The 97500-nt window shown below is 51.8% G+C and carries 86 protein-coding genes, 10 tRNA genes, 1 rRNA gene and 4 pseudogenes (2 of these 101 only partly in view); 83 read left to right on the top strand and 18 right to left on the bottom strand.

The genetic code is table 11. The features are described from left to right. From IRJ17_RS02845 to rocF, 12 genes are all read left to right on the top strand, one after another. A 23S ribosomal RNA gene (locus IRJ17_RS02845) occupies nt 1–468 on the top strand (it extends 2444 nt beyond the left edge of the window). A gap of 53 nt (nt 469–521) precedes the next feature. Further along, nucleotides 522–597, top strand: a tRNA-Asn gene (locus IRJ17_RS02840). A gap of 6 nt (nt 598–603) precedes the next feature. Further along, a tRNA-Thr gene (locus tag IRJ17_RS02835) sits at nt 604–679 on the top strand. Between the two features lie 20 nt (nt 680–699). Further along, a tRNA-Glu gene (locus IRJ17_RS02830) sits at nt 700–773 on the top strand. Between the two features lie 84 nt (nt 774–857). Beyond that, nucleotides 858–933, top strand: a tRNA-Val gene (locus tag IRJ17_RS02825). A gap of 18 nt (nt 934–951) precedes the next feature. Continuing rightward, nucleotides 952–1036, top strand: a tRNA-Tyr gene (locus tag IRJ17_RS02820). Nucleotides 1037–1051: 15 nt separating this feature from the next. After that, a tRNA-Gln gene (locus IRJ17_RS02815) sits at nt 1052–1126 on the top strand. Nucleotides 1127–1131: 5 nt separating this feature from the next. Next, nucleotides 1132–1207: transfer RNA gene (locus IRJ17_RS02810), tRNA-Lys, on the top strand. 22 nt (nt 1208–1229) lie between these two features. Beyond that, nucleotides 1230–1306: transfer RNA gene (locus tag IRJ17_RS02805), tRNA-Arg, on the top strand. A gap of 15 nt (nt 1307–1321) precedes the next feature. Then, nucleotides 1322–1398, top strand: a tRNA-Pro gene (locus tag IRJ17_RS02800). A gap of 49 nt (nt 1399–1447) precedes the next feature. Further along, nucleotides 1448–1521 (top strand) — tRNA-Gly (locus IRJ17_RS02795). A 190-nt stretch (nt 1522–1711) separates the two neighbouring features. Beyond that, a complete protein-coding gene (rocF, locus tag IRJ17_RS02790; protein ID WP_063229045.1) occupies nt 1712–2608 on the top strand; it encodes an arginase in 897 nt (298 codons plus the stop codon). Nucleotides 2609–2700: 92 nt separating this feature from the next. On the opposite strand, the gene IRJ17_RS02785 is transcribed toward rocF, so the two are convergent. Further along, nucleotides 2701–2850: an aspartyl-phosphate phosphatase Spo0E family protein gene (locus tag IRJ17_RS02785; RefSeq protein ID WP_063229046.1), complete on the bottom strand. Its 150-nt coding sequence runs from the start codon at nt 2848–2850 to the stop codon at nt 2701–2703. A 178-nt stretch (nt 2851–3028) separates the two neighbouring features. Between IRJ17_RS02785 and sigW the strand changes: the two genes are divergently transcribed. The 7 genes from sigW to IRJ17_RS02750 all read left to right on the top strand — a co-directional run bounded on the left by sigW (nt 3029) and on the right by IRJ17_RS02750 (nt 10950). Next, complete coding sequence (gene sigW, locus IRJ17_RS02780; protein ID WP_063229047.1) at nt 3029–3592, top strand: RNA polymerase sigma factor SigW; 564 nt, start codon at nt 3029–3031, stop codon at nt 3590–3592. A gap of 17 nt (nt 3593–3609) precedes the next feature. Next, nucleotides 3610–4233 carry a zf-HC2 domain-containing protein gene (locus IRJ17_RS02775; RefSeq protein WP_122962140.1) on the top strand — a complete coding sequence of 208 codons (624 nt, stop codon included), beginning with the start codon at nt 3610–3612 and terminating at the stop codon, nt 4231–4233. A gap of 107 nt (nt 4234–4340) precedes the next feature. Then, nucleotides 4341–5159, top strand: a complete 819-nt coding sequence (gene cdaA / locus IRJ17_RS02770) for a diadenylate cyclase CdaA (RefSeq protein WP_007780837.1) — start codon at nt 4341–4343, stop codon at nt 5157–5159. Next, a complete protein-coding gene (locus IRJ17_RS02765; RefSeq protein ID WP_173597875.1) occupies nt 5152–6399 on the top strand; it encodes a CdaR family protein in 1248 nt (415 codons plus the stop codon). The genes cdaA and IRJ17_RS02765 overlap by 8 nt, the downstream gene beginning before the upstream one ends. A 43-nt stretch (nt 6400–6442) precedes the next feature. Continuing rightward, a complete protein-coding gene (gene glmM / locus IRJ17_RS02760; protein WP_122962142.1) occupies nt 6443–7789 on the top strand; it encodes a phosphoglucosamine mutase in 1347 nt (448 codons plus the stop codon). Nucleotides 7790–8249: 460 nt separating this feature from the next. Then, on the top strand, nt 8250–10082 hold the full coding sequence (gene glmS, locus IRJ17_RS02755; RefSeq protein WP_173599681.1) for a glutamine--fructose-6-phosphate transaminase (isomerizing): 1833 nt from the start codon (nt 8250–8252) through the stop codon (nt 10080–10082). 394 nt (nt 10083–10476) lie between these two features. Continuing rightward, nucleotides 10477–10950, top strand: a complete 474-nt coding sequence (locus tag IRJ17_RS02750; protein WP_242773160.1) for a DUF6896 domain-containing protein — start codon at nt 10477–10479, stop codon at nt 10948–10950. A gap of 316 nt (nt 10951–11266) precedes the next feature. On the opposite strand, the gene glpT is transcribed toward IRJ17_RS02750, so the two are convergent. Next, entirely contained in the window at nt 11267–12631 is a 1365-nt protein-coding gene (gene glpT / locus IRJ17_RS02745; protein ID WP_173599691.1) for a glycerol-3-phosphate transporter, read from the bottom strand. A 215-nt stretch (nt 12632–12846) separates the two neighbouring features. Here glpT and IRJ17_RS02740 point away from each other — a divergent pair. Together IRJ17_RS02740 and IRJ17_RS02735 are read left to right on the top strand one after the other, a co-directional pair. Then, nucleotides 12847–13029, top strand: a pseudogene (locus IRJ17_RS02740) (oligopeptide/dipeptide ABC transporter ATP-binding protein); the annotation flags it as partial. 181 nt (nt 13030–13210) lie between these two features. Next, nucleotides 13211–15730 (top strand): DEAD/DEAH box helicase, encoded by a 2520-nt coding sequence (locus tag IRJ17_RS02735; RefSeq protein WP_173599692.1) that lies wholly within the window; start codon nt 13211–13213, stop codon nt 15728–15730. A gap of 121 nt (nt 15731–15851) precedes the next feature. Here IRJ17_RS02735 and IRJ17_RS02730 read toward each other — a convergent pair whose 3' ends face one another. After that, the gene (locus tag IRJ17_RS02730) at nt 15852–17003 is read right to left on the bottom strand and encodes an epoxide hydrolase family protein (RefSeq protein ID WP_242773151.1); all 1152 of its coding nucleotides are present in this window, start codon (nt 17001–17003) and stop codon (nt 15852–15854) included. Between the two features lie 118 nt (nt 17004–17121). Continuing rightward, nucleotides 17122–17511 carry a MarR family winged helix-turn-helix transcriptional regulator gene (locus IRJ17_RS02725; protein WP_122962149.1) on the bottom strand — a complete coding sequence of 130 codons (390 nt, stop codon included), beginning with the start codon at nt 17509–17511 and terminating at the stop codon, nt 17122–17124. Nucleotides 17512–17695: 184 nt separating this feature from the next. Between IRJ17_RS02725 and IRJ17_RS02720 the strand changes: the two genes are divergently transcribed. The 7 genes from IRJ17_RS02720 to IRJ17_RS02690 all read left to right on the top strand — a co-directional run bounded on the left by IRJ17_RS02720 (nt 17696) and on the right by IRJ17_RS02690 (nt 24494). Then, the gene (locus IRJ17_RS02720) at nt 17696–18358 is read left to right on the top strand and encodes a response regulator transcription factor (protein ID WP_242773148.1); all 663 of its coding nucleotides are present in this window, start codon (nt 17696–17698) and stop codon (nt 18356–18358) included. Continuing rightward, on the top strand, nt 18358–19836 hold the full coding sequence (locus IRJ17_RS02715) for a sensor histidine kinase (RefSeq protein WP_242773145.1): 1479 nt from the start codon (nt 18358–18360) through the stop codon (nt 19834–19836). Before IRJ17_RS02720 ends, IRJ17_RS02715 begins: the two co-directional genes overlap by 1 nt. A 71-nt stretch (nt 19837–19907) precedes the next feature. Continuing rightward, on the top strand, nt 19908–20459 hold the full coding sequence (locus tag IRJ17_RS02710) for a hypothetical protein (protein ID WP_173597894.1): 552 nt from the start codon (nt 19908–19910) through the stop codon (nt 20457–20459). A 128-nt stretch (nt 20460–20587) separates the two neighbouring features. Further along, nucleotides 20588–21466, top strand: coding sequence for a helix-turn-helix domain-containing protein (locus IRJ17_RS02705; protein WP_242775199.1), 879 nt, complete (start codon nt 20588–20590; stop codon nt 21464–21466). 113 nt (nt 21467–21579) lie between these two features. Next, nucleotides 21580–22002, top strand: coding sequence for a nuclear transport factor 2 family protein (locus IRJ17_RS02700; protein WP_173597896.1), 423 nt, complete (start codon nt 21580–21582; stop codon nt 22000–22002). A 156-nt stretch (nt 22003–22158) separates the two neighbouring features. Continuing rightward, on the top strand, nt 22159–22938 hold the full coding sequence (locus IRJ17_RS02695; protein ID WP_122962155.1) for a TrmB family transcriptional regulator: 780 nt from the start codon (nt 22159–22161) through the stop codon (nt 22936–22938). A gap of 83 nt (nt 22939–23021) precedes the next feature. Continuing rightward, nucleotides 23022–24494, top strand: coding sequence for an MFS transporter (locus IRJ17_RS02690; protein ID WP_242773142.1), 1473 nt, complete (start codon nt 23022–23024; stop codon nt 24492–24494). A gap of 102 nt (nt 24495–24596) precedes the next feature. Here the strand turns inward: IRJ17_RS02690 and IRJ17_RS02685 are convergent, their stop codons facing one another. After that, the gene (locus tag IRJ17_RS02685; RefSeq protein ID WP_242773130.1) at nt 24597–25040 is read right to left on the bottom strand and encodes a MarR family winged helix-turn-helix transcriptional regulator; all 444 of its coding nucleotides are present in this window, start codon (nt 25038–25040) and stop codon (nt 24597–24599) included. Between the two features lie 97 nt (nt 25041–25137). Between IRJ17_RS02685 and IRJ17_RS02680 the strand changes: the two genes are divergently transcribed. The 4 genes and pseudogenes from IRJ17_RS02680 to IRJ17_RS02665 all read left to right on the top strand — a co-directional run. Further along, nucleotides 25138–25620, top strand: coding sequence for a GNAT family N-acetyltransferase (locus tag IRJ17_RS02680; RefSeq protein ID WP_122962158.1), 483 nt, complete (start codon nt 25138–25140; stop codon nt 25618–25620). A 129-nt stretch (nt 25621–25749) separates the two neighbouring features. Next, on the top strand, nt 25750–27234 hold the full coding sequence (locus IRJ17_RS02675; RefSeq protein WP_242773129.1) for an aminotransferase-like domain-containing protein: 1485 nt from the start codon (nt 25750–25752) through the stop codon (nt 27232–27234). A 21-nt stretch (nt 27235–27255) separates the two neighbouring features. Then, a complete protein-coding gene (locus IRJ17_RS02670; protein WP_122962160.1) occupies nt 27256–28182 on the top strand; it encodes a D-alanine--D-alanine ligase in 927 nt (308 codons plus the stop codon). Further along, nucleotides 28175–28354 (top strand): annotated as a pseudogene (locus IRJ17_RS02665) (hypothetical protein); the annotation flags it as partial. The gene IRJ17_RS02670 and the pseudogene IRJ17_RS02665, both read left to right, overlap by 8 nt. Before the next feature lie 64 nt (nt 28355–28418). Here the strand turns inward: IRJ17_RS02665 and IRJ17_RS02660 are convergent. Then, nucleotides 28419–29186, bottom strand: coding sequence for an SDR family oxidoreductase (locus IRJ17_RS02660; RefSeq protein ID WP_217023362.1), 768 nt, complete (start codon nt 29184–29186; stop codon nt 28419–28421). Nucleotides 29187–29465: 279 nt separating this feature from the next. On the opposite strand from IRJ17_RS02660, the gene IRJ17_RS02655 reads away from it, so the two are divergent. From IRJ17_RS02655 to cntE, 9 genes are read left to right on the top strand one after another with little or no spacing between them, the layout of a single operon-like run. Further along, nucleotides 29466–30311, top strand: a complete 846-nt coding sequence (locus tag IRJ17_RS02655) for a histidine racemase CntK family protein (RefSeq protein WP_242773125.1) — start codon at nt 29466–29468, stop codon at nt 30309–30311. A gap of 22 nt (nt 30312–30333) precedes the next feature. Further along, entirely contained in the window at nt 30334–31140 is an 807-nt protein-coding gene (locus IRJ17_RS02650; RefSeq protein WP_173597902.1) for a methyltransferase domain-containing protein, read from the top strand. Between the two features lie 11 nt (nt 31141–31151). Beyond that, nucleotides 31152–32453, top strand: a complete 1302-nt coding sequence (locus tag IRJ17_RS02645; RefSeq protein ID WP_122962164.1) for an opine metallophore biosynthesis dehydrogenase — start codon at nt 31152–31154, stop codon at nt 32451–32453. A 37-nt stretch (nt 32454–32490) separates the two neighbouring features. Then, entirely contained in the window at nt 32491–34104 is a 1614-nt protein-coding gene (gene cntA / locus IRJ17_RS02640) for a staphylopine-dependent metal ABC transporter substrate-binding lipoprotein (protein WP_242773123.1), read from the top strand. An 8-nt stretch (nt 34105–34112) separates the two neighbouring features. After that, complete coding sequence (opp1B, locus tag IRJ17_RS02635) at nt 34113–35045, top strand: nickel/cobalt ABC transporter permease (RefSeq protein ID WP_122962166.1); 933 nt, start codon at nt 34113–34115, stop codon at nt 35043–35045. Nucleotide 35046: 1 nt separating this feature from the next. After that, the gene (gene cntC, locus IRJ17_RS02630) at nt 35047–35940 is read left to right on the top strand and encodes a staphylopine uptake ABC transporter permease subunit CntC (RefSeq protein ID WP_122962167.1); all 894 of its coding nucleotides are present in this window, start codon (nt 35047–35049) and stop codon (nt 35938–35940) included. Between the two features lie 6 nt (nt 35941–35946). Continuing rightward, nucleotides 35947–36768, top strand: coding sequence for a staphylopine uptake ABC transporter ATP-binding protein CntD (gene cntD / locus IRJ17_RS02625; protein ID WP_242773121.1), 822 nt, complete (start codon nt 35947–35949; stop codon nt 36766–36768). Further along, nucleotides 36755–37498 (top strand): ABC transporter ATP-binding protein, encoded by a 744-nt coding sequence (locus IRJ17_RS02620; protein WP_122962169.1) that lies wholly within the window; start codon nt 36755–36757, stop codon nt 37496–37498. The genes cntD and IRJ17_RS02620 overlap by 14 nt, the downstream gene beginning before the upstream one ends. Nucleotides 37499–37531: 33 nt before the next feature. Then, nucleotides 37532–38743 (top strand): staphylopine family metallophore export MFS transporter CntE, encoded by a 1212-nt coding sequence (gene cntE / locus IRJ17_RS02615; protein WP_173597906.1) that lies wholly within the window; start codon nt 37532–37534, stop codon nt 38741–38743. 90 nt (nt 38744–38833) lie between these two features. Here cntE and IRJ17_RS02610 read toward each other — a convergent pair whose 3' ends face one another. Beyond that, nucleotides 38834–39886, bottom strand: coding sequence for a 2,3-butanediol dehydrogenase (locus IRJ17_RS02610; RefSeq protein WP_063229073.1), 1053 nt, complete (start codon nt 39884–39886; stop codon nt 38834–38836). A 332-nt stretch (nt 39887–40218) separates the two neighbouring features. Between IRJ17_RS02610 and IRJ17_RS02605 the strand changes: the two genes are divergently transcribed. Further along, nucleotides 40219–41262: a LacI family DNA-binding transcriptional regulator gene (locus IRJ17_RS02605; protein WP_122962171.1), complete on the top strand. Its 1044-nt coding sequence runs from the start codon at nt 40219–40221 to the stop codon at nt 41260–41262. Nucleotides 41263–41335: 73 nt separating this feature from the next. Here IRJ17_RS02605 and IRJ17_RS02600 read toward each other — a convergent pair whose 3' ends face one another. Further along, nucleotides 41336–41941, bottom strand: a complete 606-nt coding sequence (locus IRJ17_RS02600) for a TetR/AcrR family transcriptional regulator (RefSeq protein WP_173597907.1) — start codon at nt 41939–41941, stop codon at nt 41336–41338. A 130-nt stretch (nt 41942–42071) separates the two neighbouring features. On the opposite strand from IRJ17_RS02600, the gene IRJ17_RS02595 reads away from it, so the two are divergent. Beyond that, on the top strand, nt 42072–43298 hold the full coding sequence (locus IRJ17_RS02595; RefSeq protein ID WP_122962173.1) for an MFS transporter: 1227 nt from the start codon (nt 42072–42074) through the stop codon (nt 43296–43298). 1581 nt (nt 43299–44879) lie between these two features. On the opposite strand, the gene IRJ17_RS02590 is transcribed toward IRJ17_RS02595, so the two are convergent. Continuing rightward, nucleotides 44880–45326 (bottom strand): hypothetical protein, encoded by a 447-nt coding sequence (locus IRJ17_RS02590; RefSeq protein ID WP_242773119.1) that lies wholly within the window; start codon nt 45324–45326, stop codon nt 44880–44882. Between the two features lie 66 nt (nt 45327–45392). Then, complete coding sequence (locus tag IRJ17_RS02585; protein WP_173597909.1) at nt 45393–46247, bottom strand: YiiX/YebB-like N1pC/P60 family cysteine hydrolase; 855 nt, start codon at nt 46245–46247, stop codon at nt 45393–45395. Between the two features lie 259 nt (nt 46248–46506). On the opposite strand from IRJ17_RS02585, the pseudogene IRJ17_RS02580 reads away from it, so the two are divergent. From IRJ17_RS02580 to IRJ17_RS02570, 3 genes and pseudogenes are all read left to right on the top strand, one after another. Next, a pseudogene (locus tag IRJ17_RS02580) lies at nt 46507–46695 on the top strand (hypothetical protein); the annotation flags it as partial. A 235-nt stretch (nt 46696–46930) separates the two neighbouring features. Further along, the gene (locus tag IRJ17_RS02575) at nt 46931–48139 is read left to right on the top strand and encodes an MFS transporter (RefSeq protein ID WP_242773103.1); all 1209 of its coding nucleotides are present in this window, start codon (nt 46931–46933) and stop codon (nt 48137–48139) included. An 84-nt stretch (nt 48140–48223) separates the two neighbouring features. Continuing rightward, nucleotides 48224–48421, top strand: coding sequence for a hypothetical protein (locus IRJ17_RS02570; RefSeq protein ID WP_242773101.1), 198 nt, complete (start codon nt 48224–48226; stop codon nt 48419–48421). A 72-nt stretch (nt 48422–48493) separates the two neighbouring features. Here IRJ17_RS02570 and IRJ17_RS02565 read toward each other — a convergent pair whose 3' ends face one another. Beyond that, nucleotides 48494–48853 carry a winged helix-turn-helix transcriptional regulator gene (locus tag IRJ17_RS02565; RefSeq protein WP_122962178.1) on the bottom strand — a complete coding sequence of 120 codons (360 nt, stop codon included), beginning with the start codon at nt 48851–48853 and terminating at the stop codon, nt 48494–48496. Nucleotides 48854–49028: 175 nt separating this feature from the next. On the opposite strand from IRJ17_RS02565, the gene IRJ17_RS02560 reads away from it, so the two are divergent. The 4 genes and pseudogenes from IRJ17_RS02560 to IRJ17_RS02545 all read left to right on the top strand — a co-directional run. Next, nucleotides 49029–49871 carry an aldo/keto reductase gene (locus IRJ17_RS02560; RefSeq protein WP_242773099.1) on the top strand — a complete coding sequence of 281 codons (843 nt, stop codon included), beginning with the start codon at nt 49029–49031 and terminating at the stop codon, nt 49869–49871. Nucleotides 49872–50058: 187 nt separating this feature from the next. Continuing rightward, entirely contained in the window at nt 50059–51438 is a 1380-nt protein-coding gene (locus IRJ17_RS02555) for a PepSY-associated TM helix domain-containing protein (RefSeq protein ID WP_242773097.1), read from the top strand. A gap of 33 nt (nt 51439–51471) precedes the next feature. Continuing rightward, nucleotides 51472–52197 carry a response regulator transcription factor gene (locus IRJ17_RS02550; RefSeq protein ID WP_122962181.1) on the top strand — a complete coding sequence of 242 codons (726 nt, stop codon included), beginning with the start codon at nt 51472–51474 and terminating at the stop codon, nt 52195–52197. Between the two features lie 37 nt (nt 52198–52234). Continuing rightward, nucleotides 52235–52989 (top strand): annotated as a pseudogene (locus IRJ17_RS02545) (amidohydrolase family protein); the annotation flags it as partial. A gap of 153 nt (nt 52990–53142) precedes the next feature. Here the strand turns inward: IRJ17_RS02545 and IRJ17_RS02540 are convergent. Genes IRJ17_RS02540 through IRJ17_RS02530 form a run of 3 tightly spaced genes read right to left on the bottom strand, consistent with a single transcriptional unit; the run spans nt 53143 to nt 55563 of the window. Then, entirely contained in the window at nt 53143–53448 is a 306-nt protein-coding gene (locus tag IRJ17_RS02540; RefSeq protein WP_242773088.1) for an Ada metal-binding domain-containing protein, read from the bottom strand. A gap of 10 nt (nt 53449–53458) precedes the next feature. Continuing rightward, entirely contained in the window at nt 53459–54577 is a 1119-nt protein-coding gene (locus IRJ17_RS02535) for a deoxyribonuclease IV (RefSeq protein WP_242773086.1), read from the bottom strand. 20 nt (nt 54578–54597) lie between these two features. After that, a complete protein-coding gene (locus tag IRJ17_RS02530) occupies nt 54598–55563 on the bottom strand; it encodes a DNA-3-methyladenine glycosylase family protein (protein ID WP_173597913.1) in 966 nt (321 codons plus the stop codon). A 137-nt stretch (nt 55564–55700) separates the two neighbouring features. Here IRJ17_RS02530 and IRJ17_RS02525 point away from each other — a divergent pair, with 137 nt between their 5' ends. The 4 genes from IRJ17_RS02525 (at nt 55701) to IRJ17_RS02510 (ending at nt 58140) form a co-directional block, all read left to right on the top strand. Further along, a complete protein-coding gene (locus IRJ17_RS02525) occupies nt 55701–56258 on the top strand; it encodes a bifunctional transcriptional activator/DNA repair enzyme AdaA (protein ID WP_122962185.1) in 558 nt (185 codons plus the stop codon). Between the two features lie 107 nt (nt 56259–56365). Continuing rightward, nucleotides 56366–57466, top strand: coding sequence for a threonine aldolase family protein (locus IRJ17_RS02520; protein WP_122962186.1), 1101 nt, complete (start codon nt 56366–56368; stop codon nt 57464–57466). Nucleotides 57467–57478: 12 nt separating this feature from the next. After that, entirely contained in the window at nt 57479–57688 is a 210-nt protein-coding gene (locus IRJ17_RS02515; protein ID WP_242773084.1) for a hypothetical protein, read from the top strand. A 65-nt stretch (nt 57689–57753) separates the two neighbouring features. Further along, nucleotides 57754–58140, top strand: a complete 387-nt coding sequence (locus IRJ17_RS02510) for a VOC family protein (protein ID WP_173599708.1) — start codon at nt 57754–57756, stop codon at nt 58138–58140. A gap of 56 nt (nt 58141–58196) precedes the next feature. On the opposite strand, the gene IRJ17_RS02505 is transcribed toward IRJ17_RS02510, so the two are convergent. Continuing rightward, nucleotides 58197–59288 carry a helix-turn-helix transcriptional regulator gene (locus IRJ17_RS02505; RefSeq protein ID WP_122962189.1) on the bottom strand — a complete coding sequence of 364 codons (1092 nt, stop codon included), beginning with the start codon at nt 59286–59288 and terminating at the stop codon, nt 58197–58199. 145 nt (nt 59289–59433) lie between these two features. On the opposite strand from IRJ17_RS02505, the gene IRJ17_RS02500 reads away from it, so the two are divergent. The 12 genes from IRJ17_RS02500 (at nt 59434) to IRJ17_RS02445 (ending at nt 70766) form a co-directional block, all read left to right on the top strand. Beyond that, a complete protein-coding gene (locus tag IRJ17_RS02500; protein ID WP_242773082.1) occupies nt 59434–60429 on the top strand; it encodes an ABC transporter substrate-binding protein in 996 nt (331 codons plus the stop codon). Continuing rightward, the gene (locus IRJ17_RS02495; RefSeq protein WP_242773073.1) at nt 60404–61186 is read left to right on the top strand and encodes an ABC transporter permease; all 783 of its coding nucleotides are present in this window, start codon (nt 60404–60406) and stop codon (nt 61184–61186) included. Before IRJ17_RS02500 ends, IRJ17_RS02495 begins: the two co-directional genes overlap by 26 nt. Beyond that, nucleotides 61162–61929, top strand: coding sequence for an ABC transporter ATP-binding protein (locus IRJ17_RS02490; protein WP_242773071.1), 768 nt, complete (start codon nt 61162–61164; stop codon nt 61927–61929). The genes IRJ17_RS02495 and IRJ17_RS02490 overlap by 25 nt, the downstream gene beginning before the upstream one ends. Further along, entirely contained in the window at nt 61874–62590 is a 717-nt protein-coding gene (locus IRJ17_RS02485) for a class I SAM-dependent methyltransferase (protein ID WP_242773069.1), read from the top strand. The genes IRJ17_RS02490 and IRJ17_RS02485 overlap by 56 nt, the downstream gene beginning before the upstream one ends. A 5-nt stretch (nt 62591–62595) precedes the next feature. Continuing rightward, on the top strand, nt 62596–64008 hold the full coding sequence (locus tag IRJ17_RS02480; protein ID WP_242773066.1) for an MFS transporter: 1413 nt from the start codon (nt 62596–62598) through the stop codon (nt 64006–64008). Between the two features lie 86 nt (nt 64009–64094). Continuing rightward, a complete protein-coding gene (locus tag IRJ17_RS02475) occupies nt 64095–65183 on the top strand; it encodes a saccharopine dehydrogenase family protein (RefSeq protein WP_242773056.1) in 1089 nt (362 codons plus the stop codon). 255 nt (nt 65184–65438) lie between these two features. Beyond that, nucleotides 65439–66074, top strand: a complete 636-nt coding sequence (locus tag IRJ17_RS02470; protein WP_242773053.1) for a nitroreductase family protein — start codon at nt 65439–65441, stop codon at nt 66072–66074. A gap of 42 nt (nt 66075–66116) precedes the next feature. After that, the gene (locus tag IRJ17_RS02465; protein ID WP_122962196.1) at nt 66117–67067 is read left to right on the top strand and encodes a ring-cleaving dioxygenase; all 951 of its coding nucleotides are present in this window, start codon (nt 66117–66119) and stop codon (nt 67065–67067) included. After that, nucleotides 67064–67675, top strand: coding sequence for an alpha/beta hydrolase (locus tag IRJ17_RS02460; protein WP_242773050.1), 612 nt, complete (start codon nt 67064–67066; stop codon nt 67673–67675). The genes IRJ17_RS02465 and IRJ17_RS02460 overlap by 4 nt, the downstream gene beginning before the upstream one ends. Before the next feature lie 212 nt (nt 67676–67887). After that, nucleotides 67888–68568, top strand: a complete 681-nt coding sequence (locus IRJ17_RS02455) for a response regulator transcription factor (RefSeq protein WP_173599711.1) — start codon at nt 67888–67890, stop codon at nt 68566–68568. After that, complete coding sequence (locus tag IRJ17_RS02450) at nt 68565–69959, top strand: sensor histidine kinase (protein ID WP_242773047.1); 1395 nt, start codon at nt 68565–68567, stop codon at nt 69957–69959. The genes IRJ17_RS02455 and IRJ17_RS02450 overlap by 4 nt, the downstream gene beginning before the upstream one ends. Before the next feature lie 120 nt (nt 69960–70079). Continuing rightward, nucleotides 70080–70766 carry a sulfite exporter TauE/SafE family protein gene (locus IRJ17_RS02445; protein WP_122962200.1) on the top strand — a complete coding sequence of 229 codons (687 nt, stop codon included), beginning with the start codon at nt 70080–70082 and terminating at the stop codon, nt 70764–70766. Between the two features lie 21 nt (nt 70767–70787). Here the strand turns inward: IRJ17_RS02445 and IRJ17_RS02440 are convergent, their stop codons facing one another. Further along, the gene (locus IRJ17_RS02440) at nt 70788–71234 is read right to left on the bottom strand and encodes a FixH family protein (RefSeq protein WP_242773044.1); all 447 of its coding nucleotides are present in this window, start codon (nt 71232–71234) and stop codon (nt 70788–70790) included. 138 nt (nt 71235–71372) lie between these two features. Between IRJ17_RS02440 and IRJ17_RS02435 the strand changes: the two genes are divergently transcribed. Next, complete coding sequence (locus IRJ17_RS02435; RefSeq protein WP_242773041.1) at nt 71373–73559, top strand: heavy metal translocating P-type ATPase; 2187 nt, start codon at nt 71373–71375, stop codon at nt 73557–73559. Nucleotides 73560–73571: 12 nt separating this feature from the next. Here the strand turns inward: IRJ17_RS02435 and IRJ17_RS02430 are convergent, their stop codons facing one another. Next, the gene (locus IRJ17_RS02430) at nt 73572–73937 is read right to left on the bottom strand and encodes an ArsR/SmtB family transcription factor (protein WP_063229102.1); all 366 of its coding nucleotides are present in this window, start codon (nt 73935–73937) and stop codon (nt 73572–73574) included. Between the two features lie 218 nt (nt 73938–74155). Here IRJ17_RS02430 and IRJ17_RS02425 point away from each other — a divergent pair, with 218 nt between their 5' ends. The 4 genes from IRJ17_RS02425 to IRJ17_RS02410 all read left to right on the top strand — a co-directional run bounded on the left by IRJ17_RS02425 (nt 74156) and on the right by IRJ17_RS02410 (nt 80702). Continuing rightward, nucleotides 74156–75364: an FAD/NAD(P)-binding oxidoreductase gene (locus tag IRJ17_RS02425; protein WP_242773032.1), complete on the top strand. Its 1209-nt coding sequence runs from the start codon at nt 74156–74158 to the stop codon at nt 75362–75364. Nucleotides 75365–75413: 49 nt separating this feature from the next. Then, nucleotides 75414–76835: an MBL fold metallo-hydrolase gene (locus IRJ17_RS02420; protein ID WP_242773028.1), complete on the top strand. Its 1422-nt coding sequence runs from the start codon at nt 75414–75416 to the stop codon at nt 76833–76835. A 275-nt stretch (nt 76836–77110) separates the two neighbouring features. Next, nucleotides 77111–77410: a hypothetical protein gene (locus tag IRJ17_RS02415; RefSeq protein WP_063229105.1), complete on the top strand. Its 300-nt coding sequence runs from the start codon at nt 77111–77113 to the stop codon at nt 77408–77410. A gap of 1060 nt (nt 77411–78470) precedes the next feature. Next, the gene (locus tag IRJ17_RS02410; RefSeq protein ID WP_242773025.1) at nt 78471–80702 is read left to right on the top strand and encodes a heavy metal translocating P-type ATPase; all 2232 of its coding nucleotides are present in this window, start codon (nt 78471–78473) and stop codon (nt 80700–80702) included. An 83-nt stretch (nt 80703–80785) separates the two neighbouring features. On the opposite strand, the gene IRJ17_RS28100 is transcribed toward IRJ17_RS02410, so the two are convergent. Then, on the bottom strand, nt 80786–82789 hold the full coding sequence (locus tag IRJ17_RS28100) for an ABC transporter ATP-binding protein (RefSeq protein ID WP_278189480.1): 2004 nt from the start codon (nt 82787–82789) through the stop codon (nt 80786–80788). A 288-nt stretch (nt 82790–83077) separates the two neighbouring features. Between IRJ17_RS28100 and IRJ17_RS02395 the strand changes: the two genes are divergently transcribed. The 12 genes from IRJ17_RS02395 to IRJ17_RS02340 all read left to right on the top strand — a co-directional run. Next, on the top strand, nt 83078–83977 hold the full coding sequence (locus IRJ17_RS02395) for a phosphotransferase family protein (protein ID WP_122962208.1): 900 nt from the start codon (nt 83078–83080) through the stop codon (nt 83975–83977). Nucleotides 83978–84016: 39 nt separating this feature from the next. Continuing rightward, nucleotides 84017–85243 (top strand): DUF3880 domain-containing protein, encoded by a 1227-nt coding sequence (locus tag IRJ17_RS02390; protein WP_217023394.1) that lies wholly within the window; start codon nt 84017–84019, stop codon nt 85241–85243. Then, nucleotides 85240–86868, top strand: a complete 1629-nt coding sequence (locus IRJ17_RS02385; protein WP_242773023.1) for a DUF3880 domain-containing protein — start codon at nt 85240–85242, stop codon at nt 86866–86868. The genes IRJ17_RS02390 and IRJ17_RS02385 overlap by 4 nt, the downstream gene beginning before the upstream one ends. Before the next feature lie 224 nt (nt 86869–87092). Then, nucleotides 87093–88739 carry an AraC family transcriptional regulator gene (locus tag IRJ17_RS02380; RefSeq protein WP_122962211.1) on the top strand — a complete coding sequence of 549 codons (1647 nt, stop codon included), beginning with the start codon at nt 87093–87095 and terminating at the stop codon, nt 88737–88739. A 111-nt stretch (nt 88740–88850) separates the two neighbouring features. After that, entirely contained in the window at nt 88851–89858 is a 1008-nt protein-coding gene (locus IRJ17_RS02375) for an iron-hydroxamate ABC transporter substrate-binding protein (protein ID WP_122962212.1), read from the top strand. 20 nt (nt 89859–89878) lie between these two features. After that, complete coding sequence (locus tag IRJ17_RS02370; RefSeq protein WP_122962213.1) at nt 89879–90886, top strand: FecCD family ABC transporter permease; 1008 nt, start codon at nt 89879–89881, stop codon at nt 90884–90886. Then, nucleotides 90879–91898, top strand: a complete 1020-nt coding sequence (locus IRJ17_RS02365; RefSeq protein WP_122962214.1) for a FecCD family ABC transporter permease — start codon at nt 90879–90881, stop codon at nt 91896–91898. Before IRJ17_RS02370 ends, IRJ17_RS02365 begins: the two co-directional genes overlap by 8 nt. Before the next feature lie 101 nt (nt 91899–91999). After that, nucleotides 92000–92566, top strand: a complete 567-nt coding sequence (locus tag IRJ17_RS02360; protein ID WP_173600148.1) for a nitroreductase family protein — start codon at nt 92000–92002, stop codon at nt 92564–92566. A 288-nt stretch (nt 92567–92854) separates the two neighbouring features. Continuing rightward, nucleotides 92855–94081, top strand: coding sequence for an MFS transporter (locus IRJ17_RS02355; protein WP_122962215.1), 1227 nt, complete (start codon nt 92855–92857; stop codon nt 94079–94081). Further along, nucleotides 94071–94550 (top strand): MmcQ/YjbR family DNA-binding protein, encoded by a 480-nt coding sequence (locus tag IRJ17_RS02350; RefSeq protein ID WP_229049794.1) that lies wholly within the window; start codon nt 94071–94073, stop codon nt 94548–94550. The genes IRJ17_RS02355 and IRJ17_RS02350 overlap by 11 nt, the downstream gene beginning before the upstream one ends. A 45-nt stretch (nt 94551–94595) precedes the next feature. Continuing rightward, nucleotides 94596–95978, top strand: a complete 1383-nt coding sequence (locus IRJ17_RS02345) for a sigma-54 interaction domain-containing protein (protein WP_122962216.1) — start codon at nt 94596–94598, stop codon at nt 95976–95978. A 388-nt stretch (nt 95979–96366) separates the two neighbouring features. Further along, nucleotides 96367–97500, top strand: the 5' portion of a protein-coding gene (locus IRJ17_RS02340) for a GntP family permease (protein WP_122962217.1). Its footprint extends 249 nt past the window's final position; the window shows 1134 of its 1383 coding nt (coding positions 1–1134); the start codon lies at nt 96367–96369; its stop codon lies off the right edge, out of view.

Raw genomic sequence — 97500 nt, 5'->3', positions numbered from 1 at the left:
AAAAGCTACCCTGGGGATAACAGGCTTATCTCCCCCAAGAGTCCACATCGACGGGGAGGTTTGGCACCTCGATGTCGGCTCATCGCATCCTGGGGCTGAAGTAGGTCCCAAGGGTTGGGCTGTTCGCCCATTAAAGCGGTACGCGAGCTGGGTTCAGAACGTCGTGAGACAGTTCGGTCCCTATCTGTCGCGGGCGTAGGAAGTTTGAGGAGAGCTGTCCTTAGTACGAGAGGACCGGGATGGACGCACCGCTGGTGCACCAGTTGTCACGCCAGTGGCACAGCTGGGTAGCTATGTGCGGACGGGATAAGCGCTGAAAGCATCTAAGCGTGAAGCCCCCTCCAAGATGAGACTTCCCACAGCGCAAGCTGGTAAGACCCCTCATAGACGATGAGGTTGATAGGTTCGATGTGGAAGCGCGGTAACGCGTGGAGCTGACGAATACTAATCGGTCGAGGACTTATCCACACATGCTTAGCAATCATGCGTATTCAGTTTTGAAGGAATAAATCCTTCAACGTTCCTCGGTAGCTCAGTTGGTAGAGCAATCGGCTGTTAACCGATCGGTCGGCGGTTCGAGTCCGTCCCGAGGAGCCATATGATGCTCCTGTAGCTCAGTCGGTAGAGCGTTTCCATGGTAAGGAAGAGGTCGCAGGTTCGATTCCTGTCGGGAGCACCAGAAGTCATCCTAACAATCATGGCCCGTTGGTGAAGCGGTTTAACACAGCAGCCTTTCACGCTGTCATACAGGGGTTCGAATCCCCTACGGGTCACCTATACACCCAACTATTTGTTGGGGCTCTCGCAAAGTACTCGGTGTTGCTACAACGCAATCTCTTCACTTTGTGGGGTACTTTGGAGGCTTAGCTCAGCTGGGAGAGCATCTGCCTTACAAGCAGAGGGTCGGCGGTTCGATCCCGTCAGCCTCCACCACTTTTTATAGCTGAAAATGGGGAGATAGTGAAGTGGCTAAACACGGCAGACTGTAAATCTGCTCCCTCCGGGTTCGGCGGTTCGAATCCGTCTCTCCCCACCATTTTTTTCGCGTTTTTGGGGTATAGCCAAGCGGTAAGGCAACGGACTTTGACTCCGTCATTCCTAGGTTCAAATCCTAGTACCCCAGCCATTTGCGAGCCATTAGCTCAGTTGGTAGAGCATCTGACTTTTAATCAGAGGGTCGAAGGTTCGAGTCCTTCATGGCTCACCAGTTTTTACTGGTAAAAAAATATGTGCCCTTAGCTCAGCTGGATAGAGCGTTTGACTACGAATCAAAAGGTCGGGAGTTCGAATCTCTCAGGGCACGCCATTTTCACCTTATAATCGGGAAGTAGCTCAGCTTGGTAGAGTACTTGGCTTGGGACCAAGGGGTCGCAGGTTCGAATCCTGTCTTCCCGACCATTTTTACCCTTCATTTTTGCAGGGTTTTGCATGTTTTCCATAAAGTTGTGCGGGTGTAGTTCAATGGTAGAACTCCAGCCTTCCAAGCTGGTCGCGTGGGTTCGATTCCCATCACCCGCTCCATATGTTTTGTGTAAAGCGAGCGGCCGATTCGGTTGCTCGTTTTTTTGTGTTCCCAAAAAGGGACATTTTTGACAATAACATGACAAACGGGTTATTTATGCAAAATCCTGTCGAGTTGAGTCATTTCGCCATCGGAGGCTACAATATAGGGGTGAAGCAACAACGATCGAAGGAATTGGGGGCATTTATAATGAACAAGAACATGAGTATTGTTGGCGTACCGATGGATCTGGGGGCAGACCGCCGTGGAGTAGATATGGGGCCTAGCGCAATCCGCTATGCAGGTGTAGTAGCTCGTCTGGAGAAAATGGGCTTTCACATCGAGGATCGCGGAGATATTTTTGTCACCCGTCCACACCACTTTACGGAAACGGAAAATCATAAATATCTGGATGAAGTTGTAGAAGCAAATGAAAAGCTTGCTGATGTTGTAAGCGATATCATGACCGCTGGCCGTTTTCCGCTCGTGCTGGGCGGCGATCACAGCATCGCTCTGGGTACGATCGCTGGTGTGGCAAAACACGTGAAAAATCTCGGGGTCATCTGGTTTGATGCTCACGGAGACTTGAACACCGGGGAGACATCTCCATCCGGCAACATTCACGGAATGCCGCTGGCAGCAAGCCTTGGCTTCGGACATCAGCGCCTGACGAACATCGGTGGCTTTGCACCTAAGCTGAAGCCGGAAAATGTGGTGATCATCGGAGCGCGCGATCTGGATCAAGGGGAACGCGATTTGATCAAGCGCATCGGCATGAAAGTGTTCACGATGCACGAGATCGACAAGTTGGGCATGGCTCGCGTGATGGATGAAGCGATTGCCCATGTGTCCAAAAACACAGATGGCGTACACTTGAGTCTGGATTTGGATGGACTCGATCCGCACGATGCACCAGGGGTAGGAACGCCGGTGATTGGCGGCATTTCCTATCGCGAAGGCCATGTGTCCCTTGAGATGCTGGCTGATGCCGACATTCTGTGTTCCGCCGAGTTTGTGGAAGTAAATCCGATCCTTGATCGCGAAAACATGACGGCACGGGTTGCCGTTGCGTTGATGAGCTCTGTATTCGGAGATAAATTGCTGTAAAATGAAGGGGTAAAAAGCAAGAAGAGAGGCTGCAATCGCCTCTCTTTTTGCTTTTTACGCATCTTTACATTGGTGGAAGAAAGAAGTACATTCTAAGGATGGAGATGTAGTTCGTTTAATAGGTGATCAAGTTGCACGCTTAGGGCGACTAATTCAGGAGTGATGGATGCCTGCTTCTTGTACTGATCATTCAGTTCTTTGCGCAACTGCTCGATCTGGAGGAGAACGTCTTGTTTTGACATACGTCCCACTCTCCTTTCCATCTGAGGGATGAAAGAGTTATCATCACTAATATATAGAGGTAGGCAGTAGCCTTATTCCTCTAATTCCCAACAAATTACCTGCACAAACGCGTATTTGGAACGAAACCATTTGCAGTATCATCCGTATATAGGATTACGGTATTGTGGGGAGGATGGCATGGATTTTGTAGAGAAACGGTTGACTCAGCGGGCGAAGCGTGGAGACCGCGAAGCATTTGCGGAGTTGATCGAGATTTATAAAGACAAGATTTTTCAGCTTGCATATCGTATGGTAGGGAACCGTCAGGATGCGGAGGACATCGCGCAAGAAACCTTTTTGCGCGTGTATGCCAACCTGCATTCGTACGATGACAGCTACAAGTTCTCCACATGGATCTACCGGATCGCAACCAATCTATGTATCGACCGCGGCCGTAAAAAACGACCTGACTTTTCATTGGATGAAGAAACCGAACCAGGACAGGGAATGGACTGGTATTCGCGCCTGTCTTCTAGTGAAAAAACACCAGAAGACAAAGTCGTGACGCAGGAGTTGCAGGAGACAGTACAGGATGCCCTGTCTCATTTGCAGCCCAAATATCGCTCGATTATGATCTTGCGCTACATCGAGGACTTGTCGTTGCAAGAGATCAGCGATATCGTAAAACTTCCCATTACGACGATTAAAACGCGCATTCACCGAGGACGGGAAGCGTTGCGAAGCAAGTTGCGATTGATGTGAGAAAGGAGAAAATCACGATGGAATGCCGGGAAATGATAATTCTCATTCACGAATATTTGGATGGGGACACTGATGAATTAGCCAATCAGCATTTGCAAGCACATATAAGGTCATGTGCGAGCTGCCGCCAGCATATGCACGAGCTGCAGCGGGCCATCGCTTTTGTACAGAGCGCTTCACATATTCATGTTTCTCCTGATTTTACTGCACGCGTACTCGCGCAATTACCTGCGCCGACCAAAGCCAACCTTTTTTCCAGCTGGCTGCGCAATCACCCGTTTTTGACCGCGGCAGCAGTATTTCTGTTCCTCATGACGGGCAGCTTGTGCGCGAACTGGTTCGATCGGGACAACACGCTACAGGTATCCTCCGCGAACATGGATAAGTTGAAAATAGATCGGCAACGCAACGTCGTCGTGGTGCCGGCTGGAACGAGCATCGACGGTGATTTGGTCGTGCGCAACGGCAATGTAGACGTTCAAGGACACGTCAAAGGAAATGTCGTAGCCATCGAAGGCAAAGTGTTCGTGGCATCTACCGCTCAGGTGGTGGGAAACACTGAATCTATAGAAGCTATTTTCGATTGGATTTGGTATGAGGTGAAAAATATTGGAAATGACTTGCTTCCGATCTTGCCATAAGAGAAAATAGAGAGTACAGCTATCAACAGCACGGCAGTGGAGCCGTGCTTTTTCCGCAGGAGACAGGCTGACCTTATTTAGATGGAGCGAGATATGGGGGCTTCGTTATGATATCGATGGATTATGGGGATTTACTGCGGTATGGAACGGATATTTTACTCGTTACATACGTGATCTATAAAATCATTATGCTCATCCGCGGAACACGCGCGGTACAATTGCTGAAGGGGATCATGGTCATCGTCATCACCTGGCTCCTCAGCAAATACTTCCAGCTGACGACGCTTCACTGGTTGATGTCCCAGGCGTTTACTTTCGGGGTATTGGCTGTGGTCATTATCTTTCAGCCGGAACTGCGGCGTGCGCTGGAGCAGCTCGGGCGAGGCAAGCTCTTTTCGCGTTCGAGCAGCCTGCAAGATGACGACATGGTAAACCGCGTGGTGCAGGAAGTGTGCAAATCGGTTACCTACATGGCAAAACGGCGGATTGGGGCATTGATCGTCATTGAACGCGAGACAGGTCTGAACGACTATGTAGAGACGGGCATCGCCATCAACGGGCGGGTAAGCTCGGAGCTTTTGATCAATATTTTTATTCCGAATACGCCATTGCATGACGGAGCCGTGATCATGCGCAAGGACGTCATTTTGGCTGCTGCCTGTTACCTTCCGTTGTCCGAGAACAACTCCATCTCCAAGGAGTTGGGGACTCGTCACCGCGCCGCAATCGGCGTGAGCGAGGTTTCGGATGGCATGTCCATTATCGTTTCGGAAGAGACGGGACAAGTGTCTTTTGCCGCGCATGGCGCGATGAACCGAAATCTGACGGAGGCGCAACTGGCAGAGATGCTGACCGAACAGCTCCAGCCTCTGTCAAAGGGCAAGTCCATTGGCAGTCGTTGGCAATGGAGGCGAAAACATGGATAAATGGTTGAACAGTCATTGGTTTGCACGGGCCGTAGCGCTGCTTTTGGCTGTCATGATGTGGATGGTCGTCAATCTGGAAACAGAGCAGACCCCGACTCCGGAAGCGAGCCAGCCCGTCTTTATCGACGGCGTGACCTTGCATGTCAAGTACGATACGGATCGTTTCCAGGTCGTCAAGCAGCAGCGAACGGTAAAAGTCGCTTTGGAAAGCAACAACCCGTTTTACCGCCATAACTTTTTCCCGGCTGATTCGATGGAAGTATACGTCGATGCGACCAATTTGGGAAAAGGGACTCACAGGGTTCCTGTCCAGTACAAAGGGTTTCCGGATGAAGTGAAAGTGGGCATCATTCCGAACATCGTGGAAATTACGCTGGAAGAGAAGAAGACAGTGGAACGGGAAGTTACCGTGGAAAAACTGGGACAAGTAGCTCCCGGCTATACCGCGGGTGAACCGATCGTCAAGCCGTTCAGGGCGCTTGTCAGAGTTCCGGAAAGCCAGGTAGACAAAGTGGCGGCAGTCAAGGCGTCCGTCGATCTGGAAGGGGCCACTTCCGCGATTAAGACTACAGTCCCACTCAAAGTCGTGGACAAGTCAGGAAATGTGATTCAAGGGGCGGATGTCATTCCGTTGACGGTTGAGGTAAACATCCCGGTCACCAGTCCTTTTGTGAAAGTGCCGATCAAATTAAACTTGACGAATGAAATGCCGAATGGCTATAGTTTGGCTAGTATGGATATGAATGTGGATGAAGTGACCGTTTTTGGTCCGAAAGAGGTCATCGACGCCATGAAGGCGAACACCTACTCAGGACCGGAAATCGATCTTAGCAACATTACATCAGATCGTCTTTTGGAGCTAAAGATACCGTTAGCGGATAACATCGTGAAGGTAGAGCCGGAGTATCTCAAGGTATCGTTGAAAGTAGTTCCGTCCACAACCAAGCGTTTGGAGAAAATCCCGATTCGCATCAGCGGGTTGTCAGAGACTATGCAAGCCAGGGTGTTGTCCACCGATGGTCAGGAGCTGTCTACAATTGACTTTGATGTAATAGGTGCAGCCCAAGTGCTGGATCAATTGAGACACGAAGACTTGCAGGTCGTGGCAGACGTCAGCAATATGCCGGCTGGTGTGTACGAGGTGCCTCTGAATTATATTTTCAATCAGCCGGATTATATCAAGACTTCTGCGAGCGCACCGAAAAAGGTCACAATCGAAATCACGAACAAACAAAGGTAGACATAAGCTGTTGTGTGCACAAGGAAGGAAATGAGGGACAAACATGGGGAAGTATTTCGGAACAGACGGTGTGCGTGGTGTAGCCAATACACAATTGACACCCGAACTGGCATTTAAAATCGGTCGCGTTGGCGGCTACGTTCTCACCAGACACAAGCAGGAAGGCAAACCAAAAGTGGTGATTGGGCGCGACACGCGCATTTCCGGACAAATGCTGGAAAACGCGCTTTTGGCTGGCTTGCTTTCGGTTGGAGCAGAAGTGGTCAGATTGGGTGTCATCTCCACCTCGGGTGTTGCGTATCTCACGCGTGCATTGGGTGCGGATGCGGGTGTCATGATTTCCGCCTCCCACAATCCGTTTCCGGATAACGGAATCAAGTTCTTCGGCAGCAACGGTTTCAAACTGTCCGACGACGTAGAAGCCGAAGTGGAACAGTATCTGGACGCCGCAGAGGACACTTTGCCAAGACCAGTAGGAGAACAGATCGGCACGGTATTGGAATTTCTTGAAGGTGGACAAAAGTATCTCTCTCACCTGAAAAGTACCGTATCCGAGCGTTTCGACGGTTTGAAGGTCGTTTTGGACTGTGCCAATGGAGCGGTGTCGTCGCTGGCAGCCCGTTTGTTTGCAGACGTGGACGCAGAAGTGATCACCATCGGGGCCAACCCGAACGGAGTCAATATCAACGAACAATGCGGCTCTACCCATCCTGAGCGACTTCAGGAGGAAGTGCTGAAGCATAAAGCTGACCTGGGACTTTCTTTTGACGGCGATGCGGACCGCTGTATCGCGGTCGACGAGACAGGCGAAATCATCGATGGCGATTACATCATGGCGGTTTGCGCACGTGCGTTGAAAGCAAAAGGAAAGCTCAACAACAATACTGTTGTCACAACTGTTATGGCCAACATGGGCTTTTTCAAAGGGATGGAGGAGTGCTCCATTCATACAACCAAAACGGCTGTAGGCGACCGCTACGTGGTGGAAGAGATGCTGCGCGGCGGCTACAACCTCGGTGGAGAACAGTCCGGCCACATCGTCTTCCTGGATTACAATACGACAGGTGACGGCCTTTTGACAGGCTTGCAGCTGTTGAACATCATCAAGGAATCGGGCAAGCCTTTGTCCGAGCTGAAACAGGTGATGGTCAAGTATCCGCAGCTTTTGATCAATGTCCGTGTAGAGGACAAGTCGAAGTTGAACGGCAACGTAGCGATCGAGCAGGCGATCCGCGAGGTGGAAGAAGAGCTGGCAGGCAACGGCCGTGTGCTGGTTCGTCCGTCCGGTACAGAGCCGATTGTACGCGTGATGGCAGAAGGCCCGGATGCTGCTCAGCTGGAAGGGCTTGTACACCGGATCGTAGACGTGGTCAAACAGGAACTGGTATAAAAAATGTTCGGAGGGAGTGGTGCGATGCCACTCCCTTTTGCATACATGTAAATGACGAAGATATTGTCGCTTCGTTCGATCTGTGGTACAGTGTTCATGTGCGCCGGAGCACCAATTGCAAAAATTGGGAGGAGATTGAACAGACACATTTTTGAGGGAAAGCAAGAAACCAACAGTCGTAAAGCGCCAGCACTGTGGCTGCCCGACATGGAGCCCAGTGGACGAGGTGGAGGTTTATCGAAGATTTCGGCGGGTACCTCCCGGCAGCAGTATCACTGCCGCAGAACGCAAGGACAAAGCATCAGGGTGATCTGATGGACAAAACTTTGCGTGTGATACGTTTCAAGCCACGGATTAGTACAAAAATATAGATCATAAAACATGGAATGGCGGGGGCACTCCCCCGTACCATTGGTTTTGGGTTGTGTCCCCGTCAATTTTGGAAGGGGATCATACACTTATGTGCGGAATCGTTGGATATATTGGAGATAAACAAGCGCAAGAGATCGTTATCGGAGGTCTGCGCAAGCTGGAGTATCGCGGTTATGACTCTGCTGGCATCGCGGTAGTGAATGACAACGGCCTGGAGTTGGAAAAGGCGCAGGGACGCCTTGCAGTGCTGGAAGATCGTTTGGAGTCGAAGCCGCTTTCCGGCTGCATGGGAATCGGGCATACACGTTGGGCGACGCACGGAAAACCGTCTGACGAAAACTCCCATCCGCATACTGACGCAAAAACGTCTTTTGCTGTCGTTCACAACGGGATCATCGAGAACTTCCTGCCGTTGAAGGAAGAGCTGCTTGCAAAAGGCTACACGTTCACTTCCGAGACAGATACCGAGGTCATCGCTCACTTGCTGGCTGACATGTACGACGGAGATATCGTGTCTACAGCGCGTCGAGCTGTACAGCGTATGCGTGGTGCCTATGCGTTGGGAATCATGACCGAGCATGAGCCAGATAAGCTGGTAGCGATTCGTTTGGCTAGCCCGCTTGTGGTCGGCGTAGGTCAGGGCGAGAGCTTCATCGGCTCGGATATCCCGGCTATTTTGGAGCATACACGCGACGTATACATTTTGAACGAAGGCGAAATGGCTGTTTTGACTCGCGACGGCGTGGAACTGATGGACGCAGAGAGCGGAGAAAAAATCGAGCGGGATCTGTTCCATGTCGAGTGGGATTTGGTGCAAGCGGAAAAAGGCGGCTATGATTCTTTCATGCTGAAAGAAATTCATGAGCAGCCTCAAGCAGTCCGCGACACGATGGGCGCACGCATTGACCACGAGAACAAACGCGTCATTTTGCCTGAGCTGAAAATGAGCGATGCCGAGCTGGCAATGTACGACCGAATCTACATTGTCGCTTGCGGTACTTCCATGCACGCAGGTCTGGTCGGCAAAGACGTCATCGAAAAATGGACCCGTGTACCGGTAGAGGTAGCTGTAGCTTCCGAGTTCCGTTACCGCGACCCGATCTACACGGACAAAACGTTGATGATCGTCATCAGCCAATCCGGTGAGACAGCAGATACGCTGGCTGCGCTCCGCGAAGCGAAGAAGAGCAACGTGAAGGTCATGGCCATCACGAACGTAGTAGGCAGCTCTGTCGCGCGCGAGGCGGACGAAGTGATCTTCACCTGGGCTGGTCCTGAAGTAGCCGTAGCTTCTACCAAAGCGTACACTTCCCAAGTGGTAGCCCTGTACCTGTTCAGCCTGTATCTGGCGCAGGTAAAAGGCACGCTGGAAGCGGCCGAGGTAGCAAGCGTAGTGGAGCATCTGGAAACCATTCCTGGCAAAATCGCATCGATGCTCGAAGACGCCGAGCAAGTGCGCCATTTTGCAGAGAGCACAAAAGGGGTAAACAGCCTGTTCTTCATCGGCCGCAGCCTGGACTACGCGGTATCGCTGGAAGGCTCCCTGAAGCTCAAGGAAATCTCCTACATCCACTCCGAGGCGTACCCGGCTGGCGAACTGAAGCACGGTACTCTTGCGCTGATTGAAGATAACGTACCAGTCGTCGCATTGGCTACACAACCAGACATCTACGAAAAAATGGTGAGCAACATCGTGGAAGTCAAGGCGCGCGGCGCCCATGTCCTGGGCTTCGCAACCGAAGGCGACCAAGACCTGGCAAAGAGTGTGGACGAAGTCATCTACCTGCCAGCCACGCTGCCAATGCTCGCACCGATTCTGACCGTCATTCCATTGCAATTGCTCGCTTACTACGCTTCGATCTCTCGCGGCCTGGACGTGGATAAACCACGGAATTTGGCGAAGAGTGTTACGGTGGAGTAGGGGAGATAGGGCTAATATAGCAAGTGTTTGGTTATAAAAAAGTATGAAACTCCAAGAAAAGTCCCGATGATGCTTTGTTAGGTCATCGGGATTTTTATTTATAAAAAGGGCTGTTGTGCTTGTGCAGTGATAATCCAGTTTTAGACAGATGAATAAAGGAATAGACTGGATGATAAAGTTGTAACACTAAGCTCGCAATGCAAGCTTGCAGACTTTGGGACTGGCAGAATTTTTGGCAAAGGTGCGGAGCAGGTTGGATATATCTTTTGTACGTCCTGAATAACTGAACGTTCTGCGAAGTTGCAAGGAAGCATATTCGCAGGGTGAGTTGGTAAGAAACGATTAAAGGAAAACTTTATCTGAAAAATATAAATAGCACAAAAGGCGGTAATGTATGAACACGCTAACCAAAGAAACGGTAGATGAATTGTTGGCAGCAATGGACGCTTATAAAGAAATTGCGCAAGAACTCATGGATAAATTAATATTGGAAACAAACCAGCCTGAAAAATCAGAGATAATAAAAGGAAGTTACTACTTAATTTCAAATGCGGAATTACTAAACGGTGAAGAATATTTAAGCGGTAATTGGTACTTTGATGTTCATGGAGAGCATTGCATGTTTGAAAACTTAGATACCGGACAAAAATTGGAAGTTTCCCTCGGGAATAAAGACGATATTGGAAATGTTGATCCTTACTTTTTTTATGACTTCTTGAAAACAACTGAGGATTTTAAACACTTAATTCAATATTTTGCAAACCCGTTTGGTGATATGTTGAATTTTTTTGAGGCATTAGAAAAGCGAAAAATACTTGTACATATTCACGGTGTTGAATACAGAAAGATTCTTCAGAATGAAAAATAATTTTGGTCGTTGATGAGCGCTTCTACGGAGAAGCAAAAGAAATTCGGCGGGGGACGAAAAGGTTTTCACCGAACACGAAGGTATATTGTTTCCCGACGCTATGGGGGGATGGGTGCAACCGGAGAAGCCATGAGAATGCTGCAGCAGTCACTGATCTATTAACCATGATGTAAGATTGCTCTCTATTTGGACTATGTAGAAGGGCTAGTCATCTGGTGAGTTGAATACCAGGAAGAAATCCGGCGAAGACTGATTATTCATCACATGAAAAAGAAGGATAAAAATCACAACGATTTTCATCCTTCTTTTTGCTATTTTAATGATTTTTAACGACTTCCTGTCCCCGCACATTCCACGTCAGCGCAAAAACAAGCGCAGCCACTACGCACGAAGCTGTCAGCAACATAAACCCTGCATCCCAGCCGGAGGCGTCAACGATAACCCCCATCAATGCATTTGCGGAGACCGTACCGCCAAGGTAACCAAACAGACCCGTCAGCCCTGCCGCGGTTCCAGCGGCCTTTTTCGGAACAAAATCAAGGGCTTGCAAACCAATCAGCATGACTGGACCGTAAATCAGGAACCCGATCGCGATCAGGCAAATCATATCGACTAAGGAATTTCCAGCTGGGTTGAACCAGTAGACCAGAACAGCGATCAATACGCCGAGCATAAAGACAAACCCTGCGGGTCCACGGCGGCCCTTGAACAATTTATCGGACAGCCAGCCGCACAGGAGCGTTCCCGGAATGCCTGCCCATTCGTATAGGAAGTAAGCAACGCTCGACTTGTTCATATCAAAGCCTTTTTCCTCGCTCAAATAGGTTGGCGCCCAGTCCAGAACGCCGTAACGGACGAAATAGACGAAGATGTTGGCAACTGCGATGGCCCAAACCCATTTGTTGTTCAACACATATTTGAAAAGGATTTCTTTTGTAGAAAATTCTGTTTCAAACGTTTTCTTCGTCTTGGTTGGATAGTCATTGCGATATTCTTCGATAGGCGGCAGGCCGACTGACTGCGGAGTATCGCGAATTAAGAAATACGTAATGAATGCAAAGACAATGGCAACGAGGGCAGGCAGGATAAATACGCCTTCATATCCGGAACCGATATTACCCGAAAGCCCGGTGAACATCGCTGCACCTGCAACAGCAAGGGGGGCCATCAAGCCTCCGCCAACGTTATGGGCAACATTCCAAATCGCTGTTTTGCCTCCTCTTTCACTTACACTAAACCAGTGTACGAGGACACGTCCAGATGGAGGCCAGCCCATTCCCTGGAACCAACCGTTCAGGAATAGCATTACAAACATAATCGTGACGGATGAGGTGAAGTAAGGGACAACGCCCATCAGCAAACTGATAAGTGCAGAAAGAATCAAACCGGCGGGTAAGAACATTCGCGGGTTGCTTCGGTCTGAAAAAATGGCCATTACAAACTTGCTGATCCCGTAGGAAATCGAAATGGCAGATAAGGCAAAACCAAGCTCTGATTTTGTAAATCCTTCTTCAATCAAATAAGGCATGGCGAGCGAGAAGTTTTTGCGGATGAGATAGTACGCCGCATAACCAATGAAGATTCCTAAAAACACCTGAAGCCTGAGCTTTTTATACTCAGAATCAATTTGTTCGTCAGGCAATCTGTCAATAGGCGGTGCAGGCCTAAACAGTTTGAGCATCGTATTCCTCCCCTAAAGTAATTTCTAACAAAGATGACGATACACGCAAAAAAACCCATACTTTAATGGCGCTTTCAAAAATGAAAGTGCCAGAAAGTATGAGTCTCCGAGTCTCCATCAAAGTTAACTTGTCATTAAATATATTCTATTATTCAGTGAAAACGTTGTCAATGAAGTTATTTTGGCGGGATTAGCTGTGCCGATTCCTAACCCGAAGAAGAGAGCGGGTAATCCTTCGCGGCGAAATCCCGTCTCCCTTGAATCTGCCATCAGGCTGCGTTTTTCAAACCAGATGTCCGTTTGTGAAGGCAGCTTGCAAAGAGCTGACTCCCGTTAAACAAGAAGCAGCTCCCAACCATTGTGTAGCCTGCCATTTATACGAAAGCGGAGAGCGTTAGCCTCGTTAGCCTACACAGCTAACGCTTTTCCGACTTTCTACGCGAAAATAAACCGAACTGGCAGCAGAGGGGGTGGCTCTCTCGATAACAAAAAAGTTGCCACTCCCCCTCAAAATTGATATTTTATATATGCGTGCGCACGCAAATAAAATCAAACACGGATTCTATAAGGAGCCACCCCATGAACTACTTTCTCAATCAGCAAAAAATCAAACAAATATGCGGCGATATCTCGTTTAAAAAAGGGAAGAGGTACTTTGCAGAAAAGCGGGTAAAGCTCATCCATTACCATCCCGGCCAGTCGATTTTCCGGGCGACTGTAAATAGCGGAGCGCTGTTCGACGTCACGATTAAAAAGGACAATAACGGATACATCTACGCGGAGTGCACCTGCCCGAGACTCTCTTCTTACCACAAAAGCTGCCAGCACGTTGCGGCTGTTCTCCTCTGCTTGCACGATATACAGGTCAATGGCTTACCTCCCCAGCAAGTTTCTCCGCGCCAGACTCCTTCGCCATTATCAGCTGCAAAAAGGATCGAGCACCCGGAACCTAAGCCGGCACGCAGCCTGGCAGGGGATTTAGGCATCGACGACCTGGCAAAAGGAAAAGCAAATACTCGTTTCAAAGGCAAGCTGTTCCTGGACAGAATCAAAAACAGGCTGCTGGCGGGTTTGGAGTTTCACTATGATGCGATCGTCATGAATCCATTGGAAGCCATGCATGACGACATCCCAACCGAATCACGTCTCAGCCAACTGGGAGAGAAGGAGCAGGAAATTCTTCGGCTAATGAAAGAGAGTCTCGGTACGCGAACGGAGAGCGGCTATTATTGGAGCAACGATGAAGAGGAGTACCATTTTTTGGTCCACATGGTTCCGCAGCTGCAATCGCATGTAGAAATCCATGCCACAACAGCGGTGCGGGACCGCATATGTAAAGCAGATACGCGGCCAACGGTCAGGGTGGAGGTTGACGAGCGCACCGATTGGCTCATCTTTCAGTTTGATATGCAGGGAGTTCCGGAAGTGGAAATTCGCGAAGTATTGCTGAGCTTGAGTGAAAAAAGGAAGTTTTACCGACTGCGGGATGGCCGCTTGCTGTCTTTGGAGGCAAAGCAGTTTGCAGATGTGGGCATGTTGCTTGAACAGCTGAACAGGGGCAAAGCGCAGGTCGTGGAGGGCAAAATTCGTGTCCCGTTTGTTTTTGGTCTACAGCAAATGGCACAGACACCAGAGAGTATCCTGACGAAAGGAAGCTCTTTTCAACAGTGGGTGGAGGAACTGAAAAACCCGGGGAAGTCCGACTTTCCCCTTCCCCCGCAGCTTGCGCCCATTTTGAAAAGCTATCAACAAGAGGGATTCCAATGGCTGAAGCGTTTAGCCCAAAATAACTGCGGCGGGATTCTTGCGGATGATATGGGGCTGGGGAAAACGCTGCAAAGCTTGGCCTTCATCGCCGCAGAGCTATCGGAGATCAGGGCGCAGGGCAATCCAGTTCTGGTCGTAGCGCCTTCCTCGCTTATATACAATTGGCTGCACGAGTTTGCCAGGTTCACACCGGAAGTACGTGTTACGGTTGTGGATGGTCTTCATCAAGAAAGAAAAGCGGCGCTGGAGCGGGCCAGTGAGACAGACGTTTTCATCACGTCGTATCCGTTATTGCGAATGGACAGTCATTTCTATCAAAAAAGGGTGTTTCATACGCTGTTTCTCGATGAGGCACAAGCTTTTAAAAACGCCGATTCGCTGACGGCAAAGGCGCTCCAAAAACTCCAGGCCGCCAATCGCTTTGCGCTGACAGGCACGCCGATTGAAAATAACATCGAGGATGTCTGGGCGATTTTCCACGTTGTTTTTCCGGGGTTAATGCCGGATCGCCAAGTTTTTCATGAGCTTTCGCGCGAAAAAATAGCACAGCTGATCGCGCCGTTCATGCTTCGTCGGATGAAGGCAGAAGTGCTCAGAGAGCTGCCAAGCAAAATGGAAACCATACTGACCTCCGACTTGCTGCCTGAACAAAAAAAGCTGTACGCCGCTTACTTGGCCAGGCTCAAGCATGTTTCCCTGAAGCATGTCGGCAAGGATACTTTTCAGGAAAATCAGATGAAAATCCTAGCTGGCTTGACGAGGTTGCGTCAGCTTTGCTGTCATCCGGGCTTGTTTTTGGAAGGGTATGCAGGAGGCTCGGCGAAGCTTGCGCAGCTCGGCAAACTGGTGGTGGAGTATCGGCAGCAAGGCAAGAGAATGCTCATCTTTTCGCAATTCACGGAGATGCTTGCGATCATTAGCAAGGAATTGAGTCACAAGGAATGCAGCCACTTCTACCTGGACGGTAATACAGCCGCCAAGGAGCGGGTACAGCTTTGCGATCGGTTTAACAAGGGAGAGAGGGAAGTGTTTCTCATTTCGCTAAAAGCGGGAGGGACAGGCTTGAATCTCACAGGGGCAGACACGGTTATCCTGTACGACCTCTGGTGGAATCCGGCTGTGGAACAGCAGGCAGCCGATCGCGCGTATCGCTTGGGGCAAAAGAAAGACGTTCAAGTCATCAAGCTGATCGCGCAAGGAACGATTGAAGAGAGAATACATGAGTTGCAAACCAGTAAACAGAAGCTTTTTCAAGAAGTTATTCAACCGGGGGAAAATCAATCGTGGAAGCTTACGGAGGAGGGGATTCGAGACATTTTGGAGATAAGATAGAGGGAGCTGTCCTTTTGGAGAGCGGGGTAGACACGTCAAAAAACCTGTAACAGCGTTTTCTTGCTGTTGCAGGTTCTTGAGGTTTGACGGTCTATTTCAAGCACGAGTGTGGAGGCGGAGGTTATTGAAAATAAGCTGCGCGCAAATCTTCGGCGACCAGCGCTGGCTCCTCCCATTCCAGGAAGTGTCCTCCGCAATCAAGCTGGACCCAGCGCGCGATATTCGTGCTGCGGGCCGCCCATTCGCGTGGCATTAAAAACATGTCGGAGCCGGCCATCAGCATGCACGTAGGGACTTTTACATCCAGATGGAAGCTGTTGCTGCGCGTACACTCTGCATACAACCGGATCGAGGAAGCGATCGTCTGGGTCACCCAATACACTGTCAAATTCGTCAAAAGCCGATCCCGTCCATAGCGGTTGACGAAATCATCGGGGCGGTCTGTCCAGGCATGGAATTTTTCCAAAACCCAGGAAGCCAGACCTGCCGGAGAGTCGTTCAAGGACACGGCAACCGTTTGCGGCTTCGTCGCTTGCAGCAATGCGTACGCCCACTCTGATTTCATCCAGGCGGCGGAGTTGGCGATAAATTCTGCCTCGGCTGGCGTGATATCGTCAGGAACCTCCGCGACGAGGAGATTCGTACCCGAGAAGTGCAGGCCGATGAGCTGCTCTGGATATTTGTGAGCGAGGTGCATGAGCACACCTTGTCCCATGTCGCTGCCTCTCCCGATATAGCGCTCGTAGCCCAACACCTTCGTCATCAGAGTGGAGAAAATGTCAGCCATGTAGGCGATATCCATGCCGGATTGACTTGGCCGACCAGAGAAGCCGTAGCCAGGCAAGGAAGGGATGATGACATCAAAATCTTGATCTGCCTGTCCGCCATAAGCGGCCGGATCAGCCAGGAGCGGGGCAATCTCCGCCATTTGCACAAACGAGCTGGGCCAGCCGTGGAGCATCAGGAGCGGCTTGGCCGAAGGACTTTTTCCGCGGAGGTGGATGAAGTGGATCTCGATACCGTCAATCGTTGTCGTATAGTGCGGCAGCTCATTCAAGGCTTGCTCCTGTTTGCGCCAGTCAAAGCCATCGCTCCAATAGGCGACGAGATCGCGCAAGACGACATCGTCAGTGCCGTAGCTCCATCCTGTATGTTCGATTCGGTCGGGCCAGCGTGTCTGTTTGAGCCGATCGGACAAATCATCGAGGATTTGCTGATCGACCGAGATTTGGAAAGGACGGGGAGCGGTATAGGATAGAGGGCGACTGTTCATTGGTTTATTCTCCTTGTAGAAAAGCAAGATACAAGCTGCTTTTTTATTTGCGTGCGCACGCACATATAATATAGCAAGTTGCTTTTTGTTCGTCAACGCTCATGCAAAAGCAGCATGTTCATGAAATCGTGATCGAGATGTTTTTCTTGTTCATCCCATTACGGATAATAGCGGTGATGTCCGGCAAGATTCCTTGATAATCGGCTCTTCCCTGGTCGGAGAGGCGAACCAATGAGCTGCGGCGATCGGTTTCATTTAAACGGCGTTCCACAGTATGGCAAGTTTCCAGGCGACTGACAAGACGGGAAACCGCGCTGTGGCTCAGATTGACCATTTTGCTCAGTTGGTCGATGGTAAGTCCCGCGCCAGTGTCGTCGTTGAGCACAGTGATGACCATAAACTCACTGACGGTTAAATCGTAGTTGGATTTAAGGAATTTTTCCAATTGCTGATTGAGGGTTACGTACAACTGATCGAGAGCCATCCACGTTTGCAAAGCATCTTCCATGTTCCAAAACCACCTTTTGCAGCCTAAAGATATATTGATTTTACTGTATCTCTCCTGCACGTTCAAATTGTAAAAATATCTGCACTCGCTATGAACGAAAAAAGGATAGGTTTTTACATTTCTTTGACAAGAAAATACGAAGCTGCTGCCATAATGAATGAAGGAAAAAATGGGGGAGGAACGTATGGCTTATTCCATTTTGCTTGCAGAGGATGATCCGTCTATCGCCGAGCTGCTTCAGCTGGCGTTAACCGCTTCCGGCTATCACTGCAAAATCGCAGGGGATGGACACATCGCGAAGCAGTTGTTGGGAGATAGCGGCTACGATTTGGCATTGCTGGATATCATGCTGCCGGGACTGGATGGATACCAGTTGCTGGACATTTGCAAAGAGAAGCACGTACCCGTTATTTTTGTGACTGCCAAAGCGAGTGTGCTGGACAAGGTGCATGGATTGCGGCTGGGGGCTGAGGATTATATTGCAAAGCCGTTTGAACTGTTGGAAGTATTGGCAAGAGTGGAAGTTGCGCTGAGAAGGCGGGTTCAAGAGACAGAAGAGATGCTGCTGATTGGCGACGTGAAAGTAGATTGTATTGGGCGCAAAGTGTACAAAGCGAACGAGCTTATTACTTTGACGCCGAAAGAGTATGAACTGCTGGCGTTTTTGCTGCAAAACCCGAACATTGCCTTTTCCCGTGACAGCCTGCTCAGCCAGGTGTGGGGTTTTGACTTTTACGGAAGTACGCGAACGGTGGATACGCATATTTTGAACCTGCGGACAAAGCTCGGGCTGTCCAGCTACATTCAGACGGTGCACAAAGTTGGTTACCGATTGGAGCTGGCGTGATGTTGCGGACAGACGGACAAATGCCTCTTTGGATACGGATTTATTTGCTGGCATTCGGCTTGAGTGCGGTGATTATTTTGTTCTTTTGCTATCAAATCGCGGCTGTCTCAAGTGAGCATAGCATGCAGAGAGAATATAGCCGCTCGCTGGACAGGCATGTGATGTTTGCGAGTGCGATGAAAATGTATGCAGCTTCCATCGAGAAAATGGCGTTCAATCCGGGGTTGCGGCAAGAGCTGTTGACGAGAGCGGCACAAAATTACGGGCGGTACTATACAGATGGCAAAAGCTATATCGCGATGACGAGTCTGGATGGAGAAAAGCTGTACAGCAGTTTTTCCCCAGCGGATGAAAAGATCATGGAACTGGACCCGCCAAAAGACGGCAGGCGGAGCTTCGTGATTCGTCAATCGGGTGAGCACAGCGTCCTGTTTGTATCAGGCTGGATGAGCATAGCAGGCCAGCTCTATCGTCTCGACTATGAAAACGATGTGACCGACATGGTAGCTGGTCAGCAGACTCTCGCTACACAAATCGCCCTGTGGTTTTCCGCAGGGATGATTTTGCTTGCGATCTGTTTGTATGTCCTCATCCGTCATGCGTTAAGGCCGCTCGCCCAGCTGGGTACGCAAGCAAAAGCACTTGCCAGGGGAAACTACGATCCGCGCATTGCAGTGGCTCGCCGGGACGAAATCGGGCAATTGGCGCTAGAGTTCAATCATATGGCCGATGCTGTTCAATCCCATATGGAGCTTTTGCGCAGAGAGGTAAAAGAGCGGGAAACCTTGATTGCCAGCCTTGCCCATGAATTGAAAACGCCGCTCACGTCGATTATGGGCTACGCCAGTTTGCTGGAAAACTATGAACTGGAGCAAGCCGAGAAACAAAAAGCGCTTCGCCTGATTCACTCGGAAAGCAAGCGGCTGGATGACATGTCAAAAAAACTGCTGAATCTGTTCCGGCTGGGCAATGGGCGAGTGGTGCGAAAAGAGCAGGTCAGGGTCGCTCAGCTTTTGGAGCACCTCGACATGATCTCGAAGCTGTCGCTTGCGGGCAAAGGGCAGTCATTGGTGATGAAATCCGTCGTGGAGACTGCCTTGGTGGATGAGGAGCTGCTGTACGTTTTGCTGAATAATTTGGTGGAAAATGCCTCGAAAGCGTCGGGTTATCACGAGACGATTTTCCTCAGTGTTTATGCGGAAGGGGAGTTTGTTGTCTTCTGTGTAAGCGATAAGGGCTGCGGCATTCCGGCGGAACATGTGAGCGATGTGTTTCAGCCGTTTTTTGTGTTGGATACTGCCCGGAATCGAAAGTACAGCGGCCACGGATTAGGCTTGTCCCTTTGCAAGGCGATTGCGGAAGCGCACGGGGGGAGTATTTCCATCGTCAGCAGTTTGGGAAAAGGGACGAGTGTCTATATACGAGTGCCGAACGGACAAGTTTTGCAAAACGATGACAGAACGCAGATGGAAGGATGACATGCCGGTGATACGCTAACGGTGTCGAACATCCGGAGGTTCGGCCTCATTTCTTGCAGGGAGGGAATCGTATGGAAACCAGTAAAAAAACAACCAGGAAGTCTCGATTGCTGCTCGGCCTTGCCGCAATCGGCACGCTCGCTGTCGCATCCAGTTTTTCCGTGGCGACGTATGCGCAATCTGTGCTGGATGGCAAGATGAATGTGGTCATGACGGAGGCTGCACCACCGAAAGAGCTTGAGGGGAAAGAGACGGTTGCGGATGCTTCCAAACAGCAAAATGCACAAGCCGAGTCCCAAATGGTTTTTCCAACCGCCATGTCCAAAGAGCAAGCCGAGCCGTTTATCAAAGCGGCAACGGAAGCTTTCAAAGCGAGGAAGATCGAGCTGCCCCAGCATGGCTACTGGATTAGCAGCAAATATATCGACAACGAATCAAAAGACGTGCAAATTGACTGGTACCCAAACAGCTTTGACGGTATCGGGCCGATGAACGACATCGAGGGCAAGGTGTATTTCGTCTACTTTACAAAAGCCGATTTGCAAAAAGGGACGGGTGAAATCCAGACTGTGCGCGTGATTGAGCAAGGCGGGATGCCAACTGCCGCCAGTTCCGCAAATTAGCTTATGACAGTGAAGGAAAAGAGTCGCGTATGCGGCTCTTTTTCAGGTGACGCCTGCTCTGTGGAAAAAAGCGGCGTATGCTATACTGGCTGATACGAAAAAACTATTCGGGAGACAGGGTGAGCGCAATGGATGGAGCGATCAAGGAATTTTTGTCTAGCGGTGCAAAGCCGATTTTGTCCAGCGATGATCTGGGGTGGTCGAACATCATGCTTTCCCGGTGGGAGAACATACCGCCTGCCCACCTGTACGACGCTTCCCTCGCCAAAAGGCATGTCATGGCCATACATGGCACACAGGAGCCGCTGAACTTGCAGTTTTTTCAGCACGGCAATCGAACGGAAAAAAAGCTGGCGCCAGGCGATATTCAGTTGTTAGCAGCGGGCGAGAAGTGGTCCTGCCGCTGGACAAGAGCGATCTCTTTTGTGAAGCTTGCGATCGATCCGCTTTTTCTCGACCAGGTTGCCGAAGAGTCGGGGGTTGGGCATACAGACAAATGGCAGCTGGAACAAAAGCCCTTGGTCAAGGACGAAAAGCTGATCGTGCTCACCCGCTGGATGATGGAGGAAGTGCTCAACGGCGGGGCCAACGGAAAGTTGTACAGCCAATCGCTTGCGACGACGATGGCAGTCCATTTGCTTCGGAACTATACCGCAAACGCCAGAAGTAGTGTGGCATCGTCTACAGCGACAAACGAGCAGGTGACGGCCGCAATCGAGTACATGCGCATGAATGTGGAACAGGACATTTCCTTGAAGGAGCTTGCGGTGGTTGCCAATATCAGCCTGTCACAGTTGGTGAGGTTGTTCAAACAGCATACGGGAGTGACACCGCATCAATATTTGATCCGGTTGAGAATGGAACGGGCCAAGCAGCTCATTCGCTGCGGCCACATGAGTTTAAAGGAGGTTGCTGCCCAGAGCGGCTTTGCGGATCAGGCCCATTTTACCAGGCAGTTTAAAAAAGTGACGGGCTTGACCCCGTTGAAATACGCGTCGTCCCGCTGAAAGGAGCGCGATTTTTCACAAAAACTTGCGCATTCTGTTCAATATTTTGCGGCAAAGCTGGCGCTATACTTTGGGGGCAGGTTTGTCAAGAAATGAAAAGGAGTGGAGCAGGAATGAAAGCAGCGGAAATCGTGAGCGAGTTTTTTCAACGGGAGGCTAACCAGGATATACAGGGAATGGGGAGCTTGATGAGCAGCGACATCGTCTATGAGATGCCGTTCGGTCTGCAAGCGGGCCAGATTCAGGGCAAGGAAAAGCTGCTGCAATTGCTTGATCAGTTCATTGGAAAAGAGAACGGGATGTACGCGGCGTGGGAAATCAGCAACATCCGGGTGTACCCGGTTGGCGATGGGAAGACCGAGCTTGTTTTCGCAGAAATGGAGAGCAAAGGGACTGTGAAGCAAAGCGGGTTTGCGTATGCCCAATCGTACGTCAGTCTCGTGCAGGTAAGCGATGGGCAAATTTGTTTGTGGAGAGAATATTTTAATCCGATTCCGTTGCAGCATGCCCTTGCCTCGATTGACGATCACAAGTAGTCGTCTAAACCCGCTGGCAGGAGCTTGGATCGCGTTCCACTTTACCGTGATAGCAGCAGATGCTGGAACGGGAGTTGGGAGTTGACTTCTTCGCAAAACGATAGTAGTATTTAAAAACACCACTAAAAACAAACGGATAAGAAAGGAGGTAGAGCCATGATTGATGAGCTGCGAAAAATCGGATTATCCGATCTGGAAGCAAGATGCTATTTGGCGCTTCATGAGGACCCGAAGATTTCCGGTTATGAGGTTGCCAAAAAAGTATCCGTATCCCGCACGAATGTGTATGCGGCCCTGCGCTCTTTAACGGAAAAGGGCATATGCCGGGTGATCGAAAGCGAACCTGTGCTCTATGATGCCGTCCCGATTGCACAGCTTGTTCGTCTGCTGAAAACGGAATTTGAACAAACAACGCGTGTGCTACAGGAGCAATTGAATGCTGTTCCCACCACGCCGCCGTCTTTTTACAGTTGGCAAGGTGACAAAACGATCGAGACGGTCATTCATCGCCTGATTGCGAATGCGGACAAAAGCATTGTCGTAGATATTTGGTCCGAAGATGTGAGCTGGGTGGAAGAGCCGCTTCTGGAAGCGGAAAAGCGCGGGGTTGCTGTTACGCTGATCTCGATCGGGGAATGCAACACGAGCGTAAAAAATGTGATCATTCACCAAAGAAGCGAAGAGTGGAGCTCGGTTCGCACGCGAAAATTTTCGATTTTGTGTGATGTTCATTCCGCTTTGCTTGGCAGCTTTGGGAAAGGCATCAAGCCCACCGCTCTGGAAACAAATCATCCTTCGCTCATTGAGCTGTTGCAAAACACATTTTACCATGACCTCATCATGGAGCAAGTGGAGCGCGATTTTGGCAAAGAGCTGGAAGCGAAGTACGGGAAGCATTATGAGCGGATCATTGATGCGTACAAGGAATACTTGTAAAACAGTATTCCTCTATTTTTGATCTGTAAATAGTAGTATTTAAAAATACTCCTAAAATAACGGAAAAGGAAGTGCGACTCTGCATGAACACGGCTAATCCGGAGACCGCAAAGGCGATCGATCCAAAGCGCTGGTGGGCGCTGGCTGTTTTATTGCTTGGGACTTTTATGGTGTTGTTGGATTCGTTTATTGTAAACGTAGCGATTCCAACGATTGAAGAACAATTACACGCGAGTACCACACAAATTCAATTCATTGTGGCTGCCTATGTGCTTTCTTATGCTGTGTTGCTGATTACTGGCGCTCGTCTGGGGGATTGGCTGGGACGCAAAAAGCTGTTCATTGTCGGTATGATCATATTTACCGTGGCTTCTGCCTTATGTGGATTTTCGACAAGCGCAGGATTTTTGATTTTTTCACGTGTCATCCAAGGGGTTGGCGCCGCGCTTTTGATCCCCCAAGTGCTGGCTATTATTCAGGTGATCTTTCCGCCTGAGGAAAAAGGGAAGGCGATTGGTTTTTACGGTGCAGTCAGCGGGCTTGGCTTGATCGCGGGACAAATGATCGGTGGCGCACTGCTCCATTTTGATATCGGAGGGCTCGGTTGGAGTTCCGTGTTTTTTATTAACATTCCTTTTGGTATTTTGGCTGTTTTGCTCATCATTCCATTGATCAAGGAAACAAAATCGGCAGGAAAGCAAAAAATTGACGCGCTCGGCATCTTCATTTTGACGGGCAGCTTGCTGCTGTTGATCTATCCGCTGGTTGTCGGAAGAGAGGCAGGTTGGCCGCTGTGGGTATTCGCAAGCTTTGCGGGAGCGCTCGTTGCTTTCTTCCTGTTTCGGATACACGAAAAGAGAATGGTTGAACGCGGGGAGAAGCCGTTGATTCCTGCAGCGATTTTTCACGAGCGTTCTTTTACTCTGGGTGTCCTTACCATTTTGGCTTATCAAATCGGCAATAGCGGGTTTTTTCTCGTTGTATCCATAACGCTACAGGACGCTTTGTCCCTTTCTGCCATGGATTCGGCGCTGGCGTTCACTCCGATCGGGCTTGGCTTTTTTATCGCATCGTTGCTTGGGCCGAAGTGGGCAAAGAAAAATGCCCATGTGCTGAAAGTGGGGGCAACGGTCTTGATCGCGGGCTATGCGGCAGTCATAGCGGCGTGTTATGCCTTTGCCGCTGAGCTGTACTGGCAGCAGCTCATTTTGCCATTCTTCCTGATCGGCTTGGGACAAGGTTTGGTTGGCGCTCCGCTGATGGGAACGATTATGTCGGGTGTCGGAAGGGAATATGTAGGAGCGGCGTCAGGCATATTGAGCACTTTCATGCAGACAGCCAATGCGCTTGGAGTCGCCGTAATCGGGACCGTATTTTTTGCAGCTCTCTCAGGGCAAGCAGCAGCTGATATGCACCTGCAGCTAAACGCCTTCACCTTGGCGTTAGGATGCAGTATTTTCCTGGCCGTTGTAACGCTGATTCTGATTATTGGCTTGCAATGGAAAAAGTCCGTTCCGCAGCAAGGCGCTATGGCTAAAGCGGGAAAAGGGACGTAAATCTATACGCTGACAAAAACGCTGCATCCCTGTACTCATAGGGGTGCAGCGTCTTTTATTGTTCAGGCATGTGATGCATGCGTTTCCAGACCAAGCCTGGGATTACTTGCTGTTCATTTTTGCATCGCTCAATTTCTCTTGGATGAGTGCCATTGCCTTGCAAATCTCGTTCACGTCACGATCAGTCAGTCCATCCAACAATTGCTCGATTTGTTCGTCCGACTGGCTGTGAATGTTATCCAATACCTCTTTCCCTTTTTGTGTTAAAGAAAGGAACGTTTTTCTGCTATCGGTCAGTGAAGTTTTTTTCTCTATGAGTTCTTCTCTCTCAAATTTGCGTAAAATTCGACTCATGTAGCTTCTATCGATCCGAAGCTCTTGCACGAGGTTGTTGGCGATGCATTCCGTTCTCTCGCTGATCTCAAACAATACCCGCGCTTCCGTTAATGTATAATTGGTCTCTAAAATTTGGTCATTAAATAAGCCCAGTATCTTCGTATAAAACCGATTGAATTGCCGAATGTCAGAGATGCTTTGCTTATTCATATAGGCTCCTTTTTAGTTGACTTAGTCCACATTTAAGATTAGTATAATTGTACTTTTAAAATGTGGACTGAGTCAACTTTTGAAGGAGAGAAAGCATATGGTTATCCGCGAAATAAGCAAAGAAGACAATGCGCAAATCAAAAAGATCATTCAAGATTCATTAAAATCGCTTGGGCTAGACATCCCAGGGACAGCTTACTTTGATCCGCAGCTTGACGATCTTCACCAATATTACACTCGCTTGAAAAACAGCCAGTATTGGGTGGTTGAAATCAATGGCGAGGTTGCTGGCGGGATTGGCATAGCGCCGTTTGACGAGCGCGAGAAAATTTGCGAATTGCAAAAGCTATATTTAAGTCCCAAAACGCAAGGTCTGGGGTTTGGGAAACAGTTGATGGAAACAGCTTTGGCATTTGCCGCCGAGCATTATGAAAAATGCTACCTGGAAACACAGCACGAGCTGAAAGCTGCGTGCAGATTGTATGAGAAGTTTGGCTTTACCCTTTTACCTGAGCCGCTACCTGGCTCTGAGCATTCCGCAATGGATGCATGGTATATAAAAGATCTGAAACAAAGTTGAAGAAGCAAAGCTTTTGTCACCTAATGGGGGAAGCGAGCAAGGAACCGCCGCACGATGAAAAATCGATTGCGGTGGTTCTTTTTTTTCGCGCGTCTTCTGTGCCATCATTGTAGATGGGGGCGATGAAGGATGTTCCATGATTTCAAGCTCGTCGATGATCGGCCGGTCGTGATCCAAGTAAAAGAATACCTTAAACGTTTGATGATAAAAGGGGCGCTGCAAGCGGATCAGAAGCTGCCGTCCACGCGAGAGATGAGCGGTCTTTTGAAAGTGAGCCGCAATACAGTGATCGCCGCCTATGAAGGCTTGGCGGATGACGGCTTTGCGTATGCAATCCCCGGCAAGGGCAGCTACGTGGCTGCTATAGTGGACCAGTCAGCCAGAGATAGTGGAGGAACGGAAGGCCCCGCCAGCTGGCAAGTCGATTGGAAGGCGAAAATGAACGAGTATGCGGTATCGGCTGTAGAGCTGGACATGATGAAGCAGGGCATACGCGCCCAAAAAGGAACGATCTCGTTTACGAGCATTGCGCCGGATGAGCATTTGTTCGATCTGGGGGATGTAAAGCGGGCGTTTATGGATCGCATGGCGATCGAGGGGCAGGTGCTGCTCAACTACGGCTATGCCAAAGGCTACAAGCCGCTGATGGAATACTTGATGCGCTATATGGAAAACAAAGGCGTGGATATAAGCGGCAAGGACATGTTGATCACAAACGGGTTTACAGAAGGCTTTGACATGGTGCTGTCCGCTTTGCGGCCTTCCGGGCGTCGCGGTGCGGCCATTTGTGAAAATCCGACCCACCATACGGCGATCAAAAACTTGAAGCTGCACGGATTCGAGATAACTGGCATTCCGCTGGAACGTGACGGCATCGATGCGGAGCGGCTGGAGGCAGTGCTAAAAGCCAATCGCTTCGATTTGGCCTACCTGATTCCTTCCTATCACAATCCGACTGGCATCGTCATGTCGCCAGCCAAGCGCAGCGCCGTCATGAATGTCATGAGCCGCTATCAAGTTCCGGTGATCGAGGATGGGTTCAATGAGGAGCTGCGCTACTCGGGAGCGCATGTGTCGCCCTTGATTGCCACAGTGGGAAAAGGGAACGGGGTCATCTACATCGGCAGCTTTTCCAAGGTGCTGTTCCCTGGCCTGCGAGTAGGCTGGGTGCTTGGAGACAGAGCGCTGATCGACACGCTGGAAAGCATCAAGCGCGCACGCACGATTCATACATCCACCATCGATCAAGCGATCTTGTACCAATATTTGCTGAACGGAAATTTTGATAAGTACGTCAAAAAAGCGCGGACGGAATACAAGCGCAAATACGAGCTGACAAAAGCATGCTGTGAAGCGCACCTTCCGGAAGCGCAGCTGTCTGGAGACGGGGGCCTGCACTTGTTTCTTGCTTTCCCGCCAGGCGTTAATACCCGTCAACTGCTGGCAGCTTGCACGGAGCAAGGCGTTATTTTTACGCCGGGAGACAAGTTTTTCATTGCGGAAGGCGAAGGCGTGCATACATTGCGGTTAGGCTTTTCACGGGTAACGGATGAAAATATCGAACGGGGCATTCGCATAATCGGCGAGCAGACGCGCAAATTTTTGCAAGGATAACGATAAAGGAGAGGTGTCACGATGAAAATTGGTGTCATTATGGGCGGGGTTTCCTCGGAGCGTCAGGTTTCTCTGCAAACAGGCCAAGAGATGATCAAACAGTTGGATCGCAGTCGCTACGAGGTTGTTCCCATCGTGATCGATCAGCGGCCGGATTTAATCAGGCAAGTTCAGCAGGCAGGAATTGATGTCGCTCTGTTGGCGCTGCACGGCGAGTATGGGGAGGACGGCACGGTGCAGGGCGCGTTGGAGACGCTGGGCATTCCCTATACAGGCAGCGGGGTCTTGGCTAGCAGTCTGTGCATGAATAAACAACTGAGCAAAATGCTGCTCAAAGCAGCGGGCGTGCACACGCCTGCGGGTCTTTGCTGGCAAGGAATGAACGATTATGACCCGCAGATGGTGGCGCAGCTAGGTTACCCGGTTATTGTGAAGCCGAATACGGGCGGATCGAGCATCGGTGTCCAGCTTGTGCAAAACGAGCAGGAGCTGTTGGCGGCTGTCCAGGGAGCTTGCAGCTTGGGCGAGACGATTTTGATTGAGCCGTATATAAAAGGGACAGAGCTGACCGTTGCGATCTTGGATGGCGAGGTTTTGCCGATTATCGGGATTCGCTCCGCCCATTCGGAGTGGTTTGACTACCAGGCAAAATACGAGGTCGGCGGCGCGGAGGAAAAGGTGATTCAGCTTCCCGCTGTTGTGGAGCAGCGCGTACATCATGCGGCACTGACCAGCTATCAGTTGATGCAATGCAAAGTGTACGCCAGGATCGACATGATTTTGTATCAGGATACACCGTATGTGCTGGAAGTGAATACGCTGCCGGGCATGACCGCCAACAGTCTGTTTCCAAAAAGCGCAGCGGCAGCAGGCATGACCTATACGCAGCTGCTGGATCGAATGATTGCCAGCTCCGTGCATGAGCGGAAACAGGAGTGGGGAAGGTAAGGTGGCAGTCGTACCGGGACGTGTGTTCGGAGCAGGCGGAGAGGGCTTTATTCGCTGCTCCCATGCAAGCTCGCGTGACGATTTGCAGCGGACGCTGGAGCGAATGGGCAAGTTTAGGCAAGCGGCAGCCTGGCAGCCGCAGCAATCGCCCGGAACAGTCGGAGCATTGTGAAAAAAGGGCGTCTCGCAGTCGGAAAATCGACTTGGGAGACAGCCCTTTTTTGCGTCGAGTGTCCTTACAACCGCGATCCGCCACTGGCGTCAACCAGTTGTCCGGTTACCCACCGACTGTCAGGCGAGGCGAGGAAGGAAGCGATATCTGCCACGTCTTCCGGCTCGCCCCATCTGTTGAAAATGGACAGGCTTGCGGCGTATTTTTGTCCGTCTGGATTGTTTTGCAGGGTGCCAGCATTCATTTCGGTATTGATGATGCCCGGTTGAATGGCGTTTACCGTGATGTGGCGGCTGCCAAGCTGTTTCGCCAGCGCGAGCGTGAGGGTATCCATCGCTCCTTTGGACACGCTGTAGGCAAAAACCGTTGGCGAAGCTACGCGCGTCACAAACGACGACAGATTGATGATCCGCCCGCCATCTTTCAGGCGAGACAAGGCTTGCTGGATGACAAAAAACGGACCTTTTACATTGATGCTCATGACTTCATCGAACGATTCTTCTGTCGCTTCTTCCAGAGACAAAATCTGACCGATCCCCGCGTTGTTCACCAAAATATCAAACTGACGCTCTCCGGTGCGAGCGATCAAGGCATCATCCAAAGCGGCAAACAAGTCGTGAATACCCGCGAGCGTGCGCAAGTCGGCACCGACGGCAAAGGCCGCACCGCCGTTTTTCTCGATCTCCTGCACGACTTCCTCGGCTTCCTTTTGTCTGCGGCCATAATGTACGGCGACCAACGCGCCATCTTGTGCGAGACGCAGTGCGATGCCGCGGCCAATACCGCGACTTGCTCCCGTTACCAAAGCGATTTTTCCATTCAACTTGCTCATGTCCTCATCTCCCTGTTTGAAAAGTCATGTTAGTTATATCACAGGGGGACATTTGAAATATTGCTCTCTCATTCCTCCGTCTAGGGTACAGATTGATTTCCTGACCATTGTCTCGATATCGGTACTCCGGAGCATGGCGACAAAAAAATATATTTGGAACACGTTGACAATCACCAGAATTGTACCATATAGTTATCGGTATTAAAACGTAATGATTACGTTTTTCATTTAAACAACCCAAGATGCTTACGTTAATCATATGTGTAAAGGGTGGGGATCATGAGGCAAGAAGTCGATTTTATCAAGTTCAATCCCACGCAAAACATGACGCTTCTGGTGAAAACGAAGCATCTGACGGAGCAGTATTCGCGCATTGCGTCCAGGCTGATGTCCTACGACAGCGTACATGCAGAGCAAGTCGGCTTTATTGAACAGGCGCAGCAGGATGGAGCGCGTGCTCATTTGCAAATGGCGGGAGGTGAATTTTGCGGAAATGCGTGCATGGCTCTGGCTGCTTGGCTCGCCTGGGAGAACGGTCTTGGCCCCAATGAGCGGACAGAAGTCCGGTTAGGGGTATCTGGAGCGGAAGGGCTTGTGAATTGCCGGGTCAACCGCCTCGCGGATGAATACTACTGCCAGCTTGATATGCCAGTGCCGCAGCGTTTGGAGCAGCGCACGATTTCGTACGAGGGCAGCGAATGGAACCTGGCGATGGTCAGATACCCGGACTTTTTGCACGTCGTGATTGAAGCCGAAGTCATTTGCGAGGATTTGCGGAAAAGGGCAGAGTCGCTGGCGAAGCTTCTTGGCTCGGTGTCGGAGTGGAGCATGGTCGGGATTTTGTTGTATCAGCCTGTCAGAAACGAGCTTGCGCCGCTCATTTACGTTCCCGAGCTGGACAGCTTGGTTTGGGAGCGCGGCTGCGGATCGGGAACCGCTTCGGTCGGTGCCTATCTCGCCTGGAAGCAGCAAAAAGATACGTCTGTTGAGATCAGACAGCCGGGAGGGACCATCCATGTGGATGCCACCTGGCGAGGGCAGGAAGTCGTTCGTTTGCAAATTGGCGGGTCTGTCGGCATTGTCGCACAAGGCAAAGCGTATATCGAAATAGGGAGCAACAATTGAAGAGGGTGAAGGTGGGAGTGGAGTGATCAAACCAGAACTGTTTCAGGAGTGTGTCCGGGATTTTTGCCAAAGATTTTCCGAATTGGCGAAGGTGTATGACGGTACGATCCAGCACAGCTTCGAGCTTGCCGCTGTGATCGATGAATACTCTGCTTTTGTGACGGCAGAAAGCAACAAGGAAGCCTGGGAATGGCTGGTGCAAAACGAGCCGGAACCATTTCAAGGGCTGGTAGCGGATGTGAGGCAGGTGGCGTCGCGTTGCGTGGCGATCATGGAAAAATACCGGGCGTTGAAGCTGCTTGGCGGGCAAGCAGAAGGAGCGGACTACTTCAAAAATATCGAATCGTGCATCGAGGAGGAATTTGGGAGCTTTCAGGTAGGGGCAAATTCCAAAGTGCTGCTGGTCGGCTCCGGTTCCTATCCGATGACGCCTTTATTGATTGCGAAGCGCACTGGAGCGCCCGTCGTCGGGATCGATATAGACGAGGAGGCTATCCAGCTCGGGCAAAAGGTAGTCGATAGGCTTGGACCGGGGCTGCCGATTCAACTGGAGAGATCGTATGTCGAACAGCTTCCTGTGACGAAGGAGGCGACCCATATCATCTTCAGTTCGACTGTCTCGAATAAATACGAGATTCTCGATCAGCTGCACGCGCTGACAAAGGAAGACGTGGTCGTCGCCATGCGGTATGGCGATCATTTGAAGTCGCTGTTCAACTATCCGATGGAAGCGGTCGACGAGCAAAAGTGGAGGCTGGTCGAAACCGTCTTGCGTCCCGAGCATGTTTTTGACATCGCTTTGTATCGCAAAGCAGCAGTCATCCAATAGGGAGGTTGTGTATGAACGTCTTGCAACGAGTGTTGCTGCTGGGAACGGGTCCGGTAGCGGTTCAATTGGCTGTTTTGCTGAAAAACGAGTGGAACTGCCAGGTGGGAATGGTCGGGCGAAAATCGGTGCGCTCTGCGTCGTTCTTTTCGGCAGTCAAAGAAAGCGGCCAGCGCCTGATTGTCCATGTACAAAATGAGCAGCACCGCAGACTGGCTGGGGAATGCGTCCTCGATTACTTGTTTTGCGGGTATCAGACGGTTTATGGCGAGTGGGACACGATTGTTTTGTCTGTCACGGCCGATGCGTACATAGAAGTGTTGCAGCAACTGGATGAGTCGGTATGGCAGCAGGTGCGAAGAGTTGTCCTGATTTCGCCGACATTCGGCTCCGGCGGCTTGGTCCGGCAATATTTGCAGGAGCGGCAATCGGACGCGGAAGTGATCAGCTTTTCTACGTATCTCGGCGACACACGCTGGTTGAATGGCGATCCGTCGCATGAAGTCGTGACGACAGGAGTGAAGAAAAAAGTCTTCATCGGCTCTACCAATCTGCTCTCTGCTTCTGTCAAAAGGCTGCGCGAGCTGTACGAGCGCATGGGAATTGCACTGGAAGCCAAGGATTCCCCGCTTGAGGCCGAGACGCGAAATATATCGCTGTACGTGCACCCGCCTTTATTCATGAACGAGTTTTCGCTGCGCGTCATTTTCGGAGAGGAAAAGGTGCCGAAGTACGTGTACAAAATGTTTCCGGAAGGTCCGATCACGCAGCACGTCATTTTCGATATGCTCGGGCTGTGGCAGGAAATCACGAATGTGGTAGAAAAGCTCGGCATGAAAGGCGTCAACCTTTTGCAGTTTATGACCGACGACAATTACCCGGTGCGTCTGGAGAGCCTGTCGCGCCGTGACATTGAGAACTTCCCGTTTTTCGAACCGATCCGTCAAGCGTATTTGCTGTATATCCGCTATACGTCTTTGCTGGTCGATCCGTACTCCGAACCGGATCAAAACGGCAGGTATTTCGACTTTTCCGCCGTTCCGATCCGCACGATGTTCGTCAACAGCGAAGGCAGCTGGGATATGCCGCGCATGCCGAAAGAGGATTACTACCGGATCAAAATGATTCGCGGAATTGCCGCGTATGTGGGCGCTCTTTGCCCGACGATGGACAAGCTTATCGCTACGTATGAAAAGAAACTGGAGGAAGCCGCTGCCGCGCTTGCAGGCGAGTCACTATCAGAGGCGTTTCGCGTGCAAAGCTTCGAGAGCGACGTGCAGCTGGTTTGCCGCGAGCTGGGAAAGGTGCATCACTAGACAGACAAAATGAACAGGAAACGCAGGAGGATCGAGCATGAAAAAAGCACAAGCAGGATGGCTATGGGGAGCAATCGTTTCGCTGCTGGTATTGGCGGGATGCGGAAATGAAAACGCAGCGCCGAGCGAACCGGAGAAGCAAGCCCGGGAACTTGTCATGGCTGTATCCAAAGATATAAAAGATATGAACCCTCATCTGTACACAGGCTCCATGTTCGCGCAGGGCATGCTGTATGAGTCGCTGGTGGAAAATACCGAAGAGGGAATCAAACCGCTGTTGGCTGAATCTTGGGAGATTTCTGGAGACGGCAAGGTTTACACGTTTCATCTGCGAAAAAATGTGACGTTTCACGACGGAGCGCCCTTCAACGCAGACGCTGTAAAGAAAAATATCGAGGCGGTCCAGCACAATGCCGCCAAGCATTCCTGGATCAAGCTGTCGACCAAGATCGCAAGCTGCAACGTGGTGGACGAGCATACTGTCGAGTTGGTGTTGACCGAGCCTTATTATCCGACTCTAGTGGAGTTGTCGATGACGCGCCCGTATGTGTTTGTCTCCCCGAAAAATTTTATCGAGGGTGAAACGAAAGACGGGCTGAACGGTTACAGCGGTACCGGGCCATACAGGCTGGTCGAGCATAAAGCGGAACAGTCCGCCGTCTTCGAAGCGAATGAACAATACTGGGGCGGTGCGCCAGCTATCAAAAAAATTACGGCGAAGGTGCTTCCGGCGGGGGAAACAACGTATTTGGCGCTGCAAAAAGGCGAGGTCAATTTTGCCTTTACCGATGACCGGGGGGCGAACAATCTCGACGTAGAGGCGATGAACCAGTTGGAACAGTCGGGAAAATACCAGATTGTCCGCAGCCAGCCGATGAACACGAACTTTTTGGCAGCAAACAGCAGCAAGAAGGAGAGTCCCGTCCACGACCGCGCTGTCCGTGAAGCGCTCTGGTACGCGATGGACAGAGAGCTGATCAGCAAACAAATTTTTGCGGGAACGGAGCCGCCAGCCGACACTCTCTTTTCTTCCAACGTCAACTATGCCAATGTCGAGTTGAAGCAGCGCGAGTATGCTCCCGAAAAAGCCAAGCAACTGTTGGAGGAGGCAGGGTGGCTCGCGGAGCAGGCAGGCGGTGTGCGCAAGAAAAACGGAGCGGTGCTGGCGATGAAACTCTACTACGATGTGAACTCCTCTGCGCAAAAAATGGAAGCGGAATGGATGCAGGATCAGTTGAAGGGGATCGGGATTCAGCTCGACTTGATCGGAGAGGAGTCCTCTTCTATTGCCAGCCGCAGATCCAGTGGCGACTACGATTTGCTTTTCAACCAAACATGGGGACTGGCTTACGATCCGCAAAGCACGATCGCGGCTTTTACTTCCAAGTCGTCCTACTACTACACGACAAGCGGCATTGCGCAGGCGGAAGAGTTGTATAAAAAAATCAACGACGTCATGGTGTCGACAGAGGAGCAAGCACGCAAGTCTCTTTACCGCGACATTTTGAATATCGTGCATGAGGAAGCGGTGTTCATTCCACTGACGAACGGCAGCGTCACGATTGTCGCTCCCAAAGCTTTGCAAGGCATTTCCTTTAAACAGACCCAATACGAGTTGCCGTTTGAACGCATGTCGTTTGCAACGAAGTGAGGATAGAGATGGGGCGTTATTTGCTAAAAAGGCTGCTGATTTCGATTCCGCTGCTTGTCTTGGTTTCGTTTTGCACCTTTTGCCTGATGCAATTCTCGCCGCTCGACCCGGCAGAGGTGGTGCTGCAAGCGCAAGGCGTACCGCAGATCACTCCGGAGCTGGTGGCGCAGACCAAAGCGGAGCTTGGCATGGACAAGCCGTTTATCGTGCGCTATCTGGATTGGCTCTTGAGCTGCTTGCAGCTTGATTTCGGCCATTCGTACGTCACGGGCAAATCGGTCTGGTCGCTGCTCGGTCCGGCTTTTGTCAATACGCTCAAGCTGACTTTGGTTTCAGTTGCTGCCATTCTCGTGCTGTCTGTCGCCCTCGGGGTTATATGCGCCCTGCAAGCAGGCAAGCGGACAGATCAAGCGGTCAGAGCCGTATCCTTTTTGCTGGCTTCGCTTCCACCCTACTTGCTGGCGGCGATACTGGTCTGGTACTTCGCAGTCAAGCTCGACTGGCTGCCGACGAGCGGCATGGATTCGTACAAAAGCTACTTGCTGCCTGTCGCTGTGACCACGATTGGCTACGCAGGCATTTATTTTCGCATGGTCAGGAGCGCGGTGCTTGGCAACTTGCATGAAGAGTATGTACGTTACAGCCGGGCGTGCGGGCTGCCGGAGCGAAAAATCATGCTGCATGTCATAAGAAATTCGTTGCAGGTGACTACCGCCGTATTTTGCATGGCGATCCCTGTCATTTTAGGAGGCACCGTTGTGGTGGAAAACGTCTTTGCCTGGCCGGGGCTGGGAACGTTGAGCGTCAAAGCGATCATGAGCCGGGATTTTCCGCTCATTCAGGCGTACGTGCTTGTGCTGGCAGTCGCTTTTATTTTGTTCAACACGGTTTCAGATGTGCTTCAAGCGGCGTTGAATCCAAAGCTGAGGGAAGAGTTGTAGCATGAAATGGCTGAAAAATGCGCTTCACGACAAAGTCGCCATGGCATCGTTCACTTTTCTCGTGTTGATTGCGGCAGCCGGGATTTTTGCCCCGTTTCTGGCTCCCCATGATCCAAAAGCTGTGCATATGGATATGCGCTTTGCTCCGGCTTCGTGGGAGTATCCGCTTGGCAATGATCAGTTGGGGCGATGCGTCTTGTCCCGGCTGATCTACGGCATCCGTCCCAGCTTGCTGTGGGTGCTCGCAGCGCTCGTGTTGTCTGTGGGCATCGGGGGAATCGTCGGTTTTGTGGCCGGATATTTCCGCGGGCGGCTGGACGCCGTTTTGATGCGGTTGTGCGATGTCATGCTGTCTTTTCCCGGGTATGTGATGACTTTGGCCATCATCGGGATTATGGGAGTGGGCCTGGAAAATATTTTGATTGCGTTTGTCCTCTCCAAATGGCCCTGGTTTGCCAGGGTGATTCGCACCTCTGTGAGACAGTACGCAGAGGCGGATTATGTCCGGTTTGCCAAAGCGATCGGGATCAGCGACTGGCAAATCATGACGAGGCACATCGCTTTGGTGGCGACTCCCGACATCGCCGTGATTGCCAGCAGTTCCTTGGGGTCGATGATCTTGCAAATATCCGGGTTCTCGTTTCTGGGGCTGGGAATCCAGGCTCCGAACGCCGAGTGGGGCATGATGCTGAGCGAAGCGCGGGAAGTCATGTTTTCCCGCCCGGAGCTGATGCTTGCCCCTGGTTTGGCGATCGTCCTGACGGTTTGCGCGGTCAACTTTTTGGCGGATGCGCTTCAGACAGCCCTGGACCCGAAGCTTGGGCGGAGCAGGCAAAAGCCGCAAGCGCTCGTTTCCGCCCTGGATACCGGAATCAGTGGAAAGAGCGGGAGGTGATTGCACATGGCTATACTGGAAGTAGCGGATTTGCAAATTTGGGACAGCGGCACGAATCAATGCCTGGTCGCTGGCAGTTCTTTTCAGGTAAAAGCCGGGAGTTGTCTGGCGATTGTCGGGGAAAGCGGGAGCGGGAAGTCGCTGACCTGCAAGGCGATTATGCGCTTGAACGACAGCGGGCTTCGTCAGTCTGGAGAAATCCGGTTCAAAGGGGAGAACTTGCTGGCTCTCTCGGAAAAAGAGATGCGCCAAAAGCGCGGGAAACAGATTTGCCTGATTGTGCAAAATGGGATGCGTGCTTTTGACCCTTCATGCGTAGTCGGGGTGCATCTGCTTGAGACGATTGCTACTCACTTTGACTGGGGGCGTGACGAGATAACGACCAGGCTGACAGCGGCCATGGAGAGCGTCATGCTGAGAAATCCGCGGGAGATCATGAACAAGTATCCCCACCAGTTGTCCGGAGGGATGCTGCAACGGATCATGATTGCCCTGGCGCTTGTGCTTGCCCCTGATCTCATCATCGCCGATGAGCCGACGACCGCTCTCGACGCCGTCTCGGCCTTTGAAGTGGTAGAGCAGCTCATGGCTTTGCGTCAGAACACGGGCTGCGCGATGATTTTCGTCTCGCACGACTTGGGTGTCGTCAAAAAGATCGCGGATGAGGTGCTGGTCATGAAGGAAGGGGCGGTGGTCGAGAGCGGAGCGGCGCACCAGATCTTTTCCAAAGCGCGGCATGAGTATACGCGTTATCTCGTGTCCAGCAAGCTTGCGCTCAGCCAGCGATTCAGCCAGGTGATGGGAGGCGTGGACGTTGCTGAAGGTTGAAGGGGTAGCGAAAGCGTATAAAAAAGCAGGTCTTTTTTCCAGAGAAAGAGAGCAAGTGCTGGCGGATATCCATTTTGCCTGCGATTACGGAGAATGTCTGGGGATCATCGGGGAGAGCGGAAGCGGAAAGTCGACGCTGGGACGGCTCGTGTTGGGGATTGAGCAGCCGGATCGCGGAAGCATTTTGTTCGAGGGAGAGAGCGTGACGAAGCGCAGGGGCCGAGCCGGGAAAATCAGCGCTGTGTTCCAGGATTACACTTCTTCGATCAATCCGTTTTATACCGTCGAAGCGGCGATTATGGAGTCGTTGCGCCTGATCGGGATGGGAGGGCAGGAGGCAAGTGACAAGCTCGACTTTTTGCTGGATCAGGTCGGGCTTGATCGCTCCTATCGCCAAAAGCATCCGCATGAGCTGTCCGGGGGCGAAGTGCAGCGAGTGTGCATCGCAAGGGCTGTCGCGACAAATCCCACGTGCATCGTCTTGGACGAAGCGATCAGTTCGTTGGACGGTTCCGTGCAAATGCAGGTGCTGCAATTGTTGAAGCAGCTCGGGCAGACATACCGCATGAGTTACCTGTTTATTACGCACGATTTGCAGGCGGCGGCTTATTTATGCGACCGGGTGATGATCGTACATCGCGGACGAGTGGTAGAGACGGTCGCGGTCGAGCAACTGAAAGACGTACAGTCTGCCTATGCCAGAAAGCTGTTGGGCATGGTCATGCTGTAATGTAACGACGACAGACAAGGAGGGAGAGCTGTTGTGAAGGGAGCGTTGGCCTGGCCTTTTTTGCGGTTGTATGTTTTGACTCTTTTCTATTTTAGCGCCAACTCCATACTGAATGTGATCATTCCGCTGCAAGGCTCATCGCTGGGGGCTTCCAATACGACCATCGGGATAGTCATGGGGGCGTATTTGTTTACGACGATGCTGCTGCGCCCGTGGGCTGGTCACATTATTCAAAAGCGCGGGCCGATCAAGGTGCTCCGCACGATTTTGGTCCTGAACGGGGCGGCGTTGATCCTGTACACGTTTACCGGGCTGGAAGGGTATTTTGTCGCTCGCATGCTGCAAGGGGTGTGCACGGCCTTTTTCTCCATGGCTTTGCAGCTCGGCATTATTGATGCCCTGCCGGAAAAAGAACGCTCCCAAGGGATATCGATGTACTCGTTGTGCGCGTATTTGCCAGGGATCGTCGGGCCGCTTTTGGCTTTGGGCATCTGGCAGCCCGGGGAGATGGGCAGCTTTGCCGTCACAATGATCGCGATTGCGATTTTGACGGGTGTGGTCGGGTTCACCGCCAAAATCGACGATCCAAGCGATGGGCAAGCCGGGGCTGGCGGGCAAGGACAGGCGAATGCGAATGGAAAAGCGGAAACCTTTTCGGCGTTCGGCCCATTTTTCAAAAATCCGCACTTGCTCGCATGCAGTGTGCTGATGCTGACATCCTCGCTTGTATTCGGGGCGGTGACTGCTTTTATTCCGTTGTACGCACTGCAAATTGCCGGCGGTCATGCGGGAGTTTTCCTGATGCTACAGGCGGGAACGGTCGTTTTGGCGCGATTTGTTTTGCGAAAAAAAATTCCTTCCGATGGCAAATGGCGCGCTTCTTTTATTATGGGGGTGATGCTCATCCTCGCTGTAGCGGCACAGAGTGTGAGCTTGTCCGCTGCGGGCGGGTTTGTCTTCTTTTACGTCGGGGCTGTGTTGATGGGAATCGCGCAGGCGCTGCTCTATCCGACATTGACCACGTATTTGACCTTTGTTTTGCCGCAGGCAAGCCGCAATGTCCTGATCGGTTTGTTTATCGCCACAGCCGATCTCGGTGTTTCGCTCGGCGGGATTATCATGGGGCCAGTCGCGGATTTGTCTTCGTATTCGTTCATGTATATGCTGTGCGCTTTGCTGGGAGTGGCTATGACCTTGTTTGCCTATGAGCGGCGCAAAGCGCTGACAGAGGCGGAGGCGGCGTAGAAAAGAAAAAGGAGCGGAAGGCCGGAGTGTAGCCAGCCTGTCCGCTCTTTGTTTTGTGAGAGGGATTCATGATATTGGAATCGTTTTCGGTTACGCTTTTGGACTGACGAGGATTTTCACCTGATTTTTCTCTTTCAGGAGCGCTTCGAAGCCGTGATCGACGATTTCGTCCAGCTTGATGCGTTGGGTAACGAGCTTGTCCGCCGGGAAGAAGCCTTTTTCCATCAGGCTGATTACGGCCGGGAATACGTCGCGGTAGCCGATGATGCCAGTCATGGAGCGTTCTTTCATGACGATGTTGTTCGGCTTGATCGACGCTTCGCGTTCGAAGATGCTGACGATCATGATTTGTCCGGCGATTTTCGTAGACTCGATCGCTTGGGTGAGAACTGGTGGCACGCCTGTTACTTCGAAGGCAATGTCAGCCCCGCCGTTGGTGCGGTTGTGAATTTCCTGAACCACGTCGTATTCTTGTGGGTCGAGGACGATTGCGCCCAGCTCTGCTGCTTTGCTTTTGCGCTCAGGAGACAGCTCGACAGCGTAAATTTCTGCTGCGCCTGCCGCTTTCAACGCTTCGATCACGAGCAATCCGATTGGTCCGGCACCGAAGACGACTGCTTTGTCTCCTGCTTTCAGTTGGCTGGAACGCACAGCGTAAAGAGCTACAGCAGATGGCTCGACCAGTGCGCCTTGCTCATAGGAGAGGCTGTCCGGGATTTTGTGAACCATGTGTTCGTCGCAAGCAACGTATTCCGAGAAGCCGCCACCGCCGCCAGCGAGGCCGAGGAAGCCCATTTTGCTGCACAGGTTGTATTTGCCCTGGTTGCAAGCCGCGCAAGTGCCGCACGCGAAAACAGGTTCAACAACGACGCGGTCGCCAACCTTGATATTTTGTACGCCTTCACCGATCTCGACAACTTGTCCGGAAAATTCATGTCCCATGACAATTGGCGCTTTCTCGCCAGTGAGCGGGTGAGCGGTTCCTTCCGGGATGAAGATTGGTCCAGCTACGTATTCATGCAGGTCGCTTCCGCAAATGCCGCACCATTCCACTCTGATTTTTACCTGTCCTTTGCGAGGTTCAGGCTGTTCGATTGTTTCCAGACGGAGGTCCTTTAAACCATGCCAGCGTAACGCTTTCATAAATGGTCAGCTCCTTGTAGGTGGATAAAATATATGATGATCGGAATCAGTAATTAAAACAGGAAACGTTTCCGAAAAATAATATGTCATAACTTTGACATATTGTCAAACTGTAATATCGAGTGAAAATCGTGCGACTGATTGTTGAGTGGGAAATCTAGCGAATGTTTTTGGTTTGGCTGAAAATATCCGTTGTTGCATGCGTGAAGGCTCTGACCGGGCGTGGCGTTTGCATTACCGCCAGAGCCGCGTGTGATATAATAACGATAATAAAAGCGGCAGATTCGTAAGAAAGCAGAAAACGATTCCAAGCAGGAAAGGAAAGCATTGCATTGGATACCAATCATAAAGTGACGATTGAAGACGTGGCGAAAAAAGCAGGGGTAGGAATTGCTACTGTGTCGCGAGCGATCAATGACAGCGAAGGGATCAGCCCGAAGACGAAAGCGCTGGTTCTCCAGGTGATTGAGGAACTCGGATTTACCCCGAACACTTCTGCGCAGAGCCTGAAAGTACGCCAGACGTATCAGATCGCGCTGGCTGTGCCGGACATTCGCAACGCGATTATCCCGGACATTGCCTGGTCTGTGGAGCAAGCGGCGAAGCAGCACGGCTATCGCGTCGTGCAAATCAACACGTCAGGCAATGCGCGGACCGAGCTGGAGACTGTCCGCGAGGTGAAAAAGCTGCATGTGGACGGGCTGATCATCATGCCGCTCGCCTACCCGAAAACGCTTGTTCCGCTGATCAACAAGGCGAGCGTCCCGGTTTCGATTATCAACTACGGGAAAAGGCTTGAAGAAAACGTGAAGGCCGACGTCGTCAGCATGGCTCGCCAGGAGGGGCGGCTTGTCATGGAGCATCTGATCAAAATCGGGCGGACGCGGATTGCTTACGCCGGGGCGCCTAAAGACAAGATCGAGGAACGCTACTTTGCCTACGAAGGATCGCTCAGTCACGTCGATCCTTCGCTGGTGTATTTCGGCGAGGACTTCTCCTTTGAGACTGGCCGCCGGGCCGCTGACTATTTTTTCAGCCTGAAAAACATGCCGGACGCCATCTACGCGGTCAACGACATGGTGGCGATTGGGATCGTGAATCGCTTCAAAGAGCTGGGCGTTCGCGTTCCGGAAGATGTGGCGATCGTGGGGATCGACAACAACGTCTGGACGACGATCACGACTCCGCAGATCAGTTCTGTGTCCATCATGGGGGAGGAAGTGGCACGGCTGGCTACCGAGCTGCTTTTGAAACGGATTCGCGAAAACGGTTCCGGTGCATATGAGCGGGTACAGTTTGAACCGAGGCTCATTGTCAGGGAATCAAGCGTGGCGATGATTCGCAAGTCGCCGATGGATAACGAGCTGCCAAGATGAAGGAAGCCGAGAGCTGGACAGGAAGGAATTGCTCCTGCGATCTCTCGGCTTTTTTTATTGGGGAAAAGCCGATTTATTTCAGCGGCTCTCTCGTCAGCAACAGACCGTTCAATAAAGCGGTGAGGCTTTGCAGCGCTTTGGACAAATCCGCTTCCGGCGCGTCGGAGTTGGCGAGCCAAAAGGCCGTATCAGCCAGGCCGCCGTTCAACAGCCGGGCAAGCGCTTCGTGGTCTGTTTTGACAATCATGCCATCTTCCATCAACTGGCGGAGCGTTTCCGCCATCGTCGCCAGGCATTGGGACTGGGAGGATTGCCAGTAGGCATTGCCCAGGATGGAAGGTGCGTCCCGCAGGACAATGCGCTGAATCTCCGGCTCAAGCGCCATGGCGAGATAAGCGCGGCAACGGCAGACAAAGCCTTCCCATGCATTTTCCGCTTCTGTGGAGATGGTGGCGAGCTTTTCGTCCATTTCTGCGTCGATTTGCTTGACCACTTCTGCGAGCAGACCTTTTTTGTCTCCGAAATGATGGTAAAGCGCTCCGCGGGTAAGTCCGACAGAGGCTGTGAGATCGTCCATGGATGTGTCCGCATATCCGATTGTGCCAAAGGCTTGTCTGGCTGCACTTACCAGCTTGGCGCGGGTTTCTGTTAGCATTTCTTGGCGTGTCTTGCGGGTCATGGGACTCCTCCTGTTTGATTGGTATGGATTGACATACGTCGCGTATGTTTTTATGATATTGGCATACGGTACGTATGTCAACTTGAAAGGACGGTCGTGACAAGTCATCCTACATTTACGGAGGTGCACCATGTTTCGCTCATACCGTGAGATATTTCAAACTCCTGGAACGAAGGGGTTTTCTGCGGCTGGCTTTATTGCCAGAATGCCGATTTCCATGATGGGGATCGGAATCGTTACCATGCTGTCTCAACTGCGAGGCGAGTATTGGCTGGCAGGTGCTGTGGCAGCGACGTTTGCCTTGGCATCTGCGCTCTTGGCTCCCCATATCTCGCGGCTGGCTGACAGGCTGGGGCAATCCCGCGTGCTGCTGCCTGCTGCGGGGATCAGCGTAACCGCTGCTGCTATTTTGCTTTTATGCACAAGGCTCGGGGCGCCGGACTGGACGCTGTTTTTGGCAGCGCTGTTCGCCGGGGGAATGCCGAACATGGCAGCGATGGTGCGCGCTCGCTGGGCTGCGATTTTGGGCGGCTCCCCCAAGCTGCACACCGCGTTTTCTTTTGAATCGGTGGTGGATGAGATTTGCTTTATTGTCGGACCGATCGTTTCCGTAAGCTTGAGTGTGGCAGTCTTTCCCGAAGCGGGGCCGCTGTTGTCTTGCCTTTTCCTGCTGACAGGAGTGGTGCTGTTTACGCTGCAAAAGGGTACAGAGCCAAAAGTGCGCCCTATTGATCCTGAGGAAAAAGGGAGCGTCATCAAGCTCGGCTCCTTGCAGGCACTGGTGTTTACGCTCGCAGCCATGGGTGTCATTTTTGGTGCGGTGGATGTCGTCACGGTAGCTTTTGCCGAGGAACAGGGCAACAAAGTCGCTGCGAGCATCGTGCTATCGATATACGCAGTCGGCTCGTGCCTGGCTGGGCTTGTGTACGGTACGCTCAGCTTGAAAGCGCCTTTGCACCGACAATTTTTACAGGCAGTCGCGCTGTGCATGGTCATGATGCTGCCGCTGTTTTTGGTGAGCAACCTCTTCTCCCTCGCCATCGTCGTGTTCTTCGCTGGCCTGTCAGTGGCGCCAACGATGATTGTGACGATGGGGCTGGTGGAAAAAATTGTCCCGCGATCGATGGTGACAGAAGGCATGACATGGGCTATTACAGGCTTGGGGATTGGCGTGGCGTTCGGCTCTGCGGCAGCGGGCTGGGTGATCGACGGGTTCGGTTCCCACGCAGGCTTCATGGTGGCGATTGTGGCGGGAGTTTTGGCCATGCTGATCGCGGGATTGGGCTATCGTTCGTTGCGCTCGGCGCATATTCGCGCCATCTCGCGCGCGGAGGAAGCAGCTGTGAAGCATGGGTAAAGGTGTGTTTGGTAGGAATGTTGCCGTTGGATGCGACTATGAGAAAATTGGAGCTGGGATGAGAGTGTATAGAACGACACTTTTTCTTAGAGTTTTTATAATGCTCATTCGCAAAATAAAGATAAGAGCGGAAATGAAACCTGTTAAATCAATGATGCACTGAGAACTGGTCTGCCAACTGCTTACATGAATTAAGGAAACCAACGGATGGACAAAAGTAGTTTAGCTTAGCATGCACATTGAACTGTAATACGATATTGTATTTGCTCTGAAATACGGAAGACAGGTGATTTACGGCAAATGAAATCGAAAGCAGGAAAGTGATTGAAGAATACAAGCGAGACCATTTGGTGAGGGAATTTTGAAGGCTAACGTTCATGCGAGAGATAGAGGAAGTGAAGTAGATTAAGGTTTGCAACAGCAGTTGGGAGCAAAAAAGAGAAGGAGCCACGACTTTTAACTTCATGACAGGGTGTGGCTCATAGCCGAATAAGTATGTATGTGCTTAATATAGAACATGATCTTGGTTCAGCAAACTGCCAAGTAACGAAAAAGGGAGCAGCCACATTACGTAATTTTTTGAGGGGATTTTTTTGACACGTTAATCTGGAGGAGCATTGGAGAGGTTCAATAGTAAATTACGTATGTTGATCCCCTCACTCCTCCCTAAAATTATGAATTAATTTCCTAAGCAAGCTTGCGATTCCCACTCCAATAAATGCAGTAAGTAAATTAAAAAATAAAAATGAAGTTGACCAAGTCAATTCTAAATATTTTAGGAACAGAACTCCTGCTATCGCATTAGTTAATAAAAAGACGAGCAAATGAAGCTTTGGTAAAAAAAAACGTAAACACCCAATGAGAACTATAGATAGCATGTGAAATGCAATCAAATTTGAACCAATTACTATTAAAAATTCCATAAATACACTCCTTTGACTTAAATTTTTAAACTGTCTAATTATTAGTTATGTCAAAGTCAACTAATCTTAAATTATCTAGTTTCTCAATATAAAGGTTAGCTAATACAGAGCCATTGTCGATGCTATATTGGCGAATAAGTCCTTCATATTTATAGGAATTTCCGTAATATGCTTTATCAAATGTATATAAAACGTGTAATACTTTGCCTTTAATTTTGGATTGAATGCTAATTAAATGCTCATTTGACTCATTTTGCAATTTTAAGGCACTATTGACCTTATTTTGTTTTATCTGAATAAAAGTTCCGTTATAGAACAGCACATTTATTCCTTGATAAGCAGTAAATACTTTAAATACTTTACCAGTTCCGTTTGTAAGGGTATCTCTTGAAGATTATCTGCTGTATCTATAAATAGCAATTTTCCATCATTAGAATACATATATATCAAATCGTTACTTGTGGTAATGGATCTGAACTCAAATCGGGAGATCTGCCAAGTACAAATTTTTTACTATTTCACCATTGAAATTTACTTTTAATATTTGCTCTTCTTTAACTGTTGGGTCAAATGTTAATACATATATATGATTGTTAAAAAGGTTCCGCTTGTGAAAAATCCATTATTTAGAACAAATTCGACAGGTTCACTTTTATCATTAAGTAAATATATTCCACTCGTGTAAGAAATAATCCCCTTCTCTTTTTTTGCCCCAGTTGGTGATAAATGTAATTTTATCATTGTTATAGAATGTATTTGTAATTCCTTTTCCTGACTCAATTCTTTTCTTAATTAACCGCCCATTTTTAGAAAGAATATAGTAATCGCCTTTATATCTAGAAGAAATATAAAAATTATCCTTATGATTAATAAGACTATTCAATGCCCCTTGGTCAATATTCTCTTCATTTATTTTTTTGTCTTCGGAATATATCTCTAATTTACTTTTGTTCTCTACAAATGAAGTGCGGAGTATTATATACTTTTCTACATTTTTATTAATCTTATATGAAAGTTGTCCGGTGCTTAACATTATTATACCTAAAACACTTATAGCCCCAAAAACTAACAGAAAAAATTTTGGACGTAAATATTTACTTCTCATAAACTCTCCTTTTTAAATAGATAGAAAGGTAGGAAAATACGGGATTTTCCTACCCTTCTTGTGCTTTTAGATACCAGCACTGTAGAATGGGATAACTTTCGAAGAATTAGCAATATCTTCTGGCCATACAGCATCTCCGCCATCAGAATCTAGGTTAAAGCCTTGGCTATACCATGCACGCCAAACTATCTGTGAGCAGTAGAAAGAAGTAGTGTCCCATTTGTCGAAGTAATCAAAGTTGTAAGGTTTGTACAAATTATCCTCAGCATATAGTGCAGCGTCAGTGTAGTCGGATAAAGAAGCTTTTTTTACGTGATATCCTGCCACAGTATCGTATCGGTTTGCCCAGTCGTTTATGTGCCAATAAACGCCGTCAATTTTCGGAGCTTGCGGACTCCACCCTTTTGCAAATGACTCTATAGTCCAGGAGTTACTATCCTCAGATACAATAGCAGCATGACCTCCGTAAAACGAACCTGAACTTTCTGATCCAGAATCAAGTGTAATCAGTATATCGCCATAAGTGCCAATCTGCCCGGTTCCAGATGTCGTTTCCAACTGAAGTTCCCCAGATTCTTCATTGTAAGAGAAGTTCTGTTTCTCAAATTTAGGATCGATTGACGTAATAATACGGATCATCTCAACCTTTTCATTCTTTTTCCCTAGATTGGCTTTCTGTTTGTCTACTTCGTCCTTAAATTCTTCACGTTGTTTTTGGATGATTTTCGACCAGTTCTCCCTTGTCTGTTTGAGTCGTTCTTGTCTCTGGTTCAGCAATTTGATTACCTCTTGTTCGCTTTTCCCACTTGCTAAGGCAACTTTTTGAATTTCCTCATTGTTGTACTCTGATTCAGCATTCACGATACTTAATGGGCTGGATATTAATGCAAAGATAGCAAAAGCGCTCAGTAACTTTTTCATAAAGTCCTCCTAAATTAAAATTGTAATGATATAAACAGGATGGAAATTGCGAAAAGCTTACCTTTTTGTTCCGAAGTGTAAGTAGATAACTTTTTATGAAAAATTTTACATTTTTTATTTTGTATGTCAATGCTATTTGCTAAATTAATTCTATTAATTTGACTACGCTTATGCTCACTCATTTTTTCCTGTTTTTAGTGCTAAAATTTCATTAGCTTTTTGCTACTTACAATCCACATGATCATCTTTATTTTGCTGTATGACGATGATCGTGGTGACGCACGAGATGGGTTTTGCCCGCGAAGTGGCAGATCGGGTCGTCGTCATGCACGATGGCAGGATCATTGAAGAAGGCCCGCCAGCTCGGCTCTTTTCTGCGCCAAGTCATGAACGAACCAAACGATTTTTAAGCCAGCTGTCGTCAGAGCGTCTCACCGGCCAGTTATAAAGGGCCGGGAGACGTTTTTTTGTGCAACGGGAACGCGGGCCAGGCAAGCTTGAGCAGATTTATCCGGCGCGCCTAAGGCACTTTTTTGTGCCTATGCTACTAAAAAGTACGTACTTCCGCTAAAAGCTCGCATGCTCGATAATGGCAATCAGCAACACAACATATTCGCCAATCATGATGCGCAAGGGCCCTGCCGAATGACTGGAAAGTAAAATAACAGGAGGATGTTTTCATCATGAGCACAGCTATCAACCGAGAGCAGCATGAAAAAGGTGCGAAAAACTCCACGCTCGCTTTACTTGCTCTCGCAATCAGTGCATTTGGCATTGGAACGACGGAGTTTGTCATTGTCGGTCTGTTGTCTACTGTCGCGCAGGATTTGCATGTAACGATCACGCTCGTCGGACTTTTGATTTCCGGCTACGCGCTGGGCGTGGCTGTGGGAGCGCCGATCATTACCGCGCTGACCAGCCGAATCCCGCGCAAGACGCTGCTGCTTTTGCTAATGGTGGTCTTCATCGTCGGAAACAGCGTCGCTGCGCTGTCATCAAGCTTTGCTTTGCTGCTCATTGCCCGTTTCATCACGGCCTTTTCCCATGGTGTCTTCTTTTCCATTGGCTCGACCATTGCGGCAGACCTGGTGCCTGAAAATAAACGGGCAAGTGCGATCGCGACGATGTTTACCGGATTGACGGTCGCCACGGTTACAGGTGTGCCTTTGGGAACGTTTATTGGTCAAATGTTTGGCTGGAGAGCGACGTTTTGGGGCGTAGCCATCCTTGGCCTGATTGCTTTGGTGGCGACCGCGATACTCGTTCCCAGCCAGTTGAAAACAGGCAAGCCTGCCTCGCTGAAAGACCAAGTGAAAATTATCACAAATAGCCGATTGTTGCTGGCCTTCGCCATTACGGCACTCGGTTACGGCGGAACGTTTGTCACCTTTACGTTTTTGACGCCGCTTTTGGAAGAGATCACAGGCTATCATGCCAATGTCGTCAGTCTGATTTTGCTTGTGTACGGCATCGCTATTGCCATCGGTAACACAGTCGGAGGGAGGGCAGCCGACAAAAATCCGCTGCGAGCGTTGTTCTTCATGTTTGTGGTTCAGGCAGTCATTTTGCTCATTCTTACGTTTACCGCGCCGTTCAAGGTGGCAGGCACGATTACGATTATGTTGATGGGCTTGCTGGCGTTCATGAATGTGCCAGGGCTGCAAGTATACGTAGTGCAGCTCGCGGAAAAATACGTTCCCGGCGCGGTGGATGTGGCGTCTGCGATCAATATTGCTGCGTTCAATCTCGGAATCGCCATCGGAGCTTTTGTAGGGGGAATCGTTGTAGATTCGCTGGGCTTGATTCATACGCCGTGGATCGGCGGAGTGATGGTGTTGGGGGCGGCGATTCTTACTGAAATCAGCGGAAAACGGGAAAAGGCGCGCCGTTGATTGGCTGCGTTCTTGAAAAAACGAAGCAGGCTGTGATCTACTCGCGGATCACAGCCTGCTTTTTGTGTGGAGGAGGACGCGTATTTGTCTGCCAGTTCGTCCAACACCTCGATGAGCGGCAACGTCTTTTTCAGACCAGACTCGCGAAAGTTCGCCGACCATTTCCCGCATTTCACTGGCAACCGAGGAAAAGGAGTAGACCATGCCATTGCCGTTGCTGAACTGCCAGCAGCCAAGCCCCAGCGGCGACAGCAGCAGATCAGAGCTGCCCAGCTGGCGTAAAACAGGAGATGCGGTTGCTTCCAAGTGAACCTTTCCTTTTCTCAATTACATGAATGAGGGGTGCCGCGGTTGTTATTTATTGAGAATGCTGTCTTCCAATACAGCATATTTGTCCCCGTACTCCTTGATAATATGCTGTTCACCCCAGGCGCATAACGCGTCCAAAATGCTTTTCAGGCTCCAGCCGTACTCGCTCAGCTCGTACTCGACCTTTGGCGGAACTTGATTGTAAGTGATCCGGTTGATAATCCCGTCGTCTTCCAGCTCGCGCAGCTGTTGGGTGAGCATTTTTTGCGTGATGCCGGGCATGAGCCGCTTCAACTCGCTCGTGCGTTTTTTTCCGTGCGTCAGATGGCAAAGAATGACGCACTTCCATTTGCCGCCGATAACTTCGAGTGTGGCTTCGACTGAAATGTTGTACTTCTTTTTCAAGAACGGTTCCCTCCTGCATGCATAGGCACTTTTTAGTACCTATCGCACAAAAAAGTACGTACTTTCTCTTTTGGCTATTGTCTCTCATAATAGCACTTGTCAAACCGTACCCCGCATATTTGACTACTGTAGACTGTCTTTCATAAATAGACAATAGGGATGGAGGAAATTAATCATGGCAAAGCATTTGCAAGAGACTACCACACTGTACAACGGCGTGAAAATGCCTTGGCTGGGCCTTGGCGTATTTAAAGTCGCGGAAGGACCGGAGCTGGAAAACGCCGTAAAAGCTGCGATCCGGCACGGCTACCGGAGCATCGACACGGCGGCGATTTACGAGAACGAAGAAGGTGTCGGACGCGGCATTGTCGCTGGCCTGAAAGAAGCGGGCTTGGCGAGAGAAGACCTTTTTGTGACGTCAAAAGTGTGGAACGCCGACCTTGGCTACGAATCCGCATTGGCTGCCTACGAAACGAGCCTGAACAAGCTGGGGCTGGATTACCTCGATCTGTACTTGATTCACTGGCCGGTGGAAGGCAAATTCAAAGAAGCGTGGAGAGCGCTGGAAACTTTGTACAAAGCAGGGCGCGTCAAGGCGATCGGGGTGAGCAACTTCCACATTCATCATCTCGAAGAGCTGCTCAAGGACGCCGAAATCAAGCCGATGGTCAACCAGGTGGAGTTCCATCCGCGACTGTCCCAAACAGAGCTGCGCGCCTACTGCCGGGAGCAGGGCATCCAGTTTGAAGCGTGGTCGCCGCTGATGCAGGGCCAATTGCTGGACAATCCTGTCCTGAAAGGGATCGCTGAGAAGTACCAAAAATCGATTGCCCAAATCATCTTGCGCTGGGACTTGCAGCATGGCGTTGTGACGATTCCGAAATCGACAAAAGAACAGCGCATTGTCGAGAATGCCTCGGTGTTTGATTTTGAGCTGACAAAAGAAGATATGGAGCTGATCGACGGCTTGAATGAAAATCATCGCGTCGGTCCGGATCCGGACAACTTTGATTTTTAATCGATACAGAAAAAGGGTATAGAGCCGCCTCTATATCCTTTTCTTTTTGGGAAGCGGGAACTGAAACTTGTCAATCTTCCGACACATATTCATGCCCAAAATAGCCAGGTTGAGTCATGTAGCGAAACGGGCAATCGTCATATACTCAATTTCGTAAAATCATCAGTACGAGGGGGAACGCGGGTATATGGCGATGCCGCAAACGTATCAGCAAGAAGCAACAGAGGAGCCACAAAAGGAAAAACGCTTGTATGTGGCGATCTGGCGGTGGCATTTTTACGCAGGAATTATTTTTGCTCCTTTTCTGATTTTGTTAGCGATTACTGGCGGAATTTATTTGTACAAGCCGCAGATTGAAGCGTGGATGTACAAGGACCTTTACTATGTCGCGGCGGGACATACGGCTGTATCGCCGACCATGCAGGTTGAGGCAGTAAGACAGGCTTATCCGGAAGCCGTCATCACACGCTACCGTCCGTCTGATGAGCCGACACGAACAGCCGAGGTCGGCATTGTCGAACACAAGGTCAGCAAAACCGTCTTCGTCAGCCCGTTTGACGGCAAAATCGTCGGTGAGCTGGATGATCAGAACAAGCTCATGCAAGTCATGAAAAAGCTTCACGGCGAGCTGATGGCAGGGAAAACAGGCGACCGGATTATCGAGCTGTCAGCCTGTTGGGGAATGATTTTGCTCGTAACCGGAGTCTATCTGTGGTGGCCGCGCAACACAAAATCGCTGTACGGAACACTGATCCCGAGATTCACGCAAGGAAAACGCATTTTCTGGCGGGATTTGCATGCTGTGCCCGCTTTCTGGCTCTCTTTGTTTACCGCTGTACTGATCATGACAGGCTTGCCGTGGTCTGGCGTCTGGGGCGATTACGTCAACAAGGCAGCCACTTCCGCACAATCCGGCTACCCCGACCAACTGTGGGGTAGCGTACCGGAGTCGGTGATCCCGACAAAGGCTGTTGCCGAAGTATCGTGGGCTGCCGAAAACATGCCCGTGCCGGAATCCGCTCAAAAAGGCGGAGTACAAACATTGCCGTTGGAACAAGTAGTCAACATTGCTACTGAGCGCAAAGTCCCTGCCGGATATACGATCAATCTGCCGGAAGGAGAAAAAGGCGTCTATACCGTGTCGGTTTTCCCGAAATCTCCGGTAGATAACGCGACGCTGCACATCGATCAATACAGCGGCAAGGTGCTCGCTGACTTGCGTTTTGCCGATTACGGGACAATGGCAAAAGCAATCGAAATCGGCATCGCTTTGCATGAGGGGCGCTTTTTCGGCTGGCCGAACCAGCTTTTGGCGGCATTGACTTGCCTCGGCTTGGTAGGCATCTCGCTTACCGGGCTGATCATGTGGTGGAAACGCAAGCCGGCTGGCAAGCTGGGAGCGCCAGCTTTGCCGAAAAACTACAAGCTGATGAAAGGCGTCGCAGCCATCATCATTGCGTTTGGACTGTTTTTCCCGCTGGTGGGCATTTCCCTGGTTGCCGTGCTGCTTGTCGATTTGCTTGTCATCAGGCGCATTCCTGCGGCCAAGCGATTTTTGGGAGCGTAGGGAGCAGTCACAAAAGCGAGGAGGGAGAGCGTCATGGGAGATCATCCTGCTACAATTTTGATCGTGGACGACGAGGAGCGAATCAGGCGTATTTTGCGCATGTATCTGGAAAATGCGGGATATGTCGTGGATGAGGCAGAGGACGGATTCGCAGCGTTGAAACTGGTCAAACAGATCGATTATGACCTCATCATACTCGATCTCATGATGCCCGGTATGGACGGGATCGAGCTGTGCTTGCGTCTGCGCGAAACAGATCCGGTGCCGATTGTCATCGTATCGGCCAGAGGGGAGCAGGCTGACCGCTTGCGAGGTTTTGAGGCGGGAGCGGATGATTATGTCGTCAAGCCGTTCAGCCCGCACGAGCTTGTATACAGAATCAAGGCCATCCTGCATCGGACTGCCAGTCTGCAAGAAACAGGCAAAAAAAGCAGCGGCTCTCCTGTGGCGATCTCCTATCCCGACCTTTTGATCGAACCGCTGGCTCATCGGGTCACGGTCAGCGGAAAAACAGTGGGACTGGCTCCCAAAGAGTTTGAGCTGCTGTATTTTCTAGCGCTGCATCCCAATGAGACGTTTTCGCGGGAAGATTTGCTGCAAAACGTCTGGAATGACGAAACCGAGCGGGATTCCCGCACGGTTGACGCCCACGTGCGGAAAATCAGAAAAAAGCTGTCCCAGCGCTCCCCGGAAGCGGCGGGGATGATTACGACCGTCTGGGGCTGGGGCTATCAGTTGTGCGCCGAGAATCGCAAGTAACGCCCGGATCGTGTCTGCTGCTGACGAGCTGAGCGAGGATGGCATCGAGCGGGAAGACGCCAGAGGGCTGTTGGCTATGCCGACCTTGCTGGAAAAGCACGTCCACCTGGACAAGACACTGTTGGGCGAGGAATGGCGGGCAGTGATCCCGGCCGCAAACGTGATCGAGCGCTGCGAGATCGAAAAGCGGATTTTGCCGGGGCTTGCGACGTCCACCAAGGAACGAGCGGAAAACTTCCTTGCTGTCCTGCTGTCATACGGCTCCACCCATGTGCGTACTCATGTAGACATTTATCCGGAAGTAGGAATCTCCAACCTGGAGCAGGTTCAGGCCGCACTTGCGACGTATGCGGATCGGCTGACGCACGAAATCGTCGCGTTCCCGCAGCACGGGCTGTTGCGCACCAGGGCGAAAGGACTCGTCAGGGAAGCGCTGCGGCAAGGCGCGACACACGTCGGCGGCGTGGACCCGGCGACAGTCGATCAGGATATTGAAGAGTCGCTCTATCAGATGGTCGATTTGGCTGTCGAAGCGGGGGCGGGCATCGATTTGCATTTGCACGACCACGGTCATCTCGGCACGTTCACCATGAAGCGGCTGGAGCCATGACCACGGAGGCTGGTTTGCAGGGGCGAGTTGCGATCAGTCATGCTTTTGCCTTGGGCGACATCCCGGCGCAGGAAGCGGAAGAGATGGCAGCCGTGTTGCGGGAAGCGGGTATCTCCATCGTCACGAGCGTCCCGTATTTCCGAGTCATTCCGCCTGTTCCCCTTTTGCACAAAAATGGCGTGTCTGGCAGCATGAACGAGTAAAGCAGCGAAGAAAGCAAAAAGCCAAAAAGCTGGCTTCCGTCATCGGCACGGGCCAGCTTTTTGGCGTGTAGGATTTACTGTAGCTGTAGGAAATGCATGAATACACAGCGGTCGCATGTCGCTTCCAGCAGTTTATAGGGAGCGGTCCGCTTTCCACAGAGCGTATTTGTCAGGCAGGCAAACTGCACAGGGCCGATAGCCCGCAGCGACAGCGGTCTTTTCGTCAGCGAAAAATACGCGATGGGCTACATATCCTCCCCGTGCGATGGCACGCAGAGCGGAGGGGCAGTCCAGCCGTCCGTATATTTTTTTCCGCCGATAGCCACCGATTGTACCCGGAGTTTGGCTTCGATACAACCGACCGTCGCTTCCGAGAAGCAAGTACGTTTTTTCTTTTGCTGCATCGCTGTTCAGGCCGAATCTGCCAGAGAGATTCATGCGGCCTGGCTTACGAGTATTTCGGGATGGCAAACCAGGCGGTCAGGCGTTGATTCAGCTCTTCCTCGGAAAGCTCCGGGAACAAGCGTGCTTCGTGTGCCATGTCGTACAGTCGTTCCATCGGCTCGCGACCGTCCGCTTTTTTGGCTTTCGCGTCGTTTTTCAACAGATCCCAGATGCCGACGACATATTCGCGTCTGGTCACATCTTGCTTGCGGAAGAAGTAGTCCAGCCGCTCCACGTGATCCATAAATTCGTCGCCGAAGCGCTGTTCGATCTCGCCGCGCAGCAGGGCGATCTCGGCTTTGTACATCGGGCGCTCCTTGCCTTTTTCTTTTCCGATCCACGGTGTTTCCAGAACGAGCGGCAGGTGGCGGATTTTGTCGTGATTGACGATGTAGTTCATCGCGTCAAAGCCGATCAGCCCGGCCCCGATTGGCGCATGGCGGTCTTTTCCGGCGCCGCGGAAGTTTTTGCTGTCGTTCAGGTGGACGACACTCAGGCGGTCCAGGCCGATGGTGCGGTCAAACTGCTCCAGCACACCGTCAAAATCGTTGACGATATCGTAGCCCGCATCGTGAATGTGGCACGTATCCATGCAGACGGCGAGCTTGCTGTTGTCTTCGACTTTTTCGATGATCGCGGCGAGTTCTTCGAAGCTGCGTCCGATCTCGGTTCCTTTTCCGGCCATGGTTTCCAGCGCGATCTTGACGTCAGTGTCTTTCACGCCGGCGAGAACTTCATTCAAGCCCTCGGCGATTCTGGCAATGCCGTACTCCGCGTCCTTGTCGGTATAGGCGCCGGGATGGAGCACGATGTTTTTGACGCCGATGTAGTCAGTCCGGCGAATTTCTTCTTGCAAAAAGCGGACAGCCAGTTCAAACGTGTCTTCTTTATAGGAGCCGAGATTGATAATGTAAGGGGCGTGCACGACAATTTCCTCGACGCCCTCTTTGGCCATGACAGCTTTGCCTTCTTCAATGTATTGGTCTTCGATCGGTTTGCGTCTTGTATTTTGCGGCGCTCCCGTATAAATCATGAACGTGCTAGAGCCGTAGGTGGCGGCTTCTTCTGCGGCATTGAGCAGACCTTTGCCGGAGAAGGAAACGTGCGAGCCTATTTTCAGCATGCGAGTGAAACCTCCTTTGGTTAGTAGAGAAAACGCCATAAGTAAAAGGTGGCGTAAGACTCCCAGCCTGTCCAACTGCTGGACAGCGCCAGAATTTCGGCTTTGGTCGGTTTTGTCTCCGTACCCTGAACATATTTGATGGCATTGTGCAGGCCGACATCGTCGATCGGAAAAGCAGACGGCATCCTCAGACAGCGCATGAGGACATAGTTGGCTGTCCACGGACCAATCCCGCGAATGCTGATCAGCTTTTTCTCTGCCTTTTTACAATCTCCTCCGTCCCATAATAGCTCTTTCGATAGTTTCCCTTCAACGATGAGTTGTGCAACACCGATCAAATACTCGCACTTTTTCGTGGTCATCCGCAGCGCTTCCAGGTCTTGCACGGTAAGTTCGGCGATCACTTGCGGCGCAGGATGCACCCAAAAAGTCCTCCCTGCGTGCTCGACCCGTTGCCCGAAGCTTTCCACGAGACGTCTTTTCAACGTATAGGCATACGTCAGGTTGATTTGCTGTCCGATAATCCCCCAGCTCATCGCTTCAAACAGGTCGGGGATGCCCATATTTTTCAGCCCGTAGTAAGAAGCGACAGCGTTTTTTAACAAGGCATCGTTTTGGGCCAGGTCGTAAAACTTTGTCAGATTGGTTCCCAGATCAAACCAGTCGTAAACGTACTGCGCTACTTGGGCGCGTACATTTGGCGGCGGAGCGTCTCCGAGAAAACGAACAGACAGCTGCCCGTCATCGTCGGCGCGAATTTCTACGACAGGGATGTCGCCGTCAACAGGAATCGCTTTGTACAGCCGATCTCCTTCAATCTGGTACAGGCACTCGTTGTTGCTGCGCGACAAGTAATGGAGGTTTTGGGAAAATGAAAAAGGTTGTTCGGTAGGCAGGATCAGTTCCTTCTTATTATCGACCCAAGCGTTGGCAGGTAGACATTGGCGTGGCAATTCCGTATATATTCGTTTGTTTGTATTCATCATCAAACAGCCTCCTTTTGGCACTCTCTTAGTTGTATCGCAAGAAAAGCTGGACTGTCATTTCGTTATCTTGCTATTTTATTTACAACAGAGCACGAAGCGGTTCGCTTGGGGGTATACTGATGGTGGAGGTGGGCAACATGGAGCTTGGGATTACTGAGGAGCGATGGCAAGCCATCATCAATAACGATGCGACCTATGATCAGCAGTTTTTTTACGCGGTGAAGACGACGGGCATTTTTTGTCGCCCATCGTGCAAGTCGAAGCCGCCGAGATGGGGAAATGTGCGGATATTTGAACAGGCGAGCGAGGCGATTCGCGAGGAGTTTCGCCCGTGCAAAAGGTGCAAGCCGACGGGTCAGCGCCTGCCGGATCGCGAGTGGGTCGCACAAATGACGCAATATATCGACTCTCACTACACCGAAAAGCTGAGCTTGGCCCATCTGGCAGACATGTGCCACGGCAGCCCCTACCATTTGCATCGCACGTTCAAGCGAATCAAGGAAATGACGCCTGTGGAATACATTCAGCAGAAACGGCTGGACAAGGCAAAAGAGCTTTTGGCTCAATCAAACAAGTCAATCGCCGCGATTTCCACGGAGGTCGGCATGCCAAACACGCCGTACTTCATTACGCTGTTCAAAAAGACGACAGGGAGCACCCCCAGCGAATACCGTCAATTGCACTTGAAGCAATAATTTTGAGAAGGCTGCGAAAAAGATATGGTATCTTGGATAAAGGGGCATGGCAAAGCCGCATGCAAACAATCGCAGCCTACTCAGCTGGAAAAAGGGGACCTGTCGACATGGAAGATCAGAAAACGTTGCTGCAAGCATTCAATCAGACGACCTATCAGTTAGCTGGGCACAGCAAGAGAGATATCCGCCAATTGCAGCTTGTTTTTCAGGAGCTGGATGGCGACCTCCAGGCGGATGTGTACGGAACGGGAGCGGTCATCGAGAATTTTCAGCATAAAATGGCAAAATATTTGGGAAAAGAATCCGCCGTCTTTTTCCCGAGCGGTACGATGGCACAGCAAATCGCCATGCGCATCTGGTCCGAGGAAAAAGGCATCAACCGGGTGGCGTACCATCCGCTTTGCCATCTGGAGATTCATGAAGAGGAAGGGCTGCGCAAGCTCCACGGCATCGACGCGGTGCTGCTTGCGGACAAACACCGGGTAATTGCGCTGGACGATGTCCTCGGCATGACGGAGGAGATTTCCTGCCTGCTATTGGAACTCCCGCAGCGTGAAATCGGCGGACAACTGCCGTCCTACGAGGAGTTGCAAGCAATCTCGCGCCACTGCAAGGAAAAAGGCATCCGCTTGCATCTGGATGGGGCAAGGCTTCTGGAAATTTTGCCATACTATCAGAAAACGGCCGAGGAAGTATGCGCGTTGTTCGATAGTGTCTATATCTCGATGTACAAAGGAGTCGGCGGCATCGCCGGAGCGATTTTGGCCGGAGACGAGACTTTCACGAAAGAGGCCGTGATCTGGAAAAGGCGCCATGGCGGCGATCTGATCAGCTTGTATCCGTACATTTTGACTGCCGAAGCCAACTTTGAAGCGAGAAAGGGCAAGTTCGGCGAGTATTACGAGCAGGCCAAAGACCTCGCCGGCAGATACAACCAATGCCACGGCGTCACCACCATCCCTGCCGTACCTGTATCAAACATGTTCCATGTGCATGTCCGTTTGCCCAAAGAGCGTTTCGAGCAAATTCTTCTTTCCATTTGCGAGGAGACAGGCGTAGGAATCTCCCATTATGCGCGGAAGGTAGACGAGCATTCCAGCTACTACGAAGTGAGCATAGGCGATCGCTATGCGAACGTTCCCGCAGAAAAGCTGGCAAGCGTCTTTCAGGTGCTCGATCAGAAGCTGAGAGAGGCGTGCCAGGAATAGAAGGGAGCTTCCATGACTGTAGCGAATGGATTTTGGATCAGACCGTATGAGCAAGACGATTTTCCTGCTATCGCCGCTTATTGCTTGCCGGAAGAGCAGGCTATTTATACTTCGCTGCCAGTTGACGTCGTTGCGGTCTCGCAAGCGAATGCCAAGCAGCGAGCTTTTGTCGTGTATGGCGAGGAATGGATTTTTCATCTTGCCTTGCCCAAAGACAGGTAGGTAGGAAAGCAGCCCATCGGGGGTACACTAGCGAAATAGGCTGAAAAGTAATCAGGAGGTTCCTTATGCGAATCAGTTTGGCGAGTGTTTTTGTAGACGATCAGGAAAAGGCGCAAAAGTTTTATACGGAGATACTCGGTTTCGTGACCAAAATGGACATTCCGATGGGAGGGGCCAAGTGGCTGACAGTGGTGTCTCCGGAAGAGCCGGACGGTGTACAGTTGCTTCTGGAGCCGAACGGAAATCCGGCTGCATCGACCTACCAAAAAGCGATTTTTGAGCAAAACATCCCTGCGACGGCGTTTGAAGTGAGTGACGTCAACAAAGAGTACGAGCGCTTGACTCAGCTCGGCGTAGTTTTCAAGACGCCTCCGACCGAGGCTGGAAACGTGATCCTCGCCGTTTTGAACGATACGTGCGGGAACCTGATCCAGATTTATCAGATGACATGATCGCAACAACAAAGCAGCCTGATTGCACCGGAATAGTGGTGCGACCAGGCTGCTTTTCATTTCCCTTCGCTTGCCTCCACGCCGAATCTCGAAAACAGCTGCCAGATCAACTCGCGTCTGCTGGATACGCCTGTTTTCACGAAAATCGACTTCAAATGATCCTGCACCGTGTAGGCAGAGATGTGCAGCCTGTGCGCAAGCTCTTTGGTAGAGAAGCCGCGCACGATCAGAGCGAGCAGCTGTTTTTCACGCTCGGACAATCCGTAAGCCTCGCACACAATCGGAAGAATATCGGCTGGCTTGGCCGGGCTGAACAAAACCGCCAGATGGACAGCGCCGTCCTGGCCGTGCAGCGGACTTGCTTGAATCGCGACATAAGGGCCATCAGGCATGCGGATGCACACTTTTGCCATGGACGCTTTCGGATCAGACTCGTTCAATTGCGCCAACGCCCGGGAGCAGACAGCGCGCACTGGTCGCGGCAAGGTGCGGCGATCGATCGACTCCCACTTGCGCAAAAGCGAAAGCCATCTGTCTGCGGTCGTGTTGGCCGATTGGATCGCCAATTGATCAGACATGAGCAAAATCCCCGTCTCTTCCTCCATCCAGGAAGTCTCCTCGGCAGGCAGGGACAGGCTCGTTTTTCGCAGCTGGTAGGCGATCAACGGTGCCAGCTCCGCCATCCACTCGCGCTCTTCCTCGCTAAAAAAAGGCCGCCCCTGAAAGCGAAACAACGTCAAAAATCCCCAGCAAGCTCCATCGTACTTGAGCGCCGCACGCAGTTCATCGGCAAATCCGGCAGGGAACAGGACATGGCGGTAACGCGCGCTGCGCACAAGCTCGCCTCCGGTTGCCTGATGAAGCGTGGCGACCGCTTCTGCTGATTGGCTCAACTGATCGTACCGATTGAAGTCTTCACGCAGGTACTCATATTCAAAAATCCCGTGATGAATCGCCTCAATCCCGTCCTCGGTTATGGCTCCTGTAGACAGAAGCGTCTGCGGGTCTACCGCCGTGCAGCACGCCCCGTCAAAAGGCACGAACTCCCGCAGCTCCTGCAAAAGCGCCGTCCGGTAGTCCTGCGAAGAGGAATGCCGCTTTGCCAGAGTCAGCAGTTTTCGTTTGCTTGCTTCCCATTTTGCATTCATCTGTGCTCTCCTGTGCGTGTAGATTCAGTGGATTCGCAGAAAAATCCCATATTTGTGGGATGGTGCTCCTATTGTGCATCTCTATAATTGAGAATAATTCTTAATGAAGAGATGCCAAAAGTCAACGAGGAGTTGGAGAGTTGCTATGAAATCCATTTACCGCCACGCTACCCGCATGTTTGCAAGCAGTCTGGCTGCGCTGATTCTTTTGACTGGTTGCGCCACAACGAACACGGCAACTAACACAGCCGAGCAGCCGGGTCCTGCTGCCAGCCCTGCCGCGATCACGCTGCTTACGCCCAAGGCACCGTCTCTGATTCCTGCCGTCTATATGGAAAAGACAGAGGCAGACGGTACGTTCCAAATAGCCAAATGGGATTCCATAGAGCAACTGCTGGCTGGCATACAGGGCAATGAAGCGCCATTGTACGCTGCTCCGATCAATGTCGGGGCCAATCTGTACGCAAAGGGAATGCCGATCCAGCTGCTTCACGTCAACACGTACGGCTCGATGTATTTGATTTCGCTTGACCCAAACGTGCGCGAGCTTTCGCAATTGAGCAACGAGACGGTCTATATCCCGGGGCAAAGCGGGCCGCCCGATATTTTGACGCAACATCTGCTTGCCAAAAAAGGACTGCAAGGCAAAGTGAACCTGGCCTACGGCGTAATTCCGGACATCATGCAGCAACTGGCGGCGGGCACAATCAAGCACGCTGTGTTGCCTGAGCCTGTACTGAGTGGCTTGCGGATGAAGACACAAGGAAAAGTGAGCGAAGTCGTCGATTTTCAAAAAGAGTGGCAGGCCGAGTTTGGACAAGACTTGCCGCAAACGGCCGTTTTCGTCAATCGCGACTGGGCCAAAACGCATGCAGCGGATATCGCCCGCTTCGAACAGTCGTATCAGGAGGCTGTCCGGCAGGTCAACCAGCAAGCGGGCGAGACGTTGAAAATCGCGGCAGAAGAGTTTGGCATGCCAGAGGCGGTGCTGACTTCTGCTCTGCCCAAAATTACGCTGCTTTATAAGGACGCGCAGACAGCCAAACCGGAAGTGGAGCGTTACCTGGGCGTTCTGTTGCAAATCGCTCCCGATTCGATTGGAGGATCAGTGCCAGATGCCGATTTTTACTACGGCTCGTAACAACTGGTCGAGCGGCCTTACGTACTTGCTGTTGCTTTTGGCTTGGGAGGGGCTGTCCCGCGTGTATCCTCCTGTCATTTTGCCGGGGCCGTGGGAGAGCTTGCAGACGTTGATTGGCTTATACGAAAAAGGCCGCCTGATGGAGCCGCTGCTCTACTCGTTTCTCAGGCTCGCAGCGGGCTTCGGTATCGCTTTTTTGCTTGGAACCGGGCTTGGCGTCTTCGCAGGCGCACAAGAGCTGGTGTTCAAGCTGGTTAGCCCGGCCGTTTCCGTGTTGCAGGCAGTTCCCCCCGTTTCCTGGATGCTGCTTGCCATTCTCTGGCTCGGAGTGAACGGCGGGGCGCAAATTTTCGTCGTGGCACTCGCCCTGTTTCCGCTCTTCTTTTTCAATTCCTTGCAGGGCGTGCGGCAATTGCCCAAGGAGCTGCTGGAGATGGCGCGCGTCTTTTCGGTCAATCGCCGCAAGCAGCTCGTGGATATTATTTTGCCAGCGCTCGCTCCGTTCTGGTCGGCTGCGCTTACCGTCAGCGTCGGCATGGGCTGGAAAACGATCGTCATGGCGGAGCTGATCAGCGGACAGACGGGGATCGGAGCTTCGATGAACACAGCGCGCATTTACTTGAAAACGGAAGAAGTGATGGCCTGGACATTGCTCGTTGCCTTGTTCGGGATGGCCTTGGAAGTGCTCGTGCGCAAAATCACCCGGCCGCGCGAAAGGAGGGGGAGCGCCGCATGCGATTTACAGGAATCTCGTTGAAATATGGAGCTGGCCGGCTGCTTTTCGATAACTTTTCGCTGGAGGCAGCCAAAGGTCAAGTGACGTGCCTGATGGGAACATCGGGGATTGGCAAAACGACTCTGCTGAAAATGGCTGCCGGGCTGATCCGGCCTGCGCAGGGAGTCATTTCGCGCGATGAAGGGGAACGGCTGGGCTACGTTTTTCAGGAACCGCGCCTTCTGCCTGAGAAGACGGTGCTGGAAAACGTCCTGTGGGTATTGGAGCAACGGCAAGAGCAAGAACAAGAGCGGGTGCTTGCCATGCTGGATGCTGCTGATTTGAGTGCGGTGCTGCACGCATACCCTGACCAGTTGAGCGGCGGGATGCGGCAGCGTGTGTCGGTCGTTCGCGCTTTTGCCGCGCGGCCTGGACTGTTGTTTATGGATGAGCCTTTTCAAAGTCTGGACGCTGCTACACGAGCTGGCATGCACCAGTTGTTCAGGAAGCTGTGGGATAGCGAGCAGCCGACCGTTTTGCTCGTGACACACGATCTGGACGAAGCGCTCGCTCTCGGAACGCGCATTGTTGTGCTGGGAGGCAGGCCAACGCACATTTTGGCTGATGTAACGGCAGCTTCGGTGGAGCAACATGGCGGCACGTACTTCTCGCAAGCAGATCAACGGAGGCTTTGGCAATTGACGACAGGAAAAGACGGGAGAGAGACAGATGACAGAAAAACAGCGGCCTTTAAGCTGGCACCATCCAGAAGTAGCGAAATATGAGCAGACAATCGCGCTGAAAATTCCCGGGTACGCCTACTTGTACGAAATGACGGAGCGCCTGCTGGGAGCGCAGCTGCCGCAAACCGGAGAGCAGAAGCACATCCTTGTTGTAGGCGCTGGCGGCGGTCAGGAAATCGTGACGCTGGGAGCAAAACATGAGCATTGGACGTTTACAGGTGTTGATCCATCGGCGCAAATGCTCGAACGCGCCCGGCACAGAACGGCTGGCGCGGACTTGGCTGCGCGTACGGTTTTGCACGAAGGAACGGTCGACGTGCTGCCGGAGCAGACAGCCTACGATGCGGCGACATGTCTGCTCGTGCTTCATTTTGTCAAAGGTCTTGCCGCAAAAAGAGAGCTGTTGCAGCAGATTGCGGCACGGCTGAAGCCAGGTGCCCCGTTTTGTCTCGCAGCCATTGCTGGCGATCCGCAGTCGCAGGCGTTTGCCATGCAAATGCAAGCCTGGCGCACGCATATGACCGACAACGGCATTTCTCTTGCCGAGTGGGAGCGTTTTGCCGCCTCCATGGGCCAAGAATCTGATCCGATCCCTGCCTGCCAAGTGCAAGAGCTGATGGAAGAGGTGGGCTTCGAGCACAGCTCGCGCTACTTCGGTTCTTATCTGATCAATGCCTGGTTCGCGGTCAAAAGTAGCAGGTGATGATGATGCAAACAGGCGTGCAGTTTCAGACGCTTATGAGTGCGAAACAGCGCTTTTTCATGATGACAGCGATCTGCCTTGGAGCTTTTTTGTCGCATTTCACGGCAGGAGTCGTCAACGTGTCGCTGCCTTCTTTTACGCAACTGTTTCAGACGGAGTTGGGAGTGGCCCAATGGATTACGACCGGATATTTGCTCGTCATCGCTTCGCTGCTTCCCGTCATGGGCAAGCTCGGTGACCGATACGGTCACCGGATGCTTCACAACTACGGCTTTTTGCTCTTTACCATCAGCTCTGTCCTCGTCGCATGTTCGACGACGATTGCCACATTGCTTGTCCTGCGGGTCGTGCAAGCCGTCGGTGCGGCGATGTTTCAGGCTACGAATATCGCTCTGATTACACTGCTGCTGCCAAAGGAAGTGCGTGGGAGAGCGCTTGGGATTATGAGCACGGCTGTAGCGCTCGGCGGGATGACTGGCCCGATTGCCGGCGGATTTATCGCTTCTGCATGGAGCTGGGAATGGCTGTTTCTCGCGCATGTTCCGGTAGCGGTTGTAGCGACTGTGCTTGCGTTTCGCTACATTCCTGTTCACTTGCCGAAAAAACAGGCGAAATCAATCGATGTTTTTGGCTCGGGCTTGTTCACGATTGCAGTCAGTTCCCTGATTTTTGCGATTTCTGGCGGAAATGAATGGGGCTGGCTATCGGCGCGGCAAATCATGCTTTACGGCCTTGCCATCGTCGTGCTCTGGCTGTTGATCTGGCGAGGACGCCATCAGGCAGAGCCGTTTTTGCCTGTCGCGGTTTTTCGGCTTCCTGCTGTCTCGACAGGGCTTTTGATCAGTTTTGCTTCGTTCGTGTTGGCCAACCTGGTTTTGGTCGTTATGCCGTTCTACCTGCTTGATTATGCGAAAATGTCTTCTCTGTCAGCTGGCTATCTGCTCACAGCGTACCCTCTGCTGCTGGCATTGACGGGGCCGCTTGGGGGCTGGGCCGCCGACCGTTATCAGGCTCAAGCCGTTGTACTGGCCGGACTGGGGAGCATGGGAGCAGGACTGGCCGCTCTGGGAGTATGGCTTGGGCACATGTCCGCGGTTGAACTGATCGCAGCGATTGCGCTGGTGGGCGCCGGGATGGGGTTGATCGCCTCGCCAAACAACAGTTACATCATGAAGCACGTTCCGCTGGAGCATGCCGGGGCAGTCGGGGGCATGATCGCGCTCACCCGAAACGCAGGACTGGTGACAGGCGCGGCACTTGGCCTGGGGATGATGAACGGACAAACAGCAGGGGCGCAACCAGATTTGGAAGCGTACAAAACCGTGTTTATCATGGGCGGCTGGCTCAGCTTATGCTGCCTGTGCATCTGGGGGTATGCGACCCGTAGCAACGACCGGAAAAAGCGAGCAAACGGATAGGGACCAGACGGATGCCAGGCTTCAATCGTTCCAGTCCACGCAGGGGGCAGGGCCGAGAAGCTTTTACAGAAGAGAGGACGAGGCGCATGAAAAAACAAAAAATCCTGGTGGTGGGCGGTTACGGACATGTAGGGGCAACGATCTGCAAGGAACTCGGGGAGCTGTATCCAGGCCAGGTGTATGCCGCCGGGCGCAGCATGGAAAAGGCCGAGGCTTTTTGCCGGGAAACAGCGGGGAAAGTGCGCCCCCTCGCGTTCGATCTTCGACAGCCGCCAGAGCAGGAGCTGCTTGCGGAAGTAAAGCTGGTGGTGATGTGTCTGGACCAGCATGATACGGCATTCGCCGAGCAGTGCCTTTTGAGCGGAACGCACTACATCGATGTGTCTGCATCCGGTGCCTTTTTGACCCGCCTGGAGCAATGGGGCAGGCGTTCCCAAGCGAAGGTTACAGGAACTGCCGTGCTCAGTATCGGACTTGCGCCGGGCTTGACGAATCTGCTCGCAGCCCATGCGCATCGTTTGCTGGACGAAGTGACGGAGCTGGATATTTTCATCATGCTCGGTTTGGGAGATCGGCACGGCAAGGCGGCGATGGAATGGACCGTAGACCATCTGTGCACGCGCTATGATGTGACGCAAGATCATCGCCGGGTGAGCGTAGAGAGCATGACAGACGGCAAACTGGTCGATTTCGGAGCAAAACTGGGGAAAAAGAAAGCGTACCGCTTCCCTTTTTCCGATCAGCAGACACTCGCCGGAACGCTCGGTGTAGCGTCAGTCTCCACACGGCTTTGTTTTGATCAGGAGTGGGTGACGAGAGCAGTGGCTGCGTTTCGCCGCAGCGGAATTTGCCGACTGCTCAAGCGGTCAGCGGTACGGAAAGCCGTCGTGGAATCGTTTTTGCGCTGGAAATGGGGAGACGATCTATTTGCCATCAAGATCGAGGCACGGGGAAAAGCGGGCAATCACGCGGCAATGGCGACGTGTCAGTTGCAAGGGCGCGACCAGTCCCATATGACGGCAAAAGTGGCCGCATTTGCAGCTAAAACACTCTACTCGGAAGATTTTCCGCAAGGCGTGTACCATATTGAACAGTTGTTTAAATGGGAACAAATGCGGGCATGGCTGCCAAAAGAAGCGGATTTGCAGGTTTCTGTAAGCGAATTGCCCCGATAGATGAAGCAGGGCCGGGAGAAAAACTTTCTTCTGGCCCGAAAGGTTGACAACGAGTCATGCTGGCTCTATAATTATCTTAAATTAAAGATATTTACTGCACGCGCTCATCAGCTTCTCGACCAACCAAGTTTGTTGCAGTCAGTATCCTCAAGGGCAATCGTTAAGTTGTTTTTTGTGTTAATATCTTAAATTAAAGATTTTTAAAAATGATGATAATGGCACACACCATTCGGTGATGTCGAGGAGGAAATCAAAATGAGCGAGTTTACTGCATTAGTGAAAAACCGGAGATCTGCCAATAAATTTATCCCTACTGAATCTATTACGACAGTTGAACTTGAGGAGATCATGTCGCTCGTCAAATTTGCCCCATCCGCTTTTAATCTCCAGCACGCGCACTATGTGATCGTGACCGAGCCAGAGACAAAGGAACGAGTATATGAAGCAGCACAGAGACAGTATAAGGTAAAAACTGCGTCCGCTGTCATCTTGGTGCTCGGCGATCTGGAGGCGTACAAAAATGTGGGGCCAATCCACGAGGGGCTGCTGCATTTGGGAGTCATGGATCAGCGCGAATACGATCAAACTGTATCGTCTGTCCATTCCTTCTACGAAGCTGGTGGAGATCAGTTCAAACGGGATGAAGCGATTCGCAATGCCAGCCTGTCGGCCATGCTCTTCATGCTTGCCGCCAAAGACAAGGGCTGGGACACGTGCCCGATGATCGGCTTTGATCCGGAAGCAGTCCGCGATATTTTGCGCATTCCGGATCGTTATGTGCCGACGATGATGATTACGATCGGAAAAGAAGATACAGCGAGCCAACGCGTGAGAGGGTACCGCAAGCCGGTAGGGGAGTTCGTCAGCTACAACACATTCCAGGCCGAATAATCGAGAAATAGAAGCAAAAATATACGAAGGAGGTCATCAGCTATGTCTCAACAAACAGCAGGTATTCATCATATTACAGCCTTTGTCAAAAATGCACAGGATAACGTTGATTTTTACGCAGGCATTCTCGGTCTGCGACTGGTCAAAAAAACGATCAACTTCGATGCCCCCGAAGTGTACCATCTGTACTTCGGCAACGAGGTGGGCAGTCCCGGAACGGCGATTACTTTCTTCCCGTGGGAAACGGCGCGACATGGCCGCATAGGCGGTGGACAAGTCGGCTACACTACTTTTCTCGTTCCTGTCGGCTCGCTCGATTTTTGGGAAAAGCGTCTCGACAAGTTCCAGGTGGAGTATCGCCGCGTAGAGCGCTTCCAGGAAATCTATCTGCAATTTGCCGACAAGGACGGTTTGCAACTGGAGATTGTCGAGCGCGAAGGCGGCCCCGCGAGCCAGTGGACGTTTGGAGGTATTCCCGCTGACAAGGCAATCAAAGGGTTCGGTGGAGCGATTCTGTACAGCGTTGCGCCGAAGCACACGATGGAAGTGTTGGAAAAGCTGATGGGCCTGACCCGAGTCGGCGAAGAAAACGGGCTTGTCCGCTTCCAGGCACCCGGCGACCTGGGCAATATCATTGATGTCAACGCCGAGCCAATGCCGAGAGGCGCAGGCGGAGCAGGAACTGTGCACCATATCGCTTGGCGTGCCAAGGATGACCAGGATCACCGCTTGTGGCAATCGCGAGTGGCGCAGTCTGGCTTCCATCCTACCGATATTATTGATCGGCAGTATTTCCACGCCATCTATTTCCGCGAGCCAGGCGAGATTTTGTTTGAGATTGCCACTGACCCGCCAGGCTTTGAACGAGACGAGCCGTTCGAGTCGCTCGGTGAAAAGCTGATGCTGCCCGAATGGTATGAACCACATCGCGCCGAGATCGAGCAGGGACTGCCGCCGATTGCTGTGCGCGTGCTTGCGGAGGACAAGGAATGAAACACATTTTTCGAAAAGGAAGCGATCTCGCAGCCCCCACTCTGTTGCTGTTGCATGGAACAGGAGGGGACGAAAACGATCTCGTGCCGCTGGCTGAGCTGATTCATCCCGGCGCTTCTATTCTCAGCGTCAGAGGCAACGTCCTGGAAAACGGCATGCCCCGGTTTTTCCGTCGCCTGGCAGAGGGTGTGTTCGATGAGGAAGATTTGGTGTTCCGCACGGAGGAGCTGCATGAATTTTTGAATCAGGCAGCGGTCAACTACCAGTTTGACAGGGAGAATATCGTCGCAGTCGGATATTCCAACGGCGCGAACATTGCCGGAAGCTTGCTGTTCCATTACGCCAATTCGTTGCGCGGGGCGGTGCTGTATCATCCGATGGTGCCAAGGCGCGGGATTCCCCTGCCTGACATGAGCGGCATCCCGGTGTTCATCGGGGCGGGAACGAACGACCCGATTTGCTCTCCCGAGGAGTCGGAGGAGCTGAAGCAGCTGTTGGCAGCGGCTGGGGCCGATGTGACTTTGCACTGGGAGTCATACGGTCACCAGCTGACCAAGATGGAAGTGGACGCTTCCGCCAACTGGTTTGCAGAGACGTTTAACCAATAAGAATCGAAGGCCATTGTTGCTTAGGCAGCGATGGCTTTTTGTTCATCTGCCGTTCATATTCCCCAACTATACTGACGAAAGCAACCTTGCGTCCCTTTTTCCGCAACGGAACTGAACCGGAAAAATTGCGTAAGGGACTGCATCGCGGGAGATGCTACCCGTTATAATCAGATCATCAGCCTTGAGATAGACACGGCAAGGGGAGAAGCCTGATGAAAATGACGATCTTGGTCGCAGATGACGATGCGCACATTCGTGAACTGCTGAGATTTTATTTAGAAAAAGAAGGATACCGCGTGCTGGCTGCCGCAGATGGGAGCCAGGCATCCGTTTTGCTTGAGCAGGAAAAAGTTCAGTTGGCGATCGTCGATGTGATGATGCCGGGGAAAAACGGCTGGGAGCTGTGCAAGGAGATTCGCGAATACTACGATATTCCCGTCATCATGCTGACGGCAAAAGGCGAAGTAAGGGACAAGGAAAAAGGATTTTTGGCCGGAACGGACGACTACCTCACCAAGCCGTTCGAGCCGACGGAATTGCTGTATCGGATCAGGGCCTTGCTGCGCCGCTACCAGATGGTCAGCAAGCAGGTCATTGTCATGCATGATACCGTCATCGACCGGATGAGCCACGTTGTAAAAATCAAAGACGAAGTCATGCATCTCCCTCTCAAGGAGTTTGAACTGCTCGCCCAGCTCGCCAGTTTTCCCGACCGGACTTTTACGCGGGATCAACTGCTGGATTTGGTGTGGGGAGGAGATAACGAGAGCGACAGCCGCACGATCGATGTCCACATCAAACGGCTGCGGGAAAAATTTACGGACAAGACCGATGACTTTGTCATTTCCACTGTTCGCGGCCTCGGCTACAAGCTGGAGGTGCGCGGCGGATGAGATCCCTCTACTTTCGGGTCGTGCTCATGTTCGTCGCGATTGTCATCGTCAGCGGGACGCTTGGCTTTCTCCTTGCCAACGAATATTACCAGCGCAACATGCGCACGTACAATGAACAAAAAATTACCCGGATCGGACAGCAGATCATCGATTTGTACGAGCATAATGCCGCCAGTATGGACTTGCCTGCCTTTATGACCCATGTAGCCAATCTCAATTTTCAGCTGTATCTCGTAGACGAGAACGGACAAGTCCAAACGTTCGGAGCGCCTTTCCGCGACCAGCAGATTGAGCCGCAGATCGTGCAAAAGGTGCTTGCCGGGGAAACGTACAGAGGAATCGCCGAAGAACAACACGGATTGTTCGTTACCGGATTTTTTGAAAATACGCTGAAAAACAGCATCGGTTTGCCGCTGGAAGCAGAAGGACGGAAATACGCCTTGTTTGTGCGGCCCAGCATCGAGCAGCAGTTTGGCGAAGTCCATGTGATGTTTGCCGTGCTGCTTGCCGCCATGTTTTTGCTCAGCTTGATGTTTATTCTGATATTCACCCGCTATTTGGTTCGGCCGATCCAAAAACTGAGCCAGGCGACGAAAAAGCTGGCGGAAGGCGAGTACGAAATCCAGCTCGACATCTCGCGCCGAGACGAAATCGGGGAGCTGGCGGCCAACTTTGCGCAGATGACAGAATCGTTGAAGCAACTCGATGACATGCGCCAAGAGTTTGTTTCCAACGTCTCGCACGAAATCCAGTCTCCGCTTGCTTCCATCCAGGGATTTTCCCAGGCGATCCGCAGCGGCGGCATGCCAGAGGCGCAAAAGGCGGAGTATTTGGCGATTATCGAAGAAGAGAGCAGGCGACTCTCCTTACTGAGCAAACAGCTTTTGACGCTCGCTTCGCTGGACAAGGAAACGGGCTTGTACGAGCCGAGCGAATATCGGCTGGACGAGCAGTTGCGACAAGTCGTACTGCTGCTCGAACGCCAATGGCAGCAGAAAAAGCTGGAGCTAGAGCTGGAACTGCCGGACACACTCGTCACCGCAGACAAGCAGCTGTTCAATCAAGTATGGATCAATTTGCTGTCCAACAGCATCAAGTTTACTCCGCCGCATGGCACCATCTTTGTCTCGATTCGGCAATCGCCCGACATCGCCGTCATCATCCGCGATACAGGGATCGGCATTTCGGAGGAGGAGCGCCAGCACATTTTCGAGCGCTTTTACAAAGGCGACAAGTCCCGCAATCGGGAAGCGACAGGCAGCGGACTCGGTTTAGCCATCGTCCAGAAAATTGTCCAGGTTGCAAAAGGCAGCATCGAAATCGACAGCCAAACAGGAGTCGGCACGACCATCAAGGTCACTTTGCCAGCCCAGGAACGCCCCCGCAAGTAAGACAAGCCGGGGGCGTTTTCATTTGCCGCGAAGTCATAAATACTAGCCGCAGCCATTACGTTAGGAAAAGGATGCGTCATTGCATGAGCGTGAAAATAATGGAAAAAGAGGGGCTGCGGGATGAATGCTGGACTGTACGACTACTGGCTCGTCTTTGTGACAGGCTTGCTCAGCGCTCCTCACTGCATCGGGATGTGCGGCGGGATCATGTCCACCATGACGCTTCAATCCAAAGCGTCGCTTGCGCAAACGATCCTGGCATACAATACGGGGCGAATTGTGACGTACATGGCCGTAGGCGCATTTATGGGCTTTGTCGGATCGTTTGTGAATGCGGCAGGAGTCGTAGTCGGATTGCAGGGAATTGCCAATATCGCCGGAGGGCTGTTGATCATTCTCTGGGTCGTCAAAAAAGTGGCGCTGCCTTTGGACAAATACAGTCCGCTCAAACTCCCCGCCGCGCAAAAGCTGTTGCAATTGCAAAAAGAGCGGCAGGGAACAGTGCCTGTGCTGGCAAGCGGACTGCTGCTGGGCTTTTTGCCCTGCGGACTGACGTATACGATGCACATGAAAGCCGCCGCTACTGGCAGCGTCCTGCAAGGGATGACGACCTTGGGCGTGTTTGGCTTGGGCACTTTGCCCGCGCTCGTGGCAATCGCGTTGTTTTCACTGGTTTTGTCGAAAGCATTTCGCTCCAAGGTGATGGTCATGGGCAACGCTCTTGCGCTCTGCATCGGGATATTGTCCGTCTTGCGGGGAATGGCCATCAACGGCTGGATTCCCACCGTTAATCCGTGGCTGTGGTAGTCATTACAATGCTTTTAGCTATTATGGCTCCACTTCAAAAGAATACGCTGTGCTCATGGCTGTGCCGTCCATCTCGAAAGTAATCGTAGCCAGCCATTCTCCCAGCATGGTCGGCACGATTTGCGCGACGTATTCGCCTGCTTTTTCCTGCGTCGCTTCAAAGACGATAGCGCCGTGGTCCATATTGGGCATGGTCAGGGACACGGAGACTTTTGCTTTGGCCAGCTTGGCTGCATGCTCGGCTGGCACGGTAATGCGCAGCGTGTTTTCTTTCACGTTTTTCGCCGGAGCCGGATCAAGCTCGACCTGCAACGGGATGGACAGCTCCGCAAGCATTGGCGTATCTGTTTTTTGTGCGAGAGCAGTGCTGGCGTGTTCAGCATGATCCGCAGAAGCGCAGCCAACGAGTGCAAGGAGAACGGACAACAGCAGGGACGACAGCCGAAAGAATCCGGATTTTCGCAGCATTCTCACCACTTTCCCATGAGTTACAAGCTTCCCTATCGTATTCATGACAGTTGCCATTCATACTTCATCTTCTACTGAATTGTCCTGCCGCATAGGTTGGACATGAGGGCATGTACGGAAGCTGAAGGGGAGTTTTTCATGACCATCAACCAAACGTATCAGGTCACAGGGATGACTTGTGCAGCGTGCGCCAACCGGATTGAAAAGCGGCTGCGAAAAGTTCAGGGCGTCCAGGAAGTCCACGTCAATCTGACGACCAACAAGGCTCGGGTAGCCTTTGATCCTGCGCAAACCAACGATCAGGAGATCATGACCAAGATTGAACAGCTCGGTTTTTCCGCGAGTTTGAAGCAAGCAGAGCTTCAGGAGGAAAAAAAGCTGCTGCTTCGGCGGTTTATTTTCTCGGCTATTTTGACGATCCCGCTTTTGTGGGCGATGGCGGCGCACTTTTCCGTCCTGTCATTCATCTGGGTGCCGAGCTTGTTTCTTCTGCCGCTGTTTCAGTTTGCACTGACGCTGCCGATCCAGCTGTTTATCGGGCAGTCGTTTTACATCGGGGCGTGGAACGCGTTGAAAAACCGTTCCGCCAATATGGACGTGCTGGTTGTGCTGAGCACCTCGACCGCCTTTTTGTACAGTCACTATTTGACGTTTACGACCATCGGGCAGGAGAGTCACGGTCTGACGGTTTACTACGAGTCTTGCGCCGTCATTTTTACGTTTCTGCTCCTGGGCAAATATTTGGAGGCGATGGCGAAAGACCGGACGAAAAATGCCATCGGACAGCTTCACCAGCTTCAACCGACGATGGCGCATGTCCTGCGCGGCGATGAGGTGCGGGCTGTTCCGGTAGCAGAGCTGGCAACGGGCGATATTTTCATCGTCAAGCCAGGCGAGCGGATTCCGACAGACGGAATCGTGCTGGAAGGGCACGCGAGCGTCGATCAGTCGATGTTTACCGGAGAGAGTCTGCCTGTGGAGAAGTGGGGCGGCCATTCCGTAATCGGCGCCACGTTGAACCAGAGCGGCTGGCTCAAGGTAAAAGCGACAAAAGTAGGCGAGGATACCGCGCTGACGCAAGTGATTCGCACCGTGGAGGAAGCGCAGCTGTCCAAAGCCCCGATCCAGAGAGTGGCGGATGAAATCACGGACGTGTTCGTGCCGATTATCATCGCGATTGCCGTTATCACTTTTGTTGCCTGGTACTACGTCTTTACCGCGCAAGATTTGGGCGGCGCGCTGGAAAAGGCGATCGCTGTCCTGATCATCGCTTGCCCGTGCGCACTCGGTCTGGCTACGCCCATGTCGATCCTGGTGGTGTCTGGACGGGCGGCACAGATGGGCATTTTGTTCAAGCAGGGAAAATTTTTGGAAGTGCTGCAAAAGGTCGATACGGTTGTGTTTGACAAAACGGGAACATTGACCCGAGGGGCTCATCAGGTCGTCGGGATTAATACACGCGGATGGAGCGAGGCGGCGTTTTTGCGTCTGGTGGCCGGGGCGGAGTTGACCTCTGAGCATCCGTTGGCGGCAACCATCGTGGCTCATGCCCAAAAACAAGGCTTGTCCATTCCGGCAGCTACGTCCTTCGCATCCCTTCCCGGCTATGGGATCGAGGCGACTGTGGAAGGCCATACGGTTGTAGTCGGATCTTCCAAGCTGCTGACCCGAAAAAACATGGACATCGCCCCTTTGCAAAGTCAGGTGGAGCTTCACGGGGCGGAAGGAAAAATGGTGCTGCTGGTCGGCATTGACGGGCGTTTGGCTGGATACGTGGTGCTGTCGGATCAATTGAAGCGAGACGCGAAAAAAGCAGTCGCCCAACTGAGAAAAATGGGCAAGGAAATCATCATTATTACCGGAGACAATCCGCATACGGCGGCAAGCGTGGCAAGACAGGCCGGCATCGGGCAAGTGTACGCCGGGGTGCTGCCTGCGCAAAAAGCGGAGTTGATCTGGGAGTTGCAAGCAAAAGGGAAAAAAGTCGCCATGGTCGGCGACGGGATCAACGATGCGCCAGCCCTGTCCGCAGCCAGTGTCGGCATTGCCTTGGGCACCGGAGCCGACATTTCCAAAGACTCGGCAGATGTCATCATCATGCACGGAGAGGTACGCGGCGTTGTCCACGCCATCAGGCTCAGCCAAATGGCGATGAAAAATATTCGGCAAAACTTGTTTTGGGCGTTTTTTTACAATGCCATTGCCATCCCGGCGACGATGCTTGGCTTTTTGGCTCCGTGGCTTGCGGGCATCGCCATGGCGTTCAGTTCGCTGTCGGTAGTGCTGAACTCTTTGCGCATGCGCAACAGGCGCATGGAAAAGTAAAAAACCGAGCCATCAGGTAGCTCGGACATTCGCTTTCTGTTCTTTTGCGTGCTCTACGCCCGCGAGGATCAAGTGGCGCACATGGTCATCGTCGAGCGAGTAAAAGACGAGCTTGCCTTCCTTGCGGTACTTGGCCAACCCCATATTGCGAAGAAGCCGCAAATGATGCGAGGTGTTGGCGATGGAACTGCCGATGATGGCTGCCACGTCGCAGACGCAAAGCTCGTCTTCCATGGACAGAATATGAATGATTTTCGCCCGGGTGTCGTCCGCCAGCGCTTTGAATATTTTCGCTACCCCTAATGATTCGCCAGCGTGCGGCTTCAAGCGACTGACCTTTTCTTCGTCGTAACATTGAATTTCACAGATGTCGTCCATCGTTATAATCACCTCTTGCCCACTACAATGTCCTACTATTATAGACATTCACATGAAAAGAGAAAAGATAGCGGCGCACTGATCAGGGGGCAGCCCCGTATTTTTGGATGAAAAAGTTTGGCAGCATCGTTTTTTGTTTGATCAAGCAACTTGGCTTGTCTCTTGCCATATGAATAGGCGAAGGGTTGTTTCTCATCCAATTACAAGGAGGGGTGAGCGTGACGGAAGCAACGCAAAGGACACGTTACAAGCTGGTGATTGTAGGTGGAGGCAGTGCAGGCATATCGGTTGCGGCGCGTCTGCTGCGTCAATCACGCGCGTTAATCGGCCAGATCGCCATCATTGATCCTGCAAGCAAGCACTATTATCAGCCGTTGTGGACACTGGCAGGTGCGGGTGTCGTCAGCCGGGAGTCGACGGAGCGCGACGAAGCCTCCGTGATTCCCAAAGGAGCGGTCTGGATACAGGATGCCGTCACCAAATTTTTCCCCCAAAACAATACCGTCATGACAACGTCGGGAACAGCTGTGCATTATGATTTTCTGGTTGTCGCCGCTGGCATCCAGATTGATTGGGGTAAGGTAAAGGGACTGAAGGAAAGCATCGGCAAGCATGGGGTGTGCAGCAATTACTCGTATGACTACGTCGAGAGCACGTGGGAGCAAATTCGCCATTTTCAGGGAGGCAACGCGCTGTTTACCAACCCGAACACTCCTGTGAAATGCGGCGGAGCACCGCAGAAAATCATGTACCTCGCTGACGATTCCTTTCGCAAAACAAAGGTGCGCTCCCGCTCGACCGTGCGTTTTGTCTCCGGCGCAGCGGCTATTTTCGGTGTGAAAAAATACGCGGAAGCCTTGCAAAAAGTCATTGAAAGAAAACAGATTGAGACGATCTTCAAGCATAATCTCGTAGAAATCGTCGCGGATAAAAAGCAAGCCATTTTCGAGAACCTGGACACAAAAGCGCAAGTAGCCATGCCGTACGAGATGATCCATGTCGTGCCGCCGATGAGTGCGCCGGATTTTATCAAGCACAGTCCGCTCGCTGCCGCTGACGGCTGGGTCGATGTCGATCCGTTCACCCTGCAGCATGCTCGCTTCCCCAACATCTTTGGCATAGGCGATTGCACCAACTTGCCTACCTCCAAAACAGGGGCGGCGATTCGCAAGCAAGCACCAGTCGTCGTGCAAAACGTCTTGTCGCTCCTTGAAGGAAAACCGATGACCGAGCGATACGACGGCTATACATCGTGCCCGCTCGTCACTGGTTACGGCAAATTGATCCTGGCTGAATTTGATTACGAGCTGAATCCGCGCGAGACATTCCCTTTTGACCAATCCAAGGAACGGTTAAGCATGTATTGGCTGAAAAAAGAGCTGCTCCCGCGGATGTACTGGCACGGCATGCTTCCGGGAAAGTTGTAGGACCACGCGAGCGGATGGCTGCTTGATAAAAGACAGGAGGCTGATTTTCATGCTGCTTAAATATTTTTACGATGAAAAACTCGCCCAGGCATCTTATTTGGTAGGCTGCCAGGCAACAGGGGAAGCGATCGTGATTGATCCGGCGCGCCATATTGAGCCATATGTACAGGCAGCGAAAGCAAATGGACTGAAGATTGTCGCTGCGACGGAAACCCACATTCATGCCGATTTCCTCTCGGGAGTAAGGGAAATCGGGGAAAGATTGGGAGCGACGCTGTATTTGTCAGACGAAGGCGGGCCGGACTGGAAGTATCAGTATGCAGCCCAGTACGAGCACCGCTTGCTGCGCGACGGGGAAACATTCCGTATCGGTCATCTGACGTTCGAAGTTCTGCATACACCGGGGCATACGCCAGAGCATATTGCCCTGCTTTTGACAGACAGAGGCTGGCCGGACACGGAACCGATGGGCATTTTTACGGGCGATTTTGTGTTTGTCGGTGACATTGGGCGTCCCGATTTGCTGGAAAAGGCGGCTAACGTAAGCGGCTCGGCTGACGAGATGGCGAGGAAGATGTTTTACTCGTTACAGCGGTTCAAGCAGCTTCCTGACTATTTGCAAGTGTGGCCGGGGCATGGGGCAGGCAGTGCGTGCGGCAAAGCGATCGGGGCTGTGCAGTCTTCGACGGTTGGCTATGAAAAACGTACGAACTGGGCGTTGCAGCATGAGCGTGAAGAGGAGTTTGTGCAGCAATTGCTCCAGGGCCAGCCTGAGCCTCCTACATACTTTGCGATGATGAAACATCTGAACAAAGTCGGGCCACAACCGCTGCAAGCGATAGCGGCACCTGTGCAGGCGGAAGCTTCCATTGGCGTGCTGGAAGAATGGAAGCAGCAGGGAGTAGTCATAGACGTCCGTCCGGCAGAAGCGTTCGCCCAAAAGCATGTGCCGGGCACCATCAATCTGCCCTGCGACAAGTCGTTCCCTACGTGGGCTGGGTGGCTGCTCGATTACGAGCGCCCGATTTTTGTGCTGGCCGAGAGGCAGCTTGTTCCCGCCGTTTTGCACGATTTGCAGTCGATCGGGCTGGATCAGGTAAAGGGCACGATGGAGCTTGGCAGGGGAGAACAGCTTGCAGAACAGTCTGTTGCTTTTGAGCAGTATCAGGAAGTCACGCCAGAAGCGGTGGAAGAGCAGGTTCGGGCGGGGGAGCTATACGTGATTGACGTTCGTTACGAAAAAGAGCTGGCAGAGGGGCAGATCCCGGGCGCGAAGCACATCATGCTCGGCTATTTGCCGCAGCGCATGCAGGACTTGCCGCGTGACAAGCCAATACTGGTGCAATGCAAGAGCGGCAGAAGGTCGGCGATCGGGGTGAGCTTGCTGAAAGCAAACGGTTTTTTACAAGTGCAAAATCTGAGTGGCGGCTTTGACGAATGGAGAAGGCGTGGGTTGCCTGTTACTCGGTGACAGAGGCTGAGTAGGGCGCTGCTACCGGGCAGATCGCTATGTCGCGGGAGTCTTAGTGGTGTCTCTCCCTTTTTTTGTGTATACTCTTTTTGCAAAGATGTTGTTATTGACATTGGCCGTAAAGGATTGGCAGAATAAGGGTAGTTCTCTATAGGGAACGTTTGTTGCCGTTGAATGCATGCCAAGATAGGCATGGTGATGATGCCTGTCAACTCACGGGCTTTTCGTAACGCAACACTCTTTACGAAAAGAGCATAAAACAGGGAGAGAGAACGATGAGTTTCCAACAAAAGTGTACCAAGTGTCATTCCAAAAAAGTCGACTATACGGAAGCGATCAACCGTCGGCTGTATGTTGTGATTTACGCAGCGGTGCTGATCGTCCTTGCCCTCATTGGCATATCGGTACAAGGCACGCCTGTTATTTTCTTGTTTCTCGGCTTGATGGGTGCGTTTATCCTGTTTGCGGTCAGGATGTATCTGGAAAGGAAAAAAGTAGTCAAATGCGTTTGTCTCGATTGCGGCGAACGTTGGCAAACAACTCCCGTCGCTGTCTCCCAAAAGCAGATGAAGTAGCGAAGAAAGGCTCTCCGCCATTGTGGGGAGCTTTTTTATTTAGTGTCTGGGGGCTAAGTACGGTTGTTGATCGCGGCTGTGGTGGAGGGAGGAAACAGGAGAAACCGCTGTAGGGACTTGGGCCTCTAGCGGGGAAGCGCGGACTGGCCGTCTCCGGCGAAAAAGGAAAACCGCGTCAAAAGCAGCGAGATCGAAGAAGCGGACGCACGTTGCCGCTTAAAAGCGTGTTTTCCTTTTTCACCTCCGCCTCGGTAGGAGTCCCAAAGCCCTTTCGCTTGTTTCTCCTGTTTCCTCGGCCGACGGTAAGCTTTAGTCGGAGATTGTTTTTTGGAGGTTGCTCAAGGGCGGAAAATCCAGAGCAGAAATTGAGTAAGTTTTTTCATGAACGGGTTGCATGAAGCGACCGTCTTGAAGAAGACTTTTAATCATGTTTCTGTGCTTTTTTGAAACCCTTGATCACCACCGCCTAAAGTATCGGTGACGCAGACTACAAAATGTCAGCCCTTTTGCATTGGCATTTTTCCTTGAAACCCGCGCCGACCACCACCAGCCGCTGACGAGGAAAGAGACGAAATCCGCGAAAGCTCTTTGGGATACCGACCGAGGTTCCGAGGAAAAAGCGAAACACGGTTTTAAGCGTCAACGTGCGTCCGCTTCTCTGAGTCCGCTGCTTTTGACGCGGTTTCGCTTTTTCCCCGGAGCCGTGCAGTCTAGACCCACAGCGGGTATCCCAAGAAGCTACAGCGATTCGTCTCTTTCCTCGCCACACCTAAGTACCGATGACGCAATCTACAAAGCATTACCCCAAGCAAGCTTTTTCGATCAAGCAGCTCCCCAAGCAAGCTTTCAATCCACCACTCAGCATTTCCCCGCCACACCGAAGCCCTTCATCATCTCCCGTTCCTGAATTTGTCAAATAAATAGGCGAAAAACTCTAAATTGAATCTTGAACCAGGAACTGGTATCCGATAATATAATAATTAAATGTTTGTTTGAATGTTTGTTGGATATATTCAGATGAGTTGGGGAAAATAGATGCTTGGGAAATAGGTGAGAGCATATGGCAAATGAACAAAAACATGACGGGTGCTGCAGCGGGCACCATTGCAGCTCAGAACATACCCATGGCAAAAAAACACTCACAGTGCTGGAGTCTGCGGCTGCCGTTGCCTCTGACGGTACGGCCGCTCTGTCCGGAAAGGCGATTGTCTACAGTGTGCACGGCATGGATTGCAGCTCGTGCGCCAAGTCGCTGGAAAGGCACATGCGGACGCTTCCAGCGGTGAAGGATGTCAGTGTTAATTTTTCAACCGGAAAAATGCAGCTTGTCTCTGACGGTTTGCAGGATGACGCGGTGATCAGGGAAGTCGCCAAGGCGGGGTACAGCGCCCAGCGGCTGGAGCGCAGAACATCTGGTGAGGCGGTCAAAAAAGATCAGGCGGGCACGCTGCTCACGACTCTTTCCGGAGTTTTTCTGGCGCTTGGCTTTGCAAGCTCCTTGACCAGCTTGGACGCATCGGTCAGCACGATTCTTTACGCACTCGCCATTATTAGCGGCGGCTATCGCCCGGCGCGCAGTGCTTTTTACGCGATCAAAAGCAAGTCGCTGGACATGAACGTACTGATGTCAGTTGCTGCGATTGGGGCTGCTCTGATCGGAGAGTGGCTGGAAGGGGCAACGGTTGTCTGGTTGTTCTCAATCGGCAATTTGCTGCAAACGAAGTCCATCGAAAAAACGCGCGACTCGATTCGCAATTTGATGGATCTCGCGCCGCCGGAAGCGTGGGTGAAAAAAGGCGAGACGCTGACCCGGATGTCCGTAGAAGAGATTGGCGTAGGCGATGTGATCGTGGTCAAGCCGGGAGAGAAAATTCCGCTCGACGGCGATATATTGGCGGGGCATTCCAGCGTGAACCAGGCTCCGATTACAGGGGAGTCCATTCCCGTCGACAAACAGGCTGGCGACGCCGTATTTGCAGGCAGCGTGAACGAAAGCGGCGCTTTGGAAATCAAAGTGACGAAGCTCGTCGCAGATACAGCGATTGCGCGGATCATCCATCTGGTGGAAGAGGCCCAGGAGAAAAAAGCTCCCACGCAGGCGTTTGTCGACAAGTTTGCCGCCATGTACACGCCGATTGTGCTGATTCTCGCCTTGTTCGTGATTGTGTTTCCTCCGCTGTTTGGCTTTGGCACATGGGGAGAATGGTTTTACAAGGCATTGGAGCTGCTTGTGGTTGCCTGCCCTTGCGCGTTGGTTATCTCGACGCCGGTTGCCATTGTTTCCGCGATCGGGAATGCCGCCAGAAATGGCGTGCTGATTAAAGGCGGGACTTTTTTGGAGAAGGCAGGAGCGATTGAAGCGATTGCTTTTGACAAGACAGGCACGCTGACAGAAGGCAAGCCGCGCGTGACTCAGGTAGTGGCAGTAGGAGAGGCGGAGGACGTCATCCTTGCCATTGCCCGGACGATGGAAGAGCGCTCCAACCACCCGATTGCCCAGGCGATTGTCGCTTACGCCAAGCAAAAGCAGATAGCCGCACGAGCGGGCGACGATTATCAGGCGCTGGTAGGAAAAGGCGTGCAGGCGACGGTAGATGGTGTGGTTTATTACGCAGGGAAGCCGGCGCTTTTCGAAGAGCTGGGGATTGACATGAGTCCTTGGAAGGAACAAATCGCTTCCTTGCAAGTCGAAGGCAACACACTGATTGTGGTTGGCACGAAGCACGAGCTGCTCGGCATGATTGCCGTAGCAGATGCGATTCGCGAGATTACGGTTGGCGCGATCAGTCAAATAAAAGCAGCCGGAATCAGCGAAATCATCATGCTGACAGGCGACAATGCCGGGACAGCGAAAAAGGTAGCGGCCCAGACGGGAGTCGATCGCTATTTTGCCGAGCTGCTTCCGCAGGACAAGGTCGAAGCAGTGAAAAAGCTGCAACAAGAGGGCAAAGTCGTCGCCATGGTCGGCGACGGAATCAACGACGCGCCTGCGCTGGCAACCGCCGACTTGGGTATCGCCATGGGCGGGGCAGGCACGGATACCGCGATGGAAACGGCAGATATCGTGCTGATGGCTGACAATCTGGAGAAGCTGCCGCATACGGTGAGAATCAGTCGCAAAGCGCTTGTGATCATCAAGCAAAACATCTGGTTCTCCATCGTGGTGAAGCTGGTTGCACTCGTGCTGATTTTCCCGGGCTGGTTGACCTTGTGGCTGGCTGTACTGAGCGATACAGGCGCTGCCTTGATCGTGATTTTAAACAGCATGCGCTTGCTCAGAATGAAACCGTAATGTGCTGAACGGCAAAAAGAAAAGGGAGAGAGCCATCGAGGCTCGTCTCCCTTTTTCGTTTGTTGGTGCAGGCTTGTTCTCGTTTAGACCAGGACGCCGCCGCCGTAACGCTCAAATTCTTTTTGCGTGCAAGCGACATAGTGGCCTGGCTCGATTTCCCGCAGCACTCTTTCTTCGGTCTGGTTCTGCAAGTATTCCTGATCGTCGAAAACAATCCGTTTGCGGTTGCGCTCGTAATCCGGGTCTGGCAGAGGGATGGCCGAAAGCAGAGACTTGGTATACGGGTGAATCGGGTTTTCGTACAAGCGGTTGCTCTCCGCCAGCTCAACGATTTTGCCGCGATACATCACGCCGATCCGGTCACTGATGTATTTCACCATCGACAGGTCATGGGCGATGAACAAATAGGTCAGGCCCTTTTCTTTTTGCAGACGTTTGAGCAGGTTGATAACCTGAGCCTGAATGGATACGTCCAGAGCAGAGATCGGCTCGTCCGCGATAATGAACTCGGGATCGACGGCCAAAGCGCGGGCAATTCCGATACGTTGGCGTTGTCCGCCGCTGAACTCATGCGGATAGCGGTTGGCGTGCTCGCGGTTCAGACCGACTGTTTCCAGCAGCTCGTGTACTTTCGCGATGCGCTGCTCTTTGGTAGCCAGTTTGTGAATATCCAGACCTTCTGCAATAATATCGGATACAGTCAGGCGAGGATTCAGAGACGAATACGGGTCCTGGAAAATCATCTGGATTTTGCGGTTCAGCCATTTCTTCTCTTCGCCTGTTTTTTTGCCGTGAACACTCTTGCCTTTGAACAGCACTTCGCCGTCTGTCGCATCGTACAGGCGGAGGATGGTGCGGCCAGTTGTGGACTTGCCACACCCGGATTCTCCTACCAGTCCGAAAATCTCGCCTTTGTAAATGTCAAAATTGATTCCGTCAACCGCTTTCAAAATATGGCCGCCGCCAAGATCGAAATGCTGTTTCAGGTCTTTGACCTCTACAAGCTTTTCGCGCTGGTCATACGATTTCGCTGCTTGCGGGCGTTGCACTTCGACTTTCTTTTCGTCGCTGTCTGTTTTGCGTCTCACTGCGGATGCAGGAGGATCGATTTGCGGAGCCATCTCATGCAACAACCAGGTTGCAGCATAGTGCGTATCCGAGATTTTGAACATCGGTGGCTCAAATTCCAGATCGACTTGCAGCGCATACGGGTTGCGTGCTGCGAACGCATCACCGACAGGAGGCTTGAACATGTCTGGCGGGGAGCCAGGAATGGACATCAGCTCTTCGTCGCTCGTATCGAGGTTAGGCATGGAGCCAAGCAGCCCCCATGTATACGGATGTTTCGGATCGTAGAAAATCTCATCGACATTTCCGATCTCGACAATTTTTCCAGCGTACATAACCGCTACACGGTCAGCCATATTCGCTACGACACCGAGGTCGTGGGTAATGAAGATGATGGAAGTACCCATTTTTTTCTGGATATCTTTCAGCAGCTCCAAAATTTGCGCCTGAATGGACACGTCCAGCGCGGTTGTTGGCTCGTCCGCAATGATCAGCTTCGGATTGCAGGCCAGCGCGATCGCAATGACGATCCGTTGACGCATACCGCCAGAGAATTGGTGCGGATATTGATCGACACGCTCTTTGGCAAACGGAATGCCAACCAGCTCCAGCAGCTCGACAGCGCGTGTGCGAGCTTCAGCGCGGCTCAGCTTCTGGTGTTTGATGAAGCTCTCCATGATTTGGTTTCCGATCGTCATCGTCGGATTGAGCGACGTCATCGGGTCTTGGAAAATCATCGAGATGTCGCGTCCGCGAACATCCTGCATTTCTTTTTCTGTCAAAGTAACCAAGTCTCTGCCTTCAAACAGGACTTGTCCTTTGGGAATACGGCCCGGAGGAGAAGGAATAAGGCGCATAAGTGCTTGAGACGTAACGGATTTACCGGAGCCGGACTCACCTACGATAGCCAGCGTTTCCCCTTTGTGCAGGTCGAAAGAAACCCCCCGCACTGCTTTTACCTCACCTGCATACGTGTCAAATGAAACGTGTAAGTCCTTTACTTCCAAAACTTTTTCCATAGAATCCTCCCTTTCCAACGTGATGATGTGATCAAACAACCCGCCATTTATGTGTAACAATCTCTCTAGTATGAATTTTTACGAAAATGAAAATCATTATCACCATTATACTATATTTGCTGAGTATTGTTAAAAAATTTTTTTCTATTCAGCACATACCTATCGGCAAAACCCCAAATGTTGCTAGGCAGGCTTCATTAGGGGCTTTTTTATCGTTGCCTTTCGTAAGCCAAGTCATACAATACATCAATTGAGTATGAATGCGGTCTGGAAAGGGGCGTATTTCGTGTGCAACTCGAGCCTTTGCGCAAGCTGCTGCAAGACCGATATCCGGAGCTGCGAAACGAAACATTTCGCGTGGACGATACAGGCTGGAGCAATTTTGTCGTCATCGTAGGAGAAAAGATGATTTTCCGCTTCCCCAAGACAGAGGAGGCGAAAGCGATCATCAGCCGGGAGATGCAAATTTTACCGCTGCTAGGGCCTATGGTGCCAGTGGCGATTCCCCAGTTTGTCTATTCCTCCACGCAGACAGACGACATCAAGTACGTCGGATACCCGATGATTTACGGGAAGCCGCTTTTTCGTGAAGAGATGAGCGGACTGTCTGACAAGGAACAAGAGCAAGTAGCCAAAGCGATTGGGGGATTTTTGAGCGGGCTGCATTCCTATCCGCTGGAAAAGTCGTTCGACAAGGCGATTGACCCGGCGTTGACCAAAGCTTTTTACGAAAATCTTCTGAAGCGAATTGAACGGAAGGCTTTTTCTTATATGCCTCTTGAGCTGCAACAGTGGACCAGGCAGACCTTTCAGGCGTTTGTGGCGAATCCGGACTACTTCGCGTTCAAGCCGGCGCTGTTGCACAACGATTTGAAGCCTGAGCACCTGCTCTACGACTTCGAGAAAAGGCGGCTGAACGGGATTATCGACTTCGGCGCAATGGGAGTAGGAGACCCCGCCTACGATTTTGTCGGGATTTACAGGGCGTACGGCGCAGCCTTTGCCCACAAAGTATTGAGCTATTACACCAGGGAGACTGACCCGGTGTTTTTTGACCGCATAACATCATTTTACGTCAAGACGATCAGCTTTTGGACACTATTTTACGGAATTGACTGCCAAAATCAAAAACTCATTCAGTATGCGCTTGGAAAATTGCAGGCATTTGCCCGAGCCAAGGGAACCTGAGGGAACGGAAACAGGAAGGAAGGACGGCGAGGTGAGAAAATGCGAGTATTGTTCTTGGAAAGCCACCCCATGTGGATTCACGGGCTGCCAAACGGATTTCGCGATTCAGGACACGATGTGATGATTTCAGGGCCGTTGACGGAGCAAAACATTCCCGAGATGCTCGGGGAGTTTCAGCCAGATTTGGTGATCGCCATCGGCTGGGGGCCTGAGCAAACGGCTGTCAAACTGGACTGGATTAATCGGTATGTGCATGAGGCGAATGTTCCGCTCATTTACTGGGCGACAGAAGACCCTACGTTTACAGAGAGCTTTACGATGCCGCTGATTCAAAGGGTGCAACCTGACTTTGTCTTTACGATTTGCTCCGAGCGGGTAGATTATTACGCACAACGAGGGATCAAGGCGGCACACATGGATTTTGGATTCCATTCCAGCATTCATTGTCCCGTTCCGGCAGAGGATGCGTATCGTACATCGATCGCCGTTGTTGCCAATGCGTACCCGCACGTCTTCAAGCAGCATGCTGACCATTTTCGGCTGGTGTCCCTGTTTACGCTCATTCGTCCGCTGCTTCATGCCAACATGCGCATCGACTTTTACGGCCGCGACTGGGACAAAATGAAACCATATCTGGGGCTGGACATCCCGCAAGAGTGGATTCACGGTTATTTGTCTTACCCGGATGCCCACAAGGTGTACAGCTCGGCAGACATCGTCATTGGCCTGCAAAACTACGAGACGCAGCTGACACAGCGGACGTATGAGATTTTGGGATCGGGAGGCTTCCTTGTTACACAGGATACACTGGCAGTCCGCAGCATGTTCACGTCAGGAAAAGACCTGCTCGCGGCTTCCACATCTCACGAGACGCGGCAAATCATCGAGCACTATTTGCAGCATCCGGAGGAACGCAAACAAATTCAGGAGCAAGGAAGACGGGTTGTTCGCCATGCGTCCTATCAACACCGCGCAGATTACATGGTGCAGGTGCTGCAAGCGCAAGGAATTTTGTCCACCGATAGCGAGACTGCGACTGGACCAGGCGAGCTGATCTCCTACCCGGAGCGAATCCGGCAACGCTATGAAGTGCACGATGTCCGCCGGGGAGATACGCTCTGGAAAATTGCCCAAACCTACGGGGTGACGATCGAACACATCATGAAGGAGAACGGGCTTACTTCCTATGATATTTACATCGACCAATACTTGAAAATCAGGGAGCGCAGCCGCGAAGCAAACGAAAGCGGCGGAGGGAGCACATGAGAATTTTGTTTCTGGAAAAAAATCAGGCGCTCCTTCACGGATTGCCGCACGGTTTTTGCGATGCCGGACATCAAGTGATGATTTCCGGGCTGTTGACGGAGTCCAATCTGCCTGCGCTGCTCCAGCGCTTCCAACCGGATTTCATCATGATGACAGGCTGGGGGCCAGAGCTGACTCCCACGCAGCAAGCGTATGCGGGCGAGCAAGCCAAAAAGGCGCGAGTACCTCTGATTTACTGGGCAGAGCAAGATCCTGCTTTCTTGGATATGTGGTCACTGCCTGTAGCTTTGCGGATGCAGGCAGATTTTGTTTTTACCGTCTCGCCAGAAAGTGTTCCGAGCTACGAAGCGGCTGGAATCCGGGCGGCGCATATGGATGTTGGCTACGACCCCAAGTGGTATGGCCCAGGCGAAAGCCCAACCCCTGACGAATCGTGCACACCTGTGGCAGTTGTATTTTCTCCGTTTCCTTATATGTATCGGCATCAGTGGGGCCATGAGCTCGCTGACGCTTTGCATACGCTCATCTGGCCTCTGCTTGCGAAGCGCATCCCGGCTCGCTTTTATGGAAAAGAGTGGGGGCAGATGCAGCCGTTTTTTGGCTGGAGCATTCCGCAGAACGGGACGATGTCTAAGCCAAGTCCTCTGGAAGCAAGACGGGTCTATCAGGAAGCGGACATCGTGATCGAATTGCAATCGTCCGAACAGCATATTTCGCAACGCATGCTGGAAGCCGCAGCGTGCGGCAGTTTGTTGCTCGCGCGCGAAGCTTCCGGTTTAAGGCGGATTTTTACTCCCGGCCATGATATGCTGGCATCTTCGTCTCCGCTACAGACAGCAGAATTGCTTTCATATTATATGGAAAAAAGCGGCGAGCGAAGGGAACTTCAGGCACAGGCGATGCGGACGGTTCAAGCCCATACGTACGAACAGCGCGCCCAATCTATCATACGCACGCTTGTAGAGGAAGGGATTGTCGCTAACGACAGGACAGCATCTATGAAGCGAGAAGAAAAGTTCTTGCGGCTGGGCCAGCCGATTTGCAGCAGAGACATGGTGCATGCGGTCAAGCCAGGAGAGAGTTTGTGGGGAATTGCCCAGACTTACGGGATAAGTATCGAGAGGCTGCGCGAGGCGAACCGACTCGTCTCTGATCTGATCCAGATCGGCCAGTTTTTGCGCATTCCGCAGCGAATCGCAGAAGATGACGAGCAGTGCAGGCGAGTGAAAAAGTGGCTGGACAAAGCAGCGCGCCTGTTTCAGCTCGATCCGTGTCTGCTCTACGGAATCGCCTATGCAGAGTCCGATTTTGGCCAAAATGCGGGCATGAGTACAGCAGGCGCGTTCGGAATCATGCAGCTCAAGCAGAAGACAGCGCAGGGGCTGGGCGTGGATCGGAACGATCCGTGGCAAAACATCGTAGGCGGAGCCATGTACATCAAGGAGCTGTTGCATGAATTTGCAGGCGATCTGCCCATGGCTTTAGGGGCGTACAACTGGGGGAAAAACCACGTTCGGATGGCCGCTCAGCAAGCGGACAAACAGTGGCTGATGCTGGCTCCCGAAGAAACGCAGCATTACGTCGCCAAAATAGTAAAATACATGAGCGAAGCGGGCAGCGTATGACAAGGCCCGCAGGTGCATGATACAGCGTCAGAAAGCCCGGCTTGATGGAGGGGGCTTTTTTGGCGCTGTTGGCGCTGCTAATAATTGAAGATAGGAAGAGATGGATGAGTTTGATATACTTTTAGCACAGAAATGAGAATTGTTATCAAAAAACCAATCGATCCATTTGTTTGTACATAGAGAGCCGTGAAGAAATATTCTGCAAGACTGAAGGTGTGACCAAGATGAATGACAGACAAGCGATGTTCCAGGAGTTTACCGAGCATGTGATGGCCGATGTCATGTTCAAGCTCCGCGATATTGCCTGGATAAAAGGAGACGAGCATGAACGTCTGCGCCAACAGTTTACAAATTCACACATATTGCTGATCGTAACCGGCGGGAGAGGCCGTTTGCGATTGGAAAATGTCGAGCATCAGTTGCGTCAGGATGCGATTTATATATGCCCCCCGATGAGCACGTTCGGGATCGATCCAGACTCGGTTGACGAATTGCAGATGTACGTCATGCGCTTCGACGCGTTTAGCGAGTCCAAGCAGAGAAGGAGACGTCTTCGCGTATTGCGGGAAGAGCACGAGTTTCCATTAATGGGGGAAGTATCTGTCCGCTCCGCGGGGCAGCTTGTGCTGTACTGCGATTCGATTGCAGAGCTATGGCAGCAGGCAGGCGGGATCGACCGTTTTCGCAGCCAGACCATGTTTCAAGAAATGTGGTACCACATCGTGAAGAACGTCGATTTCACGGCACAAGATTCAGCTACGGCGCTGGAACGAGCACGTGCCTACATGGAAGAGCATTACTCGCAAAATATCACGATTGAGCAGCTCGCCCGGATTGCCGAAGTCAGCCCGAAATACTTCGTGGATTTGTACAAGAAAACATACGGTGTATCCGCGATGGATTACGTCACGGAGCTGCGCATTAGCCGGGCGAAGCAGCTCATGGCGCAATCCCACGTAAAGCTGCGTGAAATCGCTCACCAGGTAGGATACAACGACGAGTTTTACTTCAGCCGCAAATTCAAAAAAGAGGTGGGAGTTTCGCCTACCTTTTATATGAAAAGCCGCCAGCGCAAAATCGCCGCCTACCGCGCCCCGATCATTGGGCAGATGCTGGCATTGAAAATGATGCCGTTCGCAGCTCCACTGCACCCGAAATGGACGGCCTATTACTACCAAAACTACCGAAACGACATCCCCGTCCATCTGAGCGCGTTTCGCCAGAATGAAAACTGGAAGGCAAACATCGAAATGCTGCAAGAAGCCAAGCCCGATGTAATCATTTCGCTGGACAAGGCCAATGAACAGGAGACCGAGCAGCTTGCCCGCATTGCGCCAACTTTGTTCGTGCCATATGAAGCGCAAGGATGGAGAGAGCAGTTGCTGATGATCGGCGATTTTTTGGGAGAGTCGGTGGAGGCCAGACACTGGCTGGCTGCCTATGACGAGAAAATGGCCAGAGGACGGGAAGGGCTGCGAAAAACGCTTGAGGAAGAAACGTTTCTCATTTTGCGCGTGTTCAAAAATGAGCTGACTGTGCACTGCAATCGCAGCATGAACGAGGTTTTTTACAAAGGGCTGCAAGTGAAGCCGGCTTTTGTTACGACAGAGGATGTTTACGATCAGACCGTATCGCTTGCCGATGTGGCTGCGCTTAATCCTGACAGGGTGCTGATGCTCGTTTGCCAGGAAGCCGAGACTTTGGAAACCTTCAAACAGTTGAAGCTGTCTGCGCAGTGGCGGGATTTGAAAGCGGTGCGAAACAACCGGGCGTACCTGATTACTTCCGATCCGTGGCGAGAGTATTCAGCCCTTGCCCATAATCGGGTTCTTGACCAATGCTTGCGTCTATTTTCAGGAGATCGTCCATGACGATTCTGGATATCGTCCATGGTCGCGGATAAGCAGATGCATTATAATCACGAATGATAATCGTTATCAATAAAGATCATATACAAACATATGAGAGGGGCTTTTCAAGTAATGAAAAAGGTATATCTGGGTCTTAGCATCGCCATGCTGGCAATTGCACTGACTGCGTGCGGCGGCAACCAGGCTGCAAACTCCACAGCCACGAACAACAGCACCACACCTGCTGCGACTACGACAACAGCGGAAAAACCTGCTGAAGAGGGTGCCAAACAAGAGACACGCACGATCAAATACCTCGATAAAGAATACACTGTCCCAAGCAAAGTAGAACGGATCGCTATCACAGGCAGCATGGAGTCCATGGAAGATGCGCTCGTGCTCGGCGTAAAACCGGTTGGGGCCATTTCCATCGGTGGCAAGTTCCCTGAGATGTTTGCTCCGATCACCGGAGAAGCAAAATCCACTGGCGAGAAAATCCAGCTGAACCTGGAAAGCATCGTGTCCATGAAACCAGAAGTCATTCTGGGCAGCAGCAAGTTCCCGCCTGAAACTTTTGAGAAATTGACCAAAATCACTACAGCGTTCCCGGTTTCCCACATTTCCACCAACTGGGAAGCAAACCTGCTCTTGCTGGGTGAATTGACTGGCAAACAAGCTGAGGCTCAAAAAGTGATCGACGACTACAAAAAAGAAGTCGAGGCAGCAAAAACTCAATTGGGTGAGGGCGTGAAAGACAAGAAAGTGGTAGCAATCCGTTTGCGCCAAGGTAGTATCAACATTTATCCGGAAAAAGTGTTCTTCAACCCATCCCTCTACTCTGAATTGGGTTTCACAGCACCAGCAGAAGTAAAAGCAGCGAAGGCACAAGAAGTGGTTTCGCTGGAGAAATTCAGCGAAATGAACCCGGATTACATTTTCGTCCAATTCTCTGCGGATGAGAACAAAGACAATCCAAAAGCACTGGAAGATTTGGAAAACAACCCGATCTGGAAGAGCATCAACGCTGTGAAAAACGGCAAAGTATTCGTAAACGTGGTTGATCCGCTCGCACAAGGCGGAACAGCTTGGAGTAAAGTACACTTCCTGAAAGCTGCTGTTGAAAAATTGTCTGCCAAGTAATAGTAGGCGAGGTTAATCGCATGCAATCAAAAAAAGCAGTACCTATCCTCATACTTGCGATTTCGCCCGTAGCGATTGCGCTAGTGATCGTGTTGTCTATTCTGTACGGGGCTAAGCAGATTGACGCATACACCGTCTATCAAGCTCTCTTCCAGTTTGACGAAGGGAATGTGAATCATCAAATCATTATGCATTCCCGTTTGCCACGAGTGTTGGGCGCACTCATGATCGGAGCGTTTTTGGCAATATCAGGAGCATTGATGCAGGGGATGACGAGGAACTACCTCGCGTCCCCCTCTATTATGGGGGTATCCGATGGTTCGGCCTTTGCCATTACCTTGTGCATGGTGCTGATGCCTGCTTCGTCGAATACGACAATGATTTTCATGTCGTTGGCTGGTTCGGCGCTGGCAGTTGTGATGGTACTCGGATTGTCCAGGCTGTTGCCCAATGGATTTTCGCCTGTCGCTTTGGCGGTAATCGGGACGATTACGGGAACGTTTTTGAGCGGTGTCTCTGCGGCTATCGCTTCTTATTTTCAAGTCTCGCAAAATGTAAGCTTCTGGTATAACGCGCGGTTGCATCAGCTTGAACCGGGGCTGATTTGGCTGGCGGTTCCTTTTGCTGTCGTCGGCATTATCATGGCTCTGTTCTTGTCCAAGTCCATTACGATTTTGTCGTTGGGGGAGGAAATCTCGCTCAGTCTGGGACAAAAGACGGTCTTGGTCAAAGTGCTGGCAACGACGGCTGTCGTTATTCTTACAGGCATTTCGGTAGCATTAGCCGGAAAAATCGGATTTGTCGGGCTAATTATTCCCCATATGACCCGTTTCCTGGTCGGCCTGGACTATCGCTGGATTGTTCCGTGCGCAGGCGTGATGGGAGCCGTTTTCCTTGGCTTGTCTGACGTCTTCAGCCGCTTCATGAACAGCCCGTTTGAGACGCCAATTGGAGTTGTTACCGCATTTATCGGTGTGCCGTTCTTCCTCTATCTGATTTACAAGAGAGGGGGAGGCAAGCATGCGTGATAACAGAAGCAGATTTCGTCTGGTTCTGACAGTCAAGATAATCCTGATTGTACTGGCAACTTACATTAGCATCACAAACGGCGTGTTCGACATGTCCGTGATGGATGTGGTTCGCACTTTGTTGCGGCTCGGGTCGTCTCCTGAGCAGGACCTCGTTATTTTTGAATTTCGGTTGCCGCGGATTGTCATTGCAGCGTTGGTCGGCTATGGCTTGGGTGTTGCAGGTGCTGTCATTCAAGGCATTACCCGCAATGGTCTGGCTGATCCGGGGATTTTGGGGATCAACGCCGGGGCAGGTGCGTCTGTCGTAGCATTCATGTTTTTCTTCCAGGGACAGTTTACGGATGCCAGTTGGTTCTCCATCATGGCAATGCCGCTGTTTGGTCTGGCCGGGGGCTTGTTGGCCGCCGCGTTGATTTACATGTTTGCCTGGCGCAACGGAACACTTGACCCGCAAAGGCTGATCCTGGTCGGGATCGCGATCGGATCAGGGCTGGGAGCAGTAGCTTTGTACTTGTCGCTGAAAATGAACCCGAACGATTTTGAAATGGCTACTGTCTGGCTGACCGGAAGCATCTGGAACGCCAACTGGACGCATATTAGCGGAATGCTCCCCTGGTTGATCCTGCTTGTTCCTGTCTTGTTGCGCAAAGGGCATATTCTCGACTTGATGCAGCTAAACGAGGAATCGGTGAAAAGCCTTGGGGTGTCGGTGGAAAAAGAACGCAATCGGCTCTTGCTGTCCAGTATCGGGATCGTAAGCGCGTGCGTTTCCGTTTCCGGCAGCATTGGTTTTGTCGGTCTGATGGCTCCGCATATAGCCAAGCGCCTGACGGGTATTGCTCACAGACATGTTTTGCCGCTATCCGGCACAATCGGGATGTTGATGGTGATTGCGGCGGACTTTATCGCCAAGACCGTATTCACTCCGGTTGAACTGCCGGTTGGCATTGTCATCTCGATCATCGGGGTGCCGTATTTCTTCTATCTGCTTAGCAGAGCCAAAAAATAGAGAAAAGCAGTCCATTTGGATAGAGTCGGGAGGAGGGCGCCACTTTGAGCAAGGGGCGCTCCTCTGATTTTGGGAGAGAAAGCAAAAAGGGAGGAACGAAAATGGAACTGGCAAAATTGATCAGAGAACGCCGCTCGATTCACCGTTTTGAAAATCGCGAGGTAGACCCGGCGCTGGTGGCCGAGCTGTTGGATACAGCCGTTTGGGCGCCTAACTACCATATGACCCAGCCGTGGCGTTTTATTGTGACGCATGGCGAAGGCCGCAGAAGAATCGCTGAAGCGGTGCGGATCATGAAGGAAAAACGCGAAGTGGACCCTGCCAAAAAGAAAGAAGTAGGGGAAAAGTTCTACAACAAAATCATGGCGATTCCGATGCTGATGACAGTTATTATGAAGGAAAGCCCCAACCTGATCGAGCGTCAGGATGATTTCGCGTCCACCAGCATCGTCATCCACAATTTCAGCTTGCTGGCGTGGGAAAAAGGCATCGGTCTGACCTGGGAGACTTACCCTTGGATTCACGAGCCGGAATTTCGTGAGGCGATGGGCATTGCTCCGGGAGAAAAAGTGTTGGGTAACCTGCACATCGGCTATCCGGCAGCGATTCCAAGCCCGCAGCCGCGCGTTCCGGCAGCCGAGCGGATCACGTTTGTGGATAAAGCGTAGCGCAGGACAAGAGGGGAACATTTTTTCTTGTCAGGCAGTTACTTTTTGTGGTACTCTTGGGACACTCTACAAGAAAGGGTGACCATCAAGCCAATGATTTACTAACTCCTGTTTCCACAAAAACAATCGGATAAGACGATGCGTTTTTTGGATGGGAGTAGTATGTGTGCATATTGGCAAATGGATGGTAGAGCCTTTGATGTTTCTTTGCAGAGGGTTTCTATATCTTTTTGACGATGATATGCTGTGCCTCCTGTCCAGATCGCAAATGGATAAGGAGGCTTTTTTATGTCAAATATGCTTAAAAATCGGTACGTCAGGGCGATTTTGTTGTCGGGCTTGTTCTTGCAAATCGGGATATGGGTACGCAATTTTGCCATACTGCTGTATGTCATGGACCATACCGGAGGCGATCCGTTCGCTGTTTCCATGATTTCTGTCGCGGAATACGCGCCGATCTTTCTGTTTTCTTTTCTCGCGGGAACGTTTGCTGACCGTTGGCGGCCGAAACGAACGATGGTCTGGTGCGATGTGCTCAGTGCCTTGTCCGTGATTGCCGTACTGGTCACGTTTGTCTTCGGAACGTGGAAGGCGATCTTTTTCGCAACGCTGATCTCGGCCGTGCTCTCGCAGTTTTCCCAACCATCGGGCATGAAACTGTTCAAGCTGCATGTTCCGGCGGAGCAGATGCAAGCGGGGATGTCCGCCTATCAGACGCTTTTTGCCATCTTTATGGTTCTGGGGCCAATCTTGGGTACATTTGTGTTCCAGCAATGGGGGATGGAAGTATCTATGATCATTACGGCCGTTGCCTTTCTGGCTTCTGCCGGGGTGCTGTACATGTTGCCGCCTGATCGGGTGGAAGAGGGAGAAAAGCAGGAATCTGCCTTGCTGGAAGAGATGGCGAGCGGGATTCGCTATGTGCTCAGAAGTCGCGTGTTATCCTTGTTGGGCATCTGTTTCATGGCAGCGGGGCTAGGTATAGGAATGGTGCAGCCTCTGGCGATATTCCTGGTGACCGAACAGCTCCAGCTGCCTAAGGAGAGCCTGCAATGGCTGTTGATGGTTCAAGGTGTGGGCATGATTGTAGGAGGGGCGCTGACGATGGCGCTGGCGAAAAATGTGCCTCCGCAAAGGCTGCTCGTTCTCGGAATGCTGGGCAATGCCGTTGCCCTTGGCGTATGCGGGGTGTCTACTCACTTGTGGCTGACGCTGCTCGCCCAGCTTTTGGCCGGATTGCTGTTGCCGTGCATTCAGATCGGGATCAATACGATGCTGCTCAAATATACGGAAAGCTCCTTTATCGGACGGGTAAACGGCATTTTGACCCCGCTGTTTACAGGTTCCATGGTGATCATGATGAGCGTGGCAGGGGTGCTGAAGCTGCATCTTTCCCTCATGCTTGTGTATGAAATCGCGGCGATTCTGTTTTTGATTGGCCTGAGCTTTATACTGCCGCTGTATCGCGTAAAAGAAGGAAAGCCGATGCCAAGCGCAGAACAGATTGGATCATGAGGAAACAGCCGTAACGGCGGAAAAGCGGCAAGGAAAATTGGTGATAGAGGATGGGGGTTGCGATCAGATGACGCATGAGCGGATTACGTCCAAGGAAGGGCTGGAAATGGAAGCGGCGGTCAGGGAGCTTGCGATCCGCTGGCCTGAAGTGACGGAAAAGGTCGATGGCTTCGGGCATACGTCGTTTCGGGTAAGCGACAAGCCGTTTGTCATTATGGGAGAGGGGGGCGCAGAAGGCCCCGCCCTCTCCTTCAAAGTGCTCAAGACGACACAAGAGCTGTTGCTCGCCCAGGAGCACTTTTACAAGACGCCGTATATCGGTCACCACGGCTGGGTTTCCATTCGCGCCCAAAACGTTGCGGATTACAGCCTGCTTGCGGACTATTTGCTGGAGGGTTACTTGTGTGCAGCTCCCAAGCGTTTGGCAAAACAAATGCAGGCGCAGCTTCCGTCGCTCATGGAATCATGAGGAGCTGTCATTCAAGCGATCTACCAGACAAAGGGGGAGCCCCAGTTGGATTGGAATCTCCAACAAATCAGCAAGTTGCTTGAGGTCGTCTTCGAGAATGCCCATGAGCCGATGATCGTGACGGACAGGGACGGCAAAATCCTTTTGATGAACCGGAGCTATCGGGAATTTTTGAACGTGCAGGATGTCATCGGCAAACCCGTTACAGATGTGATCGAAAATACGCGGATGCACATTGTCGGCCAGGCAGGTGTAGCGGAGATTGCGGATATCCAGCAAATCAAGGGACAAAAGATGATCGCCCACCGCATTCCGATCATGGACGAGGGCAACGTGATCGCTGTACTCGGAACGGTGCTGTTTCAGGATGTGCAGGAGCTGACTGCCCTGGCTGCGATGGTCGATCAGCTGAAGGACGAGCTGACTTACTATAAGAAAGAACTGCGGCGCAGGATGGGGGCGACCTATCATTTTGACCAGATCGTCGGATACAGCCAAAAGCTGCAGGAACTGAAAAAATTTGCCCAAAAGGTGGCGACCAGCGATTCGACGGTATTGATTACCGGGGAGAGCGGGACAGGCAAGGAGCTGTTTGCCCACGCGATTCACGCGCAGAGCAAACGGAAGATGGGGCCGTTCATTCGCGTGAACTGTGCGGCGATCCCGGATACTTTGCTGGAATCGGAGCTGTTTGGCTATGAAGAAGGAGCGTTCACCGGAGCGGTTCGCCGCGGGAAAAAGGGCAAGTTCGAGCTGGCCAATCACGGGACGATTCTGCTCGATGAGATCGGGGATATGCCGCTGCCTTTGCAGGCCAAGCTTTTGCGCGTTTTGCAGGAAAAGGAAGTGGAGCGGGTTGGCGCTGTCCGGACGACGCCAATCGACGTGCGGGTGATTGCTTCCACGAACCTCGATCTGTTGCAGAGCATCAAGGAAGGGAAGTTCCGCGCCGACCTTTACTACCGTCTGAACGTAGTCACCTTGTCGATCCCTCCGCTGAGAGAGCGGCTGGAAGATTTGCCGGAGCTGGTATCCAACCTGCTCAAGCAACTGGGCGAGTCTACAGGCATCACGGTCAAAGTGATCGACGAAGAGGTCTGGAATGTGCTGCGGGGCTATGCTTGGCCGGGGAACGTACGCGAGCTGCGGAATGTGCTGGAGAGAGCATTGCATCTGATGGAGGACGATGTGCTGAAAAAAGAGCACATTTGGCTGCCGGCATCGGACGAGACGGCAGTTGTTCCTGTGGCGGATGCGCCGTTCAGAGAGCTTATGCCTTTAAAGCAGCTCATGGAACAGACGGAGCAGGAGGCGCTTGCGCTTGCGATGCAGCAAACGGGCGGAAACAAGCTGGAGGCAGCCAAGTTGCTGCAAATCAGCAAGTCCAGCTTTTATGAAAAGTGGGAGAAGTATTCCCAACGGAAATAATGGATGCGTACTGAAAGCCGGGACAGGGCGACAAGGCCGAGTTCCCGGCTATTATTTTTGCCAGATTCCGCGTTTCCGGAATAGAAAAAAGGAGAAAGGTGTCGACGGCAGAAGGTTTTGACATTTTGCCGGAGCTGTTTTTGGCTGGTTTTTTGCTAGATTCCAAAAAAGCGGACGCATAATTCCGGAAATCCGGAAAATTTTGCAAGCGCTATCATTCGGGTGTCGGTGCCCGGTGACTACAAAGTGGCGCGAATGCTGGATTTGTCGAAAAGGTGACAGAGTTGGCACGATCCATGCAATTCAGAAACGGTTGTAAGCGGTTTCTTTTGCGGTGATTATAAACACTGCGCCTCCAAGCTGGAGGGCAATCTGAAAGGAGAATCCTATGATCATTGAAGTGTTGTCTATCGTGATCGCGCTCGGCCTTTTGATGTTTTTTGCGTACCGGGGCTACCCTGTTATCGTCTTTGCCCCGATCTTTACGCTGCTCGCGGTCGTTTTGTCGGGAATCGCGCTTCTGCCAAGCTATACGGAAACGTTCATGACCAATGCAGCAAACTATGTGAAATCATTTTTCCCTATTTTTCTGCTGGGTGCCATTTTCGGAAAAGTCATGGAGTTGAGTGGAGCAGCTTCGTCGATCGCCCATACGATCGTGAAGGCGCTGGGCTCCAACCGTGCGATTTTGGCTGTCGTGCTGGCATGTTCGATTTTGACGTATGGCGGGGTTTCGCTGTTCGTCGTTGCCTTTGCTGTCTACCCGTTTGCCGCAGCGATTTTCCGTGAAGCGAACATCCCAAAACGTCTGATCCCGGGAACGATTGCACTCGGTGCATTCACGTACACAATGGATGCTTTGCCGGGTACACCGCAAATTCAGAACATCATTCCTACTACTTATTTTGGTACAGACGCTTATGCGGCTCCGGTCGTCGGCATTATCGGAGCGATTATCGTATTCGTCGGAGGGATGGCGTGGCTGGAGCGGAGACGCAAGCAAGCCGCAGCCGCCGGAGAAGGTTACGGCGAGGGGCATTCGAATGAACCAGAGCTGTTGAAAACCGAGTCCTACATGAACATCTGGGTAGCGATTTTGCCATTGGCGCTTGTCCTTGTCGGCAATTACTTGTTCAGCCGGGGCATCTGGACAGTGGAGGGCTGGTATGATGCCACCATGCTCAAAGACTCGTTCAAAATCGAAAAAGTGAAAAACGTCGTGTCGTCCTGGGCGTTGATCATTTCCCTTAGCCTGGGGATTCTCGCAGCGCTGCTCATCAACGTCAAGCAGGTGAAAAACAAGCTGGCGAGCGGACTGACTGCTGCTGCGATGGGAGCTTTGCTGGCGATTTTCAATACCGCGTCCGAAGTAGGTTTTGGTAACGTCGTCAAAACATTGCCTGGCTTCAAGCTGATCCAAGGCTGGATTTTGGGGGCAAGCGATCATCCGCTGGTGTCCGAAGCCGTAGCCGTAAACGTGTTGGCAGGCGTGACCGGTTCCGCTTCTGGCGGGATGTCGATT

The organism is Brevibacillus parabrevis, assembly GCF_022701015.1.
Classification (GTDB): Bacteria; Bacillota; Bacilli; order Brevibacillales; family Brevibacillaceae; genus Brevibacillus; species Brevibacillus parabrevis.
Note: the sequence above shows the minus strand (reverse complement) of the source record. Positions and strands in the feature narration are given on the sequence as shown.

Bases quoted from the DNA above. Each gene is read 5' to 3' on its own strand.
- rocF (WP_063229045.1), top strand. From the start codon at position 1,712: ATGAACAAGAACATGAGTATTGTTGGCGTACCGATGGATCTGGGGGCA.
- IRJ17_RS02785 (WP_063229046.1), bottom strand. From the start codon at position 2,850: ATGTCAAAACAAGACGTTCTCCTCCAGATCGAGCAGTTGCGCAAAGAA.
- sigW (WP_063229047.1), top strand. From the start codon at position 3,029: ATGGATTTTGTAGAGAAACGGTTGACTCAGCGGGCGAAGCGTGGAGAC.
- IRJ17_RS02775 (WP_122962140.1), top strand. From the start codon at position 3,610: ATGGAATGCCGGGAAATGATAATTCTCATTCACGAATATTTGGATGGG.
- cdaA (WP_007780837.1), top strand. From the start codon at position 4,341: ATGATATCGATGGATTATGGGGATTTACTGCGGTATGGAACGGATATT.
- IRJ17_RS02765 (WP_173597875.1), top strand. From the start codon at position 5,152: ATGGATAAATGGTTGAACAGTCATTGGTTTGCACGGGCCGTAGCGCTG.
- glmM (WP_122962142.1), top strand. From the start codon at position 6,443: ATGGGGAAGTATTTCGGAACAGACGGTGTGCGTGGTGTAGCCAATACA.
- glmS (WP_173599681.1), top strand. From the start codon at position 8,250: ATGTGCGGAATCGTTGGATATATTGGAGATAAACAAGCGCAAGAGATC.
- IRJ17_RS02750 (WP_242773160.1), top strand. From the start codon at position 10,477: ATGAACACGCTAACCAAAGAAACGGTAGATGAATTGTTGGCAGCAATG.
- glpT (WP_173599691.1), bottom strand. From the start codon at position 12,631: ATGCTCAAACTGTTTAGGCCTGCACCGCCTATTGACAGATTGCCTGAC.
- IRJ17_RS02735 (WP_173599692.1), top strand. From the start codon at position 13,211: ATGAACTACTTTCTCAATCAGCAAAAAATCAAACAAATATGCGGCGAT.
- IRJ17_RS02730 (WP_242773151.1), bottom strand. From the start codon at position 17,003: ATGAACAGTCGCCCTCTATCCTATACCGCTCCCCGTCCTTTCCAAATC.
- IRJ17_RS02725 (WP_122962149.1), bottom strand. From the start codon at position 17,511: ATGGAAGATGCTTTGCAAACGTGGATGGCTCTCGATCAGTTGTACGTA.
- IRJ17_RS02720 (WP_242773148.1), top strand. From the start codon at position 17,696: ATGGCTTATTCCATTTTGCTTGCAGAGGATGATCCGTCTATCGCCGAG.
- IRJ17_RS02715 (WP_242773145.1), top strand. From the start codon at position 18,358: ATGTTGCGGACAGACGGACAAATGCCTCTTTGGATACGGATTTATTTG.
- IRJ17_RS02710 (WP_173597894.1), top strand. From the start codon at position 19,908: ATGGAAACCAGTAAAAAAACAACCAGGAAGTCTCGATTGCTGCTCGGC.
- IRJ17_RS02705 (WP_242775199.1), top strand. From the start codon at position 20,588: ATGGATGGAGCGATCAAGGAATTTTTGTCTAGCGGTGCAAAGCCGATT.
- IRJ17_RS02700 (WP_173597896.1), top strand. From the start codon at position 21,580: ATGAAAGCAGCGGAAATCGTGAGCGAGTTTTTTCAACGGGAGGCTAAC.
- IRJ17_RS02695 (WP_122962155.1), top strand. From the start codon at position 22,159: ATGATTGATGAGCTGCGAAAAATCGGATTATCCGATCTGGAAGCAAGA.
- IRJ17_RS02690 (WP_242773142.1), top strand. From the start codon at position 23,022: ATGAACACGGCTAATCCGGAGACCGCAAAGGCGATCGATCCAAAGCGC.
- IRJ17_RS02685 (WP_242773130.1), bottom strand. From the start codon at position 25,040: ATGAATAAGCAAAGCATCTCTGACATTCGGCAATTCAATCGGTTTTAT.
- IRJ17_RS02680 (WP_122962158.1), top strand. From the start codon at position 25,138: ATGGTTATCCGCGAAATAAGCAAAGAAGACAATGCGCAAATCAAAAAG.
- IRJ17_RS02675 (WP_242773129.1), top strand. From the start codon at position 25,750: ATGTTCCATGATTTCAAGCTCGTCGATGATCGGCCGGTCGTGATCCAA.
- IRJ17_RS02670 (WP_122962160.1), top strand. From the start codon at position 27,256: ATGAAAATTGGTGTCATTATGGGCGGGGTTTCCTCGGAGCGTCAGGTT.
- IRJ17_RS02660 (WP_217023362.1), bottom strand. From the start codon at position 29,186: ATGAGCAAGTTGAATGGAAAAATCGCTTTGGTAACGGGAGCAAGTCGC.
- IRJ17_RS02655 (WP_242773125.1), top strand. From the start codon at position 29,466: ATGAGGCAAGAAGTCGATTTTATCAAGTTCAATCCCACGCAAAACATG.
- IRJ17_RS02645 (WP_122962164.1), top strand. From the start codon at position 31,152: ATGAACGTCTTGCAACGAGTGTTGCTGCTGGGAACGGGTCCGGTAGCG.
- cntA (WP_242773123.1), top strand. From the start codon at position 32,491: ATGAAAAAAGCACAAGCAGGATGGCTATGGGGAGCAATCGTTTCGCTG.
- opp1B (WP_122962166.1), top strand. From the start codon at position 34,113: ATGGGGCGTTATTTGCTAAAAAGGCTGCTGATTTCGATTCCGCTGCTT.
- cntC (WP_122962167.1), top strand. From the start codon at position 35,047: ATGAAATGGCTGAAAAATGCGCTTCACGACAAAGTCGCCATGGCATCG.
- cntD (WP_242773121.1), top strand. From the start codon at position 35,947: ATGGCTATACTGGAAGTAGCGGATTTGCAAATTTGGGACAGCGGCACG.
- IRJ17_RS02610 (WP_063229073.1), bottom strand. From the start codon at position 39,886: ATGAAAGCGTTACGCTGGCATGGTTTAAAGGACCTCCGTCTGGAAACA.
- IRJ17_RS02600 (WP_173597907.1), bottom strand. From the start codon at position 41,941: ATGACCCGCAAGACACGCCAAGAAATGCTAACAGAAACCCGCGCCAAG.
- IRJ17_RS02595 (WP_122962173.1), top strand. From the start codon at position 42,072: ATGTTTCGCTCATACCGTGAGATATTTCAAACTCCTGGAACGAAGGGG.
- IRJ17_RS02590 (WP_242773119.1), bottom strand. From the start codon at position 45,326: ATGAGAAGTAAATATTTACGTCCAAAATTTTTTCTGTTAGTTTTTGGG.
- IRJ17_RS02585 (WP_173597909.1), bottom strand. From the start codon at position 46,247: ATGAAAAAGTTACTGAGCGCTTTTGCTATCTTTGCATTAATATCCAGC.
- IRJ17_RS02575 (WP_242773103.1), top strand. From the start codon at position 46,931: ATGAGCACAGCTATCAACCGAGAGCAGCATGAAAAAGGTGCGAAAAAC.
- IRJ17_RS02560 (WP_242773099.1), top strand. From the start codon at position 49,029: ATGGCAAAGCATTTGCAAGAGACTACCACACTGTACAACGGCGTGAAA.
- IRJ17_RS02555 (WP_242773097.1), top strand. From the start codon at position 50,059: ATGGCGATGCCGCAAACGTATCAGCAAGAAGCAACAGAGGAGCCACAA.
- IRJ17_RS02550 (WP_122962181.1), top strand. From the start codon at position 51,472: ATGGGAGATCATCCTGCTACAATTTTGATCGTGGACGACGAGGAGCGA.
- IRJ17_RS02540 (WP_242773088.1), bottom strand. From the start codon at position 53,448: ATGAATCTCTCTGGCAGATTCGGCCTGAACAGCGATGCAGCAAAAGAA.
- IRJ17_RS02535 (WP_242773086.1), bottom strand. From the start codon at position 54,577: ATGCTGAAAATAGGCTCGCACGTTTCCTTCTCCGGCAAAGGTCTGCTC.
- IRJ17_RS02530 (WP_173597913.1), bottom strand. From the start codon at position 55,563: ATGATGAATACAAACAAACGAATATATACGGAATTGCCACGCCAATGT.
- IRJ17_RS02525 (WP_122962185.1), top strand. From the start codon at position 55,701: ATGGAGCTTGGGATTACTGAGGAGCGATGGCAAGCCATCATCAATAAC.
- IRJ17_RS02520 (WP_122962186.1), top strand. From the start codon at position 56,366: ATGGAAGATCAGAAAACGTTGCTGCAAGCATTCAATCAGACGACCTAT.
- IRJ17_RS02515 (WP_242773084.1), top strand. From the start codon at position 57,479: ATGACTGTAGCGAATGGATTTTGGATCAGACCGTATGAGCAAGACGAT.
- IRJ17_RS02510 (WP_173599708.1), top strand. From the start codon at position 57,754: ATGCGAATCAGTTTGGCGAGTGTTTTTGTAGACGATCAGGAAAAGGCG.
- IRJ17_RS02505 (WP_122962189.1), bottom strand. From the start codon at position 59,288: ATGAATGCAAAATGGGAAGCAAGCAAACGAAAACTGCTGACTCTGGCA.
- IRJ17_RS02500 (WP_242773082.1), top strand. From the start codon at position 59,434: ATGAAATCCATTTACCGCCACGCTACCCGCATGTTTGCAAGCAGTCTG.
- IRJ17_RS02495 (WP_242773073.1), top strand. From the start codon at position 60,404: ATGCCGATTTTTACTACGGCTCGTAACAACTGGTCGAGCGGCCTTACG.
- IRJ17_RS02490 (WP_242773071.1), top strand. From the start codon at position 61,162: ATGCGATTTACAGGAATCTCGTTGAAATATGGAGCTGGCCGGCTGCTT.
- IRJ17_RS02485 (WP_242773069.1), top strand. From the start codon at position 61,874: ATGACAGAAAAACAGCGGCCTTTAAGCTGGCACCATCCAGAAGTAGCG.
- IRJ17_RS02480 (WP_242773066.1), top strand. From the start codon at position 62,596: ATGCAAACAGGCGTGCAGTTTCAGACGCTTATGAGTGCGAAACAGCGC.
- IRJ17_RS02475 (WP_242773056.1), top strand. From the start codon at position 64,095: ATGAAAAAACAAAAAATCCTGGTGGTGGGCGGTTACGGACATGTAGGG.
- IRJ17_RS02470 (WP_242773053.1), top strand. From the start codon at position 65,439: ATGAGCGAGTTTACTGCATTAGTGAAAAACCGGAGATCTGCCAATAAA.
- IRJ17_RS02465 (WP_122962196.1), top strand. From the start codon at position 66,117: ATGTCTCAACAAACAGCAGGTATTCATCATATTACAGCCTTTGTCAAA.
- IRJ17_RS02460 (WP_242773050.1), top strand. From the start codon at position 67,064: ATGAAACACATTTTTCGAAAAGGAAGCGATCTCGCAGCCCCCACTCTG.
- IRJ17_RS02455 (WP_173599711.1), top strand. From the start codon at position 67,888: ATGAAAATGACGATCTTGGTCGCAGATGACGATGCGCACATTCGTGAA.
- IRJ17_RS02450 (WP_242773047.1), top strand. From the start codon at position 68,565: ATGAGATCCCTCTACTTTCGGGTCGTGCTCATGTTCGTCGCGATTGTC.
- IRJ17_RS02445 (WP_122962200.1), top strand. From the start codon at position 70,080: ATGAATGCTGGACTGTACGACTACTGGCTCGTCTTTGTGACAGGCTTG.
- IRJ17_RS02440 (WP_242773044.1), bottom strand. From the start codon at position 71,234: ATGCTGCGAAAATCCGGATTCTTTCGGCTGTCGTCCCTGCTGTTGTCC.
- IRJ17_RS02435 (WP_242773041.1), top strand. From the start codon at position 71,373: ATGACCATCAACCAAACGTATCAGGTCACAGGGATGACTTGTGCAGCG.
- IRJ17_RS02430 (WP_063229102.1), bottom strand. From the start codon at position 73,937: ATGGACGACATCTGTGAAATTCAATGTTACGACGAAGAAAAGGTCAGT.
- IRJ17_RS02420 (WP_242773028.1), top strand. From the start codon at position 75,414: ATGCTGCTTAAATATTTTTACGATGAAAAACTCGCCCAGGCATCTTAT.
- IRJ17_RS02415 (WP_063229105.1), top strand. From the start codon at position 77,111: ATGAGTTTCCAACAAAAGTGTACCAAGTGTCATTCCAAAAAAGTCGAC.
- IRJ17_RS02410 (WP_242773025.1), top strand. From the start codon at position 78,471: ATGGCAAATGAACAAAAACATGACGGGTGCTGCAGCGGGCACCATTGC.
- IRJ17_RS28100 (WP_278189480.1), bottom strand. From the start codon at position 82,789: ATGGAAAAAGTTTTGGAAGTAAAGGACTTACACGTTTCATTTGACACG.
- IRJ17_RS02390 (WP_217023394.1), top strand. From the start codon at position 84,017: ATGCGAGTATTGTTCTTGGAAAGCCACCCCATGTGGATTCACGGGCTG.
- IRJ17_RS02385 (WP_242773023.1), top strand. From the start codon at position 85,240: ATGAGAATTTTGTTTCTGGAAAAAAATCAGGCGCTCCTTCACGGATTG.
- IRJ17_RS02380 (WP_122962211.1), top strand. From the start codon at position 87,093: ATGAATGACAGACAAGCGATGTTCCAGGAGTTTACCGAGCATGTGATG.
- IRJ17_RS02375 (WP_122962212.1), top strand. From the start codon at position 88,851: ATGAAAAAGGTATATCTGGGTCTTAGCATCGCCATGCTGGCAATTGCA.
- IRJ17_RS02370 (WP_122962213.1), top strand. From the start codon at position 89,879: ATGCAATCAAAAAAAGCAGTACCTATCCTCATACTTGCGATTTCGCCC.
- IRJ17_RS02365 (WP_122962214.1), top strand. From the start codon at position 90,879: ATGCGTGATAACAGAAGCAGATTTCGTCTGGTTCTGACAGTCAAGATA.
- IRJ17_RS02360 (WP_173600148.1), top strand. From the start codon at position 92,000: ATGGAACTGGCAAAATTGATCAGAGAACGCCGCTCGATTCACCGTTTT.
- IRJ17_RS02355 (WP_122962215.1), top strand. From the start codon at position 92,855: ATGTCAAATATGCTTAAAAATCGGTACGTCAGGGCGATTTTGTTGTCG.